The sequence below is a fragment of the Streptosporangium sp. OZ121 genome (assembly GCF_051918885.1).
Lineage (GTDB): Bacteria > Actinomycetota > Actinomycetes > Streptosporangiales > Streptosporangiaceae > Streptosporangium.
In genome coordinates, this window is sequence record NZ_JBPXMC010000008.1 from 114,602 (window position 1) to 228,362 (window position 113,761).

Here is a 113,761-nt window from a genome sequence, read left to right on the forward strand (position 1 = left end):
TCACGTTCAGCCGGTAGCCCAGGTTGTCGTCCGGCTCGTTGCGCTGGTCGGTGTTGTCCGAGTAGCGGGTCGTCTTGGTGTCGTAGTGGCTGAAGTCGTTGAGCGCGCTGGTCAGCCCCGCCTCCGGCGGCTGCTTGCCGGCCCGGAACAGGGTGTCGATGATGTTCTTGGCCGAGTCGGAGACCACCGGGACCTTGACGGGCTCCAACCGGCCGTCGCGGAGCAGATAGACCGTCACCCACGTGGGGCTGTAGCTGATCACCGGCGGGTGGCCGTAGTCCTGGACGTCGGTCGGGGAGATGCCGCAGCCGCAGAGCACCAGGGCGGCGGCGAGCAGGCAGGCGAACCACCTCGCGCCGGTGGGCCGTCTCGTACCGGGGACGGCCGGGCGGGCGGGCCTTCTCCTGCCGGGGGCGGCCGGGCCGGTGGACTCGCTCATGCCCGGGCCGTACGGGCGGGTGGGCCGTCTCATGCCGGGGGGAGCCAGACAGTGAAGAGGGTGCCCGGCCGCTGCGCGCGGACCGAGATCGTGCCCCCGTGCAGCTGGGCGTTGGCCCGCGCGATGGACAGGCCGAGCCCGCTGCCGTCACCCCGGGCGCCGGCCTTGTAGAAACGGTTGAACACGAAGGGCAGGTCCTTCGCGGGGATGCCCTTGCCGTGGTCGCGCACCTTCACCTCCAGGCCGTTCGGGGTGCTGCGGGCGGTCACCATCACCGGGAGCTCACCGTGGCGCAGGGCGTTGCCCACCAGGTTGGCCACGATGACGTCGAAGCGCCTGGGGTCGACGGAGAAGGTCAGTCCCTCGGGGACGTTCACCCGTACCCGGTCCGACCAGCCGCGCGTCTCCAGGCAGTCGCAGACCACGTCGACGATGTTCACGGTGTCCATGTTCAGCGTGGCCGTCCCCGAGTCGAACCGGCTCGCCTCGATGAGCTGCTCGATCAGGGTGCGCAGCCGCGCGATCTCGCGCAGCACCAGCCGCACGGCCGCCGCGGGCTCGGGCGGCAGCCGGTCGGCCTCCTCGGAGAGCATGTCGGTCACCGCGGTCATCGCGGTCAGCGGGGTCCTGAGCTCGTGGGAGACGTCGGCGACGAAGCGGCGGGACATCGCCTCCAGCGCGCGCAGCTCGGTGACGCTCCGCTCCAGGGCGGCGGCGGTGTCGTTGAACGTGGCGGTGAGCTCGGCGAGCTCGTCCTGGCCGTGTACGGGCAGGCGGGTGTCGAGGTGGCCGGCGCCGAGCGCGCGGGCCGCCGAGCCGAGCCGCCTGACCGGCAGCAGGAGCTGGCGGGCCGACACCAGTCCCAGGGACAGCGCGATGATCAGCATGGCGACGCCGGCGACGGCGAGCGGCTGCCGCAGGCCGTTCAGGAGCCGCTCCTCCTCGATCAGGGGGGCGAACACGAAGACGGTCATGCCGGTGGGCTGGGCGGTGTGTATGGGCTCGATCCGCCAGACGGGGGTGCCGATGAGCAGCCACATGTCGCCGCCGATGGTCATGCGCTTGGCGACCATCCGCTGGGTGGCCCTGGCGGCGAGGTCGGCGGGGACGTCCTTGGGGCCGAAGTCGCCGTCGGGGTAGGGGTAGTTCTCGTAGCGGACCACCACCCTGCCGCCCTGGGGGCGCAGGCTCTTCTGCAGCGCGCTGATCTCCTCGTCGGTCGGCGGGCTGTCTCCCGGCCAGAGCGCGCCGACGGGCAGCCTGCTGCCCTCCAGGATGTCGCGGACCTCCTTCACCGCCACGTGCTCGGCCCGCCTGATCATGCTGTTCTTGACGAACTCGTAGCCGATTCCCGCGACGACCGCGGAGGCGGTGACGGCGATCAGGGTGAAGGTGATCACCAGGCGCCCGCGCAGGCCGGTGTACATCCGCCGCGCCGAGGGAGGGAACGTCCGCTTCGAGGGAGGGAACGTCCGCTTCGAGGGGGGGAACGTCCGCTTCACGGCGGGCTGAACCGGTAGCCGAATCCCCGTACCGTGTGGATGAACTCGGGCTCGGCGGGAACCGCCTCGATCTTGGCGCGGACCCGCTGGACGCAGGCGTCGACCAGCCGGGAGTCGGCGACGTGGGTGTGGTCCCAGACGGCCCGCAGCAGATACCTGCGGTTGAGCACCTGACCGGGGTGGCGGACGAGTTCGAGCAGCAGGCGCAGTTCCGTGGGGGTGAGGTGGACCTCGCGGCCCCCCAGCGCCACCTTGAGCGCGCCCCGGTCGATGACCAGGTCGCCGAAGGTGATGCGGTCGGAGGCGACCGACTCCATCCGGCGCAGGACGGCGCGGATGCGGGCGTCCAGCACCCGGGGTTCGACCGGCTTGACCACGTAGTCGTCGGCCCCCGCCTCCAGTCCCACGACCACGTCGAGGTCGTCGCCCCTGGCGGTGAGGAGGATCACCGGCAGCTGGTCGAGCCTGCGGATGCGGCGGCACACCTCGACGCCGTCGATGCCGGGCAGCATGACGTCCAGGATGGCGATCTCGGGGCGACGGGTCCTGATGTGCTCAAGGGCCTCCTCACCGCTGGCGTACGCGGTGACGGAATGGCCCTGCCGGGTGAGCGCGAGCTCCAGCCCGGTACGGACCGAGGGGTCGTCTTCGACGAGGAGGATGCCTGCCACCGGGTAATCATTCTCCCAAGGCTCGGATGGATCTGCCGGGTCACAAAACCCAGACATAAGGCAAACAGTACCTGAACGTGGTGGTCAGACCACGATTCGGGCAATTCACTGATCGTCAAAGGGGGTCAAGGGGCCCCGTACGGCAAAATGTGAGCAAAATCACTCCCAAGCTTTCCTTGCCGGGAAAGGGCTCGTGGCCTGGTGGTTAGGACGTGAGAAACCCCGGCGAACCTGGCCGGACGCCGACCGACGCCGACCAACTCCGCCGTTCCGGTTGCGGACCACCCCCCTCCCCACGGCAAGCTCATAGGTCGTGAGTCCAGGATCACAGCAACTGAAGGAGCGCTCGGCGCCCCGCCCCCGCCGCGCGAACCGCAGGGCGGCCAAGGGGAAGGGCCTCGACGGTCCCAGTTCGAAGCGCGGTATGACCTCCAAGCGCGTGCTGATCCTGGGCGCCGCGCTCGTGGTCCTGGTGGGTGGAGGCGCCTTCACCGCCTACACCGCCGTACAGAACGCCTCGGCGCCGCCGACGAAGCCGCTCAGCCTGGACGAGATGGCGCAGATGCTCGGCTCCGACCCGTTCGGCTCCGACCTGGAGTCCGACATGCTGAAGGCCCAGGCCGCCCAGGCGCTCAAGGCCGACAAGATCGCCGCCGAGCGCGAGAACCGCAAGGCCCTCAACCAGGTCAAGATCGTTGACGAGGCTCCGGGCGGCGGCGGGTTCAACCCGCAGCAGCTCCCCCCCGGCACCTCCAACCCGACCGGCAACAGGGCGCTGGGCAAGCAGATGCTGGAGGCCAGGGGCTGGGCCGGCGAGTGGGGCTGCCTGGAGAAGCTCTGGATGAAGGAGAGCGGCTGGAACGAGCGCGCCATGAACACCTCCAGTGGCGCCTACGGCATCCCGCAGTCCCTCCCCGGCCACAAGATGGCCAGCGCCGGAAGCGACTGGCAGACCAACGCGGCCACCCAGATCGAGTGGGGGCTCAGCTACATCAAGGGCCGCTACGGCTCGCCCTGCGGCGCGTGGGCCCATTCCCAGGCCAAAGGCTGGTACTGAGAGACCAGGAGTCGGCAAGTCTGACCCTCTCCCGGCGCCGCGCGCCGCACCCTTGGCCGCATGGACGTGAAGGTCAGCGTGGTGGTGCCGGTGCACAACCCCGGTGATGGCGCCGACGCCTGTATCCGGTCGGTGCTGGAGCAGTCGATGGCCTCCGGGAACTACGAGGTCATCTTCGCCGACGACGGCTCCGACGACGGGGCCCGGCAGCGCCTCGACACCCTGGCGGCGGCGCGGTCGAACGTCAGGGTGCTCCACCTCGAGCGGACCGGCTCGCCGATGCGCGGCCGCAACGTCGCCCTCATGGTCGCCAGGGGCGAGTACGTCTACATGCTGAACCAGACCGACCGCCTGGAGCGGGACGCTCTGGAGCGCATGTACTCGCGCGCCGTGGAGACCGGGGCCGACATCCTCCTCGGGCGGCTGATCAGCGACGAGAGGCCGCCCTCCACGGTCTTCGACACCGACCGCGAGAACGCCGACATCGTCGGGGACCGGCTGCTCACGCTGCTCACCCCGCACAAGCTCTTCCGCAGGGCCTTCCTCGACGCCGAGGCGCTGAACTTCTCCGACCCCGGCGGGTGCCTGGCCGAGCAGGCCTTCGCGCTCCGCGCCTACCTGCGGGCCAGGAGAGTCGTCGTCATGGCCGGCCAGGTCTGCTGCCACGTCACCGAGCGGCCCGACCCGCCGGAAGACCCCTACGTCTGGGCCGCGGAGCTGCGCGAGCTGCTCGACATCATCGACGACGAGGTGCCCGAGGGACGCCGGCGCGACCGGATGTACGCCCAGTGGTTCCGCACCGCGGTGCTGCGACGGCTCGGCGGGGGCAGGTTCGTCACCTCCTCCACGGGCCGGGCGGCCACCTTCACCACCCTGCGCGAGCTGGTCGTCCAGCGCTTCCCCCCGCGCCTCGACCTCCTGCTGCCCGTCCCGTTGCGGGCCCGCGCCGCGCTGCTCCGCGCGGGCAGGCTCGACCAGCTCGTCGTCCTGGCCGGGGCCATGCGCGGCGTCCGCCTCCAGGCCGACCTCGACGCCCTCACCTGGGACGACGGCGCGCTCGCCCTGGGGCTCACCGTGGAGATCATGCAGGCCGACGGCACCCCGATGCGCTTCGTCCCGTACGGGGACGACGGCCTGCTCTGGCAGCCCCCTGTCCCCCTCGACGGGCTCCGCCTGCCGCCCGAGATGGCCGACGTCAGCCAGGCCGCCGCCAGGGCGCGGTTCGAGGTCTACATCAGGCACGAGGACACCGGGGTCGTCCACTTCCTGCCCTCGGAGTGCTCGATGATCCGCAGCCGTCACCGCAACGGGGTCAGGCTCCAGGTCACCGGCGAGGCCCGGCTGGACGTCGACTCGGCGGCCATGGGCGGCCCGCTGCCCCCGGGGCTCTGGGAGATGCACGTGCGCATGTACGGAGGGGCGCAGCAGGCGCGCACCCGGGTGACCGGGTCGCCGCTGAACTGCACCGGGATGGTCGCCGACTGCTCCAGGCGGCTGATCGTCCCCTGGTGGTCCGACCGGGGGGAGCTGGGGATCTGCGTGGAGCCGCGCTCGTTCCCCGAGTCGATCGTCCTCGTCTCCCCGGGCACGACGGTCATCAGGCAGCGCAAGCACGTCTTCGTCGTCGTACCCGTGCCGTACGTGCCGCCGAGCGGGGGGCCGCCCGCGGAGCTGGTGTTCCGCCAGACCGCGGGCAGGGAACGCGAGGTCACCGCCCCCGCGCTGGTCGAGCCCGGCGTCCCCGGGGAACTGGCAGGGAGGCTGATCGCCAAGATCCCGACCCGGCTGGCGTACCGGGAGGGGTTTCTCGCGCCGGGCGTCTGGGCGCCGTTCCTGCGGGTGGACGGCAAGGAGACCGGGCTCCGCTTCAAGGTGGAGATGAACCGCGGCGGCCGGGTGGAGATCCACAGGTCCGCCGCCGCCAGGCTCTCCGAGCCCTGGTACCCGCTGCTGAAGCGGGTCGCGCTGCGGATACCGCTGGTCAGGAACGCGGTCCGGGTGACCAGGACCGTCCAGCGGCGCTACATGCTCAACTGACAGTCGCCCGGCGCCGCACAGCCCGTCGGGGGCGGTGTGGCGCCGGGCGGCGGCGTGTCATACGGGTGGCGTGTCACACGGGTGGTGTGGCGCCGTGCGGTGGTGTCACGCGCTCAGGCGGCACTCGTTGGGCAGGTCGCCGGTCGAGGGCCTCGGCAGGGTCGCGCTCGGCGGCGGGCTCTGCCTGCGCTCCACCCAGTCCTCCAGGGTCTCGAACGCGCTGCGGAAGCACGGCAGCAGCGGGCGGAGCCTGTCGGGGTAGGAGGCGTAGAGGCTGTCCACGTGAGTGCCGTCGGTGATCCGGTAGTAGCGGAACGGCCGGTGCTCGCCGACCATGTCCGCGTAGACGTCGCCGGAGCGGGAGATCGGCAGCAGCGTGTCCAGCGTGCCGTGGATCGTGATCAGCGGCTTGCCGATCCGGCCGGTGAGCCCGATCTTCCTCACCGCCGCGTACGGCTTGCGCGCGTCGTAGTCGTAGTCGGCGTCGCAGGCCGGGGTGCCCGAGGCGCAGAAGGGGGTGCCGGCATCGGTGTCGCCGTCGAAGGAGGGGTCGAGCTCCTCGCGGTAGACGCGCTGGGTCAGGTCCCAGTAGTACTGGTGGTGGAAGGGCCACAGGAACTCCGAGCCGCGGGCGAAACCCGCGTCGTACATCGCCTGGGTGTCGCCCGCCGGGTAGGCCCGCAGCGCCGGGGGCAGATAGTTGAGCAGGTTGTCGCCCTTGACCCGCCAGAGCGTGCCCTCCCAGTCGATCCCGCCGTCGTACAGCCAGGCCCGGTTCTCCAGCTGCCAGCGGACCAGGTATCCGCCGTTGGAGATGCCCGCGGCGTAGGTCCGCTGGGGAAGCCTGCCGTAGCGCTGAGCGACGACGGCCTTGGCCGCGATCGCGACCTGCGTGACCCGGTCGTTCCACTCGGCGATCGCGTCACCGGGCTTGCGGCCGTCCTTGTAGAAGGTGGCGCCGACGTTGCCCTTGTCCGTCACCGCGTAGGCGTAGCCCTTGGCCAGCGCCCAGTCGGAGACGGTGAAGTCGTTGGCGTACTGCTCCCGGTTGCCCGGGGTGCCGGTGACCACCAGCCCGCCGTTCCAGTTGTCGGGCAGCCGCAGCACGAACTGCGAGTCGTGGTTCCAGCCGTGCGTCGTGTTGGAGGTCGAGGTGTCGGGGAAGTAGCCGTCGACCTGGATGCCGGGCACTCCCTTGGGGTTGACCGCCCCCGCGGGGTGCAGGCCCGCCCAGTCGGCCGGGTCGGTGTGCCCGGAGACGGTCGTGCCGGCCGTCGTGAGGTCGTCCAGGCAGGCCTTCACCTGGTGCTCGGCACCCGGCACCGCCACCCGGTCCAGCCGGGCGCAGTGCGCCGGTGAGATCCCCGCGCTCGCCGCCGGCGCCCCGGCCAGGGCCACCAGGGCGGCGAGCCCGGCGGCGGCGAATCCCGCTGTCGTCCTGACACCGCGACGCGAAGCGTCGCCATTGATGCCATTGATGCTGCGCATTGGTCAGCTCCGCTTCAGGTGGTCGGAGAGGGCGGCGCGGAACTCGGCGGGCCGCTCGATGTGCGGGCTGTGGCCGCAGTCCAGGACGATCTCGGTGTACGGGCCGTACCGCTCCAGGACGGCTCGGGTCTGGGTGACCATCGGCTGCGCGGGGGTGCCCGGCGAGCCGGGGACGGCCCCCAGGGCGCCCAGGTGGGCCAGGTCGAACAGCGAGGTGTCGGAGACGATCACGTCGGCCTCGCCCCTGATCCACAGGATCGGCGGCTTCGGGTCGATCGTGTGCAGGTCGTCGATCCGGAAGTGCGTCGGGGCGAACGAGTTGAGCACGCCCCGCGTACCGGGACGGACTCCCGGCCACTCCTCCGACGCCGCCGCGTCACCCGGGTAGTGGTCCTCGCCGACCCTCGTGGACAGCATCGACGCGACCAGGGCGTCCTCGTCCTCGATCACCGTGCCGGGCTTCACGTACGTGGTCCGCATCACGTTCCTCGGCGAGACCGGGGAGCCGTCCGAGGTGTCCCCTTCCGCGAGCAGCTTCACGAAGTCGGGGTTGGCCGCCCCCGCCCCGCCGCCCGTGCCGTCGGGGTGGTTCAGCACGCCGTCGGCACCGTGCGTGCCGCCGAAGCCGTACGGGGAGATCGGGTTGACCAGGGTCACGCTTCGCACGGCGGACGGACGGTCGCGCAGCGCCTGCAGCACGACCCCGCCGCCCATGCTCCAGCCGACCAGGTGCACGCCGTCCAGCCCGAGGGCGTCGAGGAGGGCGAGCACGTCGTCGGAGTAGTCCCGCAGGCCGCGGGTCGCGTCGACCGGGGCGGGCTCGGTGTCGCCGAAGCCCCGCAGGTCCACGGCGAGCGGCCGGTGGCCCGCCTCCGCGAGGGCGAGCATCGTGCCCCGCCAGAAGGCGGCGCTCGACACGTTCCCGTGCACGAACAGCACGGTCTCGCCGCTTTCCACAGTGTTTTCGGCGTTCCCGGCGTTCCCGGCGTTCCCGGCGTTCCGGTCGTTCCCGGCGACCGACAGGACGTTCTGGGTGATCCGGCCGGTGGGCACCGGCCGGTTCTCGATGCGCATCAGATGTCTCTCCGTACCGGTCAGCGAGTGGTCTTGGCCTCGTCGCGGGTGCCGATGGTGACGAGGTCGCGGCCACGGGTCTCACGCGAGACGTACACGGTGATCAGGGTGAGCACGGCGGCCCCGGCCACGTACAGCATGATGGGGAGCGACGACTTGTAGGCGTCCAGCAGGGCGACCGCGATCAGCGGGGCGAGGGCGCCCGCGACGATCGAGGCGAGCTGCGAGCCGATCGAGACGCCCGAGTAGCGCATCCTCGTGGCGAACAGCTCGGAGAAGAACGCGGCCTGCGGGCCGTACATCGCGCCGTGCAGGATCAGCCCGACGGTCACCGCCAGAGTGACGGCGGCGAAGTTCTTCGTGTCGATCAGCGGGAAGAACGCGAAGGACCACAGCCCCACCCCGGCGGCGCCGAGCAGGTAGACGGGCCGGCGGCCCAGCCTGTCGGACAGCGCCCCCCACATCGGGATCGAGACGAAGTGGATGGCCGACCCGATCAGCACCGCGTTGAGCACGACCGGCTTCGCCAGCCCCGCCTGCGCCGTCGCGTAGACCAGCACGAACGCGGTGATCACGTAGTAGGAGACGTTCTCCGCGAAGCGGGCGCCGATCGCGATGAGGACGTCGCGCCAGTGGTGCCTGAAGACCTCCACGATCGGCAGGGACGGCGCGGGCTCGGCGTTGGCGACCGCCTGCTGGAAGACCGGCGACTCGCTGATGGAGAGCCGGATCCACATGCCGACCAGCACCAGCACGCCGGAGAGCAGGAATGGGATCCGCCAGCCCCAGCTCACGAACGCCTCGTCCGTCTGGACCGCGGCCAGCACCGCCAGCACGGCGGTGGCCAGCAGGTTGCCGCCGGGGGCGCCCGCCTGCGGCCAGGAGGCCCAGAAGCCGCGGCGCGCGGCGTCGCCGTGCTCGGAGACGATCAGCACCGCGCCGCCCCACTCGCCGCCGAGGGCGAAGCCCTGGACGAGCCGGAGCAGGGTCAGCAGCAGCGGCGCCGCCATGCCGATCGCCGCGTGGGTCGGCAGGCAGCCGATCAGGAAGGTCGCCCCGCCCATCAGCAGCAGGCTGACCACCAGCAGCTTCTTGCGGCCGAGCCGGTCGCCGAAGTGCCCGAAGACCAGCGCGCCCAGCGGGCGGGCCACGAAGCCCACCGCGTAGGTCAGGAACGCCAGCAGGGTGCCCGTCAGCGGCTCCGACTGGGGGAAGAACAGCTGCGGGAAGACCAGCGCGGCGGCGGAGCCGTACAGGAAGAAGTCATACCACTCGATCGTGGTGCCGACGAGGCTGGCACCCACGATCTTTCCGATGGGGGTACGGGTTTTCTCTGCCATCTCACTCACCAAGGGGAATCGCTGTTGGGGGGGATTCCGGCTACCGTACGTAGTGACCGGCGTCACTCCTATGGGTACGACCGCCATAGCCGACGGGCGCCCTATGTGGATGTGTGAGACCGCCCCGCCGCGAGGCCCGCCGGCGGCCGGATCAGCCGCTGAGCCGGTGCAGGCGCAGGGCGAGCTGGATCTCCAGGGCCCGCTCGGGGGCCTGCCAGTCGTCGCCGAGCAGCTGGCCGATCCGGTCCAGACGCTGGGTGACCGTGTTGACGTGGATGTGCAGGGTCTCGCTCGTCCGCGACAGCGAGCCGCCCGTGCCGAAGTACGCGGTGAGCGTCTGGATCAGCGCGGTGCCCCTGCGGGCGTCGTAGTCGATCACCGGGCCGAGCGCCGAGGCGAGGAACGCCCCGATGTCGCGCCCCTCGCCGACCAGTAGCCCGACGAAGCCCAGCTCCCTGGCGCCGGCGCCCTCCCCGGCCCTGCCCAGGGCCACCAGGGCGTCGGCGCAGCGCTGCGCCTCCCGGTGCGCGGCGGCCACCTCCGCGGTGCCGCGTACGGGCCCTCCGGCGCCCGCCGTGGCCGGGTGGCCGAGCGAGGCGCTCAGCTCGGCCGCCACCCGCTTGGCCAGGGGCCCCGGCCGGTCCCCGGGAAGCAGCAGGACCACCTCGTCGCCGCGCTGCGCCGCGAGGCCGTGGTGCAACGTCGCCTGGGAGGACGCCCAGAACGCGGCCCGCTCCCGCCCGCCGCCGTGGCGGACCACGACCACCACGTGGTCGTGGTCCAGGTTCACCCCCACCCGCCGGGCGCGGTCGGCCAGGCCGTCGAGGGCGGGCCGCGAGATCAGGTCGTCGAGCAGCTCACCCCTGACCCGGCCCTCCGCCTCGGCCACCGTACGCCTGAACAAAAGCAGCAACGCGGTCACCAGCGCGGCCCGCTCCAGGATGCGCTGGTCGGCGTCCGACACCTGGCCGCCGTTGCGCAGCACCAGCGTGCACAGCGGCTCCGCGCCCACGTCCACCGACGCGACCAGCAGGTCTCCCTGCCGCACGGTGCGCCCCAGCGCCCTCGACGACCGCGCGGCGTCCGCGATCACGTCGGCGGCCTTCCGCGTCCCTCGCCTGGCGGTCGGCTTCGAGCCCGGTCTCCGGCCCGTCCCCGAGTTCGTCCCCGATCCCGTTCCTGAGCCCGTTCCCGAGCTCGTCTCCGGGCCGGACGCCGGGTGGTCGAACGCCGCCTCGCCCAGCGCGCCCTCCTCCAGCACGCCCGCGTCCCCGGCGATCGGGTGCCCGGCGTCGTCGAGCACCGTCAGCGAGCCGCCGAGCACCTCCGTCACCACCGCCGCCACGTCCTCGACCCCGCCGCCGCGCAGCACCAGGCCGGTCATCCGGTCGTGCGCGAGCGCGGCGCGCTCCACGGCCTGGCTGTGCGCGTTCACCTGCCGGTTGGCCTCGCTGAGCTCCTCCAGCGCGTTCCTGGTCTCCTGCAGCAGCCGGGCGTTGTCGATCGCCACCGCCGCGTGCGCGGCCAGCGAGCCCAGCAGCACGACCTCGTCCTGGGTGAAGGGGCGCACGCTCCGGTTGGCCGCGAACAGCACCCCGATCACCCGCGCGCCCAGCTTGAGCGGTACGCCGAGGATGGCGACCAGCCCCTCTTCGAGCACCGCGTCGTCGATGTCGGTCTTGTGCCGGAAGCGCTCGTCGGCGAAGTAGTCGGCGGTCGAGTACGGGGTGGCGGTCTGGGCCACCAGCCCGCCGAGCCCCGCGCCCATGGCCAGCCGCAGCGCCCGGAACTTCGCCGACACCGAGCCGTCGGTCACCCGCATCCAGGTGTCGCCCCGCTCCGGGTCGTGCAGGGTCATGTAGGCGGCGTCGGTGCCGAGCAGCTGCCTGGCCCGGTGCACGATGGCCTCCAGGACGGCGTCCAGATCCCGCAGCCCGGCCAGGTCGCCCGCCGTGTCGAACAGCGCCGACAGCTCCGCCTCCCGCTTCGCCCTGCGCCGCAGCAGCGCCCGCACCTTCAGCGCGGCGAGCTTGGCCTCCTCCAGCTCCGCCAGCGCCTCCGCGCCGGCCCCGCCGGTCCTCGCCGAGAGAACGGGTCCCTCGAACTCGACCGCCGAAGCCTCCCTGGCCAGCAGTTCGAGAAAGACCCGTGCGCTCATACCGACCATTCTCCGATGCTCGCGACGCCGCTCAGGTCCGGCTCCTTCCCCCGTCGGCTCGATCTCCGGCGCCGGTCCCGCGGGTTCACCGGGCTCAGCGGGCGGTCCAGCCGCCGTCTATGGGGAGGGAGGTGCCGGTCATGAAGGAGCCGTGCGGGCCGCAGAGGTAGGCGACGAGCTCGGCGACCTCCTCCGGTTCGATCAGCCGCTTGACGGCGGCGGGGGCGAGCATGATCTGCTCGACCACCTCGTCCCTGCCGATGCCGTGGGTGCCGGCCTGGGCGCCGATCTGGTTCTCCACCAGGGGCGTGCGGACGTAGGCGGGGCTCACGCAGTTGGAGGTGACGCCGTGGGGGGCGCCCTCCAGGGCGATCGTCTTGGACAGCCCTTCGAGGGCGTGCTTGGCGGTGACGTACGCCGACTTGTAGGGCGAGGCGCGGAGCCCGTGGACCGAGGAGATGTTGACGATCCGGCCCCAGCCGCGCTCGTACATGCCCGGCAGGACCTCCCTGACCAGCAGGAAGGGTGCCTCGACCATCACTTTGAGGATCTTGGAGAACACCTCCGGGGGGAACTCCTCGATCGGGGCGACGTGCTGGAACCCGGCGTTGTTCACCACGATGTCCGTGCCGGGCGGGATCGCCCGGACGAAGTCCGGTTCCGACAGGTCCGCGACGACGGGTGTTCCCGAGATCTCCGCGGCGACCTTCGCCGCCGCCTCGGCGTCGATGTCGACCGCCAGCACGTGCGCGCCGGCCGCGGCCAGCCGGTGCGCGCAGGCGCGCCCGATCCCGCTGCCCGCCCCGGTCACCACGGCTTGCCGACCCGCTAGGTCAATCATGCTGCCGAATCTAGGCAATGACCCGAATCCCGGCCCATGTCGCCCACCCCCACACTCCACCGTACGTTTATGTGGCGGGTATCCGTCCCGCCACGGCTTCATCCTGCGGCGTGCCTCCGGGGGCCGCGTCGGTGGAAGGTGGGAAGCGGGTCAATGTCCCGGAAGCCATCGGGTAAAAAGCGACCGTCTCGCGTGCTTTTTCCAGTACGTGAGGTTGGTGCGGGTGGTCAACGTGACCGGGTGTTCCGGGCCCAATACCCGTTCGATCACCGGTACCAGCACCGCGAACTGGTCTCTGGCGTCGACCGCGTTCCCTGTCTCCCCCGTCAAGTCGGCGAGGTGGATACGGACGATCAGCGTGATCGGGTGTTCTGGGCCCAGTGTCCGTTCGATCATCGGTACCAGCACCGCCAGCTGATCCATCCCGCCGGCCGCGTCATCCGTCTCGCTCATCCACACAGCGAGCCAGGCGCGGGCCTTCAACGTGTCCGGGTGTTCTGGGCCCAGTACCCGCTTGAGCAGCGGTACCAGCATCGTGAACTGGTAGCGGGCCCCGGCCGCGTCTCCCGTCTCTCCCGTACAGATGGCGAGATCATTGCGAATGCGCAGCGTGAAGGGGTGTTCGGGGCCCAGTATCCGTTCGGCCAGGGGTATCAGAGGCGTGAGGTGGTCCCGGGCGCCGGCCGCGTCTCCCGTCTCTCCTGTCCAGCGGGCGAGACCCATCTGGATGCCCAACGTCATGGGGCTTTCCGGGCCCAGGGCATCCTTGGCCGCCGCTGCCAGCAGTGTGAACCGGTCCCGGGCGCCGAGCGCGTCTCCCGTCTCTCCTGTCCAGCGGGCGAGACCCATCTGGATGCCCAACGTGTACGGGTGTCCGGAGCCCAGCACTTGTTCGATCAGCGGTGCCAGTGTCGCGCACCTGTCTCGGGCACCGGACGCGTCCCCTGCCTCCCCCGTCCACCGGGCGAGACTCGTCTGGATGCTCAACGTGGTGAGGTGTTCGGGACCCAGCGCCCGTTCGGCCAGCGGTGCCAGAACGGTGAATCGCTCCCAGGCGCCGGCCGCGTCTCCCGCCTCTCCCATCCAGGAGGCGAGGTTGGCGCGGGCGTCGAGTGCGGTGAGGTGTTCGGGGCCCAGTATCCGTTCGGTCAGCGGTACCAGCACGATGAACAGGTCACGGGCCTCGATCACGTCCCCCATCTCCCCGATCAATGAGGCGAGATTGACGCGAGCAGTCAACGTGTCCGGGTGTTCGGGGCCCAGGGTGTCGTGCATGACGGCGTGGCGCCGGTGTTGCAGGGGGTGGGCGGTGCGGTGGGCACCGGTGGCGTGTAGGTAATCGATGACGGAGCCCATGGCGGGGGACTCGGGTGCCAGGACGGCGAGGGCGTGGGCCAGCAGCCGGGCGTAGGTGGGCCAGGAGGAGGGATGCTCGGGTTCCGGGGGCAGCGCGGCCCGCAGCAGGGTGGCCGCGAGGGCCCTGTCGGCGGCGTGTTCGTCCTCGGTCAGCTCGTCCACGACGGCGGCCTGGACCTGAGGTTGCACGTTCACCCCCAGACCGTCCGGAGACAGGTCGGCCACGCCGTAGGAGAACAACACCTCCAGCGCGCCGGTGAGGGCGGCCTCCCCGGCGCCCTCCAGTCCGTTCAGCACCGTGCGCGGCAGGTCTGCGGGTGCGTAGCAGGCCAGCACCCGCAGCACGCGGATCGCCAGAGGATCGGTGTGCTCGATCCGCGCGCGCGTCAGCGCCCACGCGCGGGCCACCGCCCGATCGGCGTCGGAGCGCCGGCGCGATCCGGGGTCCGGGGCGTCCTCGGGGACGGTACGCAGCAGGCGCAGGTAGCGGGGCAGGTCCACCCCGGGCGTGTGGGCGATGTAGGCACCGGCCTGCCGGAGCGCCGGGTGCGACCATTCCAGTTCCGCGGCCAGTTCCGTGGCCTGGGCGCGGTCGGCGCCGGTCGCGGTGCCGATCGTGGTCAGCAGCAGCTTCACGGCGTCCGCGGGGGGCAAAGAAGTCAGCACCCCCCAACCTTGTCGCCAAAGGGTGATATCGCACCACGATGTCGCAAATCCGTTATCTCGCCCGCTCAGACCCCAGAGCGTCCTTGAGCCGCAGGTGCCGACAGAGCATGGCTTCCCTGCGCGGATCCGTACCCGTCGCGACGGGGGTCGCGCGGCTCTCAGATGGTGACCGGGTACATGAGCGTGAGCTCGTCGCCGGGGAGGCCGCGGATGCCCCAGTTGACCTTGGGAGACTCCATGATCACGATTTCCAGGTCCTCGGCGGGGAGGTCGAGCGCCTCCCCGGCCCTGGTGAACAGGGTGCGGATCAGCGAGCGCTTGGCCTCGTCCGACCGGCCGCTGAAACAGGCGATCTCCACGATGAGGTACCGCTCGCTCCGCTGCGGGCAGATCATGTCCTCGGCGTCCAGCAGCAGGAACCGGTGGAACCGCTTGTCCTCGGGGAGTTGCCAGACGTCCACCAGGCAGCCGTGGACGGTGTCGGAGATCTCCCGGCGTCGGTCGGCCCACACGTCCCTGCGGCCGTAGAACTTGATCTGGGTCATGTCCCGAGTCTCCCAGGCAACCGATCTACGGTGCCGGCCGGGGCGCCGGTCCACGACCGGCCGCCGGGACCGCCGGTCCACGGCGTCGGCCAGGTCACCGGTCCGCGACGGGCGAGGGCGCGGTCTACGAGGGCGGCCGGGTCATGGAGAGCACGTCGAGCAGCTCGTCGAGCCGTTCCTCGGTGAGGGTGCCGTTGGAGACGTGTCCGCGCTCGATGACGACCTCGCGGATGGTCTTGCGCTCCGCCAGGGCCTGCTTCGCTATCTTCGCCGCCTCCTCGTACCCGACGTACGGGTTGAGCGGGGTGACGATCGACGGCGACGACTCCGCGTACTCGCGCATGCGGTCGACGTTGGCGGTGATGCCGTGCACGCACCGGTCGGCCAGCAGGCGGGAGGCGTTGGCGAGCAGCCGTACGGACTCCAGGACGTTGCGCGCGATGACCGGGAGCATCACGTTGAGCTCGAACGTGCCCGAGGCGCCGGAGAAGGCGATGGCCGCGTCGTTCCCGATGACCTGGGCGGCGACCATGGTCACCGCCTCGGGGACGACCGGGTTGACCTTGCCCGGCATGATCGAGGAACCGGGTTGCAGGTCGGGCAGGTTGATCTCGCCGAGTCCCGCGCGGGGGCCGGACCCCATCCAGCGCAGATCGTTGGCGATCTTGTTGAGTGAGATCGCGACCGTGCGGAGCTGGCCGGAGAGCTCGACGACGGCGTCCCGGGCACCCTGGGCCTCGAAGTGGTCGGGAGCCTCGGAGAACGGCAGTCCGGTGGCCTCGCGCAGCCTCTCGATGACCTTGGCCGCGAAGCCGGGAGGGGTGTTGACGCCGGTGCCGACCGCCGTGCCGCCCAGGGGCAGCTGGGTGAGGCGCGGGAGCGCGCCCCGCACCCGCGCGATGGCGTTCTCGATCTGCGTGGCGTACCCGCCGAACTCCTGTCCCAGCGTGACCGGGGTGGCGTCCATCAGGTGCGTGCGGCCGGCCTTGACCACGCCGTCGAACTCCAGCGACTTGTCCCGCAGCGCGGTGGCCAGGTGCCGCAGCGAGGGGATCAGGTGGTACGAGACCTCGGTCGTGGCGGCGACGTGGATGGACGTGGGGAACACGTCGTTGGACGACTGCGAGGCGTTCACGTGGTCGTTGGGGTGGACGGGACGGCCGAGCCGCTCCTCGGCGAGGGTGGCGATCACCTCGTTGGCGTTCATGTTGGAGGAGGTGCCGGAGCCGGTCTGGAAGACGTCGACGGGGAACTCGCCGTCCCACTCGTTCTCCGCGACGTCGGTGGCGGCCTCGGCGATCGCCTGAGCCAGTTCCTTGTCGAGCACCCCCAGCTCCGCGTTGACCTCGGCGGCGAGTGCCTTGATCAGGCCGAGCGCCGCGATGTGCGGGACCTCCAGCCCGCGCCCGGAGACGGGGAAGTTCTCCACCGCCCGCTGGGTCTGCGCCCGCCACTTCGCACCCGCGGGAACCCGTACCTCACCCATCGAGTCATGCTCGATCCGATACTCGCTCATGAACCCAGTCTGCGTCCTGGAGGGGGAATCAAACCGGGTGGGGAGGGGGTGGGTACGGGGTTCTCCTCGCGGGCCGTGCTCGTCACGGTGCTCGGAAGTGCTCGTGACGGTGCTCAGAAGAAGGCGGCCACCGTCAGGATCATGATCACCACGAGGGCGATCGCCGCCACGCCCATGAGGACGAGGACGCCGATCCGGGTCTTCTGCGACGGCGGCTTCCTCGGCCCGGGGCGGCCGGGGTCGGGCCGGGCGTTCTGGTTCGCGATCGCGAACAGGTCGGTGCCCAGGCCAGGGGAGCGGTAGGCGCCGTCGGACGCCTCGGGGCCCGGCGGACGCCAGGGCTGCGCGGACCCCGGTCCACCCTGGTCGGGCGGGCCGCCGGCGCCGGGCGGCCGGTTGCCGGGGAAGAGCCTCAGCGGCGGAGGGGGCGCTTCGGAGTCAGGGGACCCCGGGCGTCCCTCGCCGGAGGCCGCGACCTCCGGATCGACCGGGGGGAAGCCGTGCGGCGGGGTGGCGGAGAGATCGGGCCTGCCGCTCACCGGGAACCCGTGGGGCGGGGTGGCCGCGGACTCGCTTCCCGGTCCTCCGAAGGCCGCCGTTTCCTCGGCCGGCTCGTCGAAGGCACCCGGCCCGAACGCCCCGGGCCTCCCGAAGGCGCCACCGGGGGTCGCGGGTCCTCGCGCGACGGGGGTGCCGAGACCGGCGGGACCCTTTCGTCCCGCGACCGGCCTGCCCGGCTCCGCGAGCGGCGGCCGGTCCGGGTAGGGCGAGGTCGTCGGACGGCCGGAGGCCGATGCCGGGGAGGCGGTGGGTCCGGAGGGTTCGGTGGGCGCCGTCCCGCCGGGGATGCGCAGGCCGTCCTTGGGGCGGATGACCACCATGGTGCGGTCGGCGTCGAAACCGCCGGCGCCGTCCTCGGGGGCGTCGGGGCCATCCGGCTCCTGCCCGGCGTCTGCGGTGTCTTCTGCGTCTCCTGCGTCTCCGATGTGGCCGGTGTCCTCCACGAGGGGGGTCTCGGAGGCCGGGGGAGACGGTGCGAAGGCGGGGGCGGAAGGGGCCGCGGCGGGCGCCGGGGGCGGGGGGATGGACTCCGCGAGGTGCGAGGGGGTGTCGGCCACCGCCCGGAGCAGCGCGCCCGCCTGGGCGGCCGTCAGCCGCGCCGTGTGGTCCTTCTCCAGCAGCTGTTCGAGCACCGGGCGCAGCGGTCCCGCCTGGGTCGGCGGGTCGACCTGCTCGCTCATCAGCGCGGCCAGGGTCTCCGCCACCGAGGACCGCTCGTAGGCCGGGCGGCCCTCGACCGCGAAGTACAGCGTGGCGCCGAGGGACCACAGGTCCGACTCGGGCCCTGTGTGCTCGCCGCGTGCCCGCTCGGGCGCGGTGTATCCGGGGGAGCCGATCACCATGCCGGTCTTGGTGAGGCTCGTGTCGCCCTCCGCCTTGGCGATGCCGAAGTCGGTGAGGACCACCCGGCCGCTCTCGGTGATCAGCACGTTGCCGGGCTTCACGTCGCGGTGCAGGACCCCCTGGGCATGGGCCGCGCGGAGCGCCCCCAGCAGGTCGGCCCCGATCTCGGCGACGAGGCGGGGTGGGAGGGGACCTTCCTCCTCGATCACCTGCTCCAGGGAACGCGCCTGCACGAGCTCCATGATGATCCAGGGGCTGCCGTCCTCGACGATGGCGTCGTGGACGGTGGCCACCGAGGGGTGGCTGATGCGGGCGGCCGTACGACCCTCGCGGATCATCCGTTCCCGAAGTTCGGTGCGCTGCGCCTCGCTGAGGCCGGGCTCCTGGCGGATCTCCTTGATGGCGACCTCACGGCCGAGGGAACGGTCGTGGGCTTTCCAAACGGTGCCCATCGTGCCCCGGCCGAGCGGCGCGATCAGCTCGTAACGGTCCGCGAGCACACGCGTCTGCTGTTCCGGCATGAGAAGAAGATAGCCATTCCACCTTGAGAAGCGCTTTACCCGCGCTTACGGAGTTCCCTCGGCCAGAGAAGACGCGGGAGGACCAACCTTATGAAGGGTGTCATAAAACGGACAATTGGGCGATAGGTTGGCGAAATCTCCGTCGGCTTCCGGTGGACGCCCTCGCCGGGACGCCGGTGCGCGCGAAGCTGGGGCGTCGGCCCCGACGCGGGCCCCGACGGCGGCGGGGGCGATCCGGGCGAGGAGGGCCGCGGTGCCGGGGGCGGCGCGGAGCCGACCCGGTGCAGCCCGCGATGCTGCGAGCGGCGGCTGAACGGCGGAGCCGACGCCCCGTCGGACCCGCCCGCGGACGGCCTGCCGTCGGGCCGCCCGGGGGGCCTGGGGAAGGACTCCTCGGCCATCCCGCCGGCCGCCACCCTGGCGAGCATCATCGAGGCCCGTCCAGCCTCGAGCCGGGAGTTCGGGTCGATCGTGAGGAGGCCGCGCAGCACCGGCGTGAGCGGTCCGGCCCGCTCCATGGGGATCGGCTCGCCACTGGTCAGCGCGGCGAGCGCGGCCGCCGCCGTACGGCGCCCGTGCAGACCCCTGCCCTCGACGGCGGTGTAGAGGGTCGCGCCGAGCGACCACAGGTCGCCGGACGGGCTGGCCTTGGCCCCCAGCACGCGCTCGGGGGCGATGTATCCGGCGGAACCCAGCACGATGCCCGCCTGGGTGATCGACACGTCGCCTTCGAGCGCGGCCAGGCCGAAGTCGGTGAGCACGGCCCGGTCGTCGGTCACCAGGACGTTGCTCGGCTTCACGTCGCGGTGGAGGATCCCCTTGGCGTGCACGGCGCGCAACGCCCCCAGGACCTGCCGGCCGATCTCGGCCACCTGGCGCGGCGGCAGCGGCCCGTGGTCCTGGAGGAGCTGCTCCAGCGATCGGGCGCGGAGCAGCTCCATCACGATCCAGGGGCGCTCGTCCTCGGTGACGACGTCGAAGACGGTGATGACGGAGGGGTGGGCGACCATCGCGGTCGCGCGCCCCTCGCGCTCGGTCCTGGCGCACAGCTCGGCACGCAGCTCCTCGTCGAGGACCAGGGGGAGGCGGACCTCCTTGACGGCCACCTCTCGGTTGAGCAACTCGTCGTGTGCTCGCCAGACGGTGCCCATGCCACCGCGCCCCACCGGTTCTGACAGCCGGTAGCGCGCTGCGAGAAGGTATCCGGGCGGCGCACGCATGTGGTGCAGCTTACCGATTTGCGTAATGCGACCAGTAGAGACCGGGCCGAATCTTCTTGCCAACTTGGGTCAGATTTTCGCGCTCGTGACTGTTGAGAAACTTTGCGTGACATCTGCGCAGTCGACCGGAGTCCATAACTTCTCCCCGTAATCGAGCCGTATGTTGCGGTACTGGAGGTAAAAGGGGCCGTTCGGCCCACGTGGATCCCCTGCAGGGAGCACCGGCAGGGCCGCGAAGCAGACGAAGCAGACGAAGCAGACCTCGCGCACACCGCCGCACGGCGCTCCGACGTCGAGCTCGTCGGCCTCGGGCGCCTGTACGGCGGATCCTGACGGGGCGCCGCCCCGCCGGGGGAGACGGTCAGCGGCGGCCGATGGTCAGGACGGGGCCGGTGGAGTCGGTGAAGAAGTCCTCGCCCTTGTCGTCCACGACGATGAAGGCGGGGAAGTCCTCGACCTCGATCTTCCAGACGGCCTCCATGCCCAGCTCGGGGTACTCCAGGACCTCCACCTTCTTGATGCAGTCCTGGGCGAGGCGGGCGGCGGGGCCGCCGATGGAGCCGAGGTAGAAGCCGCCGTGGGTCCGGCACGCGTCGGTGACCTGCTTGGAGCGGTTGCCCTTGGCGAGCATGACCTTGGAGCCTCCGGCCGCCTGGAAGCGTTCGACGTAGGAGTCCATCCGCCCGGCGGTGGTGGGACCGAAGGAGCCCGAGGCGTAGCCCTCGGGGGTCTTGGCGGGCCCGGCGTAGTAGACCGCGTGGTTCTTGAGGTACTCCGGCATCTCGCCGCCCGCGTCCAGCAGCTCGCCGATCTTGGCGTGCGCGATGTCGCGGGCGACCACCAGCGGCCCGGTCAGCGACAGGCGGGTCTTGACCGGGTATCGGGTCAGCTCGGCGAGGATCTCCGGCATCGGGCGGTTGAGGTCGATCTTGACGACGTCGTCCGAGAGGTGGTCGTCCGTGGTCTCCGGCAGGAACCTCGCCGGGTCGGTCTCCAGCTGCTCCAGGAAGACCCCCTCGGGGGTGATCTTCGCCAGGGCCTGGCGGTCGGCGCTGCAGGAGACCGCGATGGCGACGGGGCAGGAGGCGCCGTGGCGGGGGAGGCGGATGACGCGGACGTCGTGGCAGAAGTACTTGCCGCCGAACTGCGCGCCGATGCCGAGCTTCTGGGTGAGCTCGAAGACCTTGGCCTCCAGTTCGGTGTCGCGGAAGCCGTGGCCCGAGGGGGAGCCCTCGGTGGGGATGGAGTCCAGGTAGCGGGCGCTGGCGTACTTGGCGGTCTTCAGGGCGAACTCGGCGGACGTGCCGCCGACGACGATCGCCAGGTGGTACGGCGGGCAGGCGGCGGTCCCGAGGGAGCGGATCTTCTCCTCCAGGAACTGGAGCATCCGCTTCTCGTTGAGCACCGCCTTCGTCTCCTGGTACAGGAACGACTTGTTGGCGCTGCCGCCGCCCTTGGCCATGAACAGCAGCTTGTACTCGTCGGGGTGGCCGCCCGGGTCCTCGGCGTAGAGCTCGATCTGCGCGGGGAGGTTGGAGCCGGTGTTCTTCTCCTCCCACATGGTGAGGGGGGCCATCTGGGAGTAGCGCAGGTTGAGCCGGGTGTAGGCGTCGTAGACCCCGCGGGAGATGTGCTCGGCGTCGGCGCCGTCGGTGAGCACGTGGCGGCCGCGCTTGCCCATCACGATCGCGGTGCCGGTGTCCTGGCACATCGGGAGCACGCCGCCCGCCGAGATCGACGCGTTCTTCAGCAGGTCGAGGGCGACGAAGCGGTCGTTCCCGCTCGACTCGGGGTCCTCGATGATCTTGCGGAGCTGGGCGAGGTGGGACGACCGCAGGTAGTGGGAGATGTCGTGGACGGCGTTCTCGGTGAGGAGCCGCAGCGCCTCGGGCTCGACCTCCAGGAACCTGCGGCCCGCGGCCTCGACGACCCGTACCCCCTCGGCGGTGATCAGACGGTACTCCGTCTCGTCCGGTCCCATGGGAAGCAGGTCGGTGTAGTCGAACTCGGGCATCGTCGTCGATCCTCCGTGCGGGCGCTGTTTTCCCTAGAGGGTACGGCCTCGCCTTCACGCTCCGTCCTCGTGGTCGGTGCGGCGACCTCCCTCCCCCGAGCCGCGCGCAACCGGATGGACATATGACACTAAATCGGCATATTTGGGGCAAGCATTAGTAGGTTATGCGTCTTTTGTGGATATATGTCCGAATGTACGGGGAAAGGGGAAGGGAGCCGGGCCGAGCGTCCGGCGGAAGCTGGGAGACAGCATGAATATCGGAAACACCGTCCTGGCCGGAAACATCATCCTGCTGGCAATCGTGGCCGTCTTCGTGGTGGCCGGTCTCGGCGTGTCACTGATAGCCATCACGCTGACGAGCATCAAGGAATCCAACGGCCGTACCCCCCAGTGGCCGGTGAGCTGGCCGGAGCCCCCGATGACCCTCTCCCGGCAGCGGCTGAAGGTCGCCTCCGGGCGGGCGAGCCTGCCCTCGCAGCAGGTGACCCTGTCCCTGCGGCGGGCCGGCGAGCCCGCACGGCGGATCAGCCTGCCCCAGCGGGTCGAGATCCCCCGGCAGCGGCCCGCTCCGCCTCAGCCGGTCGACGTACCCCCGCAGCGGGTGAGCCCGCTGAGCTGAGGCCGATGACGATGCCGGTGACCACGAGCGCGGCGCCGAGCAGGTCGGGCACCGACGGGGCGCCCAGGCCGAGAACGGCGCCGGTGACGATGGCACCGACCGGGATCAGCCCGGCGAACAGCCCCGCCCTTCCCGGGCCGAGCCGGGGCAGGGCGTCGTACCAGAGGAAGAACGCCACGGTCGTCACGATCAGCGCCTGATAGGCCAGGCCCGCTGCCTCGGAGACCGTCGGCACGCGGAACATCGCGGTGCCGTCCGCGAGCAGACCGGCGACCACCAGCATCGGCACGGCCAGCGTCACCGAGTACGCGGAGACGCGCACCGCGCCCAGCTTCGGCAGCAGCGGGATGGCCAGCATGGAGAAGCAGAGCTCGCAGCCCAGCGCGGCCAGTGACCAGAGCAGCCCGGCCAGGTCGCCGCTGCCCAGCCCGGCGGCCACCGTCGCCCCGGCGGCGACCAGCGCCGCCGCGCCGAGCAGCCGGGGCGAGGGGCGCCCGCCGAGCAGGGCCAGCGCCAGCGGCACGGTGCCGAGGACGGTCCCGACCAGGGCCGGGCCGCCGTGCCGGGTGGCCTCGACCACGCACACGTTGAAGATCACCAGTCCCGTCAGGGAGAGCGTCGCCAGCAGTGCCGTCTCGCGGGCCGTGAGCCGTACGAACCGCAGCCCCGCGACCCGGGCGACGGTGATCAGGGCCGCGGCCGCGAGCAGGTGGCGCAGAGCCTGGCCGCCGTAGACCGGGTAGGCCCCGACCACCCCGGCGACCCCCGCCAGGGTGCCCACCAGGAACATCGCCGTCGCGGCCTGGACCGGGCCGCGCGACTCCCGCAAGGTGGTGGGGCGGGCGGTGCTGACATCCACGTTCATGTGCGGAATGCTAGGAAGCCAATGGCACCCCTGTCGGGTCCAATGTGGCAGCGAAACAGAGGACCAATTGGCCGATCTGCACCTCGTCGTCGACCGGGCGGCGGGCGGCGTCGCCGCCCAGATCGCCCGCGAGCTGCGCGAGGCGGTACGCCGCGGGCGGCTGGCCGCGGGGGTCAGGCTGCCCGCCAGCCGCGAGCTGGCCAGGGACCTCGGCCTCTCCCGAGGTGTGGTGGTCGAGGCGTACGAGCAGCTCGTCGCCGAGGGGTTCCTGATCTCCCGGATCGGGGCGGGAACCGTCGTGGCCCCCGCCGCGGGCCGTACCGCCGCCCTCCCCGTCCCTCCCGCCGGTCCCGACGGCCCTTCCCCGACGCCGGAGGGCCCGCCGCGCGCCGGGTCCCGGACCGCGGAGGCCCGCGGCGCGCGAAGGGAGCGCGAGCCGTACCACGGGCGCCGCTCCACCGCGCCCGACCTGGGGGCGTTCCCCAGGGAGCGATGGCTGGCCTCGATGCGCAGGACGCTCGCCGCGCTGCCCGCCGAGGCCCTGGACTACGGCGATCCCGGCGGCGTCCCCGCGCTGCGCGAGGAACTGGCCGCCTATCTCAGGAGGGTCAGGGCGGCCGATGTGAGCCCGGACAACCTGGTGATCGTGGGCGGGGTGGCCCAGGGGATCAGCCTCACGATCCAGGCGCTCGCGGGGAGGCTTCCCCGGGGCCGGTCGCCCCACGATCTCGGCTGGTTCGTCCGGCGGGCCTCGCGTCCGGCGCCGCCCCCCGGCCGGATCCGGCTGGCGGTCGAGGACCCGGCCGGGGGACGCCAGCTCCCGCTGCTGCACGCCGCGGGCGCGGACCTGGTCGCCGTCCCGGTGGACGGGGAGGGCCTCGACGTCGAGGCCCTGGCCGCGACCGGGGCGCGCGCGGTGCTGCTCACCCCCGCGCACCAGTACCCGACGGGCGTCGTGCTCTCGCCCCGCCGCCGCGCCGAGCTGATCGAGTGGGCCGCCGCGACAGGAGCGGCGATCCTGGAGGACGACTACGACGCGGAGTTCCGCTTCGACCGCGACCCGGTGGGCTGCCTGCAGGGCCTCGCCGCCGACCGGGTGATCCTCATCGGGAGCGTCAGCAAGTCCCTGGCCCCCGGGCTCCGCCTGGGCTGGGTGGCCGCGCCGCCCGGGATCGCCGAGTCGCTGCGGCTGGCCCGCGGCGAGCTGGACCTGGGCTCGCCCGTCCTGGAGCAGTACGTCCTGGCCGACTTCGTCACGACCGGCGGCTACGACCGGCACCTGAGAAGGATGCGCCGGGAGTACCGCGCCCGCCGCGACGCCTTCGCGCTGGCGCTCGGCGAGCACCTTCCCGAGATCACCGTGCGGGGCGTCTCCGCCGGGCTCCACCTGCTCGCCGAGCTGCCGTACGGCTGGGACGAGGCGGCGGTGGCGGAGACGGCCCAGGACTGCGGGCTCGCGGTCGAGCCGGTGGGCCCGATGCGGCACGCCCCGGGCCCGCCCGCGCTGGTGATGGGCTTCGCCCGCCTGCCCGCCCGCCGCGCCGACGCGACGATCCGCGCCCTCGCGGACGCCCTGCGCCGTCGCCCCGCCCCATGAGCAGGTCTCCCACCTGCGGATACGTCCGCTCCGGAGCTTCCGGTGCGGCTCGATGGATCGTCTGTATGTCCTGACAAATTCTTGACGGCTTCTGGCTCGTCGCTTAGAACTGGAGATCGACCGCTTTCTTCTTCGGAGGCACGATGCGTGTTGGACTACTGGGACTCGGCAGGATCGGGGTGTTCCACGCCGCGACCCTGGCGGCGCATCCCGGGGTCGACGAGCTGGTGGTGAGCGACGCGGACGGCGGGCGGGCGGCGGAGGTGGCCGCCAGGCTGGGAGCCCGGGTGGGGGACGCGTTCGACAGCGACGCGGTGGTGATCGCCACTCCCACGGTGACCCACGCCGAGCTGCTGATGCGCGCCTGCGCCAAGGGGGTTCCTGCGTTCTGCGAGAAACCGGTGGCGCCCGGCGTACGGGACACCCTCCGCGTGCTCGACGCGGCCAGGCGGAGCGGCACGGTCGTGCACATCGGCTTCCAGCGGCGCTTCGACGCCGGATACGCCGCGGCGAGGAGGGCACTGGCCGGCGGCGAGCTGGGCACGCTGTACCGGGTGCACATGGTGAGCGCCGACCCCCACCCACCCGACCCCGGATACATCCCGATGTCCGGTGGCATCTACCGCGACTGCCACATCCACGACTTCGACATCCTGCGCTGGGTCACCGGCAGGGAGGCCGACACCGTCTACGCGACCGGCGCCAACCGGGGCGAGGCGTTCTTCGCCGAGGCGGGCGACGTCGACAACAGCGCCGCGCTGCTCACCATGGACGACGGCACGCTCGTCACCCTTCAGGGGTCGCGGTACAACGGCGCCGGGTACGACGTGCGGATGGAGCTGGCGGGCACCCTGCGGACCTGGGCGGTCGGCCTCGACCCGCGCGTGCCGCTGACCAGCTCCGAGGGCCTGCAGCCGCCGGGCGAGCCCTGGCCCGACTTCGCGGCCAGGTTCGAGCACGCCTACATCGCCGAGCTCGACGCGTTTCTCGGCGCGGCGCGGGGGGAGACGGAGAGTCCCTGCACTGTCGAGGACGCCCTCGCGGCGCTCTACCTCGCCGAGGCCGCGGAGCTGTCCCGGCGCGAGGGTCGTCCGGTGCGCGTCACGGAGGTGATCGTGTGAGAAGAGGCGACCCGGTGAGAGAGACCGGCTCCGCCGACGGAGGCGGTCCGGTGCGAACGGCCGGCGCGCCCATTTCCTGGGGGGTCTGCGAGGTCCCCGGCTGGGGGCGGCAGCTGGATCGTTCCCAGGTGCTCGCCGAGATGAGGGAGCTGGGCCTGACGGCCACCGAGCTCGGCCCCGAGGGGTTCCTGCCGCCCTCGCCGACGCGCTGCCGCTCCCTTCTCTCGGAGTACGGGCTGCGGGCGGTGGGCGGGTTCGTGCCCGTCGTCCTGCACGAGGCCGACCACGACCCGCTCCCGGTCGTCCGGGCCGCGATGCGCGCCTTCATGGACGGCGAGGTGGACGTGGTCGTGCTGGCCGCCTCCACCGGCGGTGAGAGCTACGACGCCAGGCCGGAGCTGGACGCGGCCGCCTGGAAGACCCTCATGGGCAACCTGCGCCGGATCCTCAAGAACGCCAAGGAGTTCGGCAGGACCGTCACCCTGCACCCGCACATCGGGACCGTGGTGGAGAACCGGGAGGAGGTCCAGCGGGTGCTCGACGACAGCGCGATGCCGCTCTGCCTCGACACCGGCCACCTCCTCGCGGGCGGCACCGACCCCGCGGAACTGGTCTCCCAAGCCGCGGGGCGGATCGCGCACGTCCACCTCAAGGACGTGGACGCCGCCGTGGCCGGGCGGGTCAGGGCGGGCGAGCTGACCTACACCCGGGCGGTGAAGGACGGCCTCTACCGCCCGCTGGGCCGGGGTGACGTGGACCTCCCCGCCATCGTCGGCGGTCTGACCGGGGCAGGGTACGACGGCTGGTACGTCCTGGAGCAGGACGTCGTGCTGGGCCCCGCCGACGGCGACCCCGGCGGCCCCGACGCTCCCCGGGGTTCCGGCGACCCCAAGGAGAACGTCCGCGAGAGCCTGGCGTACCTGAGGAAGCTCACCGGCGACGAGACCGGGCCGTCCAGGAGTGGCGGGACCGGGAACGGCGGGCCGGGGAGCGGCGGGACCGGGAGCGGCGAGCCGCCCGGCGAGGGACGCGCATGATCGAGGTTCTGGCCATGGGACGGGCCGGAGTCGACATCTACCCGCTGCAGGTGGGGGTGTCGCTGCGCGAGGTCGAGACCTTCGGCAAGTATCTGGGCGGCAGCCCCACCAACGTGGCCGTGGCCGCCGCCCGGCTGGGCCGCTCCAGCGCGGTGATCACCAGGACCGGGGACGACCCGTTCGGGCTCTTCGTGCACGACGCGCTGCGCGAGTACGGGGTCGACGACGGCTTCGTCACCCCGGTCGCGCACCTGCCCACCCCGGTGACGTTCTGCGAGATCCGGCCGCCGGACGACTTCCCTCTTTACTTCTACCGCTTCCCCAAGGCCCCGGACCTGGAGATCTTCCCCGAGGAGCTGGACCTGGAGGCCGTCGCGGGAGCCCGGCTGTTCTGGGCGACCGTCACCGGGCTGTCCCAGGAGCCCTCCAGGAGCGCGCACCTCGCGGCCTGGCGGGCCAGGGGACGCGTGCCGCACACCGTGCTGGACCTCGACTACCGCCCGATGTTCTGGTCCGGCGCGGAGGAGGCCCGCGAGCAGGTGCGCGAGGCCCTGCGCCACGTCACGGTGGCGGTGGGGAACCAGGACGAGGCCGAGGTGGCGACCGGCACCCGCGAGCCGCACGAGGCCGCCGAGGCGCTGCTGGCGGCGGGCGTCGAGCTCGCGATCGTGAAGCGGGGGGCGGGCGGGGTGCTCGGCATGACCGCGGGCGAGACGGTGGAGGTGCCGCCGGTACCGGTGGAGGTGGTCAACGGCCTCGGCGCGGGAGACGCCTTCGGCGGCGCCCTCTGCCACGGCCTCCTCGAACGCTGGCCCCTGGAGACCACGCTGCGGTTCGCCAACGCGGCCGGGTCCATCGTCGCGGGACGGCTGGCCTGCGCCCCGGCCATGCCACGGATCGACGAGGTGATGGACGTGCTCGGCGCGAGCGGTGACGGCCGGACAGGGCGGGGAGGCACATGAACGAGCGAGAGCACCGGACGCTCCTCGACACGCGGGCGCGGTTTCCCGGGCGGATCGCCGAGGCGGCGGCGGCGCGGCGGCGCGGGAGACCGCTGGAGGAGCGCGACCGGCTCCTGATCATCGCCGCGGACCACACCGCCAGGGGCGTCGTCGGCGTCGGCAGCCGTCCCGGGGCGATGGAGAGCCGCGTCGAGCTGCTGGAACGCCTGTGTGTGGCGCTGTCCAGGCCCGGCGTGGACGGCGTGCTCGGCACCCCCGACATCGTCGAGGACCTTCTGCTGCTCGGCGCGCTGGAGGGCAAGGTCGTGATCGGGTCGATGAACCGGGGCGGCCTGCACGGGTCGGCCTTCGAGTTCGACGACCGCTTCACCGCCTACGACACCTCCTCGATCGTCAGGACGCGCCTGGACGGCGGCAAGATGCTCTGCAGGATCGGCATGGACGACCCCGCCACCGCCCGCACCCTGGAATCGTGCGGCCGGGCCGTCACCGAGCTGGCCTCGCACGACCTGGTCGCGATGGTCGAGCCGTTCTGGTCCCGGCGGGCGGGGGGCGCGGTCACCCACGACCTGTCGCCCGAGGGGGTCATCCGGTCCATGCACGTCGCCCAGGGGCTCGGCGCGACCTCCGCGCGCACCTGGCTGAAGATCCCGGTCGTGGACGGCATGGAACGGGTGATGCGGGCCACCACGCTGCCGACGCTGCTCCTGGGGGGCGACCCGGGCGGCGCGCCGGAGCTCACCTACGCGGCCTGGCGCGAGGCTCTGCGACTTCCGGGCGTGCGGGGTCTGGTGGTGGGCCGCGCGTTGCTGTATCCCTCCGATGACGACGTGGCCGCGGCCGTCGACACCGCCGCGGCGATGCTGGAGGTGACATGAACGGGAGACCGGGCCGCAACCGCGACGGCGAGGGCGCGCGCAGGAGACCGGATCGGAACCGCGACGGCGAGGAGCGGCCATGACCTTCGTTCCCGCGGGAAGCACCGCGCGGGCGCCGTGGGCACTGTCGATCACCCCGGAGGCGGCCGGGTGGACGTACGCGGGGCTCCGCGTGCTCTGCCTGTCCGGCGAGGGCGTGGAGTTCGACACCGGTGACGAGGAGATGCTGATCCTGCCGCTGTCGGGCACGTGCGTGGTCGAGTGCGACGGGGAGCGGCTCACACTGGACGGCAGGACCTCGGTCTTCCACGCGGTCACCGACTTCGCGTACCTGCCCGTCGGCGCGACCGCGCGGATCACCGGCGAGGGCCGCTTCGCCCTCCCCGCCGCCCGCGCGACCAGGCGTTTCCCCGTACGGTACGGCCCCGCGCGGGCGGTCCCCGTCGAGGTGCGCGGGACGGGGCCGGCCAGCCGCCAGGTCAACAACTTCTGCGCCCCCGACGCCTTCGACTGCGACAGACTCGTCGCGGTGGAGGTGCTGACCCCCGGCGGAAACTGGTCGTCGTACCCGCCGCACAAGCACGACACGGCCTCTGAGCACGAGGCCGTGCTCGAGGAGATCTACTACTTCGAGGGCGGCCCCGGCTACCAGCGGGTGTACGGCACCCACGACACCCTCGCCGAGGTGGCCGCCGGAGACGTGGTGCTCGTCCCCAGCGGCTACCACGGCCCGTCGATGGCGGCCCCCGGCTACGACCTCTACTACCTGAACGTGCTGGCCGGGCCCGCGCCCGAGCGGTCGATGGCCTTCTGCGACGACCCCCGGCACGCCTGGATCCGCTCCTCGTGGGCACAGCAGCCGATCGACCCGAGGCTTCCGATGACAAAGGCCCTGTAGGACCTTGTGAGGGATTGCGATGAGACTCACCGTGGCACAGGCGCTCCTGCGGTTCCTCGCGAACCAGTGGTCGGAGCGCGACGGAGTGGAACACCGGCTGGTGGCCGGATGCCTGGGCATCTTCGGCCACGGCAACGTCGCCGGGATCGGGCAGGCCCTGGCCGAGCGGGGGGCCGGCACGGACGGCGACCTCCCGTACTACCTGGCGCGCAACGAGCAGGCCATGGTGCACACCGCCGTCGGCTACGCGCGGGCCCGCAACCGGCTGTCCGCCTTCGCCTGCACCTCCTCGATCGGCCCCGGCGCCACCAACATGGTCACCGGGGCGGCGCTGGCCACGATCAACCGGATCCCGGTGCTGCTGCTGCCCGGCGACGTCTTCGCCACCCGCGCCGCCGACCCGGTCCTGCAGCAGCTGGAGGACCCCCGCTTCCCCGACGTGACCGTCAACGACGCGCTGCGCCCCGTCTCCCGGTTCTTCGACAGGATCAACCGGCCCGAGCAGCTCCTCGCGGCCCTTCCGGCCGCGATGCGGGTGCTGGCCGACCCGGCAGAGACGGGCGCGGTCACCCTGGCGCTGCCGCAGGACGTGCAGGCGGAGGCGTACGACTGGCCCGAGGAGCTGTTCGCCCGCCGGGTGTGGCACGTGGCGCGGCCCGTCCCCGAGCCCGCCGCGCTGGCGCGGGCGGCCGAGCTGGTCAGGCGGTCGCGGCGGCCGTTGATCGTGGCGGGGGGCGGGGTGGTCTACAGCGAGGCGTGGGAGACGCTGGCCGCGTTCGCCGCCGACCACGGCGTCCCGGTGGGGGAGACCCAGGCGGGCAAGGGAACGCTGCCCTACGACCACCCCTGCGCGGTCGGCGCGATCGGGCACTCCGGCACCGCCGCCGCCAACGACCTGGCCCGCGACGCCGACCTGGTCATCGGGGTCGGCACCCGATACACCGACTTCACCACCGCCTCCCGCACCCTGTTCGGCGAGGCCGCGTTCCTCAACGTCAACGTCGCGGCCTTCGACGCCGCCAAGCACTCCGGCGAGATGCTCGTCGCCGACGCCCGCGAGGCACTGCGCGCCCTGGACCTCGGCGACTGGAGCGCCGACCTCGGCTGGACCGCCAGGGCGACGCGCCTGACCCACGAGTGGCAGGAGCAGGTCTCCCTGCTGACGACCGGGGACGCGCTGACCCAGCCGGTGGTGCTCGGCATGGTCAACGAGGTGGCCCGGCCCTCGGACGTGGTGGTCAACGCGGCCGGATCGATGCCCGGTGACCTGCACAAGCTGTGGCGGGCGAGCGACCCGAAGTCCTACCACGTCGAGTACGGCTACTCCTGCATGGGCTACGAGATCGCCGGAGGGCTCGGGGTGAAGCTGGCGGTGCCCGAGCGCGAGGTGTTCGTGCTGGTCGGCGACGGGTCCTACCTGATGATGGCCCAGGAGATCGCCACCGCCGTGCAGGAGGGCGTCAAGCTCGTCGTGGTGCTGGTCGACAACCGGGGCTTCGCCTCCATCGGCGGGCTGTCGGAGGCGGTCGGCGCGGGGCGCCTGGGCACCGCCTACCGGATGCGCGGGGCCGGGGGCGCGCTGGACGGGGCCCTCCTCCCGGTCGACCTGGCCGCCAACGCGGCCAGCCTGGGCGCCGACGTGATCCGCGCCGACGGCCCCGAGTCCCTGCGGGTGGCCCTCACCAAGGCGAGGGAGGCCGTCGGCACCACCGTCGTGTACGTCGAGACGGTGCCGGGCCCCGGTCCCCAGACGACGGCCTGGTGGGACGTCCCGGTGGCGGAGGTGTCGGGGCTGCCGGAGGCGCGGCGGGCCCGCGCCGCCTACGAGCAGGCCAAACGGGACCAGCGCACCTACCTGTGAGGTCCTTTTTGGGCTACGGCCGTGCGGCGGGTTCCGGGTCGGGCCGGAAGCCCCTGGCGAGGAACACGATCAGGGCCACCAGGACGGCGGCGGGCACGAAGGCCACCCGGATGCTCACCGTGTCGTTGAGCGTCCCGACCACGGCGGCACCGACGAGGAAGCCGACGTAGTTGAACATGTTGACCCGCGCGATCGCGGTCTCCGCCCCGGCACCCAGCCGGCCCGCCGCCGAGAACGACAGCGGGGCGATGACGGACAGGCCGACGCCGATCAGGCCGAACGACACGACGGCCACCGCGACGCCGGGCGCCACGACGACCCCCAGCGTGCCCACGGCCGCGATCACCGCGCCCACCCGGACCACCGGCGCCGGGCCGTACCTGCGGACGGCGAGATCGCCGGGGACCCGGGCCAGGAGCATGGTCGCCTGGTAGACGAAGTAGGCGAACGGCACCAGCCAGCCGCTCGCCGCCAGGGCCTTCTCCATGTAGACGGTGCTGTAGTTGGAGACCGCCGCGTCACCGACGTACAGGAACGCCATCGCCAGGCAGAGCGGGATGATCGGCCGCCACGGCACCCGGGCCGCCACGTGCGCGGCCCGCTCGGTGGACCCCTCCTCCTCCCGCCCGTAGAGGCGGGGAAGCATGGTCACCGAGATCACCGCGCCGATCAGCACCGGGACGGAGAAGGACCAGCGCAGTTCCACGCCGAGCTCGCTGAAGGCGGAGTTGAACCCGGCCCCCAGCATCGAGCCGACGCTCCACACGGCGTGGAAGCCGGTCAGCACGCTCACGCCGTACCGGCGCTCGACCGCGACCGCCTGCATGTTCATCGCCGCGTCCACCGCGCCGAGGAACAGGCCGAACACGGCGCTGAGCGCGTACAGGCCGACGAGCTGGTCGTTCCAGCCCGACAGGATCACCGCGGTGCAGACGCCGACCTGGGAGATCCGCAGGACCGGGGCGCTGCCGTACCGGTTCGCCAGGGGGCCCGCGACCGCGCTGCCGACCCCGGCGATCACCGGCACGAGCAGCAGGACCAGGGTGAGGTCGCCGTCGCTGAGCCCGAACTTGTGCTGGAGGTCGATCACATGGGTGAGCAGTGTGGCGAGGCAGAGGCCCTGGACGAAGAAGGCCGCCCAGGTCGCCACGCGCGCCTGCCGGTCACGTGGGGTCGGCATGACGACCTCCGGGGAACATGAGGGGGATTCAAGTTCACGTCAGGGTATGGGCGGGCCATCCGAGGGTCAATGGCCGGTCACCTGCCGGTTTCACCGGCCATTGACCGGCAGGCGACCGGCAGGCGACCGGCAGGCGACCGGCACTGCCGAGGCCGGGGAAACCGGACGGGGCGCTCGAAGCCTCAGGGGCCGGAGTTCGCCGCGTCCGGGATCGGGGCGACCGGAAATCCCGCCGGCGTGGCCCGGAGGTTGGGGCTCGCGGCGCCGCGGGCCCCAACCTTCTGGCCATGCCGGAGATCTCACGTCCCTGCCGGAGCCCCGGCAGGGATTATGGTCGAAGGGTGGAGAGTCCCCGTCCCCCCGCCGTCCGCCGTTACGCCCCCGAGCCACGTCCCGCCGATCTGAGGGCCGGAGACACCGACCGCGAGAGGGTGGCCGCCGTGCTGGGCGACGCGCTCGCCGACGGGCGCCTCGACCACGAGGAGCACGGCGAGCGCACCGAGGCCCTCTACCGGGTCCGCACGCTGGGAGAGCTCTCCGCGCTCACCGCCGACCTGCTGCCGCCCGAGGAGCAGCCGCTGCGCACCGACGTCCGCCCGGTGACGGCGTTCTTCGGCTCCGAGGAACGCTCGGGCCGCTGGGTCGTGCCGACCCGGTTCACGGCCACCGCGATCTGCGCCAACGTCAAGCTCGACCTGCGTGACGCGCTGCTCCAGTCCAGCCACGTGACCCTGCACGTCACCGTGATGGGCGGCACCCTGACCCTGATCGTCCCCGAGGGGGTGCGGATCGAGATGCCCGCCTCGGCGTTCATGGGCGGGAAGAAGAACCAGGTCCCGGCCTCGCCCGATGGGCCGGTCATCGAGATCACCGGCGTCGTCACGCTCGGGAGCATCGTGGCCAAGTCTCCCAAGCGTCCTCGCCGCTCCTGGTTCCGCCGCTGACGCCGCTTTCCGGGCGTCACCGCTCTCCGGGGTCGAGGGCCCTTCGCCGCCGACCGCCGACCGCCGGTGTCCCGTTCCCGGCCCCGTCGCCGTTCCCTGGCGTCGCCGCTCCCCGGGCGGGGGCTCTCCGCCGAGAGCCCCCGCCCGGGGAGCGTTTCACCGGGGCCGCTCCCGGCTCCGGTGCCGTCGCTCAGCTGGCGCTGTCGAAGTTGATCGCGCTGTAGGCCCGCAGCTTCCAGAGCTGGTGCTCGCTCTCGATCTTCCGTATCGTCCCGGAACGGCCGCGCATGACCAGGGAGTTGGTGATGGCCCTCCCCGCGCGGTAGCGGACGCCCTGCATCAGCTCGCCGTCGGTGATCCCGGTGGCCGCGAAGAACACGTCGTCGGACCTGACCAGGTCGTCGGTGCTCAGCGTGGCGTCGAGGTCGAGGCCCGCGTCCAGCGCCCGGCGGCGCTCGGCGTCGTCCTGCGGCCAGAGCTTGCCCTGGATGACGCCGCCCAGGCACTTGAGCGCGCAGGCGGCGATGATGCCCTCCGGGGTGCCGCCGATGCCGAGCATCAGGTCGACGCCCGTGCCCACCCGGGCCGCCATGATCGCACCGGCCACGTCACCGTCGGTGATGAGCCTGATCCGGGCGCCGGTCTCCCGGATCTCACGGATGATCTTTTCGTGGCGGGGCCGGTCGAGGACGACCACGGTCACGTCCGAGGGCTCGCCGCCCTTGGCGCGGGCCACCGCGGCGATGTTGTCGGCCACCGGGGCGTTGATGTCGACCGACGAGGCGGCCTCGGGGCCGGTGACCAGCTTGTCCATGTAGAAGACGGCCGACGGGTCGTACATCGAGCCGCGCTCGCTGACCGCGATCACCGAGATGCCGTTGGGCATGCCGAGCGCGGTGAGCCGGGTGCCGTCGATCGGGTCCACGGCCACGTCGCACGCCGGGCCGCTGCCGTCGCCCACGTGCTCGCCGTTGTAGAGCATCGGCGCGTTGTCCTTCTCACCTTCGCCGATCACCACCACGCCGCTCATGGACACCGTGTTGATCAGCTGGCGCATGGCGTTCACCGCGGCGCCGTCGGCGCCGTTCTTGTCACCCCGCCCGACCCAGCGGGCACCGGCCATCGCGGCCGCCTCCGTGACCCGGACCAGTTCCAGAGCGAGGTTGCGATCGGGTGCGTGTTCTCCCGTGGCGAGGGCGTCGGGAACGGACGTCTCATCGGACATGGTGGGAAACCCCTCTCGTGGTCAATGCAACGATCGTAGTTGGCACCCCTCTGACCGGTCGGCGGAGGATAATGTGCCCACCATGAGCAGCGACACGGAACGACTGGTGAAAGGCGTGGGTGCGCGGACCTCCGAGCGGGGTGCCGCCACGCGCGTCGCGCTCCTGTCCGCCGCGAGGGAGATCTTCGTCACGAGCGGTTTCGCCGAGACCGGGGTCACCGACGTGGTCGCCCGCGCGGGAGCGAGTGTCGGAAGTCTTTACCACCACTTCTCCGGAAAGGCCGACCTCTACCTCACCCTCTTCGAGGAGTTCCAGACCCGTCAGACCCAGCGGACCAAGCAGGCGGTCCAGGACTCCAGGGCCGACGGTGAGAGCGACCCGATGCGGCTGTTCATCGCCGGGGCCCGCGCCTACCTGGAGGGCTGCCTGACCGAGCGGGAGATCTCCGCGCTGTTCCTGCGCGGGGACGGGCCGCCGGGGTTCGAGCTGATCATGCGCGACCGGCTCAGGCAGTGGGCCAAGCGCAACGCGGCCCTGTTCGAGGGCGACGAGGGAGCGCTGGTCGTGGTCCTCACCGGCGCGCTCGCCGCCGCGGTCTCCGAGGTCGCCCTGTCCGACGACGAGGACGCCTCCCGGGCCCTGGCCGAGGACGTGCTGACCATCATCGCCCAGATCCGCCGCCCCTGAGGCCGGACCGCCCTCCCGAACGGATAGTGTCGACAGTCGTGCGAAAGTTCACTCAGGGCTTCTACGGCTACGTGTTCGCGATGGCGGTCTGTCTGGGCGCCGTCGGCCTGTTCCTGCTGGTCACGCCGCAGAGCAGAACCGAGCACATCCCCAGGGTCGACTACTCGATCGCCCTGGCCGACCTGCGACGCACGGCGCCCTTCCAGGTGTGGGCACCCGAGCCCGTCGCCGCCGGATGGGTCCCGAACAGCTCCAGGAACACGAACGTCAACGGCGTCACGACCTGGAGGCTCGGCTTCGCCACCGCCAAGCGCTTCCACGCGATGCTCGCCCAGAGCAACGAGAAGCCCGCTGCCGGGTTCGCCAACCGCCTCTCCAACACCTCCACGGTCACCGGCACCGTCCAGATCAACGGCGTGACCTGGGAGCAGCGCCTCCGCGAGGACAAGAACCAGCGTTCCCTCGTCCGGTTCCTGCCGGACGTCACGATCGTCGTCACCGGCACCGCCCCGTGGGACGAGCTGTCCGCCCTGGCCGGCTCCCTCGAGCAGCAGCCGAAGGTCACTTCCTGAGGTCCGCCCACCCGGAAGGCCTCTGAGGCGCGGGAGCGCTCGGACCGGGCCGCTCAGAAGGCTCAGAAGGCTAAAAGGCTCAGAAGGGGGCGTCTCCGGCGGAGTCGGGCTGCCGCCGCTGCGCCATGGCCGCCGCGAGCTTCACCCTGGCACCCTGGAGCCACTCCTCGCAGACCGCGGCCAGCCTCTCGCCGCGCTCCCAGAGCTCGATCGACTGTTCCAGGGTGAGCCCGCCCGCCTCAAGGCTGCGGACCACCTCGGTCAGCTCCTCGCGCGCCTGCTCGTACGACGGTGTCTTCTCATCGGCCACGCACCCCACCTTAGGTCGTGTCCCGGGGATCTTCAGCCCGTGACGTCCACCCGGCGTGGTCCCGGCGCGGCCGCACCGGTGAGATCCGCCCGGCGGCGCCTCGCCGTACCGCCCGGCCCCGCCAGGGGTGATCCACCGCCGCCTCCCCGGTCGCTCCACCGTGGCGTACGGCTGGGAGGATGCTCGGATGAACGTTCGCGACGCGACCCCGGAGGACATCCCCGAGCTGGTGCGTCTCCGTGAGGTCCTGGCCGACCGGATGGCCCAGGACGGCACCTACCCGATCGACGAGGAGTGGCAGGGGGCCTACGCGGAGAGCCTCGAGGAGCGGCTGGGCAGTTCCGACACGGCCGTCTACGTGGTGGACGCCCCCCAAGGACTGGCGGCCTGCGGGGTCGGCCTCATCTTCCAGCGCTTTCCCGGCCCCTCCCTCCCCGACGGCCGCTACGGCTACGTCCAGGGCATGGCCACCGACCCCCGGCACCGGCGCCGGGGCCACGGCCGGGCGATCATCGGAGCCCTCCTGGAGTGGTACCGCGACAGCGGGGTCCGCAGGGTCGACCTGCACGCGACCTCCGACGCCGAGCCCCTCTACCGGCAGTTCGGCTTCGTCGACGACGGCTACCCCTCGCTCACGTGGCGGTCTCACTCCTGACCGTCACCCGGTCGTCGGGGAAGCGCACCGTCAGCTCGTCACCGGGGGAGACCTCGCTCGCGAGGCGCACGACGTCGCCCGAGGGGCGCTGCACGATCGCGTAGCCGCGCTCCAGCGTGGCGGCGGGGGACAGCGAGACCAGACGGGCGCGCAGGTGCTCCAGCGAGTCCTGGGCGCGGTCCAGGGAGGCGGTGAGGGAGCGTCTCGCCCGGTCCCTGAGCTGCTCGGCCTGCTCGGCCCTGCGCTCGACCTCGCGCACCGGGTCGGCGAGAGAGGGCCGGGAGCGGGCCGCCGCCAGCCAGGCCGTCTCGCGGTCGAGCCAGCCGCCCGCCACCCTGCGGCCCCGGTCGCGGAGCTGGCGGATCAGCGTCATCTGCTCGCCGACGTCCGGCACGACCTTCTTCGCCGCGTCCGTCGGCGTGGACGCGCGCACGTCGGCGACGAGGTCGAGCAGCGGATTGTCCTGCTCGTGGCCGATCGCGCTGACCACGGGCGTGCGGCACGCCGCGACCGCCCGGACGAGGGCCTCGTCCGAGAAGGGCAGCAGGTCCTCCATCGACCCCCCGCCCCGCGCGACCACGATGACGTCGACCTCGCCGTCCGCGTCGAACTTGCGCAGCGCCTCGGTGACCTCGCCGACCGCGTACGGCCCCTGCACGGCCACCGGCTCGACCTTGAACCGCACGGCGGGCCAGCGGCGCCGCGAGTTCTCCAGCACGTCGCGCTCGGCGGCCGAGTCACGACCGCAGATCAGCCCGACCGTGCCCGGCAGGAACGGCAGCCGCCGCTTCCTGTCGACGCCGAAGAGCCCCTCGGACGCGAGCAGCTGGCGCAGCCGCTCCAGCCGCGCCAGCAGCTCGCCGACCCCGACCGGCCGCAGCTCCAGCGCGGTGAACGCGAAGGAACCCTTGTTGACCCAGAAGTCGGGCTTCAGGTGGGCCACGATCCTCGCGCCGTCCACCGGCCGGGGGAGGGTCGCCTCGTACACGCCACGCGGACAGGTGACCCGGGCCGACACGTTGGCCACCGGGTCGCGCAACGTCAGGAACACCGTGCCGCCGCGGGCGGTCAGCTCGGTGATCTGTCCCTCGACCCAGACGGTGCCGAGCTTGCCGATCCAGCCGCCGACCATCTGCAACACCGTGCGAACCGGGAGGGGCTGCTCAGGGGTGGTCTTCGAGCTCATGGCCGGGAGCCTACGCGCCGGGCGTGACTATTCCGCGGTCTCCAGCTTGGCCAGGCGGTTCTCGTACATCCGCACGACGGCCTCGCGGTTGGTGGTGGCCCGCTCGTAGGTGATCAGTTCCAGGATCTGCCCGGCCGTCCTGCCGCGCATCCGCGCCCGCAGGGACGCGACCGTCAGCTCCGCGTAACCGGGCAGCGGCTCGGCGGGCGTGCCGGTCGTCGCCGTGGAGGAACCGGTCGCCTCGGCCGCCTCGGGAGCCGCGGCCCTGGTCTCCGCCACCTCGACCACCGCGGCGTCCGCGGTCTCGGGCTTCGCGGTCTCGACCCTCGTCACCTCGACCTTCACCGCCGAGGGGGTCTCGAGCACGGCCTCCGCGGGGGCGTTCGACGTGCTGCTCTCCGCGGCGCTCGTCAGGGCGCCGCTCTCCGCGCTCTCGGTGGTGTTCTCGGCCACGGTCTCCGCGGGGGCGGCCTTGGTGGTCTTGCGGGTCCTGGTCGCCCTGGCCTTCGGAGCGGTCTGGGCGGCCTCGGGCGCGGTGGCCTCGGACTGCGCGGCCTTGGACTTCCCGGCCTTCGAACCCGCGGGCTTGGAACTCGCGGCCTTGGAGTCCGCGGTCTCGGGCGCGGCGGCCTCGCCGGCCGGAGCCTTGGCCTTGGCCCGGGTGGCCCTGGGCTTCCTGGCGGGGGTCTCGGCGACCGCGCTCACCTCGGCGGCCTGGGGCTCCGCGGCCTCGGGCTTCGCGACGGGAGCCTTGGCCCGGGTGGCCCTGGGCTTCCTGGCGGGAGCCTCGACCTCGGGGGCGGGTGCCTCGGCGGCGGTGGTCTCCGTGGTCTCCGCGGCCTTCGCGGCCTTCGCGGCGGTGCTCTCGGTGACCTCGAGCTCGGCGGGCTCGGCGGGCTCGGCGGGCTCGGTGGGCTCGGTGGGCTCGGTGGGCTCGGTGGGCTCGGTGGCCGGGGCCTCCGTGGTCTTCGCCTCCGGGGCGGCGGGGGCCTGCACGGGCTTCGGCTCCGCGGCGGCGGGGGCGTCCGCGACGGTCTCGGCGGGCTTCGCCGTGGCGGTCTCGGCCTCCGGAGCGGCGGGTGCCTCGGCGGTTCCGGCGGTGGCCGGGGCGTCGACGGCCTCGGCCCTGGCCTCGGGAGCCTTGACCTCGGGAGCGGAGGGCGTCGCGGTGTCGGGCTTGGTGGGGCTGAAGATGACCGGGTCGGGAGTGGTCCTGGTCCCGTTGCTCTCGGCGGCGGGCCTGCCCGCGGCCTTCTCCGGGCGCGGCGCGAAGATGACGGGCTCGCGGCGGGTGGGCTCCCCCGCCTGGTCCGCGGCCTTCTCGCCGGTCTTCGCGGGACCGTCGCCGGCCGTACCGAAGGGCTCGCCGGTCTCGCCCTGGCCGGAGGTGCCCTTGAACCTGTTCCGGACGCGGTCGCCGAGGAGCAGGGCCTGGCCGACCCCGCTCAGCGCGCTCTGCAACATGTGCAGCGGCAGGTCTTTTGCCTTTTGTGTGACATTGCGGATCATGTCGGGGACTGACATATCGTCTCCCTGGGAGGTCTGTATCGAGAAGGCTAGTGTGGCAAGACTTGTGCCGCATGAACCTGTGGGACGTATGGGCTGTCTCGCGGGCGTGTCCACGTAGCATAAGAGCATGACTTCAGACACCCCCGCGACCCGACGCGTACTAGTGGCGAAGCCCCGTGGTTACTGCGCGGGGGTTGATCGTGCGGTGCAGGCCGTGGAGAAGGCGCTGGAGCAGTACGGCGCCCCGATCTACGTTCGTAAGCAGATCGTCCACAACACCCACGTGGTCAAGACGCTGGAGCAGCGCGGGGCGATCTTCGTCGAGGAGACCGAGGAGGTGCCCGAGGGCGCCATCGTCGTCTTCTCCGCTCACGGGGTCTCCCCGGCCGTCCACCAGGAGGCCGCCCTGCGCAGCCTCAAGACGATCGACGCCACCTGCCCCCTGGTGACCAAGGTGCACAACGAGGCCAAGCGCTTCGCCTCCCAGGACTACGACATCCTCCTCATCGGCCACGAGGGCCACGAGGAGGTCGAGGGCACCGCGGGCGAGGCGCCCGACCACGTCCAGCTCGTCGACGGCCTGCACTCGGTCGACACCGTGCGGGTCAAGGATCCCGAGCGGCTGGTCTGGCTGTCACAGACCACGCTGTCGGTGGACGAGACGACCGAGACGGTCTCCCGGCTCAAGGAGCGCTTCCCCAACCTGATCGACCCCCCGAGCGACGACATCTGCTACGCCACCCAGAACCGCCAGGTCGCGGTCAAGGAGATCGCCGCCCAGGCCCAGCTGGTCATCGTCGTCGGCTCGGAGAACTCCTCCAACTCCAAGCGGCTGGTCGAGGTCGCCCTCGACCACGGGGCCGACGCCTCCTACCTGGTCGACGACGCCTCGCTCATCGACGACGCCTGGCTCGACGGCGTCACCACGGTCGGCGTGACGAGTGGCGCCTCGGTGCCCGAGGAGCTCGTCGCCGAGGTCCTGGCCCGCCTGGCGCGGAACGGTTTCGCGGACGTCGAAGAGGTCGAGTCCGTCCACGAGAGCGTGCGCTTCGCGCTCCCTCACGAACTGCGCAAGGACCTGCGCGCCACGGTCTGATCACGCTGATCACGGGTCCGGATCACACGGCTCCGGATCAGGCGCCCACCTCGGGAGACCCCGTCACCCGAGGGCCCCTCAGGCGAGGCCTCGCTCACGGGCGAGGCCTCCGTCCGGCCGCTACTGACCCTCGCGCGGGGTGCCGTACACCTTGGGCTCGAAGTATCCCTCGGGCTCGGGGGCGAAGGCGGTGCCGCCGCCGTCGCCGCCGCTCCTCGGGCGGGGGACCGAGGCCTTGGTCGCCTTGAGCTCCTCGCGCAGCTCGCGGACGCAGCGGGTCAGGCCGCGGCGCCAGGCGATGACCAGCACCAGGAACGAGCCGCCGAACAGCCAGGGGGCTCCCTGCGACAGCGCCGTGTACATGCCCAGGCCGAAGGCCTGGACGGGGGTGGGCGCGAACAGGGAGCGGACCGCCTCGATGAACGCGGTGGTCACGAAGAAGACCAGGGGCGGGGACACCACCAGCGACAGCAGGTCCCGGCGGTTCACGAGCGACGCGGCGGCCACGCAACCGGCCACGAACGCCGCCCCGGTCAGCGCCGCCACCCCCAGCAGCGCCTGCAGCAGGCTGCCCACCAGCGTGGACGCCAGTACGAAGGCCAGCGCGCCCCGGACGGTCAGCCGGATGCCCGCGGCCCGGTCAAGCTCACTCATGCGATCACCCCGCCGGCCGGCTGCACGCCGCCTCGCTCGTCCACCACTCGCCCCCTTGACCCTGCCCGGCCCTCGCGGACCTCCGCGTCGTCGACCCCGATGTCTCCAGTGTCCGGCCGCCGGAGCCGTCAGGGAACAGTTTCTAGGGCAGGTCGTTGGCCAACCTACCGTTCAGGCGGGATACGAGAGGTGAGCTTGGCTCCTCTTGCGCGAGCAGTTCCGGCGAGGTCAGGGCACGCGGCAGGTCCTCGACCGCCTGCGGCGTGTCCAGGTCGGTCTCGACCAGCCCCAGGTCGTTCAGCTTGCGGGCGCTCACCAGCACCCGGGTCTCCAGCGAGCCGACCGTCCTGTTGTACGACTCCACGGCCCGGCTCAGCGAGCGGCCCAGGGCGTCGACGTTGCGTCCCATGCTGCTCAGCCGCTCGTACAGCTCCTTGCCGACCTCGAAGATCGCCCGCGCGTTCTCGCCGAGCGCGGCCTGTTGCCAGGCGTACTGCGCGGTGCGGAGCATGGTGATCAGCGTGGTGGGCGTGGCGATGTGGACCCGGCGCCGCATGGCGTACTCCAGCAGGGCGGGGTCGCGTTCCAGGGCCGGGGCGAGGAACGCCTCGCCGGGGATGAACAGCACCATGAACTCCGGCGCCGGGCTGAACGCCTGCCAGTAGGGCTTCGAGGCGAGCCGGTCGACGTGGTCGCGCACGTGCCGGGCGTGGGCGTCGAGCCGGGCCGACCGGTGGTCGGGATCGGCCGACTCGGCGGCCTCCAGATAGGCGGACAGCGAGACCTTGGAGTCGACCACGATGTTCTTGCCGCCGGCCAGCCTCACGATCATGTCGGGCCGCAGGACACCGTCCGGCGTGGTGACGCTCACCTGCTCGTCGAAGTCGCAGAACCGCTGCATCCCGGCGATCTCGGCGACCCTGCGGAGCTGGAGCTCCCCCCACCTGCCCCGCGCCTCGGGCCGCTGCAGGGCCCGTACCAGAGAGCTCGTCTGGGCGCGGAGCTGCTCGTTGCTCTCGCGGACGACGTCGATGTGCTTGGCCAGCTCGGCGTGGGCGGCCCGCTGGCCTGTCTGGGTGTCGCGCAGCTGCGTCTCGACGCGGGCCAGAGTGTCCTTCAGCGGCTCGATCAGGTGCTCGACGGCCTGCTTGCGCTGCTCCAGCTCACCGGCCGCCTCGGCCCGGTTGGCGGCCAGCCTCGTCTCCGCCAGTTCCAGGAACCGCAGGTTGTTGACGTCGAGCGCCCGGCTCGACAGGGCCTGGAACCGTTCGGAGAGCTGCCCCTCGATGTAGGCGACCTTCTCTTCGGCGATCTTCGCGCGGGCCTCGGCGTCGGCCAGGCGCGCCGTGACGTCCGCGGCTCCCGAGGAGGCGCGCGCCCGGCCCAGCAGGAACCCGATCGCGAGTCCCGCGGCGAGGCCCACCGCGAGCTGGAAGGAGAGCGCCATGACATCCACCCCGGCATGATTCCAGGCCCGGCCACTCCTGGCGCGCCGACACGCTCCCGAAGCCGGTCCGCTCCCGAAGCCGGTCCGCTCCCGAAGCCGGTCCGCTCCCGGACCGGAACCGGCTCCGTCCGTGCCCGTGACTCTGACCTGTGACCCGTCCGTGGCGGGTAGCAGTGGGTCATTCCGCGTAAACTCGGCTCACGTGAGCCTGAGCATCGGCATCGTCGGATTGCCCAACGTCGGCAAGTCAACGCTTTTCAACGCGCTGACGAAGACCGCCAACGCCCTGGCGGCGAACTATCCGTTCGCCACCATCGAGCCCAACGTGGGCATCGTCGGCGTTCCCGACCCGCGTCTTGAGAAGCTGGCCGAGATCTTCGGATCCGCCAAGATCCTGCCGGCGAAGGTCGAGTTCGTCGACATCGCGGGTCTGGTCCGCGGCGCCTCCGAGGGACAGGGGCGAGGTAACCAGTTCCTCGCCAACATCCGTGACACCGACGCGATCTGCCAGGTCATCCGGGTCTTCAACGACCCCGACGTGACCCACGTGGACGGCGGCGTCGCCCCCGGTCGCGACATCGAGACGATCAACACCGAGCTGATCCTCGCCGACCTGCAGACGCTGGAGAAGGCGATTCCGCGCCTGCAGAAGGAGTCCAGGACCAACAAGGACCGCAAGGCCGCGCTCGACGCGGCTGAGGCGGCGTTCAAGCTCCTCGACGGCGGCACCACCCTGTACGCCGGGGCCAAGGGCGCGGGCATCGACTCGAAGGACCTGCGCGAGCTGCACCTGCTGACGGCCAAGCCGTTCCTGTACGTCTTCAACCTCGACGCCGACGAGCTGGTGGACGAGAAGCTCCGGGCCCAGCTGTCGGCGCTCGTCGCACCGGCCGAGGCCGTCTTCCTCGACGCGAAGATCGAGTCCGAGCTCGTCGAGCTCGACGAGGCCGAGGCTCTGGAACTCCTGCAGTCCGTCGGCCAGGAGGAGTCGGGGCTGACCCAGCTGGCCAGGGTGGGCTTCGAGACCCTGGGGCTGCAGACCTACCTGACCGCCGGCCCCAAGGAGACCAGGGCCTGGACGATCCGCAAGGGCGCCACCGCCCCCGAGGCGGCCGGGGTCATCCACACCGACTTCCAGCGCGGCTTCATCAAGGCCGAGATCGTCTCCTTCGACGAGCTCGTGGAGGCAGGATCCATCGCCTCCGCCCGCCAGGCGGGCAAGGCCCGCATCGAGGGCAAGGACTACGTCATGCGCGACGGCGACGTGGTGGAGTTCCGCTTCAACGTCTGACCGCCCGCGTGTCACGAAGGAGGTCCCGGCCCGCCGGCGGGGCGGCCGGGCGTTCCTTCCCGTGGCGATGACAGATCCGGACGCCTGTCCACCCCATCAGAGGATCCATCCCTGGCCGGGCGTGCTGAGTCACGTTATTTGGGGGTTGTGACCCTGGGTGACGTATTTAGTGTTAAATGCGCAGGTCGCGACAGTCCGGGAACCGTCCAGTTAGCAATGGGTGGCGTTTGAGTAATCAGCCCATGCGCTGGCCAGGGGTAATGCGCTTTTCGCGGGTCATCGGCGACATCGGCGGCCTCGTCGGCGTTCCAGACCCGGTTTGCTCAGTCATCGCGATGCCTGCAGCATAGGCGTGGCTTTCCTGGAAGAATCGGCTGGGCGGCTAGAGTAAGTGCGTCACCATGGCCAAATGGGATCGGCGGCGATACGACCCCGCACCGGCCGAGGATTGACGCGAGCGGAGGCGTGATGGCTCGAAGGTCGACGGTCCAGCGTGATCCTCGGATCGCTGGCGACCCCGAGCTGTCGGCATACCCGGACTTTCCCGACGATTCCGATCTCGATCGCGCTCCGGCGCGCGGGCGGGGCGCGTCGCGCGGACGCTGGTCCGGCGGAGGCGGTCGCTGGCTGGTGTGGACCGGCCGTGCCGTGCTCTGGGCGCTGATCATCGTCATCGTGGTGAACGGGGTCCGCGCGCCCTTCGAGCGCTTCACCCAGCAGAACGCCCCCTCCGGCGCGGTGTCCGTGCCGGACGGCGGATTCCCCACGGCCCAGGCGTCCGCCTTCGCGGCCCAGTTCGCCGAGGTCTACCTGAACTTCGACGGGGCCCGCCTCTCGGAGAGGGAGTCGAGACTCGCCCCCTACCTGCCCGAGGGCGCCGAGGCGCAGTTCGGCTGGGACGGTTTCGGCAGGATGAGCGCTGGAGCGGTGCAACCGTACGGGATCGAGGTCGTCGACGCCGACAACGCCGTCGTGACCGTCGCCTACCAGTCGGATGACCGCCGCCAGCTCCTGTCGGTGCCCGTTTACCACGACCGGGCCGCGAAGAGGTTCGTCGTCGCCGGGCGTCCGGGCATCCTGCCCGCGCCGAGGGTGGCCGACCTGCCGCCCAAGGCCGCGCCCGAGCGCGACCGGGCCGCGGAGCAGGAACTGCGCACCACGCTGGAGGACTTCTTCAGGGCGTACGCGGGTGACACCACCGCGCTGCAGCAGTACGCCGACGCCGGGGTCACCCTGCAGGGGTTCGGCGGCGCGTTCACCTTCCAGCAGCTCAAGGACTTCATGGTGCCCCTCGCGGGGGGAACCACCCGCAAGGTGACCGCGACGGTCCTGTGGGGTGTCCCGTCGAAGGCGGAGCCGTCCGCCGAGCCGGAACCCGCCGACCCCGGCCAAACAGGAGGCAAGCTGGAACAGTCCTACTTGCTCACCATGGTCAAGCAAGGCGACAAATGGTTCGTCAAGGACATCCGCGGCGCATACCGATCCGTGGCGGGGTAACGCATGATCGAATGGTGCCGGTCCACGGTGAGCAGACCCCCCCTGATCGATGAGCCGCCGGTCCGGGTCCCCGCGCTTACGCGCCGCGGGCCCGTCGCCGCCCGGCGGGCACGATCGTGAGTACGGAGGACAAGAAGTGATTCTCAAGACCATGCTGCTGAGCGCGATAGAGCTCGCTCAGCCCACAGCTCCTCCGGCGGGCGTCAACACCGAGGGCCTCGCTGACTTCCTCCGCAGCTTCTTCGCCCCGCTCTTCCTGGTCATCGTCTCGGTGGTGGCCCTCTTCTTCCTCTTCACCCGTGAGATCACCAGGTTCGTCCAGTTCATCATCCTGGCGATCGCCATCGGAGTGATCTTCTACGTGCCGAACATCATCGAGGTGACTGCCAAGGCGATCGCGGGCGCACTGGGCATCTCGGGGGGTTGAGACCGGGTTCGAACGGTCAAACAAGGAGAGGCGGAGAGGAGGATCACGTGGATCTGCCCACGTACACCAATATCTGGAGGATCGAGAAGCGGCTCTACAAGCTGTACGACCTACGGCTGCCGATGCCGCTCCCGATCGTCTGGATCGGTGGGTTCGTGGGAGTGCTGGCCCCGTGGTCGCTGCTTCTCTACCTGCTCGGCCTGCCCTTCGCCGCCCCCTGGCACGTGCTCTACCTGGTGCCGCCCGGTGTCGTCACCTGGCTCTCCACCCGGCCGGTGATCGAGAGCAAGAGACTCACCGAGCTGCTCCAGTCGCAGGCCCGCTACGTGGGGGAGCCGCGCACCTGGTGCCGGATGGCCCCTCTCTCCGAGCCCGCCGAGGTCACGCTGACCGGCCGGATCTGGCGGGCCGCGCCGCAGCACGCGGCCGTACGGGTGAAGGCGTCGCGCAAGGCCAGGCACGCCCACTCCAAGCGCGCCGCCGCCCGCTCGCGCGAGGTGCGTCCCGCCGTGGCCGCCGCCGCGGCGGCCGCCGCCACCGCTCCGGTGGCCCGCGAGCGCGTCGCCTGGGCCGAGGTCCACGCCCCCCGCCAGGGCACCGCCCCGGCTCTCGGCCGGCCCTCGGCCGTCGAGGCGCCTCGGGCCGTCGAGACTCCCTGGGCCGTTGAGACGCCCCCGGTCGCCGTCCCCGCCGTTCTCCCGACGCCTTCCGCGCCTTCCGCGCCGCGCGCGCCCCTGCCCGTCGTGTCGTCCCTCTCGGTGCCGGTCGCGACCCCGACCTCCGATCCCGCCGAGCCGGGGACCGCCTCCGAGGTTCCCGCCTCCGAAGCCTTCAAGGACTCCGGGGCCTCCGAGACCGCCGCGTCCGGCTCCGGGGCCGCCGCGTCCACCGAGGACGCCGGGTCCGTGTCCGGTACGCCGGTCGCGGGCTCGGTCTCGCGGCCGTCCGCCGACCGCTTCACCGGACGGTCCGGGGGGCGGGCGGACCGTGTTCCGGCGGCCGGATCCGCCGAGGGGCAGGTGAGCGATTCGAGGGCCGAGGCCGCGGCGGCGTCCGGCGCGACCGCGGCTCCGGCCGCTCCCATCGGCACCGAGGCGCTGCGGCGCCTGCGCAAGCTCGCGGCCTCCGCCGAGGCCCAGCGCGCCGCCACCGCCCCGATCGCGCCTCCCGCGTCGACCCCGCCGGTCGCGCCTCCCGCCGTGTCCGCAGCGTCCGCAGCGTCCGCAGCGTCCGCAGCGTCCTCCGAGACCGTCGCCCCCACCCCGAAGCCCTCGGCCCGGCAGCGGCCGGAGGCCCCGGCCGTGCCGCCGCCCTCGGTTCCCGAGCCGCCTCGGGTGCAGGCGCCCGCCCCGGCCCGTGCGGTGCCCGCCGAGCGGCCGGCCGTCGTGCCCGACCCCGCCCAGAAGCCCTCCGCCCCGGCCGTTCCGTCCTTCGTGCCGAGGTTCGTCGGACCGGCGCCGATCGGGCACCGCGCCGCGGAGGCGGCCGGGCTCCCGCAGGACAGGCAGGACAGGCAGGACGAGGAGAGCGCGCGGCGCCAGCACCGCAAGGGGCAGCCCGCGCCGATCGGGCGGCCGGCCGGCACGTCGCAGGCGTGGCCGCCGGAGAGGAACGCGGGCGCGCAGGGAGGGCCCGGTGCCCCCGCGGGTACCGGCGTCCAGGGAAGCGGCATGTCGATCCGCGCGGTCCCGTCGGGATCGGCCACGGCGGATCCGGTCACCCCCGCGGTGCCGGTGACCGGTTCCCCGCGCGGCGAGGCCGAGACCAGGGTCCGCCGGGTGGAGTCGGTGGTCGGCCGGGACTCCTCGGGCGGCTGGCGGCGGCTCGCCCAGGTGGTGATCGGACCCGGCGGCGGTGGCCGTACGGACGGCTCGGAGATCGACGAGGCGCGGGCCAGGGCGGTGTTCAGCGGCAGCCGCCGGGTGGTGGTCCTGGGATGCACCGGCGGTGCCGGGCAGACCACGACCGCGCTCATGCTCGGCCACACCCTCGCCCGTTACCGGGAGGACCGGATCCTCGCGGTCGACGCCAGCACCGGCTCCCACGCCCTGTCCGGCAGGATCCAGGGAGAGTCGCCCGAGACCCTGAGCTCCCTGCTCTCCGGGCTCGACAACGTCCAGGGATACCTCGGCATGCGCGCCTACACCAGCCGCTGCGCCTCGGGGCTGGAGGTCCTCGCCGGAGACAGCGACGCCGGCGCCGAGCAGCGCCTGTCGGACCGAACGCTCTTCTCCGACCGGCGGCTCGGCCAGGCGATGGACATGCTCGACCGGCACTACAAGACGATCGTCGTGGACCCGGCGGCGGCCCTGGCCGCGCGGGTCCTCCCCTACGCCGATCAGCTCGTCCTCGTCGTCCCGGCCAGCGAGGACGGGCCGGACGCGGTGGCCATGACCTACGAGTGGCTCGACGGGCACGGCTGCGCCGACCTGCGCCACCGGGCGGTCATGGTCGTCAACGGGGTGAGCCGCCGCAGCATGGCCGACGTGGAGCAGGCGGAGGCGGTCGCGCGGGGCAGGTGCCGGGCGATCGTCCGGGTTCCCTGGGAGGACGCGCTGGCCCCCGGCAGGGCCGATCGGGTGGAACCGTCCCACCTGAGGGCACCGGGCCGCCGGGCGTACCTCGCCCTGGCCGGTGTCGTCGTGGCGGGCTTCGGAACGGTTCAGGCGGGTCGACCCAGCGAGGAGGAACTAGCCCAGTGATCCCCCGGGCGCGAGGAGATGTGGTGAACGGGCGAGACGAGGTGCAGGTGGTGAGCGGGCAGGCCGGCGTCCGGGTGAGCGGGTCGGACCGGGCGCGGGTGAACGGGCCGTACGAGGTTCGTACGGCCGGACCGGAGCAGACCGGTACGGGCCGCTTCGGCCGGGCTCGTCAGGGCGGGCCGGGTGAGGCGCGGGCGAGCGGGTGCGACGGGATCCGGGCCGGCGAGGGGTCCGGAGGCCGCGGAGGACACGGACGCCGCGGAGGCCGCGGAGGCGGGGCCGCGCGAGCGGTGGGGGAGGGGCTGTGAGCCGCGCCTCCCGGACGCGCAGCCGCCTGGCCGTCCGATACTTCGACGATCGGATCCTGCTGACCGACTCGTCGGTCTGGGCCTACTTCAGGCTTCCCACCGTGAGCTACGAGTTCATCACCCCCGAGGAGCGGGAGGCGCTGGCCACCAACATCACGATCGCGCTGGCCGCCATCCGCATGCCCGACGCCGAGGTCCACCTGCGCGTGGCGCACCGCACCTACCCCGCCGCCGAGTGGGCGATGGCGCTGAACGCCACCTCCGACGAGGGGCCGGGCTGGCGCGACTACCTGGAGGACATGTACCGCCACGTCTGGGCCAAGGACTTCTGGACCAAGGAGGTCTACCTCGGCGTGCGGCTCGGCACGCGCGGGCGGCAGCTGGGCACCGGGGTCCTCTCGCAGCTCTTCGGCTTCTACCAGCGCAGCGAGAAGGCCCTGGGCATCGAGGACGACCACGTCCCCAAGGCCGAGATCGCCAAATGGTCCGAGCAGGCGGAGCGGCTGGGCAGGGCGCTGTCCGCCAGCGCGCTGTACGCCAGGCACGCCACCTCCGTCGAGCTCGCCTGGCTCTTCCAGCACGCCACGACCGGGTCCCTCGGCGACCCTCCGGCCTCGGCGAGCCCCAAGCGCCGGTGGGGGCAGGGGGAGATCGAGTCCCTCGTCGAGGGGCAGATCCACAACGGCAGGGCACTGCTGCGCATCGAGCAGCCGCAGGGCGACTCCTACGTGGCGCACATGTCCTTCGCCCGCTTCCCCGACCTCATGCCCTTCCCCGACGGCGAGCCGTGGATGCACTTCGCCGACCAGCTGCCCTTCCCCGTGGAGATCAGTTCGAGGATGCGGCTGATCCCGCCGGTCAAGGCGAGCAAGGACGTGGCGCGCAAGCTCGCCCACGCCCGCGACATGGACATCCACATCCGCGAGGCGGGCGCGGAGGCGCCGCTGGCCCTGGCCGAGCAGATCGACGCGGCCCGGATGCTGGAGCACGGCATCACCAAGGAGCGCCTGCCGTTCGTGTACGGCTGGCACCGCCTGATCGTGTCGGCCCCGACCGAGGAGATCTGCGTGCAGCGGGTCGAGGCGGTCGTGGAGCACTACCGCGACATGGGCATCGACATCGTCAACTCCACCGGCGACCAGTTCTCGCTGTTCTGCGAGACGCTGCCGGGAGAGCGGGTCCGGGTCAACGCCTACGCGCAGCGGCAGCCGCTGCGCACCATCGCGGGCGGCATGGCCACCGCCACCGTCGACCTGGGCGACCGGGTCGACGAGAGCGCCTCGGGCTGGATGGGCCCATACGTCGGGGAGACCCTGGGCCGGGCCCGCAGCATCGTGCACTTCGACCCGCTGGTGGCGGCGACGCGCAACCGGCCGACGGCCATCGCCATCACCGGCGAGCCCGGCGGCGGCAAGACCACGCTGGCGCTGCTGATGATCTACCAGATGGCGTTGCGCGGGGTGACGGTCGCGGTCATCGACCCCAAGGGCGACGCCGACTCGCTGGTGCAACTGCTGAAGAAGCGGGGCAGGAAGGCGCGGATCATCCCCCTGGGCTCGGCGGCTCCCGGCCTGCTGGACCCGTTCTCGTTCGGCGACGACCTGGCGGCCAAGAAGACGATGGCCACCGAGACCCTGCGTCTGCTGCTGCCCCGCATGTCGGAGGAACGCGAGTCGGCGATGATCCAGGCGGTCGCCGCGGTGTCCAACGCCGAGGACCCGTCGCTGGGCAAGGTCGTCGACTTCCTGGAGCGGACCGAGGACGCCGCCTCCAAGAACCTGGGCGCGGTGCTCCGCTCCATGTCGGACATGCATCTGGCCAGGCTCTGCTTCGACCCCTCGGGCGGCGACCAGATCGACACCGAGGGCTGGACCACGGTCTTCACCCTGGGCGGCCTGACGCTGCCCGACGCCTCCACCGGTCGCGACGACTACTCGTACGAGCAGAGGCTGTCGGTGGCGCTGCTCTACCTCGTCGCGCAGTTCGCGCGGGGTCTGATGAACGGCCTGGACCGGCGGACGCCCAAGGCGATCTTCCTGGACGAGGCGTGGGCGATCACCTCCACCCCCGAGGGCGCCAAGCTGGTGCCCGAGGTCAGCCGGATGGGCCGCTCCCGCAACACGGCGCTGGTCCTGGTCTCGCAGAACGCCGGAGACCTGCTGAGCGAGCAGGTGACGAACTGCCTGTCGTCGGTCTTCGCGTTCCGCTCCACGGAACGGGTCGAGGTGGAGCACGTGATGGCGCTGCTCGGGGTCGAGCCGTCGGAGGAGCACAAGGCGGTGCTGCGCTCGCTCGGTAACGGCGAATGCGTCTTCCGGGATCTGGACGGTCGCGCGGGCCGTATCGGGGTGGACCTGATCTCGGATGAGCTGCTGCGCTGGCTGGACACGAATCCGACCCACGACAAACCCGACGAGAAAGTGCATGATCTTCCTGGGGGCGACAGAGTCGGTAGGCCGGGGGCTGCGGCGCTGGAGGTGCGGTCATGAAAGGCTCCCGCAAGGGGCTTGAGGGCTCTCGTGAGAGACGGTCCCTCAAGGGGCCGAAAGGGCTTGGCGTGCACGGCGGGCTTCGTGGGCCTCGCGAGGCGACGGGCTCCCGCGAGAGGGGTTCCCGCAGGGGACGGCTGGGCAGGCGGATCGCCATCGGGCTGGTGGCGCTGGCCGCCTTCCTCGCGCTGCCGCTGGTGTTCCCCGCCGACACGTCCACGGCCGTCGCCGCGGCTCCCTGCGACATGTCTCCCGACCTGTCCCCGGACATGGTCGCCGGAGGCGTCGACGGCCTGATCCAGCCGCCGCTCCCCGACGCCGCCCAGCCGGGAGCCCAGCCGGGCGCCCCGGCGGCACAGGCCCCGGCGGTGCAGGGCAACTACGCGACGTACGGCATGAGCGGCCAGTTCTGGCACACCCACCTGCTCGGCTGCGACGACATCGCGGCGGTGATGGGCAACGCGATGGCCAACACGGTCTTCCTGTGGGCCAAGGCGCTGGACCGGCTGACCATCACGACCTACCAGGCGGCGGCCACCGAGGGCCCGCTGGAGTCGATCAAGAACGTCGTCGACGACATGGTGGTCCGCCTGGCCGACGCCATGTACTGGCCGTACCTGCGGCCGCTGGTGATCCTCGGCGCCATCTGGCTGGCCTGGTACGGGCTGATCCGCAAGCGCGCCACCACCACCGCCGAGGGCGTCATCTGGATGGTCCTCGCGGTCACCGTGGCGGTCTGGTTCTTCAGCCGCCCCGGCGATCTCACGGGGCTGGGCAAGGTCGTCACCGACAAGACCGGCGAGGTGGTCAACTCCGCCTTCTCCGGGCTCCCCGGCGCGGGCGGGACCTCCTGCCTGCCGGCCAAGGGCGACACCAACCCGCAGGTCAAGAGCGGAGGGTACGGCCAGAGCGGCGTGCCCGGCGTCGAGCAGAACTCCGACGCGCTCTGGTCCACCCTGGTCTGCAAGCCGTGGCTGATGGGCCAGTTCGGCACGGCCGACGCCGACGCGCCCATCATCAAGGTGTTCGGCGCGAAACTGCTGGAGATCCAGACGATCGACGCGGCCGAGATGAAGGCCGAGCAGATACCGGAGGCGAACTCCCACCAGGCACGATATGAGACCGAGGTCGCCGACAAGCTGCAGAACACGCCGGTCTTCCCCCTTTTCCAGGGCAAGGACTGGACGAGCCGCCTGGGAGTCGCGATCGGCGCCCTCATGGCCGCGGTGGTCGCGGGACTGCTGATCTTCCTGGTGGCGGTCTCGCTGCTGGTCCTCAAGGTCGGCTTCCTGCTGCTGCTGATCCTCGCGCCGGTCTTCCTGCTGATCGGCGTCCATCCGGGATCCGGGCGGATCATCGCCATGCGCTGGGTGGAGATGCTGATAGGCACCCTGCTCAGACAGGCCGTGCTCGCCCTGGTCCTCGGCGTGCTCGTGTACGGCTACGCCCTGATCATCTCCACGGCGATGCCGTGGGGCATGCAGGTCATGTTCATGGCGATCCTGACGATCGCGGTGTTCTTCTACCGGCGGCCGTTCCAGCACCTGTTCTCGTCCATGGACGGGCACACGCTCACCACCCGGATGCTCGGCGACGCGGCGACCGCGCCGACCCTGCAGCGGGCCGCGTCCGTGCTGCCGCCGGTCGCGGCGGCCAGGGCGGGCCGGTGGGGCATGCGCAAGGCCGAGCCGATGCTGCAGGCGGCCGCGATGGCCGGCGGAGCCTCCGTCGGCGCGGCGGCGGCCGCCTCGGTCGCCCAGGGCAGGGTCCGCGGCGAGGACGGCGGTGCCACGCCGGCCACACCGTCGGGCACCCGGGTCCCGGCGGGCGCGCAACCGGCTCCGCTCGACACCGACTCCCAGGCGGCCGGGCGGCGCAGGGGCACCGGCAGGCCGGTCACCGCGGCCCGCCCCGGCGCGGCGCCGCCGCTCAACCTCTCCGGAGCCGGTACGGGAGGCGGCGCGCCCCCCACCAGGTCCGGAGGCTCCTCCGGGCGCGGGTCGGGCGGCTCGGCCGGCTCGGGCGGGTCGAGCGGCTGGTTCGGCGGCCGTTCCGGCGGCTGGGCCCCGCAGGGAGGCTCGGGCGGCCGGTCCTCCTCGGGCGGCGGGTCCTCCTCGGCGGGCAGGTCGTCCGGTGCGCCGGCGGTCAGGCCCTCGGCGCCCTCGGCGGGCAGGTCCTCGGGTTCCTCCGGTTCCTCGGGGGGCGGTCGCTCGGGCACGAGCATCTTCGGCGGCGGCTCCTCCCGGGGCTCCTCGGGTTCCGGCTCCTCGCGGGGCGGCTCCGGCTCGGGATCGCGTAACGGCGGCGGGTCCTCGCGTGGCTCCTCGGGTTCAGGCGGTTCCGGCGGGAGCATCTTCGGCGGGGGTGGCTCCTCGCGGAGCTCGGGTGGTTCGCGGAACCGGGACTCCGGAGGCAGGTCATCCGAGGCGCCGCCGCTCTGGATCACCAGGCGGGCGGAGCGCGGTGGGGAGGCCGGTGAGCCGCCGCCGTTCTGGCTGCGCCCGTCCAACCGCGGCAAGGACTGACAATGATCGAGGGAGGCAGCCGGCGGGGAGCCGTCTTCGCGGTGCTGGTCGTGATACTCGCCGCCGTCGGCGTCTACCTGACCATGTGGTCGGACACCGGAGGGGGCCCTGAGGACCGGGCGGAGCCGGCGGGGGTAACCCGTACCGTGGCGGCGGGGCAGGAGCCGGCCGCGGAGCCGGCGCGCCCGGCGGCGACGGCCAGCAACGCGCCCTTCGACGTCTACTCCTACCTGCCGATGACCAAGCAGGAGCTGGCAGCGGCCGCCGACTACGCGCAGCGGTTCACCGCCGAGTACGGCACCTTCAGCTACGACGAGGATCCGGCGGTCTACGGCGACCGTCTCAAGGGATACGTCACGGCGGAGTTCTCGGGGGCGCTGCTGCGGACCGTCACCTCGCCGGGCACCGTCGAGGCGAACAAGGCCGACGAGGTCGTCTCCGTCGGGACGGCGCGCGTGAAGGGGATCCGGCAGATCGACAGCGCCTCGGTGGTCTTCGTGGTCGTCGGCACCCAGAACGTCACGGCCAGGAGCGGGGTGAACGAGAGGACCGCGGAGTACGCCGTCACGCTCATCCAGGTCGGCGCGGAATGGCGGGTCCACGATCTCCAGCCCGCCGACTCCGGCCAGGAGGGGGACGACCAGCCCTTCGAGACCGGCGCGACCGGATGACCGGCGGGATCGCGTACCGGCGCGGCGGGACGGGCGGCGGGGCCGCGTACCGGCGTGACGGGGTCGCGCACGGCTGCGCCGGGTCGGGCGGCGGGGCCGCGTACGGGCGAGAGCGGATGCGCGGCGGGACGGGCGGGGCCGCGTACGGGCGAGAGCGGATGCGCGGCGGGACGGGCGGCGAGGTCGCATGAGGGACGGCAAACACCTCCGGCTCGCGCTGATCCTCGGAGTCGCCGGGCTCTGCCTGATCACGCTGATCATGGCGCCGATGATGATGATCAGCAGTTTCCCGTCCTTCCCGTCCGTCACCGGGGAGACACGGCCCGACTGCGGGGAGGACGCGCGGGCGGCGGAGGACCTGTCGGAGACCGCGACGTCCGACATCCCCGAGGAGTATCTGAAGCTGTACCGCGAGCACGGCCGGAAGATCGGCGTGCAGTGGAACGTGCTCGCCGGGGTGGGCAAGCGCGAGACCAACCACGGCCGCTCCACGCTCCCCGGCGTGCGGAGCGGCACCAACTACGCGGGCGCCGCCGGGCCGATGCAGTTTCTCATCAGCACGTGGGGCGGCAAGGCCAAGATCAAGATCCCGTCCACGTTCAACGGCTACGCCTCCGACGGCGACGGAGACGGCTGGGCCGACGTGTACAACCCGGCGGACGCCATCCTAGGCGCGGCGAAGATGCTGAAGCGGAACGGCGCGCCGGAGGACGTGCGGCGTTCGCTGTTCGTCTACAACCGTGCCTGGTGGTACGTCGACCAGGTCATGGAGATCGCCGGGAAGTACGCCAAGGACGGCGAGGTCACGACCCCGCCCGAGGCGGACGAGAGCTGCGACGAGCCCATGCTGGAGGCGGCGCCGACGAGCACGGTGGCCGCGATCCTCGAGTACGCGCTGGCCCAACGCGGCAAGCCCTACATCTGGGGCGGCACGGGCCCGGCCGGCTACGACTGCTCGGGGATCATCTACATGGCCTACCGGAGCGTCGGCCTGACCATCCCGCGCACCACGTTCGGCCAGTGGCCGTTCGGCATAGAGATTCCCGAGGGGGAGGAGCAGGCGGGGGACCTCGTCTTCTTCAACTCCGGGCCAGGAACCGGCCCAGACCGTCCCGGGCACGTGGGAATGGTGGTCTCTCCGGGCAAGATGGTCGAGGCGAGATGCCGGTTGTGCGGGCCGATCAAGGTCACCACCTACCGGGAGCGCACCGGGATCGTGGGATTCACCCGGCCGTTGCAACATCCTCAGATCCTCGCGCAGATCAAGGCGCGGGAGCAGGGCTGACAGAATCGGGAGCCATGGAAAAGGTCGTTGTGGGCGCAGCCATCGTCGACGGTGACGGAAAACTGCTCGCCGCCCAGCGTGCCGACCCTCCCGAGCTGGCCGGAGGGTGGGAGCTTCCCGGGGGGAAGGTAGATCCCGGCGAGGACGAGCACACGGCGCTGGTCAGGGAGTGCCAGGAGGAGCTCGGCGTGCTGATCGAGGTGGGCGAGCGCGTCGGCGGCGACTGGGCGCTCGCCGGCGGCTACGTCCTGCGGGTCTGGCTCGCGGTGGTCGCCGAGGGCAAGCCCGAGGCGAGGGAGCACCTGGATCTGCGCTGGCTGGGCGCGGACGAGCTTTACGAGGTGGCGTGGCTCCCCGCGGACCTTCCAATCGTCCGGGCGGTACAAGGTCGTCTCAACGATGGGCAAGGTCGGTTCAATAAGGATTGATCGACTCCGCAACGTGACATAACTGCTACTGGACGTGGCGATGTCGCGTGTCCGTACCCGGGGAACGGAGATATGCGGTGACCGTATGGTGGCGTGGTGCTGGGTTAGTGTCCGCTGTTGGAGCGGGGGTGCTCATCCTCGGATCCACGGGGGTGTACGCCGTCCGGATGGACGAGCCGGCCGCGCCGCCCCTCGACCTGGCCGCCGTCGCCGACACCGGTACGTGGGCGCCGGGAAGCCGCGCCGATCAGGCGATCCGCTTCCGCATCCGCCTGCAGGGACCGGGCTCAGACGCGCGGCTGGCGGTCCTGACGACCCCCGCCGAGACGCTCGCGGGCATCGAGTGTCCTGAGGAGACCAGGTCCTCGGCACCCGTACCCAAGGGGGCGGGGGTGTGCGTGATCGGCGCCCTGCCCGCCCGGGGCGGCTCCGTCGACGTGCTGCTCGCCGTGCCGCGGCGCCCGCAGGACGTCACGGTGACCGCCCTGGCCCGGATGAGCGGGCCCGACGGCGAGCCGGTGACGCAGCAGGCCCAGAGCACGATCAAGAGCTCGGACGCGGCGATGCGGCCGGGCGGGGGTGCCGTCGCGTGGCCGGAGACGCTGGAACACGCCCGCGCCGCGAGGGAGGACAGGTCCGCGGGCGCCCGCGGTGTCGGGGCGCCAGGTGCCGCCAGCATGGTCCTCAAGGTTCGCCGGACGGCCGGGGAGGTCGAGGGTGCTCCCCTGTCCGCACCGGACACCCCGCAGGCCGCAGAGGCCGCAGAGGCACTGAGGGCCGAGCGGCGCACGTCGGCGTTCCTGCTCGATCTTCTCGGAAAGTCGTTCGTCGCCCCGGCCGCGGGGCCGGGCGCGGCGGGTACGGGGGCGAACGGCACCGCCGCGCTTCCCGGCCCGGCGGCTTCCGCGCTTCCCGCCGGGCCGGGAGCGTCGCCGAGGGCCGGCGCGCCGCTGAGTCCGCGGGCGGGTGCGCTTCCCGGGGGCGCGGGAGCGACGGGAGGCCCGGCGGCCTCCGACGAGACGGGGGTCACCGCGCCGGGCGGGCGGCAGGAGGCCGGATCCCCCGCGGCCGCTCCGGTGGCTCCCGCCCCGGTCCGGGTCCCGGGGGCGGGCACCGCTCCCGGACGTCCCGCGGGTCCGGTCACCCCGGGTCTTCCGCCGGAGGGAACGCCGGAGGGAACACGGCTTCCGGACGGCACCGCGGTCCCGGGCGTCACGCCCGAGGCCGGTACCGGCGTGCCCGGTCAGGGACAGGCCGCCGTACCGCCGGAGGGAGTGCCCGCCCCCACGCTTCAGGGACAGAACGGCAGGCACCACTCGGCCGTGGGCTCCCAGACGGGTCGCAAGGCGGCCGGGCGGAAGGCGCGCGCGCAACGGCACGCGGCCGGCCGGTCCGGTGCGCGTGGGCAGGGAGCGGGCCGGTCGGCCCTCCGGCACGCGGGTCCAGGCCGGCCGGGAATCGGCCAGCCGGGAATCGGCCTGCCGATGACCGGCCTGCCCGGGGGACCGCAGATGGGGCCGGGCCTCCAGGCGCTCGGCCCCGTCCCCCCGGGGGGCGGGCAGAAGATCGCCGGCCGTCCCGGAGCGCGCCGGCCGGTGGTCGGGCCGATGGTCCCCGGCTATCCGGGGGTCGGCGGGCAGCCCGCGATGCCGGGACAGGGCATGGGGCAGCCGATGATGCCGGGCTATCCGGGGATCGGGCAGCCGGGTACGGGACAGCCCGGCGTGCCGCCGCGGGGGGCGGGCGGGCCGATGGGCGGGCCGATGGGTGGGCCTCTGCCTCCCGGCCACCCCGGAGCGGGTCAGCAGCCGGGCGGGCCGCAGATGCCGGGCGCACAGCAGATGCCGGGCGCGCAGCCGGGCGGGGCGGGAGCGCCGGGGCCCATGATGCCGCCGGTCTCGATGGGAATGGCGGGGGCGGGCCAGATGCCCGGTCTCGTGAACGGCCTCCAGCTGCCGCAGGCGGGTCCCTTCCCCGCCGCGCAGGTGCCCCTTTCGCAGGACCCGCGCCCGCAGGGCGCGCCCCTCCCACAGGACGTCGACGGTCCGAGCGGCCAGGTCCAGCCGGTCGCCGAGTCAAGCCCGCTGCTGACAGGGGTTCGGGGTCTCCCGGCGGTGGGAGCGGCGGTGGGAGCGCTGCTCGGTCTCCTGTGGCTGCAGAGAAGGATCCAGCGCCGCCGCCGGTCGCGACACGTTTTGTAAAACGTGGTTTGCTGTTACTTTTGCCCAACTAGTATTTACTTTGACGTGTTCATGGTTGATTTCGCGGAGGGCACCGGTGACGCGAGCACGGCGCAGGGCAGCTGTCTCCGCCGTTGTGATGTCCGTGGGACTCAGCGGCGCCGTCCTGCTCGCCCTGGCGCCGCTCACCGGATCCTCCGCGGCCGGCGCGACCGTCAGGGTGATGGGTGTCACCCCGTCGCAGGTCGAGGGCTGTGACGTGGATCCGGCCGGGCCCTGCGAGGAGCCCACGCCGATCGTCACCGTCACGGTCACCGAGGACCCCCAGGGCGGCGGCTCCGAGGAGACCGCGGTGCCGCAGAAGACCGTGACCACCACGATCACCGTCCCGGCGTCGCCGAAGCCTCCCAAGCCTCCCAAGACGTCCTCGGCCCCGCCTCCGCCCCCGCAGGAGACGGGGGTCGTGCAGCCGCCGCCGGACCAGAACACCGTCCCTCCGGTGACCCCGCCCGCCGAGACCCCTCCGCCGGAGAACAACGACCCCCAGTTCCCGCCGACCAGCCCCGAGCCGAACCAGCTTCCCGCCGCCACGCCCACGCCGTCGGACACCGCGGCGCTCGACGAGAGTGCCTCCGGCACCTCCGTGTACGAGATCCGCAACGCGGGTTCCGAGTTCGACGGAGCCACGCTGAGCCGCCAGCTCGGCATCCCGGCGCTGATCCTGGTGCTGCTGGTGCTGTTCGCCGTCCTGATCTTCGAGGGCAGGCTGCGCCGCCTGGCGCACGCCGCGGCCATCCGCCGGGTCGGTCCGCGCGGGATGGGCCGCGACCCGATGGAGCCGATGGCCTACCCCGGCGGTCCCGGCTACGGTCCCGGCCCCTACCAGGGCGGTACGGCCTACGCGCCGATCATCAGCTTCGTGCCCATGCAGATGTACGCCCCGGTCTACCCGGAGGGCTACACCCCCGAGCGGTACCCCCACGGGTACGACCAGACGACGGCGTACCTGCCCGCACCCGGCTACGAGCAGCAGCCGGCCGCCGGCCACGGTGACCCGCACGACCCGCACGCCCCGTACGACCCGCAGACCGGCCACGTGCAGCCGGGGCGGCCCGGACAGGCGCCCTACGGCCCGACGGCCCAGGACGGCTCACCGGCCGCCTTCCCGAGCACCTCGCGGTTCGACTCCGGCGAGGGGCACCTCCCGCAGGGGGCGCCGGAGTTCCCCGGGGCGCCGTTCCCGCAGGAGCCCGCCCGGGGCGATCTGGGAGCCGACGGTCCGCGAGACGACCTCCGGCCGTTCGGCTCCGGTCCCGTTCCCGCTCCCCAGGACGCCTCCGTTCAGGGTCCCTCGGCGGATCGGCCCCTGCCCGGCGGTCCCCAGGACGGCTTCGCGCCGTCCGGACAGGAAGCGCGGAGCGAGGCGGGGGGTCCCGCTGGGGAGACGGCCAGGCCCTTCGGGCCCGAGCCGCAGGGCGGTCCCGCCCAGGGCCCCGGTGAGAAGGGTTCCGGCGACCGGCTTCCCGCCGAGCCGACCCCGACGGCGGTCTATCCGCTCCCCGGCCAGGACACCGGCAAGAAGAAGCGCGGCCTCTTCCGCCGTTCCACCTGACCCCGAACGGGCCACCTGACCCCGAACGGGCCACCTGACCCCGAACGGGCCACCTGACCCCGAACGGGCCCGAACGACCGCGAACGATCCTGACCGTCCGGGAGCGATCCCCGCGACTCGGTCGCGGACGGAGCGGGAAGCAGCGGGCTCAGCGGCGCGGCCGGGTTGAAGAGGAACGACGTCGCACCCGAGAAGAGCGGCGGCCCGTGCCGACGAGGTCAGGCGGAAGCGGACACAGCGGCTGTGGCATGACCGACGACGGCGGCACGAGAGAACGGTGACCGGCGGGAACGGCGGCGCGAGGAAACGGCGGTGCGGGAACCGGTGGGAACGGCGCGAGGAAACAACGGGGTGACACGAAGGCGCCGCCCCCGGGAGAGTCCGGAGACGGCGCCTTCGTGAGCGGCGAGGAGGGTCAGGTCTTCGAGCCGGAACGCTTGAAGATCTTGTTGCCCAGCCAGACCAGCGGGTCGTACTTGCGGTCGACGACGCGCTCCTTCATGGGGATCAGCGCGTTGTCAGTGATCTTGATGTGCTCGGGGCAGACCTCGGTGCAGCACTTGGTGATGTTGCAGTAGCCGAGACCGTGCTCCTCCTGGGCGGAGTCCTTGCGGTCGGCCACGTCGTACGGGTGCATGTCCAGCTCGGCGATCCGCATCAGGAAGCGCGGACCGGCGAAGTTGGTCTTGTTCTCCTCGTGGTCACGGATGACGTGACAGACGTTGTTGCACATGAAGCACTCGATGCACTTGCGGAACTCCTGGGACCGCTCGACGTCGATCTGCTGCATGCGGAACTCGCCCGGCTTCACGTCGGCCGGAGGGGTGAAGGACGGGATCTCCCTGGCCTTCTGGTAGTTGAACGACACGTCCGTGACCAGGTCCTTGATCACCGGGAACGTCCGCATGGGCGTCACGGTGATCGTCTCCTCCTCGGTGAAGGTGGACATCCGGGTCATGCACCCGAGCTTCGGCTTGCCGTTGATCTCCATCGAGCACGAGCCGCACTTGCCGGCCTTGCAGTTCCAGCGGACGGCCAGGTCGGGGGCCTGGGTGGCCTGGAGCCTGTGGATGATGTCGAGGACGACCTCGCCCTCGTTCACCTCGACCGTGAAGTCCTCGAGCTTGCCCTCGCCGCCCTCGCCCCGCCACACGCGGAACTTCGCCTTGTAACTCATGGTTACTCCTTGGCCAGCGCGTCAAAGGCGGCCAGCTCTTCCTCGGTGATGTACTTCTTCAGCTCGTCGCGGTCGAAGAGCTTGATGAGGTCGTCCCGCATCGGCGGCTGGACCTGCTCCTGCACCGTGACGCCGGAGCCGTCCGGGGTGAGACCGCAGCGCAGGATCTTGGTCCGCCACTCGGACGACATGCCGGGGAAGTCGTCGCGCGTGTGACCGCCGCGGCTCTCCTGGCGCAGCAGCGCCGCCTTCGCCACGCACTCCGAGACCAGGAGCATGTTGCGCAGGTCGAGGGCGAGGTGCCAGCCCGGGTTGTAGATGCGGCTGCCGGCCGCGCCGACGCCCTGGGCCCGCTCCTTGAGCTTCTCCACCGCCTCCAGCGCCTCGGAGACCTCCTCTGCCTTGCGGATGATGCCGACCAGCTCGTTCATCGTCCGCTGCAGCTCGTGGTGGACCTCGTAGGGGTTCTCGCCCGCGCGCTCCAACGGGGCCAGCGCCTCCGCGCTCGCCTCGGCCACGGCCTCCTCGGAGATCTTCGGCCGGGCCGCCAGGCCGTCCACGTACGAGGCCGCTCCCGCGCCCGCGCGGCGGCCGAACACCAGCAGGTCGGACAGCGAGTTGCCGCCCAGCCGGTTGGAGCCGTGCATGCCGCCGGAGACCTCACCGGCGGCGAACAGGCCGGGCACGTCCGCCGCGCCGGTGTCGGCGTCGACCTCGACGCCGCCCATGATGTAGTGGCAGGTCGGGCCGACCTGCATGGCCTCCTTGGTGATGTCGACGTCGGCCAGCTCCTTGAACTGGTGGTGCATCGACGGCAGCCGCTTGATGATCTCCGCGGCCGGGAGGCGGGTGGAGACGTCCAGGTAGACGCCGCCCTGGGGTGATCCGCGGCCGGCCTTCACCTCGGAGTTGATGGCCCGCGCGACCTCGTCGCGGGGGAGCAGCTCCGGAGGGCGGCGGTTGTTGGCCTGGTCGGTGTACCAGCGGTCGCCCTCCTCCTCGCTGGTGGCGTACTTGTCCTTGAACACCTCGGGGATGTAGTCGAACATGAAGCGCTTGCCCTCGGAGTTCCTCAGCACCCCGCCGTCGCCGCGGACGGACTCGGTGACGAGGATGCCCCGCACCGAGGGCGGCCAGACCATGCCGGTGGGATGGAACTGGATGAACTCCATGTTGATCAGCTTCGCGCCGGCCAGCAGGGCCAGCGCGTGGCCGTCGCCGGTGTACTCCCACGAGTTGGACGTGACCACGTACGACTTGCCGATGCCACCGGTGGCCAGCACGATCGCGGGGGCGTCGAACAGGATGAGCTTGCCGTTCTCCCGCCAGTAGCCGAAGGCCCCGGAGATCGCGCCGCTCCCGCCGGGCCCCGTCTCCTTGAGCAGGCGGGTCACCGTGCACTCCTGGAAGACCTTGATGTACGCCTCGGCGTCGCCGTGGAGCCTCTCGTCCTCCTGCTGGAGCGCGACCACCCGCTGCTGCAGGGTGCGGATCAGCTCCAGGCCCGTGCGGTCGCCGACGTGGGCCAGCCGCGGGTACTCGTGCCCGCCGAAGTTGCGCTGGCTGATCTTGCCGTCCTTGGTGCGGTCGAACAGCGCGCCCCAGGCCTCCAGCTCCCAGACCCGGTCGGGAGCCTCCTTGGCGTGCAGCTCGGCCATCCTCCAGTTGTTGAGGAACTTGCCGCCGCGCATGGTGTCACGGAAGTGCACCATCCAGTTGTCGTCGCTGTTGACGTTGCCCATGGCGGCGGCCGCGCCGCCCTCGGCCATGACCGTGTGCGCCTTGCCGAACAGCGACTTGCAGACGATCGCCGTCCGCTTGCCCTGCTGGCGGGCCTCGATGGCCGCCCGCAGACCCGCACCGCCGGCGCCGATGACGACGACGTCGTATTCGTGACGCTCGATTTCCACAGGAGATCCTTATGCGAACGAGAAGGCGATGATGCCCTTGGCGACCAGGCGCACGTACAGGTCGGCGCCCATGACGGAGAACATGGAGATCAGCGCGAGCTGCGAGTGCCTGGCGTTGAGCTTGGAGACGAAGCCCCAGGCCCGGTAGCGGATCGGGTGCTTGGAGAAGTGGTTCAGGCGCCCGGCCGTGATGTGCCGGCAGGAGTGGCACGACAGCGTGTACAGGTTGATCAGGACCGCGTTGGCGATCAGGATCCAGGTGCCCAGGCCGGCCGGCTTCTCGATCAGCGCCTTCACCGCGTCGTACGCGAGGACGAGGCCGATGAGGATCGCCGCGTAGAAGAAGTAGCGGTGGATGTTCTGCAGGATCAGCGGGAACCGCGACTCGCCGGAGTACTTCGTGTGCGGCTCGTTCACCCCGCAGGCCGGGGGCGAGAGCCAGAACCCCCGGTAGTAGGCCTTGCGGTAGTAGTAGCAGGTGAAGCGGAACCCCGCGGGAAGGCCGAGGATCAGCAGGCCGGGAGGCAGGGTGTACCAGTCGCCGAAGGGGGCGAGGCCGAACAGTCGCGCGTCCGGCGGACAGCTCGTCGCCAGACAGGGCGACGCGAACGGCGCGTGGTACGGCGATACGAAGTAGTTTGTATCAAAGATCGCCCATGTGGCGTAGACGAGGAATGCCGTGAAAATGATGAAAGTGACCAGCGGATAGCGCCACCACTGGTCGGTCCGCAGGGTGCGCTCCTTGATCTGCGCACGTTGCCTTCTGGCCGGGCTCTCGGCCGTTGTCTGGGTCATCGAGACCTCTCCACCTCCCGCGGACCCCGCTCGCCCAGGGGTCCGGGTTGTTTCAGTTGTGCCGCGCGTCCGGGCCATCGTCGCGCCGGCTCACACGTGCGCGCGCATGTTGGTGGGGGATACGTTACGACGACGTCCAGGGGTTGTGTGTAAGGGGTCTCTCACAATTTCACTGACTCGGTGTGATTCCTGTCACGTTCGCGTGGCAGGAGTCCCTCGCCTGCGACGTCTCACGAGGTGGACGATCACAGGGAGGTCTCGGGGGGCCGTGGGGACGGATGCGGCGGGTGGGCAACCCCTGTTTTTCCGCCCCCGCGGGCCGTCAGTAGTGCTGGCTGGAGTTGGGCAGCTTGACGACGGTCACGAAGAAGTCGTCGATCCGCCGGACCACGCTGATGAACTGGTCGAAGTCGACCGGCTTGGAGACGTAGGCGTTGGCGTGCAGGTTGTAGCTGCGCAGGATGTCCTCCTCGGACTCCGACGTGGTCAGCACGACCACCGGGATCCCGCGGAGCTTCTCGTCGGCCTTGATGTCCTGGAGCACCTCCCGGCCGTCCTTGCGGGGCAGGTTGAGGTCGAGCAGGATCAGGTCGGGCCGGGGCGCGTCGGCGTAGTCGCCCTCCTTGCGCAGGAAGGCCATGGCCTGCTCGCCGTCGTTGACCACGTGCAGCTTGTTGCGGACCTTGTTGAGCTCGAAGGCCTCCCGCGTCAGCAGGACGTCGCCCGGGTCGTCCTCGACCAGGAGTACGTCGATCCAGCGCAGGTCATTCATCGGTGTCTCCTGTGGGAAGGGTCCAGCGGAAGGTCGTGCCCGGCGTGGCGGTTTTCCCGACGTTCTCGCTGTTCTCGGTCTTTTCGGCGATTGAGGTGTTCTCGACGTTCTCGGTGTTCCCGGTGTTCCCGGCGCTTTCGGCGTTCTCGCCGCCTCCGGCGCCTTCGGTGTCCACCCAGATGCGGCCACCGTGGTACTCGACGATCTTCTTGCAGAGCGCCAGCCCGATGCCCGTGCCCGCGTACACGTCCCGGCCGTGCAGGCGCTGGAAGATGAGGAAGATGCGGTCAGTGTATTTACTGTCGATACCGATGCCGTTGTCGGTGCAGGAGAACTCCCACATGTCCCCGTCGCGCCGCACCCCGATGTGGATCACCGGCGGTTCCTGCGAGTGGAACTTGATCGCGTTGCCGATGAGGTTCTGGAAGAGCTGGGTCAGTTGCGCCCGGTTGCCGTACACCTCGGGCAGCTCGTCGTGGGTCACCGTCGCCCCGGCGTCCTCGATGGTGGCGCCGAGGTTGTTCAGCGCGGCCTTGAACGGCACGGTGGCGTCGATCCTGGTGCGCTCGCCGCCCAGCCTGCCGACCCGGGAGAAGTCGAGCAGGTCGTTGATCAGCATCTGCATGCGCTTGGCGCCGTCGACGGAGAAGGCGATGTACTGCTTGGCGCGCTCGTCGAGCTGGTCGCCGTAGCGCTGCTCGAGCATCTGGGTGAAACTGGCCACCTTGCGCAGCGGCTCCTGCAGGTCGTGGCTGGCCACGTAGGCGAACTGTTCGAGCTCGCCGTTAGAGCGCTTCAGCTCCGCCGCCTGGTCCTCCAGCTTGCGCCGCGTCTCCGAGGACCGGCGCCACTCGGCGAGGATGCGGCGGCGCATCGCGTCGACATGGCCCGACAGCTCGGACAGCTCGGCCGGGCGCTCCACCCTGAGCTTGTGGTCGAAATCGCCCTGGGCGACCGCGCGGACCTGCTGGTTCAGCTCGGCCAGCGGGCGGAGCACCGCGTACCGCACGATGAGCACCGCGGCGATCCCGGCCACGACCAGCGCCGAGGCCACCCCGATGAGCGCGACGTACAGGGCCCGCCAGCCGAGGTCGAACCGGACGACACCGGCTTCGTGCAGCCGGTTCAGGTGGCTCTGGAGCCCCGCGAGGGACTGGCGGACCTCGTTGAACCGGGTGGCGTTGATGGAGGCGTTCTGCCGGGCGGCGTTGGTCTTCAGGGTCGGCACGGCGGCGATGACAGCCTCCGCGTAGTCGCGCCGCCAGGCGTCTCCCGTGGCTCTCAGCTCGGCCACCTCGGCGGTGACCGCCTGCCGTTCCGGCATCCGGGGGAGCAGCGCGACGAGCGCGTCCAGCGAGGTCTTCTCCGCGGCGATCGCGTTCCGGTAGTCCCGCAGGGAGGTCTCCTCGTTGGTCCTGCCGTACGCCCGCACCGAGCTCTCCTGCGAGGTCATCGCGTTGGAGATCTCCAGAAGGCGCAGCGCCGCCGGGTCGACGACGTCGACCAGCGACTCCCTGGCCTCTCGCGTCTCCTCGATCGCCTTGATCGTGATGACGGCCGAGATCATGAAGACCAGCGCGATGCCCACCCCGGCGAGCGTGAACCAGCGTCCCACCGGAAGGTTCCCGAACCCCTTCGCGGGGGTGAGCGCGGGCAGGGGGCGAGGACTGAGGCCGTGATCCGGGCGCTCCGAACGGTCAGGACGGTCCGAACGGTCGGTCATCGTTTTCCGCTTCGAGAGATGAGCACGGTCGCCAGGTCGTCGCTGAGCGCGTCGCGGTTCAGCTCGATGACGCGTTCGATGAGCCGGTCGAGCTCGATCCCGCCCTGCTCCTGGACGAGCCTGAGCAGGCCCTCGGTGCCGAGCAGGTCGGGCCCGCCGCCCACGGTGGCCTCGATCAGGCCGTCGGTGTAGAGCAGCAGCGACCAGTCGTCGCCGAGCGGAACGTCGATCGCCGTCCACTGGACGTCCTGGAAGATTCCCAGCGGGGGCCCCGAGGGGGTGCCGGGCACCACGCCGATCACGCCGTCGCGGATCAGCAGCGGCGGCGGGTGGCCGACCACGTGCATCCGCGCCCGGTCGAGCGTGGAGTCGATCGTGGCGATGCACAGAGTGGTGAAGATCTCCGCGGACTTGCGCTCCAGGCGGAGCACCGACTCCAGGGTGCCGAGCAGCTCGTTGCCGGTGTGCCCGGCCAGGACCAGGGTCCGCCAGGCGATCCTGAGCGCGACACCCAGGGCGGCCTCGTCGGGGCCGTGCCCGCACACGTCGCCGACCACCACGTGGATGGCGCCGTCGGGGCTCTGCACGGTGTCCCAGAAGTCACCGGCCAGAAGGGCGCGCCTGCGCCCCGGCAGGTAGCGGGCCTGGTGGTCCAGGACCCCGGGGGCCAGCAGCGGGACCGGCAGGAGCCCGCGTTCGAGGCGGGAGTTCTCCTTGGTGAGCAGCTCGGCCTCGACCAGCCTGCGCTGGGCCAGGTCGGCGCGCTTGCGCTCTATCGAGTAGCGGATCGCCCGCGCCAGCAGGCGGGCCTCCACGTCCTGCTTGACCAGGAAGTCCTGGGCGCCGGCGGCGACGGCCTCCACGCCGACGTGGGTGTCGTTCAGGCCGGTCAGCACCAGCACGGCGGCGTGCGGAGCCATCGACAGCACCTGCTCCAGCGCCTCGAGGCCGGTCGCGTCGGGCAGGGAGAGGTCGACGAGCACGCACCGCACGTCCTCGGTGAGGCGCTCCCGGCTCTCGGCCATGCTGCGCACCCAAATGATCTTGGGTGGGTTGTCCGCCTCGCTGAGCAGCTCCTCCACGAGGAAGGCGTCGCCCGCGTCGTCCTCGATGAGGAGGAGTGTGAGCGTTTCATTGGCGGGGGCGGTCACTGACGCCTCTTCGTGAGATCGGGAGAACCTGTCGACGCTACGTAGAATAGTGTGACACCGGGACTTAGAGGGTGTTGATCAGTTCCTGTGATCCACGCGGCCGATATCGTGACCTGCCGCACGTCAGGAACGCGCCACAACGGCCGTCGAGCACCCGTCGAGCGCTCGCCCGGCCGCCGGGGCATCCATGGCCGCTGCCCGGCCGCACGGCCCGCAAACCCCCGCCGTCGCACGCGGCGGGCGCCCGCGCCGCGTGCCGCGGTGACGGTTTCCGGAGCGGATCCGCCGGACGGGGCGGGCTCTCGGTCACCGGTCCTCGGTGGTCAGCTCTTGACCGGTTCTCGGTGGTCAGCTCTCGGTGATCAGATCGAGTCCCTGGGGAAGGCTGCCGTCGCGGGCGGCCTCGGTGAGGAAGAGGAGCAGGGCCGAGCGGAAGGCCTGCGCGGCGCGGGTGGGCTCGACGTCCTTGCGGTGCGCGATGGCTATGGTGCGGCGCAGCCCGGGGGGTGCCAGCGGCGTCCCGGTCAGTCCCGGGCGGCCGTCCAGCACCATCGAGGGAACCAGTGCGATCCCCAGCCCGGCCTCCACGAAGCGCAGCACGGCGTCCATCTCGCCGCCCTCCACCGCGAACCTGGGCTCGAACCCGGCCTGCCTGCAGGCGCTGAGCGTCGCCTCCCGCAGGTCGTACCCGCGCCTGAACATCACCATCGGCCGCCGCCGCAACTCCTCGATGCGCACGTACGGCCGGCGGGGGTGATCGTCGGAGGGGGAGGCGACGACGAGGTTCTCCCGCAGGATCTCCTCGGTGACGAGGGCGGGGTCGTCGCTGTGCAGGGGCATGATGATCAGCGCCAGGTCGAGCTGGCCGCGGGCGAGGGTGCGGACCAGGTCGCGGGAGCCGCCCTCCTCCACGAACAGCTCGATGCCGGGGTAGGCGTGGTGGAACCTGGCCAGCGCGTCGGCGAGCAGCCCGGCGCAGAGCGAGGGGGTCGCGCCCAGCCGGACCCGTCCTCGGCGCAGTCCCGCGAGCTCGCCGACCTCGCTCCTGGCGGTCTCGGCGTCGGCCAGCATCCTGCGGGCCAGCGGCAGCAGCGCCTCACCCGCCGGGGTCAGCGTGACGTTCCCCCGGGCGCGGCTGAACAGCGGCGCGCCGAGCTCGGCCTCCAGGGCCTTGATCTGCTTGCTCAGCGAAGGCTGGGCGACGCGCATCCCCTCGGCGGCCTGGGTGAAGTGCCGGGCCTCGGCGACCGCCACGAAGTAGGCCAGTTGCTGGAGCTGCACGTTTCCCTAGCGTAGGGGCTCCTTCGCGTACGGCCCCCCGGTGTGCGCGTTGCCGGGGGGCGAGTCGCCGGGCGGGCGCAGTCCTGGGCGCCGAGGACCCGCCGGGGACCTCGAGCGCCTGGAATCCCGGACGCGGGACCCATAGCGCACGGGTCCTGCGGCCTCGGATCCGGGGCGGGCGGTGGCGTGCGAGACGATGTGAGGATTTGGCGGGGAAGTTGTGAGATTGCTCGCACCACCCCGGGGCCGCGGCCCCGGAAGCCGCAGGACGCAGAGTCAATAGCCGCAGGCTATGGAAACCACATCCATGATGACTTGGACGCCGGTAAACCCTCCTACCTAGCGTGACGAACGTGACTGCCACGATTGAGCGCGGATCCGCCACCGCGTCGGTGAAACCCACGGCGGACGCCCCAGCGAAGCCGGCGCCGCCCAGGCGGCGGGGCGGTTTCCTCCGCTCCTCCAACGGCAAGAAGGCCGTGATGGCCGTCACGGGCGCCTTGATGGTGCTCTTCCTTGTCGGCCACATGGTCGGAAACCTCAAGAGCTTCTTCGGCGCCGAGTCCTTCAACTCCTACGCGGCCTTCCTGCGGACCGTGGGCGAGCCGATCCTCCCGTACCGCACCCTGCTGACCCTCATCGAGGTCGGGCTGGTCGTCACGGTCGGGCTGCACATGTGGTCGGCGATCTCCCTGGCCCGGCGGGCGCGCAAGGCCCGCCCGGTCAGGTACGCGGCCAGGCGCAAGTCCCGGGCGAGCGGCTACGCGGTCCACACCATGCGCTACGGCGGCGTCGTCATCGTGCTGTTCGTGGTCTACCACCTGCTGGACCTGACGTTCGGCGCGGTCAACCCGGCGGGTGCCGGCTCCACCCCGTATGAGCGCCTCGTCGAGGGCTTCGCGCCGTCCCGCTGGTGGATCACCCTGTTCTACGTGCTCGCGGTCGTCATGGTCGGCCTGCACCTGCGCCACGGCCTGTGGAGCGCCTTCCAGACGCTCGGCCTGGCGGGCCGCCGCAGCTACCGCTCGCTGAAGGCCACCGCCACCGGCCTGTCGGCGCTGCTGGTCGTCGGCTTCCTCGCGGTCCCGGTCGCGGTCGTCATCGGAGTGATCAAGTGAGCGGGGCCCGGCGTGACGGGCACGACGGCGTACGAGGAGCGGATCTCCCGTACGGCGGACGAGAGGCGGACCTTCCGCATGGCGAGCGAGGAGCGGTGAGCGGGGCATGACCACGGGATACACAGAGGGTGCGCCGATCCGCGACACCAAGGCCCCCGACGGCCCGATCGAGGACCGCTGGGAGAAGCGCAAGTTCGGCGCCAAGCTGGTCAACCCGGCCAACAAGCGCAAGCTCAACGTCATCGTCGTGGGCACGGGGCTGGCGGGCGGCTCGGCCGCCGCGACCCTCGGCGAGCTGGGCTACAACGTCAAGTCCTTCTGCTACCAGGACACGCCCCGGCGCGCGCACTCCATCGCGGCCCAGGGCGGCATCAACGCGGCCAAGAACTACCGGGGCGACGGCGACTCGATCTACCGGCTGTTCTACGACACGGTCAAGGGCGGCGACTTCCGCGCCCGCGAGTCCAACGTCTACCGGCTCGCCCAGGTCAGCGTGAACATCATCGACCAGGCCGTGGCCCAGGGCGTGCCGTTCGCCCGCGAGTACGGCGGCCTGCTCGACACCCGCTCCTTCGGCGGCGCGCAGGTCTCCCGCACCTTCTACGCCAGGGGTCAGACGGGCCAGCAGCTGCTGCTCGGCGCCTACCAGGCGCTGGAGCGGCAGATCGCGGCCGGGACCGTCGAGATGCACACCCGTCACGAGATGCTCGACCTGATCGTCTCCGACGGCCGGGCGCGCGGCGTCATCGTCCGCGACATGGTCACCGGCGAGATCGAGCGGCACCTGGCCGACGCGGTCGTGCTGGCCAGCGGCGGGTACGGCAACGTGTTCTTCCTGTCGACCAACGCCAAGGGCTGCAACACCACGGCGATCTGGCGGGCGCACCGGCGCGGCGCGATGTTCGCCAACCCCTGTTACACCCAGATCCACCCGACCTGCATCCCGGTCAGCGGCGAGTACCAGTCGAAGCTGACCCTGATGTCGGAGTCGCTGCGCAACGACGGCCGCGTGTGGGTGCCGCTGGAGCGGGGCGACACCCGCCCGGCCTCGGAGATCCCCGAGGAGGAGCGCGACTACTACCTGGAGCGCATCTACCCGGCGTTCGGCAACCTGGTCCCGCGCGACATCGCCTCCCGCGCCGCCAAGAACGTCTGCGACGAGGGCCGCGGCGTCGGCCCCGGCGGGCTGGGCGTCTACCTCGACTTCGCCGACGCGATCCGCCGGCTGGGCCGCGACGCGGTGGAGAAGAAGTACGGCAACCTCTTCGAGATGTACGAGCGCATCACCGGCGAGGACCCCTACGCCCAGCCGATGCGCATCTACCCGGCCGTCCACTACACGATGGGTGGCCTGTGGGTGGACTACGACCTGCAGTCCACGATCCCGGGCCTGTTCGTGATCGGCGAGGCCAACTTCTCCGACCACGGCGCCAACCGCCTCGGCGCGTCCGCGCTGATGCAGGGCCTGGCCGACGGCTACTTCGTGCTGCCGACCACGATCGGCGACTACCTCGCGAACGGCCCGTACGGAGAGGTCGACGAGGAGGCCGTGGCCGAGGCCGAGGTCGCGGTGCGCGAGAAGATCGCCAGGCTGCTGTCGAACGACGGGGACCGCACCGCCGACTCCTACCACCGCGAGCTGGGCAAGATCATGTGGGACTACTGCGGCATGGAGCGCACCGAGGAGTCGCTGCGCAAGGCCCTGGAGCGGATCCCCGAGCTGCGCGAGGAGTTCTGGAGGAACGTGAAGGTCTCCGGCGAGGCCGGAGAGCTCAACCAGGCGCTGGAGCGGGCCGGGCGGGTGGCCGACTTCTTCGACCTGGCCGAGCTGATGTGCATCGACGCGCTGCACCGCACCGAGTCCTGCGGCGGCCACTTCCGCGCCGAGTCGCAGGACGCCGACGGCGAGGCCCTGCGCGACGACGAGCACTTCGCCTACGTCGCCGCCTGGGAGTACGGGGAGCAGGGCCCGATCCTGCACAAGGAAGATCTCGACTACGAGTACGTCAAGATGAGCCAGCGGAGCTACAAGTGAATCTCACTCTCAAGGTCTGGCGGCAGAGGGGCCCCGAGGACAAGGGCCGCATGGTCACCTACCGGGTCGAGGACGTGTCCCCGGACATGTCCTTCCTGGAGATGCTCGACGTCCTCAACGAGCGGCTCATCCTGGAGGGCGACGACCCGGTCGCCTTCGACCACGACTGCCGCGAGGGCATCTGCGGCATGTGCGGCATGGTCATCAACGGTGTCGCGCACGGCGAGCAGGTGGCCACCACCACCTGCCAGCTGCACATGCGGCACTTCGAGGACAACGCGGTCATCACCATCGAGCCGTGGCGCGCCGCGCCCTTCCCGGTGGTGAAGGACCTGGTGGTGGACCGCTCGGCGTTCGACCGCATCATCCAGGCGGGCGGCTTCGTCTCCGTCCCGGCGGGATCGGCCCCCGACGCGCACAGCGTCCCGGTGAAGAAGGCCGACGCCGACGCGGCGTTCGACGCGGCCACCTGCATCGGCTGCGGCGCCTGCGTCGCCGCCTGCCCGAACGGCTCGGCCTCCCTCTTCACCGCCGCCAAGATCACCCACCTGGGCCTGCTGCCGCAGGGCCAGCCCGAGCGCGACTCCCGCGCCAAGGCCATGGTCGAGCAGATGGACGCGGAGGGCTTCGGCGGCTGTACCAACACCGGCGAGTGCACGGCGGTCTGTCCCAAGGGCATCCCGCTGGACACCATCGCCCAGATGAACCGCGACTACCTGCGCGCCGCCAAGTAGGTTCCCCGGAGACGGGAGTCGCCCCTGTCGGGGGCGGCTCCCGTTTTCCCGTTCCGGATCGGGGTCGCCCCTGCCTGTCACCGGCACGAACCGATCGCAGAGGAGAGAACCCGCGATGAGTCCCGAACCGACGCCGCCCCAGGCGATCGCCGAGCACATGGCCGGGCGCATGGCCGAGCACATGGCCGGGCGCATGGTCGAGATCCCCGCCGGGAGGACCTTCCTGCGGGACGAGGGGACGAAGAGGATCTGGAAGGTCGAGATCGAGGCCTTCCGGCTGGCGCCGCATCCCGTGACCCGCGAGCTGTACCGCGCCGTCCTGGGCGAGGGGCCCGCGAGTCCCGCGAGTCCCGCGGGCCCTCGGACGCCGGTGACCGAGGTCTCCTGGATGGAGGCGGTCCGGTTCTGCAATCTCCTCTCCCGGACGGCGGGGCTCGACCCCTGTTACTCGACGGGCGAGGACCGCGACGGGCAGGACGTGGTCTGCGACTGGGGTGCCGACGGCTATCGCCTCCCCTCCGAGGCCGAGTGGGAGTACGCGTGCAGGGCCGGGACCTCCGGCGTCCGCTACGGGGAGCTGGACGACATCGCCTGGCACCGGGGGAACTCCGGCGGCGAGGTGCGCGACGTCGCGACCAGGGCGCCGAACGCGTGGGGCCTCCACGACATGATCGGTAACGTGTGGGAGTGGTGCTGGGACCTTTACGATCCCGAGGTCTACGGCCCGTACCGCGTGTTCCGCGGCGGAGGCGCGTACGACCTCCCCCGGGGATGCCGGGCGTCGTGCCGCCGCAAGAGCCACCCGACCTTCCGCGTCGACGACCTCGGGTTCCGGCTCGCCCGATCCCGCTGAGCGCTCAGCGGGACACGGAGAACGGCGCGCGGTGAGCGGGTACGCGCTCGCCCGTCGGCCGCGTACCCGGCCTCTCGGGTCAGTGCGGCTGGCCGAGCTCGGCGACGATCTCCTGTCGCAGGCTCGCGGCGTCGAGGCCCGCGTCGGCCAGCACCTTGCTGCCCAGACCCCGTCCCTCGCGCAGGATGCCCAGGAGGATGTGGCCGTCGCCGATGTAGTTGTGCTTGAGGCTGATGGCCTCGCGCAGGGACAGCTCCAGGGTCTTCTTCGCCCGGGGGCTGAAGGGGACGTGGAAGCCGCCGAACACGCGGCCCCGCCGCTCAGTGTCGGGCCTGCGGTCCAGGGCGCCCGGCCCGAAGGCCGCCTCCACCTTCTCCCTGATGGCCGACAGGTCGATGCCGATCGACTCCAGCGCCTCGGCGTCGAGCGCGTCGCCCGGCTTCTGCGGGGTGAGGCGGACGACCGACCGGTAGGCGCCGTCGTGGTCGAGGCCGTGACGGCCCAGCACCCGCGCGGAGAGACTTTCCGGCTGGCCGAGCAGGCCGAGCAGGAGGTGCTCGGTGCCGATGACGTCGTGCCGCAGCCTGCGGGCGTTCTCCTGCGCGAGGGTCACCGCCTGGCGGGCCTCGCGGTGGAACCGTTCGAACATCGCTATCTCTCCCGTCTCAGCAAACCTCGGCCACCCGCGTACTTCTTGTGCACCGCCTGCCGGGTCACTTCCAGGCAGTGCGCGATCTCCTGCCAGGACCAGCCCTGGTCCCGTGCGTTCTCCACCTGGAGGGCCTCCAGCCGGTCGACCAGCGTCCGCAGTGCCCGCACGGCCCGCAGGCCCACGGCCGGATCGCGGCTACCGGCGTCGGATGCCAGTTGCGCCGTATCACTCATGTCGTCAATCTAAGTTGACATGAGCCATTTGTCAACTCTGATTGACGGCGACACGCCCGAGGGGCCGAAAATGATTTGCCTGGTCAGGGCGGAGTTTGTGACCCTTGCAGAGCCATGCGCTCCTTACCCGCCGCCGATCCCGGCGTTCCCGATGCCCGCAGCCCGGTCAGATACCTGCGGTGGGTGATCCGCATGCAGGGGGGCCCGATGGCCCTCGGCATCGTCTACGCCATCCTGTGGTGGCTCGCGATGGCGCTCGTGCCGTACGCGATGGGCAAGGGGATCGACGCCATCACGGCCAGGGACGTGTCGTCCCTGACCACCTGGGGCGGGGTGGTGCTCGCCCTGGGGATCGCGCAGGCCGTCACGGGCGTCCTGCGCCACCGGATGGCCGTCTACAACTGGCTGGCCGCCGCCTACCGGACCGTCCAGGTCACCGCGAGGCAGTCGACCCGGCTGGGCGCGACCCTGCCCAAGCGCATGTCCACCGGCGAGGTGGTCAGCGTCGGCAACTCCGACATCGCCCACATCGGCAACGCGGTCGACATCATGCTCCGGGGCAGCGGCGCGATCGTCGCCATCGCCGTCGTGACCGTCATCCTGATGAGCAGCTCGCCGCCGCTGGGCCTGACGGTCCTGGTGGGCCTGCCCCTCATGGCGGTCGCCGTCGCCCCCCTGCTCAGGCCGCTGCACCGCCGCCAGAACGCCCACCGCGACCTGCAGGGCGACCTGTCCACCCGCGCCGCCGACATCGTCACCGGCCTGCGGGTGCTGCGCGGCATCGGCGGCGAGCGGGTCTTCGCCGACCGTTACGGCGCCGAGTCCCAGCGGGTGCGTCACGCGGGCGTGCGGGTGGCCGCCGTCGAGTCCCTGCTGGAGGGCGCGCAGGTCCTGCTGCCGGGGCTGCTGGTCACCGGCGTGACCTGGCTCGGCGCGACCTTCGCGATGCGCGGCGAGATCAGCGCCGGTCAGCTCGTCGCCTTCTACGGCTACGCCGCCTTCCTGATCGCCCCCGTGCGCACCCTCACCGAGGCCGCCGACAAGCTGACCAAGGGGCACGTCGCCGCCCGCAGGGTGGTGCGCATCCTCGCGCTGCGGCCCGAGGTGGAGGGTGGCACCGGACGCTCCGAGGGCGGCCTGCTGCGCGACGTGGCCTCCGGGGTGGCCGTGCGCCCCGGCGTGCTCACCGCCGTCGCGGCGGCCGTTCCCGAGGAGGCGGCGACCATCGCCGACCGGCTCGGCCGCTACAGCGAGGGCGACGTCGACTTCGGCGACGTGGCGCTGGAGACCCTGCCGATCTCCGAGGTGCGCCGCCGCGTCCTCGTCGCCGACAACGACGCCAAGCTGTTCGCCGGGGTGCTCAGGGAGGAGCTCGACGTCACCGGCCGGGCCACGGCCGAGGAGCTCGGCCATGCGCTGCGGGCCGCGTGCGCCGAGGACATCGTCGAGGCGCTGCCCGGCGGTCTCGACGGGCGCGTCGCCGAGGCGGGCCGGGAGTTCTCCGGCGGCCAGCAGCAGCGGCTCCGGCTCGCCAGGGCGCTCACCCTCGACCCGGAGGTGCTCATCCTCATCGAGCCCACCAGCGCGGTCGACGCCCACAGCGAGGCGCGCATCGCCGACCGGCTGGCCAAGGCCCGCGCCGGCAAGACCACGCTGGTCTGCACGACCAGCCCGCTGGTGCTCGACCGCACCGACCACGTCATCTACGTCGAGGGAGGCGTCGTGCGCGCCGAGGGCACGCACCGGGAGCTGCTCGCCGCCCACCCGGGTTACACCGCCGTCGTCACCAGGGGGGAGACGTCATGAGCAGGCAGATCCTGCCCGTCGCCGACCAGGCGCAGGTCCGGGCGTACGCCCGCAGGCTCACCCTGAAGTACCCCCGCGACCTGACCGTGGCGCTGCTCCTGCACGCCCTGGCCGCCGTCGCGGGCCTGGCGGTGCCGTGGCTGCTCGGCGGTCTCGTCCAGGGCGTCCACGACGGCTCCGGGATCGACGTCACCCAGGTGGCGCTGGCCATCGGCGGCTTCGTGGTCGCCCAGGCGGTGCTGGTCAGGTTCGCCGTCTACGCCTCCTCCAGGCTCGGCGAGAAGGTCCTCGCCGAACTGCGCGAGGAGTTCGTCGAGCGGGTGCTCGGCCTGCCGCTGTCCACGGTCGAGCGCGCCGGGTCGGGCGACCTGATCTCGCGGACCTCGCGTGACGTCGACTCGCTGTCGCGCACGGTGCGGCACGCCGTGCCCGAGACGCTGATCGCGCTGGTCACCTGCGTGATCACCGTCGGCGCGCTGGTGCTGGTCGGGCCGTTGCTCGCGCTGCCCTCGCTGCTGGCCGTCCCCATCCTGTGGATCTCCACCCGCTGGTATCTCAAGCGGGCCAGGGACGGCTACCTGCGCGAGAGCGCGGCGTACGCCGACATGACCGACGGCCTGGCCGAGACGGTCAACGGCGCTCGCGCGGTGGAGGCCCTGGGCCTGCAGAGGCGGCGCCACCAGCGCACCGACGCCGACATCGCCGAGTCGTGGGCGGCCGAGAGATACACGATGGGGCTGCGCACGGTCTGGTTCCCCTCGGTCGAGCTCGGCTACGTGATCCCGATCGTGGCGACGCTGGTCATCGGCGGCATCTTCTACATCCGGGGCTGGGTCTCGCTGGAGCAGGTCACCGCCGCCACGCTGTACGTCCAGCAGCTCATCGACCCGCTCGACCGGCTGCTCATGTGGATCGACGAGCTCCAGGTCGGCGGCGCCTCCATGGCCCGCCTGCTGGGCGTCGCCGAGGTGCCCGACGACCGCGAGGCCGGCTCCGCCGCCCCCGAGGGCAGCGAGCTGAACGCTGACGACGTCCGCTACGCCTACCGCGAGGGCCACGACGTGCTGCACGGCATCGACCTGACGGTCAGGCCCGGCGAGCGGCTCGCCATGGTCGGCCCGTCAGGGGCCGGCAAGTCCACGCTGGGACGCCTGCTCGCGGGCGTCCACGGCCCCCGCACCGGCGCGGTCACGGTCGGCGGCGTCCCGCTGGTCGAGCTGCCCCTGGACGACCTGCGCGGCCATGTCGCCCTGGTGACCCAGGAGCACCACGTCTTCCGGGGCACCGTACGCGACAACGTGCTCATCGCCCGGCCGGACGCCGACGACGCGCGGGTCCGCGAGGTGCTGGAGGCCGTCGACGCCTGGGAGTGGGTCGAGGCCCTGCCGGAAGGACTCGACACGGCCGTCGGCTCCGGCGGCGAGTCCGTCCCCGCCGCCCAGGCGCAGCAGCTGGCCCTGGCCCGGCTGGTCCTGGCCGACCCGCACACCCTCGTCCTCGACGAGGCCACCTCGCTGATCGACCCCCGCGCCGCCCGCCACCTGGAACGCTCGCTCGCCGCCGTCCTCGACGGCCGCACGGTCATCGCCATCGCCCACCGCCTCTACACGGCCCACGACGCCGACCGCGTCGCGGTGGTGGAGGACGGCCGCATCAGCGAGCTCGGCTCCCACGACGAGCTGGTCGCGGCGGGAGGCTCGTACGCGGCGCTGTGGAGCAGCTGGCACGGCACCTCCAGGTGAGAGCGGGTTTCTGTGGCTCTCACCTGGAGGTGCCGTGCCCGGTTCGTCGCGCCCGCTTCCCGGAAACCGGGTCAGGGGGCGGCGAGGATGGGGACCTTGCGCTGGATGAGGGCGGCGAGGGCGGCGTGGCCCTGCCGGTTGAGGTGCAGCACCGCGACGCCGCCCTCCTGGCCGGGGGCGAGGGCGTCGAATCCCCGGTAGAACGGGTCGGTCGACTCGCACAGCGAGTGCCCGGCGAACTCGGGGCGCAGGGTCGTCGAGTTCAGGTGCGGGCCGACGAACCGGATGTCGACCCCGCGTGCTCTGGCGGCCTGCGCGGTCCTGGACAGGGTCGCGTCCAGCGCGCCGGAGACCTTCGCCCCCGCCAGACGCTCCTCGGCGCTGAAGATGCCGGCGTCGCAGATCGGGTCGAGTGGTACGCCGGTGGCGTTCTGGCCACGGGTGACCGCCCTGCCGTACCCGGTCATGACGATCTGGGCGCGAGGGCTGCGACGCCTGATCTCGGTGAGGAGGCCGCTCAGGGACCGCTTCAGGGCGGGCATGCGGTCGAGGATCGCGGCGGTGGGCGCGCCCGTGCAGTCCGCCTGGACGCACACGTTGCCGTATCCGGCGAAGTCGACGTCGTTGCCGCCGATGTTCAGCGTCACCAGATCGGTGTTCCGGCGGAGCGCGTCGAGTTGCGGGGGTTCTCCCTTGAACGTCTGCCGCAGATCCTGGATGGCCGCGCCGCTGCACATGACGTTGGTGAATCTCACATTCGTGCCGCGCTGCCGGAGCTCCTCGACGAGGATCGCGGAGGAGGAGTTGCGGCTGCGGTAGCAGGTCCCCTCGGTGCCCGGCTCGTAGTCCCCGGCTCCCGTGCCGGATCCGTAGGAGTCGCCCAGCGCCACCACGTCGAAGGACGGTGTGACACCGGCCGTCGCCGCGGCGGCGGGAGCCGTCGTCCCGGCGGCCAGGACGAGGCCCGCGAGGCCTGCGGCGATTCTCGTGCGAGTGACCATCATCAGTGGTGCATCCTCCCGTGAAGACGACGAAGGCCACGGCGACAGGAACTACCCCACCCCCGTGGCGCCCCCCTGCGAAGCGTGCATTCGTGCCGATGCGTCCGTGGTCCGGAACCTGGTCTGGAGGACAAGGAATCCCGTCTGCTGTACGGACCACTCGCGACCGGTTTGGGCACTTATGTTAGGACCGTCGTGTTGACGAAATCTTGAAAGACGGCAGATCCGGTATAGCGGGCCGTCCGTAATGGCCGGGAGAGGCGTGCCTGGCACGGCCGAAGCGCTTCAGCCCGGGAAGCTACACTCTCGCCCCATGGGTATAGGCCGCATCCTCTTTCTCACCTTCGGCTCCATGGTGCTGTTCGTAGCCTTCTTGCTGGCCATGGACGAGGGGGATCCCATGAACATGCCACGGGCACAGGTCTTCGCGCTGGGGGGTGTCGCGTTGATGGTCGCCGGCGCCGCCTGCGGAGCCGCGGAGCGCCGGACCGCTCGCCTTCCGCAGCCTCCCCCGCAGCCCCCGGCTCCGCAGCACTACCCGCCGCAGGGGCACAACCCTCAGCAGGGTTACGCCCCGCAGGGCTACCTCGCCCCGCAGGGCCACAACCTCCAGCAGGGCTACGTCGCCCCGCAGGCGTACAACCCTCAGCAGGGCTACACGGTTCCGCTCCCTCCCGGCCAGAACCACTGAGGCCCTCGGTGAGGCTCAGACCAGAGCCTCACCGAGGAGGGCTCAGACCAGGGCCTTCTTCAGGAAGTCGACCTGGAGCAGCAGCAGGTTCTCCGCCACGGCCTCCTGCGGGGTCATGTGGGTGACCCCCGACAGCGGCAGCACGTTGTGCGGGCGGCCCGCGGCCAGCAGGGCCGAGGACAGGCGCAGGGTGTGCGCGGCGACCACGTTGTCGTCGGCCAGGCCGTGGATCAGCAGGAGGGGACGGTCCAGCTTCTCCGCGTCTGCGAACAGGGACGAGGAGTCGTAGTGGCCCTCGTCGGGGTGGCCGAGGTAGCGCTCGGTGTAGCAGGTGTCGTACAGGCGCCAGTCGGTCACCGGGGCCCCGGCGACGGCCGCGTGGAACACGTCGGGGCGGCGGAGCACGGCCAGGGCGGCCAGGTAGCCGCCGAACGACCAGCCCCTGATGCCGACCCGCGACAGGTCCAGGTCGTCGGGGAAGCGCGCGGCGGCGCCGTGCAGGGCGTCGATCTGGTCCTCCAGGACCGGGGTGGCCAGGTCGTGCAGGACGGCCCGCTCGAACTCGGGGCCGCGGCCCGGGGTGCCCCGGCCGTCGGCCACGACCACCGCGAAGCCCTGGTCGGCGAACCACTGGCTGGTCAGGTGTGCCCCGGCCGCGGCCAGCACGCGCTGGGCGTGCGGTCCGCCGTACGGGTCCATGAGGACCGGCAGCCTCGCCGAGCCGGGCACGTGCCCGGTGGGCAGGAGCACGGCGGTGGCCAGGTCGCGCTCGCCCGCCCTGATCAGGGAGACCCGCAGGTCCAGGTTGGGGCGCTCGGCGTGGGAGGTGATGTGGCCGCGGGGCGTGCCGTTGTGCAGGACGCGGGTGACCGAGCCCTCGCTGTCGAGGGTCTGGCCGGTGATCACGAGGGTGCCGCCCGCGGTGTGGCCGCTGTAGACGCCGCCCTCGGCCGGGCTGACAAGGGTGATCTGGCCCCTCCGGTAGGCCCAGACGGCGATCTCGGTGGGCTCCCCGCTCGCTCGGAAGAGCACGGTCTCGCCGTCGATGTCGAGGATCTCGCGGACCTGGAGGGTGGGCGGCGTGACGGGGGAGTCGCCGACGATGAGGCGGTGGCCGCCCTCCGACGTGGCGGCCCAGACGAGGCTGCCGTCGGACAGGTGGCCGGGGACGCCGGTGACGACGTCGACCCAGGCGGGGTCGGTGTCCTCGCGCACGACCGTGGAGGTGCCGGTGGCCGGGTCGACGTCGAGCAGCCGCGTGGTCCGCTGGTCGCGCGTCATGGTGACGATCGACAGGCCGTGGGCGTCCCAGGTGGCGTTGACCAGGTACTCGTCGTCGAAGGGCACGGCGATGCGGGCCCCGTCGAGGGTGAGGACGAAGAGCTCGACCCCGGCGTTGGGCGTGCCGGCGGCGGGGTAGCGCTGCTCGGTGGCGGGACGGGCCGGGTTGGCCGGGTCGGCGATGTGCCAGCGCTGCACCGGCGACTCGTCGGCCCGCTCGACCAGGATCGCGTCGCCGGACGGCGACCACCAGTAACCCCGCATGCGGTTCATCTCCTCGGCGGCGATGAACTCGGCCAGGCCGTACGTCACCTCCGGGGACTCGGGGCGGGCCAGCGCGTGGTCGACCTCGTCCTCCAGGTCCTGGATGTGGAACGCGCCGCCGGTCACGTAGCCGACGTGGACGCCGGTGGGGGACATCCGGGGATCGATCACCGGCCCGGAGGTCTTCAGCCGCCGCACATGCGCGGTCTTCAGGTCGACGACGTAGAGACCGCCTGAGAGCGCGAACGCCGCGACGGTCACCGCGGCGTCGGTGCTGTATCCGACGATGCCCCCGGCCTGTTCCCGGCTCCGCTCGCGGCGCGCCCGCTCCTCGGGCGGCAGGTCCTCCTCGTCGGCCGCCAGGGCGCGCGGATCGACGATCAGCCGTTCCGCGCCGCTGAGGACGTCGTACTCCCACAGGCAGGTCACCGGGTCGAAGCCGCTCCTGGTCCGGAGGAAGACGACGCGGTCACCGCCCGGGGCGATCGTGAAGCCGCGCGGCACTCCGAGGGTGAATCGACGGGTTCTGGCGTGCAGGCGAGGGAAGCTCTCACTCATACGAGCCATCTTGCCAGTTCCGCATCGAGTGTCTTGTTTCCGAGGCGCGGACGGACCGGGAATCCGGCGTTCCGCACGATGGGCGGCGTCGATACCCTCGGACGCATGACTGATCGGCGCCTGATGCTCGTGCACGCCCATCCGGACGACGAGACGATCGGCAGCGGAGCCACCATGGCCAGGTACGCCGCCGAGGGCGCGCGCGTCACGCTGGTGACCTGCACCCTGGGGGAGGAGGGGGAGGTGATCCCCCCGGAGCTCGCCCACCTGGCCGCCGATCGCGACGACACCCTGGGCGAGCATCGCGTCGGGGAACTCGCCGCGGCCTGCGCGGCGCTCGGCGTCACCGACCACCGGTTCCTGGGCGGTCCCGGCCGCTGGAGGGACTCCGGCATGATGGGCGTCGCCTCCAACCACAGGGCGAACGCCTTCTGGCGGGCCGACCTGGACGAGGCGGCGGGCGAGCTCGTGAGGATCATCCGCGAGGTGCGGCCCCAGGTGCTCGTCACCTACGACGAGAACGGTTTCTACGGTCACCCCGACCACATCCAGGCCCACCGCGTCGCCTGGCGGGCCGTCGAGCTGGCCGCCGACCCGGCGTTCGAACCGGTGTCCGGATCAGGGCCCGGAGCGGTCTCCGGATCGAAAGCCGGACCGGGATCCGGATCGGGGCCCGGACCGGGGGCCGGACCGGGGTCCGATGCGGGCTCAGGGGCGGGCGGGCCGTGGCGGGTCGCCAAGATCTACCACACCGCCATGCCCCGATCCGTGATGTACAGGACCGAGGAGGCGATGCGGGAGAGGGGTGCCCCCTTCCTCGCCGAGCCGGTCGACGACCTGCCGTTCGGCTGCGAGGACAAGGACGTCACCACCGAGATCGACGCCCGCGCCCACGTCGGCCGGAAGATCGACGCGATGCGGGCGCATGCCACCCAGATCAGCGTGAGCCCGCCCTGGTTCGCCCTGTCCAACAACGTCGGCCAGGAGGTGCTCGGGGTCGAGCACTTCATCCTCCGCTCCGGCGAGCCGGGGCCCGCCGGTCCCGGAGCGCCGGTCGAGGCGGGAGGGCTCGGCGAGCCGTACGACCGTGAGGACGACCTCTTCGCCGGGATCCACTAGCCTCGATGCTTGTGATGGAGCAGGTACCAGGTGTGCGCGAGCCCTCGGAGACGGTCGTCACCGTGGCGGCCAACGCCGTGCTCGTCATGCTCGGGCTCCTGGTGGGCGTCCTCGGCGGGTTCCAGCACTCCTGGTACGTCAGGCCCGTCCCGGTCTCCGCCATCGGCTGCCTCGCCCTGCTGTTCGCGGTGACCTACGGGGCGGGCCGGATGACGCACGGCAAGGCGGCACCCCTGTCGTTCACGGCGGGCTGGGCGCTGGTCACCGTGATCTGGATCTCCGCACGGCCGGAGGGGGACCTGGTCATCGCCAACGACCTGTCCGGCTACCTCTACCTCTACGGGGGCCTGGTGGCGGTCGTGACGGGGGTTCTGCTCTCGCCGTCGGCCGCCATGGCCGGGTCGTGGCTGCTCACCCCGCACGGGTACGGCTCCGGACCGCGATCCTCGCCCGTACCGCAGGCACCGCCGGGCCCGCAGGTACCGCCCGGCCCGCAGGCCCCGCCCGTACCGCCGGGCCCGACCGCTCCCTGACGGCCTCGTCACACGCGAGAAAAGCCGGGAAAGGCCAGAAAAGGCCAGAAAAGGCCAGGAAAAGCCGGGAAAAGCCACTGTCGCCGGTCGGCCGGATGGCGCACAATCCCGGTATGCGGCGGTTGCATCGGGTACGGCGGACGCTCAACTACGTCAACCTGTCCACCCCACTGGGGCTGCTCCTGGCACGCCTCGGCCGTGCCCGGGTGGCCGCCGGGCCCGACGGGCTGATCCTGGCGTACGGCTACCGCTTCCGGTTCCCGATCGCCTCGGCGTTCACCGTGGGCAACGTGGTGCTGACCAAGCACCCGGAGGGGTTCCTCACCGGTGCCCTGCTCAGGCACGAGGATCGGCACGCCTCCCAGTACATGTGCTGCGTGGGCCTGCCGATGCTCCCGCTCTATCTCGTCGCGGTGGCCGTCTCCATGATGATCTGCGGCAACCAGGCCTCATGGAACCTCTTCGAGCGGCTGGCGAACCTGGAGGACGGCAACTACACCCGCAGATCTCCCTGGTGGTTTCACACTAGACCCCCGCAAAAGGAATGAATCTCTCTGGGAGGGGATCTACAAGGGGTGAGCTGTTGATGACCGAAGGGGGCCGCCCATGTCACAGACATCCCACCCAGCAATCGCCTCCCACGTGCCCGCGGAACCCGAAGGCCTTCTCGAAGAGCCCCCGCGGCGTTCCGGGTGGTCGGCTCGCTTCACCACACGACCGGTACGCGCGCTCAGGCAGCTGGGCCGGACCGCCGGCCGGGCGGTCCGGGATCGGCCCGCCGGGCGGCGGGCCGCGGTGCCCGGGGCGGCACCCCGCCCTCCCGAACTCCCCGAGCGGTCCGCGCGGCCGGTGCCCTGCACGGGGTCCGCGCCTCCCGTGCGACCGGCGCCGCCGAGGCGGCCCGAGCCCCTGCCGCGGAGGTCGTGGCCGGGTGGTTTCAAGGACCGGCTGACCTCGCCGATCCCGACGTTCCAGGAACTGCTGGCGGTCGCCTGGCACGGCACGCTCCGGCCCGGCGTCGGGGACGAGGACCGCATCCCGGTCCACCGGGACGGGCTTCCCCTGGCGACGGGTACCGACGCGGTCGTCACCTGGGTGGGGCACGCGACGTACGTGGTGCAGATCGGCGGGCTGACCATCCTCACGGACCCGGTCTGGGCGAGGAAGATCGCCGGCATTCACCGGCCCCGGCTCACCCCGCCCGGGGTCGCGTGGGCTGACCTGCCCCGGATCGACGCCGTGGTGATCAGCCACAACCACTACGACCACCTGGACGCGCGGACCGTGCGGCGGCTGCCGCGCGCCACGCCCGTCCTCGTGCCGGCGGGGCTCAGGTCCTGGTTCACCCGGCGCGGGTTCCGAGACGTCACCGAGCTCGACTGGTGGGAGAGCACCTGGGTGGGCGGCGTCCGCTTCGACTTCGTCCCCGCCCACCACTGGAGCCGCCGGTCGGTGTGGGACACCTGCAAGTCCCTCTGGGGTGGCTGGGTGATCGCCTCCGACGACCAGACGATCTACTTCGCCGGGGACACCGGGTACGGCGAGCGCTTCGCCCAGATCGGGGCCCGCTATCCGGGAGGCATCGACCTGGCCCTGATGCCGGTGGGGGCCTTCGAGCCCCGCTGGTTCATGAAGGCCGCGCACGTCGATCCCGCGCAGGCCGTACGGGCCTGCCAGGACGTGGGGGCCCGCAGGATGGCGACCATGCACTGGGGCACGTTCGTGCTGTCCGGGGAGTCGCTTCTCGCGCCGGTGGAGGAGGCCAGGGAGGCCTGGGCGGAGGCCGGGCTGGACCGCGCCGACCTGTGGGACCTCGCCATCGGGGAGTCCCGCGTCCTGACGACCTGACGACCTGACGGCCTGACGGCCTGGCGATCCGGTGACCCGGTGACCCGGCGGTCTGATGACCTGACGTCCCGCGTCCTGACGTCCCGCGTCCTGACGGCGGGCGGCCCGAAGGGCGGGCCGCCGGGCCGCGGACGCGCTCGTCCCGCGGCCCGGAAGGGGCTCCGCGCCGTCAGGGGCTGAGCGTCAGGGTGTGGGTGGCGGCCTTCTCGACGGAGTCCCGGCGGGCGAGCATGGGAACGGTCTCGCCGTCCGCCCACAGCGGCGCCTGGTCCCAGTAGTTGTCGTGGAACGCGTGGCCGGAGGCGCCGGTCAGGTTGATCCACCGGGATTTGTCCAGGTCCGCCAGGTCCACCACCATCCGCATGGACGGCAGCCAGCTCACCGCGTAGCCGTCCCGCACGTCCCATCCGGCGGCGTTGACCGCGTCGTCGCTGCCGGACACCGGGAACGGGCCCCGGTTGAACAGCCACTCGATCGGGCCGATTCCCGAGGTGCCGAAGCTCTGGTGGACGAGCTCCAGGGAGTGCAGGTCGCCCCAGCGCCAGTTCTTGACGTCCGGGCCGAGCAGGTCGTTCAGCTCGTCGTAGGCCCTGGCCATCGCCCGCCGCAGCATGTCGTCGCGGGTCTCGGCGCCCGGGGTGGCCGTGTCGTTCCAGAACGCCTCGTCCGGTTTGTCGAGCATGACCCGGACGACCTCGAACCAGCGGTCGCCCCCCTGGGGCTGGGCACCCTCGGGAAGATCGTCGTTGAAGGTCTCGACGAGCAGGTGCCGCCAGACGGCGTTGAAGTACATGGCGGGCCCCGACTCCGCGCCCTGCGTGCGATCCCACTCGCGCAGCAGCTCGCGGGCGTCCTTGGCGGGCCCGGCCATCTCGACGTCCAGCAGCTTGGGCACCAGGAACCGGGCGAGGCCGTTGTCGCTGTCCTGCTGCAACTCGCTCATCGCGGCCACGTCCACCTTGCCGCCGTCCTTCACCGCCTCGCGGAGGCGGTGAAGGATGCGCTGGGAGCGGTATCCGTACGCCCAGTCCTTGGTGAGGGTGTACGGGTAGCGGGTGGGGTCGATGACCGCGTTGTTCGCGGTCACGATGTAGCCCTCCGGCGGGTTGTAGAGGCTGGGCAGCTCGTTGAAGGGGATCGTCGACTGCCAGGCGTACTCGCCGGTCCAGCCGGGCACCGGCCAGGTGCCGTCGCCGCGGCTCCGCACCGGGATCCGCCCGGGGGCCTGGTAGCCGATGTTGCCCGCGGTGTCGGCGTAGACCAGGTTCTGCGCGGGCACCTCGAACCTGCCGGCCGCGGCCCTGAACTGCTGCCAGTCCTGCGCGGTGTTCAGCGCGAAGATCGCGTCAGCGGTCCGGCCAGGCTCCAGGGCCGTCCATTTGAGCGCGACCGCGTCGGCCTGCTCCTTGAAGACCGCGTCCATGCCCGGGAGCGTGTTCCTCACGTTCTCCATGACGTCGGAGATGATCGGCCCGTGTATGGTGTCGCGCACCTTGAGCCGTACGTCGGCGCCGCCGGCCACCTTGATCGTCTCGGTCCTGGTGGTCAGCGGCTTCCACTCGCCCATGAACAGGTACGAGTCGTTCCTGACCCGTTCCAGGTAGAGGTCGGCGACGTCCGGGCCCAGGTTGGTGAAGCCCCAAGCGATCTTGTCGTTGCGGCCGATGACCACGCCCGGCACGCCGGAGAAGGTGAACCCGGTGACGTCGAACGGGCACTCGGCGCTCTTGACGCGGCAGTGCAGCCCGGCCTGGTACCAGACCGAGGGCATGCCCGGCCCCAGGTGGGGGTCGTTGGAGAGCAGCGGTTTGCCCGACGCGGTGTGCTTACCGCCGACCACCCACGAGTTGGAGCCGATGCCGTGGCCGCCCGCCGGGTCGCCCATCAGGCTCGGCACCGCGCGGATGGCCTCGGCCGCCCGGGTCAGCGCTCCCGTCGCCGGAGCCACCCCGGACTGCTCGGTGTCGACCTTCTTCGGCTCCTGGCCCTGGTCGAACCCGCGCTCGCCGACCGAGCCCCGGGTGACGATCGGCTGGTGGGTGCCGTACGGGTAATCGGGCCAGAGCTGTTCCACCCGGCCGCGCGGCAGCTTGCTCGCCGCGAGTGCCCGGCCGATCTCGTCGGCCATGTTGGAGCGCAGGTCCCAGGCCATCGCCTTGAGCCAGGCCAGCGAGTCGACCGGGGTCCACGGCTCGGGCCGGTAGTCCGGGCTGGTCGCCCGCAGCAGCACGTACTCCAGGCTCCTGTCGGCGAAGCCGTCGTTGCGCGCCATCCAGGCGTTCACCCCGCGGGCGTAGGCGTCCAGGTAGTGCCGGGTCTGCTCGCCGAGCAGCGGCAACTCCTTCTCGGCCACCTTCCGCCAGCCCATGGTCCGGATGACTTTGTCCTCGGTCAGCGTCGCCGAGCCGAACATCTCCGACAGCCGGCCGGCGGTCACGTGGCGGCGGAAGTCCATCTCGAAGAAGCGGTCCTGGGCGTGCACGTAGCCCTGGGCCAGGAACAGGTCGTCGGGGGAGTCAGCGTAGATGTGCGGGATACCCGTCTTATCGCGATATACGGTGACTTTCCCCTTCAAGCCTCTCACCTTGAGCTCGCCGTCGAGCTGCGGGAACGACGCCCGCACGCTCCACACGCCCGCTCCGGCGAGTAGCAGCCCGAGCACCAGAAACACGGTGAGCACCCGTGCCAGCCACGTGAGCGGGCGGGGCATCCAGGCGTACGGGCGAAACCTCACAAAAACCTCCTAGGCGACAAGCTCCCGCAAGTGTGGCACCACCCCCGTGGTGTCGGCGCAGCCGTAATTGTGAAGATGCACGCATGAGACTTTCCACGGCCGACCTGGTCGACGCCCACGGCTCGGCGGTCGCGAGCTGCCTGACCCAGTTCCGCTCCTACAGCCCGAGTCCCCGGTTCGCCGGGCCGATCGCGACCGTCCGCTGCCTGGAGGACAACGCCCTCGTCAAGCGGGTCCTGGCCACCCCGGGCGAGGGCCGAGTGCTGGTCGTGGACGGCGCGGGATCCCTGCGCACCGCCCTGATGGGCGACGTCATCGCCGCCTCCGCCGTCTCGCACGGCTGGTCCGGCGTCGTCGTCAACGGTGCCGTCCGTGACACGGCCGCCCTCGCCGGACTGGACCTGGGGGTCAAGGCAATCGGCTCGAACCCGGCCAAGAGTGCCAAGGAGGGCACCGGCGAGCTCGACGTGCCGGTCACCTTCGGCGAGGTCGTCTTCACCCCCGGCGCCTGGCTCTACAGCGACGAGGACGGCATCCTCGTCAGCCCCACCGAACTCTCCTGAGGGTCTTCCCGCGACCTTGGCGGGCCCCTCCCTGACCAGGGGCCCTTCCCCGGAACTCTCCCGGGGGTCTTCCCGCGACGCTGGCAGGCCCCTCCTGACCAGGGGCCTTCTGCTCATTCCCGGAAGAGCCTTCCGCGCCTTTGGCGGGCCGCTCCTACGAGGCCCGGTCCGACGGCCGGGCGCCGGCCGTCAGATCGGGCCGATTCCCCAGTGGTGCACGGCGCGGTCGCCGGGGGCCAGCCGGATGACGTCCTCTCCGGTGCGGAAGGCGTTCGGCGGGCAGGTCATCGGCTCCACCGCCAGCCCCTGGCGGCGGTGGCCCTCCGGCAGGGTGTCGCCGGTGTAGAGCTGGAGCCACTCGACGCCCTCGCCCGCCCACAGCTCGACCCCGGTCCCGTCCGGGCCGGCCAGCGTGACCCGCACCCGCCCGTCGGCGCCGCGCTCCAGATCGGTGAACGCCGTGTCGAGTTCCGTCCCGCCGATCGGGCGGGCGGTCCTGAAGTCGTACTCGGTGCCCTTGACGTCGTGGCGGCCGGTGGGGATCTTCCGGTCGTTCACCGCGATCCACTGGGCGGCGGGCAGCTCCAGGAGGGCGTCGTCGAGGGCGCAGAGGGTGCCGAGGGACAGGTAGGGGTGGGCTCCGAAGCCGTACGGCGCGTCGGTGGCGCCGACGTTCTCCGCGCCCACCTCGACCTCCAGGCCGTCGGCGCCCAGGGCGTACCGGATGGAGAGGTCGAGGACGTGCGGGTAGCCGAGCTGGGGGAACAGCCGCAGCCCCAGCCGGATCGAGGCGTCGTCGCGGGACAGGACCCGCCAGGGGAACGACCGGGAGAAGCCGTGGATCGCGTTGCCGGTCTTGGGCTCGCTCAGCGCGAGCTGCCGGTCCTCGCCGTCGAAGGTGTAGCGGCCGTCCTCGACCCTGTTCGGCCAGGGCAGCAGCGGCAGCCCCGCCCCGCCGAGCGGGGACTGGTCCTCGGGGAAGTCGACGACGAGCGGCCCGCCGTCGAGGGTGAGGCTTCTGAGGCCCGCCCCGAGCTCGGTGATGACGGCCTGGAAGCCGCCGGCCGCGATGGTGTGCTGGGCGCCGGTGGGCGCGATGTTTGTCACCCGGCAATTCAACACCTAACGCCCGTCGCTTCCCGTCCATACCGCCCCTGCCCGCCCTCGATCCCGCGCGTCACCCGCCCGCGCCGCGGGTCTTCCGGGCCTGGCACGTTCCCGCCGGCCCTACAGCACCGTCTCCAGGACCGTGGACTGCACGGCGAAGCCGTTGGTCCGGTAGAAGCGGACGGCCGCCTCGTTGCTCGCGTAGGCGGTCACCCCGGCGTACCTGGCGCCGTGGTGGCGGGCCCACTGCCTGAACTCCTCCACCAGCCTGGACCCGATCTTCCGGCCGCGGTAGGACGGCTCGACGTACATGCTTCCCAGCGTCGCCACGGTGACCGGCCGCATCGCGGTGGGCCCGGACAGGGTCCCGGTCAGGTGGCCGACGATCCGGCCGCCGTCCTCGGCGACCATCACCAGGCGGTCCGGATCGTCCAGCGCGTCCACGAAGCGGGCCCGCCCGTGCTCCTGGGGCCAGTTCACGTTCAGTGCGGGGTCACGGGTCCCGGCGTCCTCGGCGAACAGCGCGGAACTGCAGGCGACGATCCCGTCCACATCCGCGATCGTGCCGGGTCGTACGGCGACGACGATCTCACTCATGATCAGGACGCTATCGGTCGCGACCGACATTACGAGTGATCTGCTGCTTTCGTCCCTCCCGGCGGGGCGGACGTCAGGCCCAGGTCTGGCCCTCCGGGGTGTCGGTGACCTTCACGCCGAGGGCGGCCAGCTCGTCGCGGAGGCTGTCGGAGGCGGCCCAGTCCCTGGCGTCGCGGGCCCGCGCGCGCCGCTCCAGCAGCTCGGTGGCGCCCTCGGGCAGGCTTCTCGGCCTGACCGTCCTGCCGATGTCGAGGGAGAGGTCCAGGGCGAGGACCTGGTCGAGGTGCAGGAACGCCTCGAAGCGGGAACCGGGGGAGATCGAGTCGTCGCGCTCCAGCTCGCGCAGGAGCCGCAGCGCCAGCGGGGTGTCGAGGTCGTCGTCGAAGGCGGCCTCGACCCGGGAGACCCGGTCGGCGGGCATCGGGCCGCTCGGCGACTCCGACCACTCGGCCACCTGGCCGCGCCAGCGCCGCAGGGTCTTGTCGGCGGCCCGCAGGGTGTCCCAGGTGAGGTTCATCTGCTGGCGGTAGCGGTGCTCCAGCAGCGCCAGCCGCACGGCCAGCGGGTCGAGGCCCGCGTCCGCCACGTCCTTGAGCAGGACCACGTTGCCGGTGGACTTCGACATCTTGCGCCCGTCGAAGAGCAGGTGCTCGCCGTGCACCCAGTGGCGCACCACCTCGTGCCCGGCGGTGGCGTCGGACTGGGCGCGCTCGTCCTCGTGGTGCGGGAAGCGCAGGTCGATCCCGCCGGTGTGCAGGTCGATGCGCTCGCCGAGGAACCGCAGCGACATGGCCGAGCACTCGATGTGCCAGCCGGGGAAGCCGCGGCCCCACGGGGTCTCCCAGGTCAGTCCCTGGTCCGAGGGCTTCCACAGCGCCCAGTCGGCGTGGAACCGCTTGCGCGGGTCGACGGCCTCGATCCGGTGGCCCGGCCTCAGCCGGTCGAGCCGGTTGCCGGAGATCTCCCCGTACGTCGGGAAGGAGGCGGCGTCGAAGAAGACCGACCCGTCGGGCACCGCGTACGCGTGCCCCTTCTCGATCAGCTTGGCGATCATCTCGATCATCAGGTCGATCGTCTCGCTCGCCCGGGGCGAGTGCTCGGGCGGGCGGATGTTCAGCGCGGTCGTGTCCGCCACGAAGGCGTCCTCGTAGAACCGCGCGACCTCCAGGACGCTCCGCCCCTCGGCCCTGGCCTGGGCGAGCACCTTGTCCTCGCCCGAGGGGTCGATCGCGGTGTCGTCCACCAGGTGCCCGACGTCGGTGATGTTGCGGCAGGCCACCACCCGGACCCGCTGCCGCTCGCTGACCCGCCTGATCAGGTCCGACAGCAGGTAGGCCCGGAGGTTGCCCACGTGGGCCGACCGGTAGACGGTCGGGCCGCAGGTGTACATCCGCAGGGAGCGGGTCCCCTCGGGAACGATCCGCTCAACCCGGCGATTCCGCGTGTCATACAGGCTCAGCATGGGTCGAGCCTACGCAATCCTGTCCGGCCCCACCGCGTGGAAGCCCACCCGGGCCCGGTCGTGTCCGGGCCCGGGGCGCGACGCTCAGCCCTCGAGGAAGGCGAGGATCTCGCGGTCGCCCCGGTCGCGCAGGCGGGCGATCACCTCCTCGCGGGTGCAGCCCTCCGGCAGGCCGATGCGGGCGCCGATCAGGCGGATGCCCTCGGCCTCCGACGCCACCGGCGCCGTGTAGCCGATCAGGTGCAGCGCCCGGTTCAGCGCGGGCAGGGCCGGCGAGGCCGCGGGCAGGTAGCGGGTGAGCAGCTCGCCGCCGTCGGAGACCGTGAGGAAGACGTGGTCGCCCTCGGAGGCGTTGGCGGCGATCAGGACGGGGCGGATGGACCCCATGGTCGGCTGGTTGTGCCAGCTGATCACCACGTCCCCCGACGGGGTGGAGGCGGTCAGCTGGCCGCCGGGGGCCATGCCCAGGTGCGCGGCGAAGCCGGTCGGCAGCGGGGAACCCGAGCCGCGCAGGTGCTCGGCGTTGACGTCCACCCGGTGCCACCAGCGCCCGTCGCGGCTGCGGAAGCAGCGCCGGGTCTCCGAGACGTCCCGGCGCGGCTGGTAGTCGGCCTGCTCGGCCCCGGCCACCCTGATCCACCCGCGCTGCGTGCGCTCGAAGCCGGGCCCGCCCGCGTACGCGCGGACCGAGCTCTCGCTCACGTCGTAGCGCCCGGTGAGGTTGGTGACGATCGTGTTGACCGACGCCTCGCCGTTGGACCGCTCGATCTCCCTGACGATCATCTCCCGGATGCCCAGATACTGCTCGCCGCCCCAGCGCGACAGCCCGTACTTGTTCCGGTCGACCCGCAGGAAGCGGTCGTCGGCGGTGAGCTGGTTGCGGATGCCGACGAGGCTGTAGTCCTCGCCGATGCGTTCCTGGATCTCCTCTGGCGTCAGCGGGCCGCCCGCCACCGCCAGCACGGCCTCGGCCTTGTCGTTGACGCTGCGCGGCCACGGGACCACGTGGTTCTCCAGCACCCGCAGCTGGGGCACCGCGATGAGCCAGCGCTCGGCCACGTCCTCGCGGATGCCGAGCTGGCTGGCCATTGTCACGGCCTCGTCCAGCGGGCGCGGCCCGTCGGTGAACAGCTGCCGGGTCTTCTCCCTGAGCTCGTCCGCCCCCCCGGCGACCAGCCAGCCGTCCACCTGCTCGTAGCCGGTCAGCAGGGTCCGTACGAACCGCCAGGAGGGGATGCCCAGCGTGGCCAGCTCGGTGCGGTGCCACGGCACGGCGGCGGCCAGGTCGTCGGCGGGCACGGCGGAGCCCAGCCGGCCCCGCAGCCACGACACGTGGGCGATCAGCGGCGCCGCGTCGTCCTTGGCGAGCCAGGCCTCGACGTGGTCGCGCAGGTCGCGCTCGATCTGCCGGATGCGCTCCCTGGTGACCGAGAACCGCTGGGCGAGGTCGTCGAGCGTGGCCCGCTGGGAGGCGTACAGCCGGTCCCTGGCGATGGCCCGCTGCCGCTCGTCCAGCGTGGCGAAGACCTCGTCGATCAGCTCGGGCAGCGGCCGGTCGGGCCGGGAGGGGCGGATCCTGGCGACGCTCTCCTCGGTGACCGGTTCGAGCAGTCGCTCCAGCACCCCGGTGAACAGCTTGTGCACCACCTCGCGGCCGAGCCCTTCGGGCGTGCGGACGCTCGCGGCGGGGTCGGCGAACCTGAGCAGGGGCAGAACGTCACCGAGCATCAGGTGACCCCAGCACGCCAGGGCGAGGTCGGTCAGGCGACCGGCGACCTCGGACGTCCCGATGGTCGAGCAGGCGGTGTCGAGCGGAAGCGCCTGCCACCACGCCTCGGGGAGGCGGGGGTCGGCCGCGATCGGCGCTACCTGGCCGGGAGAGGTCCAGCGCAAGGGTGGCGCGATGTCGCTCAGGCTGAGGTTCATTGAGGTCCAACCGGCAAAGGGGAATATATCCGCAGTTCAGACTATGTGGTCAGGTAGGAAGGAAGGGACTGGCCCGTCCGTAATGAGAAACGTAGAGGAGTTCCCTCGCCCGGGTGCAGGCCACGTAGAGCAGGCCGCGTTCCCGCTGGAGATCATGTGCTCTGGCGGCGGGATCCTCGCCGACCGGGGTCAGGGAGTCGGGGTCGGGCACGATCCCGTCGGCCACGCCGATCACCGCGACCCGCCGGAACTCCAGCCCCTTCATGGCGTGCAGTGTCGTCACCCGTACCCCCAGATCACGCAGAGCGGCCCGTGCGTCACGCACGAGGCCGGCGGTCCTGGCGGCCACCGCTATCTCCTCGGGCGTCACACCCTCATTCACCCACTGTCCCACCTGTGCCACCAGACCCGTCAGCTCATCCTGCGGTGAATCGTAGGCGCGGACCATCGGCCGGAGCCCGTGCCGGGTGCCCCTGAAGCCGTAAAGCTCCTGCACACCCTTGACGAGCCCGTCGGCGGGACCGCCCCCGCGCAGCCGGACCCCCCAGGACAGGATCTCCCGGGGAAGCCGGTACGACACCCGCAGGCGCTGCTGGATCGCGTCGATCCCGACGGCGCCGAGCGTCACCCGCGTGTCGAAGATGCGCTGGTGCGGGTCGCCCACGATGAACATGTCGTCGCGGGCGTGCGGCACCGCCGCCCGCAACAGCCGCCACTGCGCCGGGTGCAGGTCCTGCGCCTCGTCCACCACGATGTGCCGGTACGGCTCCCGCGCCGGCTCCGTCTCCTCCAGCAGGTCCCCGGTCGTCTGGCCGAGCAGCGTCGACGCCTCGGAGGCCAGCTGCAGCAGGGTCCGCTTGCCGCGCTCGCGCAGCTGCCCGGTGACGTGCTCGATGGCCTTCCACACCGAGGTGCGCTCCCCGGCCGCCAGCTCGACGCTGCGGCCCGGGCGGGGGGCGTCCAGGTACTCGTCCAGGGTCCGCAGGTTCTGCGCCAGGACGACCTGCTCCCACTCGCGCAGCAGGAACGCCGGGCTGTGACCGGTCTCGGTCTCCTCCCAGAGCGCGGTCAGCTCGGCGGCGCCGACCAGGGCGGGCGGGCGGCCCTCGGCCTCGGCGACGATGCGGTGGGCCAGCCGGTCCACGTTGCCGACCTCGATCCGCTTGCGGATCACCTCGTCCTCGATCAGCTGGTCGAGCCTGGCCGCGAGCTCGGCGCTCAGCCCCTGGGAGAAGGTGACGAGCAGGATCTGCCCGCTCGCGCGCCCGGCCAGGTAGGCCGCCCTGTGCAGGGCGACGAGCGTCTTGCCGGTGCCCGCGCCGCCGGTGACCAGCGTCGGCTGCTGGTAGGACTCCCAGTACGCCAGCCGGTGCTGCGGCGGGTGCAGGAACACGCACCAGCCCGGCGCGTCGAGCACGCGGTTCAGCTCGCGCGGGTCGTCGGTGAAGACGGCGCGGTCCGGGCTGCGCAGGAGCGCGGCACCGAAGTCCTCGGGATTGATCGGCTCGGGGTCCGCGGCGACGGCGCGGCAGTTCTCCAGCTCCCGCCAGGCCCCGGCCATCGACTCGCCCCTGGCGAGCGCCGCCAGCGGCTCGTACTGCGTCGGGGGCAGCAGCGGTTCGAGAGCCTCCAGGGTGAGCTGGTCGGTGATCTGCCTGACCAGCGGCAGGAACCGGCCGTCGACCCCCAGCTCGGCCAGGTCGCTGTCGCAGAAGTCGGAGAACAGCCGCGTCGCGGACGCCTCGGCCGCCCTGCGCACCGCGGGCCGCACCCGGTCCAGCGCCTCGGCGTCCCACATCTCGACCACGCCCAGCGCCGTGTTGACGCCGAACCGGTAGCGCTGCGCGTACGCCCACGCCTCCGCGTCCGGCAGCACGGTCAGCAGCCAGTAGACGTCCCGCTGCTTGACCACGACGCCCCGGTGCCGGTCGGCCAGCCTCAGGGTCGCCACCCGGGGGTCCCTCGCCCCCCTGACCCGCTCGGGGTGCGGAGCGCCCGCCACGTTCTGCAGGAACCTGCGCGCCGAGACCACGACGTCCCGGCGCACCGGCTGGGCCAGGGCGCCGAGTTCGACGGGGAAGTCCGGGGAGATGGCGAGGCGGGGCATGGGTCAGGCCAACAGCGACAGGAGATCGCGGTCCCCGCGTTCTCGCAGCCGGGTGAGGAGTTCCGGGGTGGCCACGGGTCCCGTCATGCCGACCCGGGTGGCGATCACCCGCCCGGCCTGCTCGGGGGTGCCGCCCGTCGCGGTGTAGCCGACGAGCCGCAGTGCCCGCGCCGTCGCCTCCACCTCCTCGCCCGCGGCCGGCAGGTGCCTGGCCCGCAGCACGCCCTCGTCCGACAGGGTGAGGAACAGGTGGCTGCCCTCCTTGGCGCCCACGTCCTCCAGGAGCGTCATGAGCGACTCCAGCACGGGCCTGTCCTGCCAGCTGAGGACCAGCTCCCCGACCGCGCTGCTGACCGTACGGCCGTCACCTGGCGACATCCCGAGGTAGGCGGCGAACCCGCTGGGCAGCGGGCACTCGGCGCCCCCGAGGTGTTCCGGGGTGACGTCGATCCTCAGCCACCAGCGGCCGTCCGGCTGCCGGAAGCAGCGCCTGGTCAGCGAGACGTCCTTCAGCGGGCGGAACGGCGCCTTCCTCGGCTCCTGCCCGGAGCTCCCGCCGTTCGCCCCGCCGATCCCGCCGGCCCCGCCGCTCAGGTCGCCGGGCTTCTCCGCGGTCAGGGCCGGGGCGCCGTTCGAGCGCTGGGGAGGCCGTTCGCCCGCGCCGAGGATCCGGAGCTGCGGGACGTTCTCCAGCCACTCCTTGGACACCTCGGGGTGGATGCCCAGCGAGGAGACCATGTCGAGGGCCTTGTTGATGGTGAGCGGCGGCTTGGCGCCGCTGATCATGTCGCGGGTGCGGTGGCGCAGCTCGGTGATGTCGCCCTCCACCAGCCACTCGTCGACCAGGTGGTAGCCGGGGAGGGTGGCCAGCACGAACTGCCAGGCCGGTACGTCGAGGGAGTGCAGCTCCTGGGCGTGCCAGGGGACCGCGTTGATCAGCCGCTCCCTGGGCGCGGCCTTGCCGAGGATCCCCTTCACCTCCTCCAGGTGCTCCCGGTACGGGGCGGCCTCTTCGGAGGCGGTCCACTCGTCGAGCTCCCGGCGCAGGTCGGCCTCGATGTCGCCGATGACCTCCGGGGGCACCGCGAAGAGCTTGGCCAGCGCCTCCACGGTCGCCGGGGCGTCGCTGAACAGCCTGTTCTGCGCCACCGCCCAGCGCTTGTCCTCCACGTTGGCGAAGACGCCGTCCACCAGCGCGTGCAGGCTCTTCGGCGCCGGCCGCACCGGCGGGCGCGCGGCTCCGTCGTCCTGGTGGTCCTCCGCGTCCTCGTGGTCCTCGGCGTGCCCGTGGTCCTCGTGACTCTCCGCGACCGGTTCGGGGACGTCCTCCACCTCGGGAACGTCCTTCACCTCGGGGGTGTCCTCCGCCTCGGGGGCGCCGGCGGGCACGGGGTCGCCCGCCCGGTCGTCCTCGCGGCCGTCCCCGGATTCGGCCGCGGGCCCGGCGACGGGCTCGGCCTCGGAGACGGCCTCCGCCTCCGCGGGCCCGGTCCCGGCGACGGCTCCCGCTCCGGCGGGCCCTGCCGCGGAGACGGCCTCCGTCTCCGCGGGTCCGGCCTCTGCGGCGAACCCGGCCTCTGCGGCCCTCACGTCCTCGGGGGCGGGCGCGAACCGCTCTTCCCCCTCGGAGGTGCTCGACGGCCGGTTCCTCCTCGCCGAGGCGGGCTGGAAGAGCGACCCGGGGGCCTCCCGGGGGCCGGCGTCCGGATCCGCCGTGCGACGGGCCTCGGGCACCGGCAGGGCGTCGCGCTCCCGGGGGGGCTTGCGCTTCGGCAGGGCCACGGGCTCGGCGAGGGCCTCCGGCTCCGGCGCGTTCCCGGAGTGGGCCGCGACGGGCGGAGCGTCCTGCTCCGGGAGATCCTCGGCGGCGGGCTCGCTCGCGGCGGATCGGTTTCCGGCGGGCTCGCTCGCGGCGGGCGCGGGGGAGGCCACCGGCTCGGGGGAGACCACCGGCTCGGGGGAGGACTCGGAGGTCTCACGCGGGGAGACGGGCGTCCGGGCGGCTCCGGCGGTGGGCGTCGCCGGGACCGGGACCGCGTGTGCGGGGGCCGCCAGGCGCGTGAAGACCGCCGTGAAGAGGGCGTGCAGCAGCGGGACCGGCTGGATGAACGGCTGGTCGCGCAGGTCGTGGCCGGTCAGCGCGAGAAGGCCCGGCCAGGACCCGGCCCGGTCGAGGGCGATGGCCGTGCAGGGCTCGTCCGCGTCGTCCGGGTCCAGGACGTGCAGGGCGGGGAGCACGTCACCCACGGCGGCGGCCGGCCAGTGGTTCAGGGCGACCGAGGCGAGGATGTCGGCCAGCCTCTCCGGGCCCAGTACGGCGAGCACGCGGGCCATCGGCAGGCTCCGCCACCAAGCGTCCGGTAGGTCGGGCTGTTCGCGCAGAAGTGGGATCGTGGCCGCGTCGCTCCAGCGCAGCGGCGGCACGAGGTCACTCAGACAGAAGTTCATCCGTTCCCTTCACCAGCCCCTCAAGCCGCCCGAGTCACTCCATGTGGCCGGGGAACGAGACTCATGGAACAGACCATAGTCTGGCAAATCGCCGCGGCACATTGGGTCGGTTCAGCGGCGTACGGCCGCAAACCTCAGTCGCACGTAGTCGGCCATCCAACCGCTCTCCCGCCGGAGGGCGGGGGCCGCCAGCTCGTTCACCCGGCGGAGCAGCGGGTCGATCATCTCCGCGGGCACCTCCTTGAGCAGCGAACCCGCGAACATGCGGACCCAGTCGGCCGCCCCGCCGGGGCACTCGTCGAGCGGGGTCGGCCGGTCGAAGTATTCCAGCAGGCGGACGGTGAAGCCGCCCTTCTCCAGCCGCGTGGCGTACTCGGCGGGGGTGGGGAAGTACCACGGCAGGTCGGGCTCGCGCAGCCCGTACTCCCGCCAGGCGGTGGACAGCGCCGCCGTCAGCGCGGCGCAGTTGCCCGCGCCGCCCATCTCGGCCACGAACCGCCCGCCCGGGGTGAGGGCCTCGCGGACACTGGTGATCACCGCGTCCGGCTCCCGGCCCATCCAGTGCAGGGCGGCGTTGGAGAAGACCGCGTCGTACGGCTGGGCCACCGTGAAGTCGCGGCCGTCGCCGACGATGAAGTCCAGCCCCGGATACTGGGCCAGGGCCTTCTCGATCATCGCCTGCGAGCCGTCGATCCCCAGGACGCGGGCGCCCCGGGAGGTGATCTCGGCCGTCAGCATCCCGGTGCCGCAGCCGAGATCCACGATGCGCTCCCCCGGTTGCGGGTCGAGAAGCTCGACCAGGGGGGCGCCGTGCGCTGAAACGTACCCAAAGCTGCTGTCATAGGCGCGAGCGCTCCACCTCATCGAGCTCGGGGTGTCGTATCGCAAGACGATCAGCTCACATTCTGAGACGCGAGGCCTCTGTCGGCCTCTCCAGACACTTTAGAGCCTCTGGGAAGTCACGACATATCAGTCTCGGCAGCCTCAGGTTCATCTCACCTTCTTGACCCATTCGCGCTGAAGGTAGGCCCTGGCCCTGTCGATCTCCGGGATGGAGAGGATCACGGGCTTCGCGCTGGTCGCGGGCAGTTTCGCGGCCAGCTCGCGGTCAAGGGTGCCGCGCATCTGCAGGGCCTCCATCCTGGCCGGGCGGGCATAGCCCTTCAGGAACAGGTTCTGACCCTTGTCGGAGAACAGGAACTCCTGCCAGAGCCGGGCCGCGGCCGGGTGCGGGGCCTGCTTGTTGATGGCCTGGACGTAGTACGAGCCGAGCACGGCGTCACCGGGAATCGCGACCTTCCACGCCTTGTCGACGGCGGCCCGCTCGGCGTTGTGGTAGTCCCAGTCGACGAGCACCGAGGCCGCCTTGGGCGTGGCCGCGAGATTGCCCTCGCCCTTGAGGCGGTGGAAGAACTCCACACCCCGCTCGGCCCTCGCCTCGCCGCCCCGCAGGGAGACTGCCATCACCCCGTTGAAGGCCGCGGACACCTCCCGGGGGTCGCCGGGAAGCGCGACTCTGTGTCCCGGTTTGAGCAGGTCGGAGAAGGACGCGGGGGCCGCCACCTTATTCGGGTCGTAGCCGATGGACATGTAGCCGCCGTACCCGGCGTACCAGAGGCCCCTGTGGTCCTTCAGCCGGTCGGGGATGTCCTGCCAGCCCTGGACCCTGTACGGGGCGAAGAGGGCGGACTTGGCCGCGGCGACGTCCATGCTCAGGTCGAACACGTCCGGCTTGAGCGTGGCCGCGGCCGCGATCTCCCTCGCGCTGCTGGCGTCGGGCTCCAGCTGGTTGACCTTGATCCCGTACTCCTCGGAGAAGGTGTCGATGATCTCGCCGTAGTTCACCCAGTCGCGCGGCAGCGCGATCACCGTGAGAGCCCCCTCCTTCCTGGCCGCCTCGACGAGGCGCTCCATTGTCGAGAAGCCCTCCTTCAGGGAGGCGGCCTGCGTGTTGAGGGGCGGGAATTGGACGTTCTGAGGAGCCGGGGCGCCACATCCGGCGATCGTGGCCGTGAGGATCACGGCGGCTGCGGCGCTGGTACGTACGGTCACGAACGGAATACTCTCCGCTGTCATTCGTCTGGTCGAGCAGGCGCGGCCCTTATTGGCGAACGGCTTACACGTGTCTTGGCGAGCGGCTTACCCGGCGGGGTCCGGCCGTCGTCCGCACGCGCCGCGCGGGGACTCCGCCGGTGCCCGAGAGCCGGTGCCCGAAAGTCGGTGCCCGGGTCGGGTGCCCGAGAGCCGGTGCCCGAGGTCGGCCGGGTGGGCGGCCCCGGTCACACGCGCGGGCGAGGGGACTCCGGGCCGGTCACGCGCGCGGGTGCGGGGTTCGCGGGGATTCCGGGACGACCTTCGCCGCGGCGAGCGTCTCCTCGTCGATTTCCACCAGGACGCCGTTTCGCCTGCGCACGCCGAGCACGCCGTCGCGCCAGAACTCCAGCTCACCCACCGCGTCGCGGAACCCTTCAGGAACCCGTCTCCGAGTGGTGACTCTTTTGCCCACGTCGGAAGGGGTTATGGTGATGTTCAGGCGAGCGCTGAAACCAAGGGCCATCGGCTTTTGCCCCCTCCCGTTTCAGACACATGGCAGGCACGGCAATACTAGGGCGTAGCAACTCGCGGTCGAAGTCGTGCCTAGGTGCGTAAAGAAGAAGGAGCCCGAGGTGACCTACGTCATCGCGCAGCCTTGCGTGGACGTCCTGGACAAGGCGTGCATCGAGGAGTGCCCCGTCGATTGCATCTACGAGGGTGAGCGGATGCTCTACATCCACCCCGACGAATGCGTTGACTGCGGCGCGTGCGAACCCGTCTGTCCGGTGGAGGCCATCTTCTACGAGGACGACCTGCCCGAGCAGTGGAAGGACTTCTACAAGGCGAACGTGGACTTCTTCGAGGACCTGGGGTCGCCCGGCGGCGCCTCCAAGGTCGGCAAGATCGAGAAGGACCACCCGGTCGTCGCGGCCCTGCCCCCGCAGGCCGAGAGCCACTAGGAGCGGGTGCCGGAGGGAGGCGGCCATGACGGCCGCCCTCCTCCGGTCCCGTCTCAGGCAGACCCGCCCCAGCGAAGGACGACGGCTGATCACCATGAACGCCATTCCCGACCCGTCAGAGGCCACGAGCGTCCCGGCGAGGTTCCGATGAACGGTCTGCCGGACTTCCCGTGGGACCGGCTCACGCCGCTGAAGGAGCTCGCGGCGTCGCACCCCGACGGGATCGTCGACCTGTCGGTGGGCACTCCCGTCGATCCGGTGCCCGCCGTCGTGCGGCAGGCCCTCGCGGACGCCTCGGACAGTCCCGGATACCCGCTGACGTACGGCACCGAGCGGCTTCGCTCGGCCGCCGCCGGATGGCTGCGACGCAGGCACGGCGTGATCCTCGACCAGGCGAACGTGCTGCCGCTGATCGGTTCCAAGGAGTTCGTGGCCTGGCTGCCGACGCTGCTCGGCGTCGGTCCGGGGCAGCGGGTGGTCCTCCCCGAGCTGGCCTACCCCACCTACGACGTGGGGGCGCGCCTCGCGGGCGCCGAGCCGTACGCCACCGACGGGCTGCTCACGCTCGGGCCCGAGCGGGTGCCGCTGGTCTGGGTGAACTCCCCGTCCAACCCGACCGGCAGGGTCCTGCCCGCCGAGCACCTGCGCAAGGTCGTCTCGTGGGCGCGCGAGCACGGCGCGGTCGTGGCCTCCGACGAGTGCTACATCGAGCTGGGCTGGGAGGAGCGGCCGGTCTCGATCCTGCACCCGGACGTCTGCGGCGGCTCGCACGAGGGGCTGCTCGCGGTGCACTCGCTGTCCAAGCGCTCCAACCTGGCCGGTTACCGGGCCGGGTTCGTCGCGGGCGACCCCGCGCTGATCAAGCGGCTGCTGGAGATACGCAAACACGCGGGCATGATCATGCCCGCGCCGGTCCAGGCGGCGATGGCCGTGGCGCTGGACGACGACGAGCACGCCGAGGAGCAGCGGGCCCGGTACGCCGCCCGCCGCGCGGCGCTGCGTCCCGCCCTGGAGGCGGCCGGTTGGAAGATCGAGCACTCCACCGCGGGCCTGTACCTGTGGGCCTCCAACGGGGCGGGCTGCTGGGACCAGGTCCGCGCGCTGGCCGGCAGGGGAATCCTCGTCGCGCCCGGCGACTTCTACGGCACCGCGGGCGACCGGCACATCAGGATCGCCGTGACGGCCGGTGACGAACGCATCAGTGCGGCGGTGCGCCGCCTCCAGTAGGATCGCGCGGCATGACCACCGAGGTCGCCGTGATACTCGGATTGAGTGTGGCCACGCTCGTCCTGCTGCTCGGCGCGTTCTTCGCGACGACGCGCCAGGACAGGAAGGCCGGCGATTCCGAGCGTTCCGGCGAGACCCCCCTCCTCTCGGCTGAGGCCGCGCAGCCGCAGGCCCAGCCGTCCATGGGCCGTGTCGGCATCGACTACCCCGACCCCCGCACGATCAAGGTCGGTGACACGATCGACTGTCAGGGGGTGCGCAGCCGCGTCCTCGGCGCCCTGTACCTGTCATGGCAGGGCAGCCAGTGGACCGAGTACCTCCTCGACGACGGCACCCGGCGCTACCAGTGGCTGTCGATCCAGATGCGCGAAGGCCTGGGCGGCGAACCGCCGCACCTGGAGGTGCTGCTGTGGACGCCGGTGCCCACCGAGGGCATGATCCCCGCCAAGGCCACGCTGAGTGTCGAGGGGGTCGACTTCTTCCCCGTCGACCGGGGCACCGCGGCCTTCCGCGGGGAGGGCGTCACCTCGATGCCCGAGCGGGGTCTGCTCGACTTCGCCGACTACCGGGCCGCCGACGGCCGCCTGCTCAGCTTCGAACGCCTCCAGGGCAAGCGCTGGAGCTCCTCCCACGCCCAGCCCCTCGCCCCCGGCACGATCAGGATCGAGAAGAAGCAGGGCGGCGGCTAGGAGAGCTGGACCTTTCTGGCGGAGGACCCCGGCTCGGCCTTCCAGCCGTCGTGGCCCTTCGACGAGACCCACGACTGGCCGTCGTAGCGGATCCTGGACAGCCCGAACGTCTTGGCGTGCGCGATCGACCAGGCGGCCACCAGCCAGCCGCGCCTGCGCGAGGGGGCCTCGAAGGCGTCCCCCGGTCCCAGGGCCCTGGCGAGCCCGCGCTCGGCCCCCCGCTCGTCGGGGAGAGGGGTCTTGCCCGCCGGGGCGGGGAACCAGCAGTGCACGGCCTTGGGCACGCGCCCGGTGAACCCCGCGGCGAGGATCTTCCCGTCGTCCTCGTGCTGGGCGTACGCCGACCCGTCGGCCGAGCGCTGCACCTCCTGGGCAGCCTCGTGGAGCGGCATCCTCCGGTAGCCCTTCACCTTCACCAGCGCGGCGAAGAACTTCCCCGAGGCGTAGACGGGGTCGACGAGCTGCTCGGGCCTGCCCCAGCCCTGGGAGGGGCGCTGCTGGAACACGCCGACCGAGTCGCGGTCGCCGCCCGTCAGGTTCTCCAGCTTGGACTCCTGCATGGCGGTGGCGTAGGCGATCACCACGGCCCGCTCGGGCAGTTTCCTGCGGGCCGCCACGGCCGCGATGACCGCCGCCACCTTGGCCTGTTCGAGATCCAGCTCCAGCGAGCCCTCCGGTGTCGTGATCTTGCATCCCTCGCCGAGGTCGACGAGCGGTGTCACCCGCCTGAGCAAGGTGAAGAGACCCACGGTGATGGCCACCGCGAGCACGGTCACGATCACGATGATCGCGATGACCCCTTTTGAGAAGCGCCGTCGCACGGTCAAGAACCTACAGGCCCCCAGCGATTGCGCGGTCTGGTAGAACCCCGCGAACATAGGCTCCGGGCCATGACCCAGAGCGATGTCAGCCCGTTGCCCGCGGCCGTCGACGAGCTGTGGTGGCGCAGGGCCGAGCTGAGCCCCGCCGACGCCGAGGCCCGTGCCGTCGTGGTGGGCGCGGTGGACATGCTCGACAGCGGCAAGGCCAGGGTGGCCGAGGTCTCCCGCACCGGCGAGGTGGTCGTGGACGAGCGCGCCCGGCGGGCCGTCATGCTCGCGTTCCGGGTGCTCGGCATGGTCAGGTCCCAGGTGGGCGACTTCCACCACCACGACCGCGTCCCGCTGAAGACCTCCGTCGAGGGGGTGCGCGTCGTGCCGGGGGCGATCGCCCGCTGGGGCTCCTACCTGGCGCCGGGCGTCGTGCTGATGCCCTCGTTCGTCGACATCGGTGCCCACGTGGACGAGGGCAGCACGGTCGGCACGTGGGTCTCGATCGGCGCGGGCGCCCAGATCGGCAGGAACGTCCGCCTGTCCAGGGGAGCCGGCGTCGGTGAGACCGGTGGCCAGGACGGCGCGGAGGACCCCCGCGCCACCGGGGAGCCGTCGGGGACGGTGCCCGTGGTCGTCGAGGACGGCGCGCTGATCGGCGGCGGGGCTGTGATCGTCGACGGGGCCCGCGTGGGCCGGGGCGCCGTGGTCGGCGCCGGGACGGTCCTGTCGGGCTCGACCCCGGTCGTCGACGTGCGGACGGGTGAGGAACTGGGCCGCGGGCGCGTCCCCGACTGGTGCGTGGCGACCGGAGGTACCCGGTGGCGCGAGTTTCCCGGCGGCGGCTTCGGCCTGCGCTGCGTCCTGGTGCTCGAACGCCTGGAGGAGGGCCACCGGCCCGGCAGGGCCGAACTCGACCGCCTCCTGCACGGGTGACCGCCTCCCGCGCGAGCGGGGCCGGGGCGGGCCGGATCCCGCCGGGGTGCGGCGGGTCCCCGTTTCCCGCTCCCCGTTTCCCGCGGAGCCGGACTCGGCCGGATCCCGTACGAGTACTAGGGTCGCGGGCATGAGTACGCGTCTGGACCTCACACAGGATGTCGGGGAGCTCACCGCCGGGATCGTGGACGTCGAGTCGGTCAGCGGCGGCGAGAAGGCCCTGGCCGACGCCGTGGAGGAGGCGCTGCGGCCGCTCCGGCACCTGACCGTCGAGCGCGACGGGGAGTCGATCGTGGCCCGCACCCACCTGGGCCGCGGCGAGCGGGTGGTGATCGCCGGACACCTCGACACCGTCCCCGTCGTCGGCAACCTGCCCAGCCGGGTCGAGGGCGACCGGTTGTACGGCTGCGGCACCTCGGACATGAAGGCCGGCGTCGCGGTCGCCCTGAAACTGGCGGCAGGTCTTCCCGAGCCCAGCAGGGACGTGACCTACGTCTTCTACGACTGCGAGGAGATCGAGGCCGAGCGCAACGGTCTGCTCCGGCTCAGCCGCAGGCACCCGGACTGGCTCGCGGGTGACTTCGCCGTGCTCATGGAGCCCACCGACGGCGTGATCGAGGGCGGTTGCCAGGGCACGCTCAGGGCCCAGATCGTCACCCGGGGCAAGCGGTCGCACAGCGCCAGGTCCTGGCTCGGGGTCAACGCCATCCACGCGGCCCAGCCGGTGCTCGCGATCCTGAACGCCTACGAGGCCAGGCTTCCCGTCGTGGACGGGCTGGAGTACCACGAGGGCCTGAACGCGGTGGGCATCGGCGGCGGCGTCGCGGGCAACGTGATCCCCGACGAGTGCGTGGTGACCGTGAACTACCGCTTCGCCCCCGACCTGTCGCTGGACGAGGCGCGCGCCCACGTGAGCGAGGTGTTCGAGGGGTACGAGGTCCGCTTCACCGACGCCGCCGCCGGGGCGCGGCCCGGCCTGACCCATCCGGTGGCGGCGGCCTTCGTCGAGGCCGTCGGCGGCACGCCGCGCGCCAAGCTCGGCTGGACCGACGTCTCGCTCTTCTCCGGCCTGGGCGTGCCCGCGGTCAACTACGGTCCCGGAGATCCGAATCTGGCGCACCAGAAGGACGAGTTCGTCTCGTTGAGGAAGATCGCCGACTGCGAGCGCGGAATGCTCGGCTGGCTGTCCTGAGAGAGGCCGGGGCCCTCGGGGCCGGTGCGCCGTTCGCGAGATCTTCGGTGTGCGGCACCCGGGAGGGGCCGGTACAAATGAAAGTGGCTTTCCTCGCCGGCCATTTGGCGGGGAAAGCCACTTTCAGTCCCGAGCAGCACCCTCGTGCAGTTAGACGCACCCTGTTCAAAGTCCGGTTCCATGTTTTCATGGAGATTTTTCAAGATTTTTCTGGGACGGCGCTACGGTGACCCGCATGAAGAAAACACGTCCGGAACGTCGTCAGGGAGCCGCGGTGGTTCGCGGCGATCTCGTCTCCGACTCCACCCACGACCAGCGACTCCTCGATCGGAGGGGGCCGGCCGACTGGCTGCACATGGATCCGTGGCGGGTGCTGCGCATCCAGGCCGAGTTCGTCGAGGGTTTCGGCCAGCTCGCCGAACTGCCCCAGGCGGTGACCGTCTTCGGGTCCGCGCGAACCCCCGTGGACAGCCCCGAGTACGAGATGGGCATCCAGCTGGGCCGCAAGCTGTCCGAGGCGGGCTACGCCGTGATCACCGGTGGCGGCCCCGGCTGCATGGAGGCCGCCAACAAGGGGGCCGTGGAGGCGGAAGGCGTCTCGGTGGGCCTGGGCATCGAGCTGCCCTTCGAGCAGAGCATGAACGAGTACGTCGACCTCGGCATCGAGTTCCGCTACTTCTTCGTCCGCAAGACCATGTTCGTGAAGTACTCCTGCGGATTCGTCACGCTGCCCGGCGGTTTCGGCACCATGGACGAGCTTTTCGAGGCGCTCACTTTGGTCCAGACCCAGAAGGTCACCTCCTTCCCCGTGGTGCTCATGGGAACGGAGTTCTGGGGCGGCCTGCTCGACTGGATCAAGAACACCCTCATGGGGTCGGGAAAGATCTCTCCGGCGGACGTGGATCTCATTCACGTCACCGACGACGTGGACGAGGCGGTCCGGATCATCGTCGAGGCCGACAACAACAGGGGCGGGCGACTGGAGGAGGAGCGGAAGGCGGCCATGACCACGGTCGGCGACGCCGAATAAGGTCGGCACGTGTTCATTTGTGTATTCCTCGCATCGAGTCAGAAGATCGACAAGAAGTATCTGGAACTGGCGGAGCAGGTCGGCTCCGAGCTCGCGAACCGGGGGCACGCCCTGGTGAGCGGCGGGGCCAAGGTCTCCTGCATGGGAGCCGTGGCCCGCGCGGCCCGCGCGGGTGGCGCCCGCACCATCGGGGTGATCCCCCAGTCGCTGGTGGACATCGAGATCGCGGACGAGGAGTCCGACGAGCTGGTGGTCACCACCGACATGCGCGAGCGCAAGGGGGTGATGGACGCCCGCTCCGACGCCTTCCTGGTGCTGCCCGGGGGCATCGGGACGTTGGAGGAGCTGTTCGAGATCTGGACGTCCCGCACGCTCGGCCTGCACGACAAGCCGCTGGTGCTCCTCGACCCCTGGGGGATCTACGCGCCGCTGCGGGAGCTGGTCGAGGGCATGGACGAGGCGGGCTTCACCCGCCCGAACGTCTTCGACGCCATCTCCTGGACCACCACGGTCGACGAGGCGTTCCGGCTGCTGGAGAAGTCGACCAGGCACCTGGAGCCGAGCCCGGAGGAGCTAGGCGAGGCCACGGCGGGTTAGCGCGGGCGGACGCCGCCCGGCGAGGGAGTCGGTCATCTCGACCGCGAGCCGCACCTGCTCGACGCGCTCCGTACGGAAGACCCGGGCGCCGGCCCAGGCGCAGATCGAGGCCGCGGTGAGTTCCGCGGCCTCGGCGTCCCGCTCTCTCGCGACGGTGGCTCCGGCGTCCCCGCTGTCGCCGCTGTTCTCGGCGTTCTCGGCGGACGGGGCGGGTTCGGCGGCGGCCAGCCGGGCGGGGGTGACGACCACGGTGTGCCCGGCACGGACGAGCTCCCCGACCTCCCCGATCGAACGGGCCTCGACCCAGCCGGGTTCATCCCGATCACCGGGTCCGAGCACGACGAACGTCATGATCCGATCCTAGGCCAGCGGAGATGTGGCACGATTCGTATGTGCTGGTCGTATTAGCCTTCGCTGCCGTAGCCGTCATCGCCGGTGTCACGGTGGTCGCCATGGGCCGGGGAGGCGAGCTGAGCGAGTTCGCCCCCGACGTGCCCCCGCTGAACCTGCCCCAGGCGGGTCAGCTCGGCGCGGTCGACTTCATGGCCCTCCAGCTCCCGGTGAGCCTCGTCGGATACAACACGCAGAGCGTGGACGAAACCCTGAACCGGGTCGCCGGGGCCCTGAGCGAGCGTGACACCAGGATCGCCGTGCTGGAGCAGCGGGTCTCGGAACTGCTCGCCGGCAGGCTCCAGGCCCGCCACGAGCTCAACCCCGGCTCCCCGCCCCCTCAGCGCGGGCTCGAGGCGCCGTACGAGCTTCCCGCCAGGGACGGCTTCGGGGCGGCCGAGGAGCTGTCCAACGGGTCGCCGGCCGAGCGCGAGCCCAGGGGGTCCGGTGAGCCCTCCGGGCCGGAGAAGGCTTCCAAGGACCCTGAGGCCGCCGGGGCCGCCGGGGCGGCCGAGGGCGGCACGTCGTCCGGTGTGTCGCGGTTCGCCAGGCCCTCCGAGCCGGACGAACCGTCCGAGCCGGAGAAGCTTCCCGAGGCTCCCGAGACCGCTGAGACCCCTGAGACCGCCGGGACGGCCGAGGCCGCCGGGCCGTCCGGCAGGTCGCGGTTCGCCAGGCCGGCCGAACCGTCCGAGACGTCCTCGGCGCCGGATTCGTCGTCCTCGCCGTCCTCTTCCGGGACTTCGGATTCCGGGACTTCGGACTCGAAGGAGTCGTCTCCCGGTGCCGTCGGCCTTCGTACGGGGGAGCGGCAGGAGACGGGGGACCCGCGGTGACGGAGACCTCGCGGGCCGCGGGCCACGTCGAGGCCGTGGAGCCCGTGGAGCCCGTGGAGCTCGTGCGCTGTGGCTGGGCGACCTCCGCCCCCGACTACGTCGCCTACCACGACGAGGAGTGGGGCCGTCCGGTCACCGGCGACGACCGGGTTTTCGAACGGATCGCGCTGGAGTCGTTCCAGTCCGGCCTGTCGTGGATCACCATCCTGCGCAAGCGGGAGAACTTCCGCAGGGCCTTCGAGGGGTTCTCCATCCCGGCCGTGGCCGGATTCGGCGACGAGGACGTCGCCCGCCTGCTCGGCGACGCGGGCATCGTCAGGAACCGGGCCAAGATCGAGGCGACGATCGCCAACGCGCGGGCCGCGCTCGGCGGCGGCCTGTCCGACCTCGTCTGGAAGCACGCGGACCCCGGCGCGCCCGTCCCGAAGACCCTGGCGGACGTGCCCGCCCAGACCGCCGGTTCCAAGGCTCTGGCCAAGGACCTCAAGGCGCGCGGCTTCCGTTTCGTCGGCCCGACCACCGCCTACGCGCTGATGCAGGCCATCGGCCTGGTCAACGATCACCTGGCCGACTGCTGGACACGCCGGGCCTGACGCCCCCGCGGCCGGGAGCGGCCACCGGAAGCCGCCGACGGCCCTCGAACCCGCCGGTTCCAGAAGTCCGCGCCCCCGGAGCCGGCGCCCTTCGCGGTCCGAGGCCCCGGGGTCGGCACTCCTCGCGGTCCGCGCCCCGGAGCCGGGGCCCTTCACGGTCCGCGGCGTCGGCGTCCCTCGGCGTCAGAGGCCTCGGAGGTCAGTGCCCCTCGAAGACGGGGCGCTCCTTGGCGAGGAAGGCGCGGGTCGCGTTCAGGTGGTCGCCGGTCCCGGCACAGGCGTCCTGGAGGTCGGCCTCCAGCTCCAGGGCCTCGGCCAGGGAGCTGGTCGCGGCGAACCGCAGGGCGCGTTTGGTCGCCGCGTAGGCGCTCGTGGGGCCCTGCGCCAGCCGTACGGCCAGGGCGCGGGCCGCGGTGTCCAGCTCGCCGGCCGGGACGACCCGCGAGACGACCCCGAGTTCGAGCGCGCGGTCCGCGCCGAAGGGCTCGCCGAGCAGCAGGAGTTCGGCCGCGCGCGCCGGGCCGACCAGGCGCTGGAGGGTCCAGGAGGCGCCCGAGTCGGGGGCCAGGCCGATCCCCGAGAAGGCCGTCGCGAATCTGGCCCTCTCCGAGGCGATCCGCAGGTCGCACGCGAAGGCCAGCGAGGCGCCCGCGCCCGCGGCGACGCCGTTCACCGCGGCGACGACCGGCTTGTCCATCTCGGTGATCGTCCGGACGATCGGGTTGTAGTGCGTGCGTACGGTCCCGTCCAGCCCCCGGCCCGCCTCCAGGTTCGCGGCGTGTTCCGTCAGGTCCTGGCCGGCGCAGAACGCCCGTCCCGACCCGGTCAGCACCACCGCCCGTACCGAGGACGCCCGCGCCGCCGAGGTCAGCGCCTCCAGCAGGGCGGTCTTCGCCCGGACCGTCAGCGCGTTCATCGCCTCCGGCCGGTTGAGGACGATGGTGGCGACGGCGTCGCCGACGGAGTAGAGAACGTCGTTCAACGGATGCTCCTTCCTGACGGTCCCGGCCTCGCCCGGGGCTACGCCTCACCGAGGTGGCGGTCGACGAAGGCGGCGGCGGCCGGGAGCAGCCGCCCGGCCTCGTGCTCGAAGTAGATCCTGGCCTTCTCCCCGGGCCAGCCCCGGGGCAGGAGCTCGGCGGGAAGCCCGGGGTCGCGGAACAGGAAGTTGCGCCACCCGTGCAGCAGCCTGCTCCGGGTGGCGAACACCTGGTCGTCGCCCGCGTCGCCGGGCAGCCGGCCGACCAGGTCCATCGCCTGGGCCGTCCACTCCTCGTAGGCGGCCCCGATGCCGTCCAGGTCCCAGGTCCTGGCGACCAGCGCCGCGGGGTCACCGTCGAGCACCGCGTCGAACCGGTCCACGGACAGGTCCTCGCCCTCGAGGATCGAGTCCAGTTCGGGGGAGGGCCGCGGCCCGATCCAGGTCGTCTCCGACATCGGCGCGTACCCGATGAAGGCCAGATCCGAGCGCAGGCGCTCCCGCCTGGACCGCTCGCGCACGGGTTCCACCACGAGGATGTGCCACCGGCCGTTCCACGTGATCGTTCCGACTCGGTAAATTCTCAGCGCGGCCTCGTCGAGGCGGTGCACGCACTTGGGGGTGACCTCGTAACCGGGGCCCCCGGGCAACCGGGCGGGCGCGAGCCAGCCCTGCCGCACCATCCGTGAGACGGCGGTGCGCACGGCGGGAGCCGCGATGTCCAGCGGGGCGAGCAGCCGGACGAGGGCGGCCACGGACGCGCGACCGCCTCGGGACCTGAGGTGGTCCCCGTACAGATCGAAGAGAGCGGCGCGGGCGTTCACGAGGACAAGTTTGGTCGTCCGAGGGGCCCCGGACAACGGTCTTGATCGCCGGATGAGCCGACGCTGAGACTGATCGTTCCCATTCTCCGTGCGGAGGCGGGATAATAGGACATCACAGAAGACGTGAATGCGTCGGCCACCCTCGGGTCAGTCGGAGATCCGGAGCCCGAAGCAGGAAGGGATACACGCATGGCGGCTATGAAGCCGAGGACCGGTGATGGTCCGCTGGAGGTCGTCAAGGAAGGCAGGGGGATCGTCATGCGGGTTCCTCTGGAGGGTGGCGGCCGCCTTGTCGTCGAGCTTTCGGCGGACGAAGCCGGTGCCCTCGCTGAGGAACTGAAGAAAATAGTCGGTTGATCCCGATCTAAGACAGAAGTGGTGGAGCCGGGCCCTATTTGAGCTTGCTCGGGGAGCATGACACCTGCGATGGCCCGCGCGACCGACGACGAACACGGCCCTGGCCGCCGGACCGCCTCACGGCGGCTCGCGCCAGGGCCGCGGTGTTCTCCCCGGCGTTCTCCACCACGCCGGGCCTGATGACTGGAGTTACCCCTATGCCCATCTCCCCCCATCTGCTCCTGCCTCGCGTTCCCTACGCGCAGGGGCTCTCCGCCGCGCCCCCCGCGGGCGCGGAGCCCGCCACCGGGGAGGACGCCGGGACCGTACTATCCGGGCTCCCCGGTGACGCCGAGCTGCTGGCCGTCCCCTTCGCCGAGGACCTCGCGCCCGAGATCGAGCTGCCGGTGCCCGCGGCGGCACTGCTCGCCCACCACAAGGCCAAGGGCGAGGCGGGTGAGATCGTCGAGGTTCCCGTCGCGAACGGCGACGCCGTCGGCCGGGTGCTCCTCTACGGGGTCGGCGACGGCTCGGCGACCGCCCTGCGCAGGGCGGGCGCGGCGGTGGCGCGGCGCGGCAAGGGCAGGGACGCCATCAGGATCGTGCTCCCGAGCGGGCCGGTGGCCGCGTTCGTGGAGGGCGCGCTGCTGGCCACGTACACCTTCAGGGTCGGCGAGGCGAAGTCCGCCCCGGTGACGCTCGAGTTCGTCGGCGAGGGGGTCGAGGCGGAGGTCGCCGAGGCCGAGGTGATCGCCGGGGCCGTGGCGCTCGCCAGGGACCTGGCCAACACCCCCTCCTCGGTGAAGTCCCCCGCCTGGCTCGCCGAGCGCGCCGCCGAGCAGGGCGTCGCGGTGCGGGTGTGGGACGAGCGGGAGCTGCGCTCCGGCGGGTTCGGCGGCATCCTCGCCGTCGGGCAGGGGTCGGTGAACCCGCCCCGGCTGATCCAGCTCTCCTACGAGCCCGAGGACGCGACCGGCCACGTGGTCCTGGTCGGCAAGGGCATCACGTACGACACCGGCGGCATCTCGCTCAAGCCGACGAGCAACATGGTGTTCATGAAGACCGACATGGCCGGCGGGGCCGTCGTCATCGCGGTCCTGGGCGCGCTGGCCGCGCTCGGCGTGCGGGTGCGGGTCACCGGCCTCGTCGCCGCCGCGGAGAACGCCTTCTCCGGCACGGCCCAGCGCCCCTCCGACGTGATCACGCAGTACGGCGGCCGGACCGTGGAGGTGCTCAACACCGACGCCGAGGGGCGTCTGGTCCTGGCCGACGCGCTGGCCTACGCCGACGCGGAGCTGGACCCGGACGTCATGGTCGACATCGCCACGCTGACCGGGGCGATCGGCATCGCCCTGGGCAAGGACCTCGGCGCGGTCTTCGCCTCCGACGACGAGCTGGCCGGCGCGCTGGCCGAGGCGGGGCAGAGCAGCGGGGAGCGGCTCTGGCGGATGCCCCTGATCGAGGACTACGTTCCCGCGCTCGACTCGTCCGTGGCCGACATGACCAACATCGAGGCGGGCTCGACCTACGGCGCCGGCTCC

At 71.9% G+C, this 113,761-nt stretch carries 97 protein-coding genes and 1 pseudogene (2 of these 98 cut by a window edge); 51 read left to right on the forward strand and 47 right to left on the reverse strand.

Features of this window, described 5'->3' with window-relative positions; genetic code table 11:
* The 3 genes from ACTOQ1_RS17370 to ACTOQ1_RS17380 form a co-directional block, all read right to left on the reverse strand.
* Window positions 1–439: the 5' portion of a hypothetical protein gene (locus tag ACTOQ1_RS17370; RefSeq protein ID WP_440068300.1), read on the reverse strand. Its footprint begins 194 nt before the window's first position; only the first 439 of its 633 coding nucleotides appear in the window; the start codon lies at window positions 437–439; its stop codon lies beyond the left edge, outside the window.
* Window positions 440–468: 29 nt separating this feature from the next.
* A complete protein-coding gene (locus ACTOQ1_RS17375) occupies window positions 469–1,866 on the reverse strand; it encodes an ATP-binding protein (RefSeq protein WP_440068302.1) in 1,398 nt (465 codons plus the stop codon).
* A 71-nt stretch (window positions 1,867–1,937) separates the two neighbouring features.
* Window positions 1,938–2,612: a response regulator transcription factor gene (locus ACTOQ1_RS17380; RefSeq protein WP_350971867.1), complete on the reverse strand. Its 675-nt coding sequence runs from the start codon at window positions 2,610–2,612 to the stop codon at window positions 1,938–1,940.
* 424 nt (window positions 2,613–3,036) lie between these two features.
* Here ACTOQ1_RS17380 and ACTOQ1_RS17385 point away from each other — a divergent pair, with 424 nt between their 5' ends.
* Complete coding sequence (locus tag ACTOQ1_RS17385; RefSeq protein ID WP_440068304.1) at window positions 3,037–3,669, forward strand: lytic transglycosylase domain-containing protein; 633 nt, start codon at window positions 3,037–3,039, stop codon at window positions 3,667–3,669.
* 60 nt (window positions 3,670–3,729) lie between these two features.
* Window positions 3,730–5,706 (forward strand): glycosyltransferase family 2 protein, encoded by a 1,977-nt coding sequence (locus ACTOQ1_RS17390; RefSeq protein ID WP_440068306.1) that lies wholly within the window; start codon window positions 3,730–3,732, stop codon window positions 5,704–5,706.
* A 105-nt stretch (window positions 5,707–5,811) separates the two neighbouring features.
* Here ACTOQ1_RS17390 and ACTOQ1_RS17395 read toward each other — a convergent pair whose 3' ends face one another.
* The 11 genes from ACTOQ1_RS17395 to ACTOQ1_RS17445 all read right to left on the reverse strand — a co-directional run bounded on the left by ACTOQ1_RS17395 (window position 5,812) and on the right by ACTOQ1_RS17445 (window position 21,849).
* Window positions 5,812–7,194, reverse strand: coding sequence for a tannase/feruloyl esterase family alpha/beta hydrolase (locus ACTOQ1_RS17395; protein ID WP_440068307.1), 1,383 nt, complete (start codon window positions 7,192–7,194; stop codon window positions 5,812–5,814).
* Between the two features lie 3 nt (window positions 7,195–7,197).
* Window positions 7,198–8,268: an alpha/beta fold hydrolase gene (locus ACTOQ1_RS17400; RefSeq protein ID WP_440068309.1), complete on the reverse strand. Its 1,071-nt coding sequence runs from the start codon at window positions 8,266–8,268 to the stop codon at window positions 7,198–7,200.
* A 20-nt stretch (window positions 8,269–8,288) separates the two neighbouring features.
* On the reverse strand, window positions 8,289–9,608 hold the full coding sequence (locus tag ACTOQ1_RS17405; RefSeq protein WP_440068311.1) for an MFS transporter: 1,320 nt from the start codon (window positions 9,606–9,608) through the stop codon (window positions 8,289–8,291).
* A 151-nt stretch (window positions 9,609–9,759) separates the two neighbouring features.
* Entirely contained in the window at window positions 9,760–11,766 is a 2,007-nt protein-coding gene (locus ACTOQ1_RS17410; protein WP_440068313.1) for a helix-turn-helix domain-containing protein, read from the reverse strand.
* A 94-nt stretch (window positions 11,767–11,860) separates the two neighbouring features.
* Window positions 11,861–12,607, reverse strand: a complete 747-nt coding sequence (locus tag ACTOQ1_RS17415) for a 3-hydroxybutyrate dehydrogenase (RefSeq protein WP_440068315.1) — start codon at window positions 12,605–12,607, stop codon at window positions 11,861–11,863.
* 150 nt (window positions 12,608–12,757) lie between these two features.
* Window positions 12,758–14,629 (reverse strand): tetratricopeptide repeat protein, encoded by a 1,872-nt coding sequence (locus tag ACTOQ1_RS17420; protein ID WP_440068316.1) that lies wholly within the window; start codon window positions 14,627–14,629, stop codon window positions 12,758–12,760.
* A 158-nt stretch (window positions 14,630–14,787) separates the two neighbouring features.
* Entirely contained in the window at window positions 14,788–15,174 is a 387-nt protein-coding gene (locus tag ACTOQ1_RS17425; RefSeq protein WP_440068317.1) for a tautomerase family protein, read from the reverse strand.
* Window positions 15,175–15,298: 124 nt separating this feature from the next.
* Window positions 15,299–16,690, reverse strand: a complete 1,392-nt coding sequence (locus ACTOQ1_RS17430; RefSeq protein WP_440068318.1) for a class II fumarate hydratase — start codon at window positions 16,688–16,690, stop codon at window positions 15,299–15,301.
* 113 nt (window positions 16,691–16,803) lie between these two features.
* On the reverse strand, window positions 16,804–18,615 hold the full coding sequence (locus tag ACTOQ1_RS17435) for a protein kinase domain-containing protein (RefSeq protein ID WP_440068319.1): 1,812 nt from the start codon (window positions 18,613–18,615) through the stop codon (window positions 16,804–16,806).
* Between the two features lie 35 nt (window positions 18,616–18,650).
* A complete protein-coding gene (locus tag ACTOQ1_RS17440; RefSeq protein WP_440068321.1) occupies window positions 18,651–19,835 on the reverse strand; it encodes a serine/threonine-protein kinase in 1,185 nt (394 codons plus the stop codon).
* 361 nt (window positions 19,836–20,196) lie between these two features.
* Window positions 20,197–21,849, reverse strand: a complete 1,653-nt coding sequence (locus ACTOQ1_RS17445) for a fumarate hydratase (protein WP_440068323.1) — start codon at window positions 21,847–21,849, stop codon at window positions 20,197–20,199.
* Between the two features lie 250 nt (window positions 21,850–22,099).
* Here ACTOQ1_RS17445 and ACTOQ1_RS17450 point away from each other — a divergent pair, with 250 nt between their 5' ends.
* Entirely contained in the window at window positions 22,100–22,468 is a 369-nt protein-coding gene (locus tag ACTOQ1_RS17450) for a hypothetical protein (RefSeq protein WP_440068325.1), read from the forward strand.
* Here the strand turns inward: ACTOQ1_RS17450 and ACTOQ1_RS17455 are convergent.
* Entirely contained in the window at window positions 22,374–23,333 is a 960-nt protein-coding gene (locus ACTOQ1_RS17455; protein WP_440068326.1) for a DMT family transporter, read from the reverse strand. The two genes, ACTOQ1_RS17450 and ACTOQ1_RS17455, sit on opposite strands and share 95 nt — an antisense overlap.
* A 67-nt stretch (window positions 23,334–23,400) precedes the next feature.
* Here ACTOQ1_RS17455 and pdxR point away from each other — a divergent pair, with 67 nt between their 5' ends.
* The 7 genes from pdxR to iolD all read left to right on the forward strand — a co-directional run bounded on the left by pdxR (window position 23,401) and on the right by iolD (window position 31,687).
* The gene (gene pdxR / locus ACTOQ1_RS17460) at window positions 23,401–24,930 is read left to right on the forward strand and encodes a MocR-like pyridoxine biosynthesis transcription factor PdxR (RefSeq protein ID WP_440068327.1); all 1,530 of its coding nucleotides are present in this window, start codon (window positions 23,401–23,403) and stop codon (window positions 24,928–24,930) included.
* A 143-nt stretch (window positions 24,931–25,073) separates the two neighbouring features.
* Window positions 25,074–26,051, forward strand: a complete 978-nt coding sequence (locus ACTOQ1_RS17465; RefSeq protein WP_440068329.1) for a Gfo/Idh/MocA family protein — start codon at window positions 25,074–25,076, stop codon at window positions 26,049–26,051.
* A 50-nt stretch (window positions 26,052–26,101) separates the two neighbouring features.
* Entirely contained in the window at window positions 26,102–27,088 is a 987-nt protein-coding gene (locus ACTOQ1_RS17470) for a TIM barrel protein (RefSeq protein ID WP_440068330.1), read from the forward strand.
* A complete protein-coding gene (gene iolC / locus ACTOQ1_RS17475) occupies window positions 27,085–28,050 on the forward strand; it encodes a 5-dehydro-2-deoxygluconokinase (RefSeq protein ID WP_440068332.1) in 966 nt (321 codons plus the stop codon). Before ACTOQ1_RS17470 ends, iolC begins: the two co-directional genes overlap by 4 nt.
* Window positions 28,047–28,928 carry a Cgl0159 family (beta/alpha)8-fold protein gene (locus tag ACTOQ1_RS17480; protein WP_440068334.1) on the forward strand — a complete coding sequence of 294 codons (882 nt, stop codon included), beginning with the start codon at window positions 28,047–28,049 and terminating at the stop codon, window positions 28,926–28,928. Before iolC ends, ACTOQ1_RS17480 begins: the two co-directional genes overlap by 4 nt.
* A gap of 79 nt (window positions 28,929–29,007) precedes the next feature.
* Window positions 29,008–29,826, forward strand: a complete 819-nt coding sequence (gene iolB / locus ACTOQ1_RS17485) for a 5-deoxy-glucuronate isomerase (protein ID WP_440068336.1) — start codon at window positions 29,008–29,010, stop codon at window positions 29,824–29,826.
* A gap of 19 nt (window positions 29,827–29,845) precedes the next feature.
* Window positions 29,846–31,687 carry a 3D-(3,5/4)-trihydroxycyclohexane-1,2-dione acylhydrolase (decyclizing) gene (gene iolD, locus ACTOQ1_RS17490; RefSeq protein ID WP_440068338.1) on the forward strand — a complete coding sequence of 614 codons (1,842 nt, stop codon included), beginning with the start codon at window positions 29,846–29,848 and terminating at the stop codon, window positions 31,685–31,687.
* 13 nt (window positions 31,688–31,700) lie between these two features.
* On the opposite strand, the gene ACTOQ1_RS17495 is transcribed toward iolD, so the two are convergent.
* Entirely contained in the window at window positions 31,701–32,867 is a 1,167-nt protein-coding gene (locus tag ACTOQ1_RS17495; protein WP_440068340.1) for an MFS transporter, read from the reverse strand.
* A gap of 341 nt (window positions 32,868–33,208) precedes the next feature.
* Between ACTOQ1_RS17495 and ACTOQ1_RS17500 the strand changes: the two genes are divergently transcribed.
* Window positions 33,209–33,811 carry a DUF1707 SHOCT-like domain-containing protein gene (locus tag ACTOQ1_RS17500; RefSeq protein WP_440068342.1) on the forward strand — a complete coding sequence of 201 codons (603 nt, stop codon included), beginning with the start codon at window positions 33,209–33,211 and terminating at the stop codon, window positions 33,809–33,811.
* Window positions 33,812–34,001: 190 nt separating this feature from the next.
* Here ACTOQ1_RS17500 and glpX read toward each other — a convergent pair whose 3' ends face one another.
* On the reverse strand, window positions 34,002–35,036 hold the full coding sequence (gene glpX, locus ACTOQ1_RS17505) for a class II fructose-bisphosphatase (protein ID WP_440068344.1): 1,035 nt from the start codon (window positions 35,034–35,036) through the stop codon (window positions 34,002–34,004).
* Window positions 35,037–35,118: 82 nt separating this feature from the next.
* Here glpX and ACTOQ1_RS17510 point away from each other — a divergent pair, with 82 nt between their 5' ends.
* Both ACTOQ1_RS17510 and ACTOQ1_RS17515 read left to right on the forward strand, forming a co-directional pair.
* Window positions 35,119–35,724 carry a TetR/AcrR family transcriptional regulator gene (locus tag ACTOQ1_RS17510; protein ID WP_440068346.1) on the forward strand — a complete coding sequence of 202 codons (606 nt, stop codon included), beginning with the start codon at window positions 35,119–35,121 and terminating at the stop codon, window positions 35,722–35,724.
* 38 nt (window positions 35,725–35,762) lie between these two features.
* A complete protein-coding gene (locus tag ACTOQ1_RS17515; RefSeq protein WP_440068348.1) occupies window positions 35,763–36,296 on the forward strand; it encodes a DUF4245 domain-containing protein in 534 nt (177 codons plus the stop codon).
* Between the two features lie 79 nt (window positions 36,297–36,375).
* Here the strand turns inward: ACTOQ1_RS17515 and ACTOQ1_RS17520 are convergent, their stop codons facing one another.
* Window positions 36,376–36,606 (reverse strand): exodeoxyribonuclease VII small subunit, encoded by a 231-nt coding sequence (locus tag ACTOQ1_RS17520; RefSeq protein WP_440068350.1) that lies wholly within the window; start codon window positions 36,604–36,606, stop codon window positions 36,376–36,378.
* A 187-nt stretch (window positions 36,607–36,793) separates the two neighbouring features.
* Here ACTOQ1_RS17520 and ACTOQ1_RS17525 point away from each other — a divergent pair, with 187 nt between their 5' ends.
* Entirely contained in the window at window positions 36,794–37,261 is a 468-nt protein-coding gene (locus ACTOQ1_RS17525; RefSeq protein ID WP_440068351.1) for a GNAT family N-acetyltransferase, read from the forward strand.
* On the opposite strand, the gene xseA is transcribed toward ACTOQ1_RS17525, so the two are convergent.
* The gene (gene xseA / locus ACTOQ1_RS17530; protein WP_440068353.1) at window positions 37,239–38,447 is read right to left on the reverse strand and encodes an exodeoxyribonuclease VII large subunit; all 1,209 of its coding nucleotides are present in this window, start codon (window positions 38,445–38,447) and stop codon (window positions 37,239–37,241) included. The genes ACTOQ1_RS17525 and xseA overlap by 23 nt on opposite strands.
* A gap of 27 nt (window positions 38,448–38,474) precedes the next feature.
* Window positions 38,475–39,971, reverse strand: coding sequence for a hypothetical protein (locus ACTOQ1_RS17535; protein WP_440068355.1), 1,497 nt, complete (start codon window positions 39,969–39,971; stop codon window positions 38,475–38,477).
* A 112-nt stretch (window positions 39,972–40,083) separates the two neighbouring features.
* On the opposite strand from ACTOQ1_RS17535, the gene ACTOQ1_RS17540 reads away from it, so the two are divergent.
* On the forward strand, window positions 40,084–41,052 hold the full coding sequence (locus ACTOQ1_RS17540; protein ID WP_440068357.1) for a 4-hydroxy-3-methylbut-2-enyl diphosphate reductase: 969 nt from the start codon (window positions 40,084–40,086) through the stop codon (window positions 41,050–41,052).
* A gap of 120 nt (window positions 41,053–41,172) precedes the next feature.
* Here ACTOQ1_RS17540 and ACTOQ1_RS17545 read toward each other — a convergent pair whose 3' ends face one another.
* The gene (locus ACTOQ1_RS17545) at window positions 41,173–41,706 is read right to left on the reverse strand and encodes a DUF6542 domain-containing protein (RefSeq protein ID WP_440068359.1); all 534 of its coding nucleotides are present in this window, start codon (window positions 41,704–41,706) and stop codon (window positions 41,173–41,175) included.
* Between the two features lie 142 nt (window positions 41,707–41,848).
* The gene (rmuC, locus tag ACTOQ1_RS17550; RefSeq protein ID WP_440068596.1) at window positions 41,849–43,153 is read right to left on the reverse strand and encodes a DNA recombination protein RmuC; all 1,305 of its coding nucleotides are present in this window, start codon (window positions 43,151–43,153) and stop codon (window positions 41,849–41,851) included.
* Window positions 43,154–43,355: 202 nt separating this feature from the next.
* On the opposite strand from rmuC, the gene ychF reads away from it, so the two are divergent.
* The 13 genes from ychF to ACTOQ1_RS17615 all read left to right on the forward strand — a co-directional run bounded on the left by ychF (window position 43,356) and on the right by ACTOQ1_RS17615 (window position 60,568).
* Window positions 43,356–44,444 carry a redox-regulated ATPase YchF gene (gene ychF / locus ACTOQ1_RS17555; protein ID WP_440068361.1) on the forward strand — a complete coding sequence of 363 codons (1,089 nt, stop codon included), beginning with the start codon at window positions 43,356–43,358 and terminating at the stop codon, window positions 44,442–44,444.
* Window positions 44,445–44,912: 468 nt separating this feature from the next.
* Window positions 44,913–45,941, forward strand: a complete 1,029-nt coding sequence (locus tag ACTOQ1_RS17560; RefSeq protein WP_440068363.1) for a conjugal transfer protein — start codon at window positions 44,913–44,915, stop codon at window positions 45,939–45,941.
* 151 nt (window positions 45,942–46,092) lie between these two features.
* Window positions 46,093–46,368: a hypothetical protein gene (locus ACTOQ1_RS17565; RefSeq protein WP_329093688.1), complete on the forward strand. Its 276-nt coding sequence runs from the start codon at window positions 46,093–46,095 to the stop codon at window positions 46,366–46,368.
* A gap of 47 nt (window positions 46,369–46,415) precedes the next feature.
* Window positions 46,416–49,070, forward strand: coding sequence for a TcpE family conjugal transfer membrane protein (locus ACTOQ1_RS17570; protein WP_440068365.1), 2,655 nt, complete (start codon window positions 46,416–46,418; stop codon window positions 49,068–49,070).
* A gap of 23 nt (window positions 49,071–49,093) precedes the next feature.
* Entirely contained in the window at window positions 49,094–49,378 is a 285-nt protein-coding gene (locus ACTOQ1_RS17575; RefSeq protein WP_440068367.1) for a hypothetical protein, read from the forward strand.
* On the forward strand, window positions 49,375–51,867 hold the full coding sequence (locus tag ACTOQ1_RS17580; RefSeq protein ID WP_440068369.1) for an ATP-binding protein: 2,493 nt from the start codon (window positions 49,375–49,377) through the stop codon (window positions 51,865–51,867). The genes ACTOQ1_RS17575 and ACTOQ1_RS17580 overlap by 4 nt, the downstream gene beginning before the upstream one ends.
* 68 nt (window positions 51,868–51,935) lie before the next feature.
* Complete coding sequence (locus tag ACTOQ1_RS17585) at window positions 51,936–54,392, forward strand: type IV secretion system protein (protein ID WP_440068371.1); 2,457 nt, start codon at window positions 51,936–51,938, stop codon at window positions 54,390–54,392.
* A 2-nt stretch (window positions 54,393–54,394) separates the two neighbouring features.
* Window positions 54,395–55,063, forward strand: coding sequence for a hypothetical protein (locus ACTOQ1_RS17590; protein WP_440068373.1), 669 nt, complete (start codon window positions 54,395–54,397; stop codon window positions 55,061–55,063).
* Window positions 55,060–55,254: a hypothetical protein gene (locus ACTOQ1_RS17595; protein WP_440068374.1), complete on the forward strand. Its 195-nt coding sequence runs from the start codon at window positions 55,060–55,062 to the stop codon at window positions 55,252–55,254. Before ACTOQ1_RS17590 ends, ACTOQ1_RS17595 begins: the two co-directional genes overlap by 4 nt.
* The gene (locus tag ACTOQ1_RS17600) at window positions 55,251–56,348 is read left to right on the forward strand and encodes a C40 family peptidase (RefSeq protein ID WP_440068376.1); all 1,098 of its coding nucleotides are present in this window, start codon (window positions 55,251–55,253) and stop codon (window positions 56,346–56,348) included. The genes ACTOQ1_RS17595 and ACTOQ1_RS17600 overlap by 4 nt, the downstream gene beginning before the upstream one ends.
* A gap of 14 nt (window positions 56,349–56,362) precedes the next feature.
* On the forward strand, window positions 56,363–56,776 hold the full coding sequence (locus tag ACTOQ1_RS17605; protein ID WP_440068378.1) for a (deoxy)nucleoside triphosphate pyrophosphohydrolase: 414 nt from the start codon (window positions 56,363–56,365) through the stop codon (window positions 56,774–56,776).
* 128 nt (window positions 56,777–56,904) lie between these two features.
* Window positions 56,905–58,977, forward strand: a complete 2,073-nt coding sequence (locus tag ACTOQ1_RS17610) for a hypothetical protein (protein ID WP_440068380.1) — start codon at window positions 56,905–56,907, stop codon at window positions 58,975–58,977.
* Window positions 58,978–59,095: 118 nt separating this feature from the next.
* Window positions 59,096–60,568 (forward strand): hypothetical protein, encoded by a 1,473-nt coding sequence (locus ACTOQ1_RS17615; RefSeq protein WP_440068382.1) that lies wholly within the window; start codon window positions 59,096–59,098, stop codon window positions 60,566–60,568.
* Window positions 60,569–60,983: 415 nt separating this feature from the next.
* On the opposite strand, the gene ACTOQ1_RS17620 is transcribed toward ACTOQ1_RS17615, so the two are convergent.
* From ACTOQ1_RS17620 to ACTOQ1_RS17650, 7 genes are all read right to left on the reverse strand, one after another.
* Entirely contained in the window at window positions 60,984–61,745 is a 762-nt protein-coding gene (locus ACTOQ1_RS17620; RefSeq protein WP_440068383.1) for a succinate dehydrogenase/fumarate reductase iron-sulfur subunit, read from the reverse strand.
* 2 nt (window positions 61,746–61,747) lie between these two features.
* Window positions 61,748–63,655: a fumarate reductase/succinate dehydrogenase flavoprotein subunit gene (locus tag ACTOQ1_RS17625; RefSeq protein ID WP_440068385.1), complete on the reverse strand. Its 1,908-nt coding sequence runs from the start codon at window positions 63,653–63,655 to the stop codon at window positions 61,748–61,750.
* 9 nt (window positions 63,656–63,664) lie between these two features.
* Window positions 63,665–64,450 (reverse strand): hypothetical protein, encoded by a 786-nt coding sequence (locus ACTOQ1_RS17630; RefSeq protein ID WP_440068387.1) that lies wholly within the window; start codon window positions 64,448–64,450, stop codon window positions 63,665–63,667.
* A 322-nt stretch (window positions 64,451–64,772) separates the two neighbouring features.
* Window positions 64,773–65,222, reverse strand: coding sequence for a response regulator (locus ACTOQ1_RS17635; protein ID WP_362685208.1), 450 nt, complete (start codon window positions 65,220–65,222; stop codon window positions 64,773–64,775).
* Window positions 65,215–66,837, reverse strand: a complete 1,623-nt coding sequence (locus tag ACTOQ1_RS17640; protein ID WP_440068389.1) for a sensor histidine kinase — start codon at window positions 66,835–66,837, stop codon at window positions 65,215–65,217. The genes ACTOQ1_RS17635 and ACTOQ1_RS17640 overlap by 8 nt, the downstream gene beginning before the upstream one ends.
* A gap of 104 nt (window positions 66,838–66,941) precedes the next feature.
* Window positions 66,942–68,096, reverse strand: coding sequence for a PP2C family protein-serine/threonine phosphatase (locus tag ACTOQ1_RS17645; protein ID WP_440068391.1), 1,155 nt, complete (start codon window positions 68,094–68,096; stop codon window positions 66,942–66,944).
* Window positions 68,097–68,444: 348 nt separating this feature from the next.
* Window positions 68,445–69,377 (reverse strand): LysR family transcriptional regulator, encoded by a 933-nt coding sequence (locus ACTOQ1_RS17650; protein WP_440068392.1) that lies wholly within the window; start codon window positions 69,375–69,377, stop codon window positions 68,445–68,447.
* 353 nt (window positions 69,378–69,730) lie between these two features.
* Here ACTOQ1_RS17650 and ACTOQ1_RS17655 point away from each other — a divergent pair, with 353 nt between their 5' ends.
* The 4 genes from ACTOQ1_RS17655 to ACTOQ1_RS17670 all read left to right on the forward strand — a co-directional run bounded on the left by ACTOQ1_RS17655 (window position 69,731) and on the right by ACTOQ1_RS17670 (window position 74,117).
* A complete protein-coding gene (locus ACTOQ1_RS17655; protein WP_440068394.1) occupies window positions 69,731–70,495 on the forward strand; it encodes a succinate dehydrogenase cytochrome b subunit in 765 nt (254 codons plus the stop codon).
* Between the two features lie 106 nt (window positions 70,496–70,601).
* Window positions 70,602–72,530, forward strand: a complete 1,929-nt coding sequence (locus ACTOQ1_RS17660) for a fumarate reductase/succinate dehydrogenase flavoprotein subunit (RefSeq protein ID WP_440068396.1) — start codon at window positions 70,602–70,604, stop codon at window positions 72,528–72,530.
* Window positions 72,527–73,264 (forward strand): succinate dehydrogenase/fumarate reductase iron-sulfur subunit, encoded by a 738-nt coding sequence (locus ACTOQ1_RS17665; protein WP_440068398.1) that lies wholly within the window; start codon window positions 72,527–72,529, stop codon window positions 73,262–73,264. Before ACTOQ1_RS17660 ends, ACTOQ1_RS17665 begins: the two co-directional genes overlap by 4 nt.
* 193 nt (window positions 73,265–73,457) lie before the next feature.
* Window positions 73,458–74,117, forward strand: a complete 660-nt coding sequence (locus ACTOQ1_RS17670; RefSeq protein WP_440068598.1) for a formylglycine-generating enzyme family protein — start codon at window positions 73,458–73,460, stop codon at window positions 74,115–74,117.
* A 79-nt stretch (window positions 74,118–74,196) separates the two neighbouring features.
* On the opposite strand, the gene ACTOQ1_RS17675 is transcribed toward ACTOQ1_RS17670, so the two are convergent.
* Both ACTOQ1_RS17675 and ACTOQ1_RS17680 read right to left on the reverse strand, forming a co-directional pair.
* Complete coding sequence (locus tag ACTOQ1_RS17675) at window positions 74,197–74,766, reverse strand: Clp protease N-terminal domain-containing protein (protein ID WP_440068400.1); 570 nt, start codon at window positions 74,764–74,766, stop codon at window positions 74,197–74,199.
* Between the two features lie 2 nt (window positions 74,767–74,768).
* A complete protein-coding gene (locus tag ACTOQ1_RS17680; RefSeq protein WP_362685234.1) occupies window positions 74,769–75,002 on the reverse strand; it encodes an RNA polymerase subunit sigma-70 in 234 nt (77 codons plus the stop codon).
* A 114-nt stretch (window positions 75,003–75,116) separates the two neighbouring features.
* Here ACTOQ1_RS17680 and ACTOQ1_RS17685 point away from each other — a divergent pair, with 114 nt between their 5' ends.
* Both ACTOQ1_RS17685 and ACTOQ1_RS17690 read left to right on the forward strand, forming a co-directional pair.
* Window positions 75,117–76,808 (forward strand): ABC transporter ATP-binding protein, encoded by a 1,692-nt coding sequence (locus ACTOQ1_RS17685; protein ID WP_440068403.1) that lies wholly within the window; start codon window positions 75,117–75,119, stop codon window positions 76,806–76,808.
* Window positions 76,805–78,550: an ABC transporter ATP-binding protein gene (locus tag ACTOQ1_RS17690; RefSeq protein WP_440068405.1), complete on the forward strand. Its 1,746-nt coding sequence runs from the start codon at window positions 76,805–76,807 to the stop codon at window positions 78,548–78,550. Before ACTOQ1_RS17685 ends, ACTOQ1_RS17690 begins: the two co-directional genes overlap by 4 nt.
* A 71-nt stretch (window positions 78,551–78,621) precedes the next feature.
* On the opposite strand, the gene ACTOQ1_RS17695 is transcribed toward ACTOQ1_RS17690, so the two are convergent.
* Window positions 78,622–79,554, reverse strand: a complete 933-nt coding sequence (locus tag ACTOQ1_RS17695) for an SGNH/GDSL hydrolase family protein (RefSeq protein ID WP_440068407.1) — start codon at window positions 79,552–79,554, stop codon at window positions 78,622–78,624.
* A gap of 349 nt (window positions 79,555–79,903) precedes the next feature.
* Here ACTOQ1_RS17695 and ACTOQ1_RS17700 point away from each other — a divergent pair, with 349 nt between their 5' ends.
* Window positions 79,904–80,242 carry a hypothetical protein gene (locus ACTOQ1_RS17700; protein ID WP_440068409.1) on the forward strand — a complete coding sequence of 113 codons (339 nt, stop codon included), beginning with the start codon at window positions 79,904–79,906 and terminating at the stop codon, window positions 80,240–80,242.
* Between the two features lie 42 nt (window positions 80,243–80,284).
* Here the strand turns inward: ACTOQ1_RS17700 and ACTOQ1_RS17705 are convergent, their stop codons facing one another.
* The gene (locus tag ACTOQ1_RS17705) at window positions 80,285–82,345 is read right to left on the reverse strand and encodes a prolyl oligopeptidase family serine peptidase (RefSeq protein WP_440068411.1); all 2,061 of its coding nucleotides are present in this window, start codon (window positions 82,343–82,345) and stop codon (window positions 80,285–80,287) included.
* A gap of 105 nt (window positions 82,346–82,450) precedes the next feature.
* Here ACTOQ1_RS17705 and mshB point away from each other — a divergent pair.
* The 4 genes and pseudogenes from mshB to ACTOQ1_RS17725 form a co-directional block, all read left to right on the forward strand.
* Window positions 82,451–82,948: pseudogene (gene mshB, locus ACTOQ1_RS17710) on the forward strand (N-acetyl-1-D-myo-inositol-2-amino-2-deoxy-alpha-D-glucopyranoside deacetylase); the annotation flags it as partial.
* 521 nt (window positions 82,949–83,469) lie between these two features.
* Window positions 83,470–83,997 (forward strand): DUF6113 family protein, encoded by a 528-nt coding sequence (locus tag ACTOQ1_RS17715; protein ID WP_440068413.1) that lies wholly within the window; start codon window positions 83,470–83,472, stop codon window positions 83,995–83,997.
* A 113-nt stretch (window positions 83,998–84,110) separates the two neighbouring features.
* Window positions 84,111–84,545, forward strand: a complete 435-nt coding sequence (locus tag ACTOQ1_RS17720; RefSeq protein ID WP_440068415.1) for a hypothetical protein — start codon at window positions 84,111–84,113, stop codon at window positions 84,543–84,545.
* A 328-nt stretch (window positions 84,546–84,873) separates the two neighbouring features.
* Window positions 84,874–85,845 carry an MBL fold metallo-hydrolase gene (locus ACTOQ1_RS17725; protein ID WP_440068416.1) on the forward strand — a complete coding sequence of 324 codons (972 nt, stop codon included), beginning with the start codon at window positions 84,874–84,876 and terminating at the stop codon, window positions 85,843–85,845.
* 169 nt (window positions 85,846–86,014) lie between these two features.
* On the opposite strand, the gene ACTOQ1_RS17730 is transcribed toward ACTOQ1_RS17725, so the two are convergent.
* Window positions 86,015–88,555: a penicillin acylase family protein gene (locus tag ACTOQ1_RS17730; RefSeq protein ID WP_440068600.1), complete on the reverse strand. Its 2,541-nt coding sequence runs from the start codon at window positions 88,553–88,555 to the stop codon at window positions 86,015–86,017.
* Window positions 88,556–88,662: 107 nt separating this feature from the next.
* On the opposite strand from ACTOQ1_RS17730, the gene rraA reads away from it, so the two are divergent.
* Entirely contained in the window at window positions 88,663–89,142 is a 480-nt protein-coding gene (gene rraA / locus ACTOQ1_RS17735; protein ID WP_440068418.1) for a ribonuclease E activity regulator RraA, read from the forward strand.
* Window positions 89,143–89,331: 189 nt separating this feature from the next.
* On the opposite strand, the gene ACTOQ1_RS17740 is transcribed toward rraA, so the two are convergent.
* The 9 genes from ACTOQ1_RS17740 to ACTOQ1_RS17780 form a co-directional block, all read right to left on the reverse strand.
* Window positions 89,332–90,249: an aldose 1-epimerase family protein gene (locus ACTOQ1_RS17740; RefSeq protein WP_440068420.1), complete on the reverse strand. Its 918-nt coding sequence runs from the start codon at window positions 90,247–90,249 to the stop codon at window positions 89,332–89,334.
* A 120-nt stretch (window positions 90,250–90,369) separates the two neighbouring features.
* A complete protein-coding gene (locus ACTOQ1_RS17745; protein ID WP_440068422.1) occupies window positions 90,370–90,846 on the reverse strand; it encodes an N-acetyltransferase family protein in 477 nt (158 codons plus the stop codon).
* A 73-nt stretch (window positions 90,847–90,919) separates the two neighbouring features.
* Window positions 90,920–92,308 (reverse strand): cysteine--tRNA ligase, encoded by a 1,389-nt coding sequence (cysS, locus tag ACTOQ1_RS17750; protein ID WP_440068424.1) that lies wholly within the window; start codon window positions 92,306–92,308, stop codon window positions 90,920–90,922.
* Window positions 92,309–92,392: 84 nt separating this feature from the next.
* Window positions 92,393–94,234 (reverse strand): sigma factor-like helix-turn-helix DNA-binding protein, encoded by a 1,842-nt coding sequence (locus ACTOQ1_RS17755; RefSeq protein ID WP_440068426.1) that lies wholly within the window; start codon window positions 94,232–94,234, stop codon window positions 92,393–92,395.
* Window positions 94,235–94,283: 49 nt separating this feature from the next.
* Window positions 94,284–96,341: a UvrD-helicase domain-containing protein gene (locus ACTOQ1_RS17760; RefSeq protein ID WP_440068428.1), complete on the reverse strand. Its 2,058-nt coding sequence runs from the start codon at window positions 96,339–96,341 to the stop codon at window positions 94,284–94,286.
* A gap of 3 nt (window positions 96,342–96,344) precedes the next feature.
* Window positions 96,345–98,789, reverse strand: coding sequence for a hypothetical protein (locus tag ACTOQ1_RS17765; protein ID WP_440068429.1), 2,445 nt, complete (start codon window positions 98,787–98,789; stop codon window positions 96,345–96,347).
* Window positions 98,790–98,900: 111 nt separating this feature from the next.
* Entirely contained in the window at window positions 98,901–99,653 is a 753-nt protein-coding gene (locus tag ACTOQ1_RS17770) for a class I SAM-dependent methyltransferase (protein ID WP_440068431.1), read from the reverse strand.
* Window positions 99,654–99,779: 126 nt separating this feature from the next.
* Window positions 99,780–100,841, reverse strand: coding sequence for an ABC transporter substrate-binding protein (locus ACTOQ1_RS17775; RefSeq protein WP_440068433.1), 1,062 nt, complete (start codon window positions 100,839–100,841; stop codon window positions 99,780–99,782).
* 259 nt (window positions 100,842–101,100) lie between these two features.
* Entirely contained in the window at window positions 101,101–101,346 is a 246-nt protein-coding gene (locus ACTOQ1_RS17780; protein WP_440068434.1) for a putative acetyltransferase, read from the reverse strand.
* A gap of 109 nt (window positions 101,347–101,455) precedes the next feature.
* Here ACTOQ1_RS17780 and fdxA point away from each other — a divergent pair, with 109 nt between their 5' ends.
* The 3 genes from fdxA to ACTOQ1_RS17795 all read left to right on the forward strand — a co-directional run bounded on the left by fdxA (window position 101,456) and on the right by ACTOQ1_RS17795 (window position 103,698).
* Window positions 101,456–101,782: a ferredoxin gene (gene fdxA, locus ACTOQ1_RS17785; protein WP_344902423.1), complete on the forward strand. Its 327-nt coding sequence runs from the start codon at window positions 101,456–101,458 to the stop codon at window positions 101,780–101,782.
* Window positions 101,783–101,929: 147 nt separating this feature from the next.
* Window positions 101,930–103,009 carry a succinyldiaminopimelate transaminase gene (gene dapC / locus ACTOQ1_RS17790; RefSeq protein ID WP_440068436.1) on the forward strand — a complete coding sequence of 360 codons (1,080 nt, stop codon included), beginning with the start codon at window positions 101,930–101,932 and terminating at the stop codon, window positions 103,007–103,009.
* 11 nt (window positions 103,010–103,020) lie between these two features.
* Complete coding sequence (locus ACTOQ1_RS17795; RefSeq protein WP_440068437.1) at window positions 103,021–103,698, forward strand: DUF4178 domain-containing protein; 678 nt, start codon at window positions 103,021–103,023, stop codon at window positions 103,696–103,698.
* Here ACTOQ1_RS17795 and ACTOQ1_RS17800 read toward each other — a convergent pair.
* The gene (locus ACTOQ1_RS17800) at window positions 103,695–104,519 is read right to left on the reverse strand and encodes a hypothetical protein (RefSeq protein WP_440068438.1); all 825 of its coding nucleotides are present in this window, start codon (window positions 104,517–104,519) and stop codon (window positions 103,695–103,697) included. The genes ACTOQ1_RS17795 and ACTOQ1_RS17800 overlap by 4 nt on opposite strands.
* Window positions 104,520–104,588: 69 nt before the next feature.
* On the opposite strand from ACTOQ1_RS17800, the gene ACTOQ1_RS17805 reads away from it, so the two are divergent.
* The 4 genes from ACTOQ1_RS17805 to ACTOQ1_RS17820 all read left to right on the forward strand — a co-directional run bounded on the left by ACTOQ1_RS17805 (window position 104,589) and on the right by ACTOQ1_RS17820 (window position 108,262).
* Complete coding sequence (locus ACTOQ1_RS17805; protein WP_440068440.1) at window positions 104,589–105,443, forward strand: 2,3,4,5-tetrahydropyridine-2,6-dicarboxylate N-succinyltransferase; 855 nt, start codon at window positions 104,589–104,591, stop codon at window positions 105,441–105,443.
* A 130-nt stretch (window positions 105,444–105,573) separates the two neighbouring features.
* Window positions 105,574–106,635, forward strand: a complete 1,062-nt coding sequence (dapE, locus tag ACTOQ1_RS17810; RefSeq protein WP_440068442.1) for a succinyl-diaminopimelate desuccinylase — start codon at window positions 105,574–105,576, stop codon at window positions 106,633–106,635.
* Window positions 106,636–106,870: 235 nt separating this feature from the next.
* Complete coding sequence (locus tag ACTOQ1_RS17815; RefSeq protein ID WP_440068444.1) at window positions 106,871–107,665, forward strand: TIGR00730 family Rossman fold protein; 795 nt, start codon at window positions 106,871–106,873, stop codon at window positions 107,663–107,665.
* Window positions 107,666–107,674: 9 nt separating this feature from the next.
* Window positions 107,675–108,262 (forward strand): TIGR00730 family Rossman fold protein, encoded by a 588-nt coding sequence (locus tag ACTOQ1_RS17820; protein WP_440068446.1) that lies wholly within the window; start codon window positions 107,675–107,677, stop codon window positions 108,260–108,262.
* Here the strand turns inward: ACTOQ1_RS17820 and ACTOQ1_RS17825 are convergent.
* Complete coding sequence (locus tag ACTOQ1_RS17825; protein ID WP_440068448.1) at window positions 108,239–108,613, reverse strand: hypothetical protein; 375 nt, start codon at window positions 108,611–108,613, stop codon at window positions 108,239–108,241. The two genes, ACTOQ1_RS17820 and ACTOQ1_RS17825, sit on opposite strands and share 24 nt — an antisense overlap.
* A gap of 41 nt (window positions 108,614–108,654) precedes the next feature.
* Between ACTOQ1_RS17825 and ACTOQ1_RS17830 the strand changes: the two genes are divergently transcribed.
* Window positions 108,655–109,488, forward strand: a complete 834-nt coding sequence (locus ACTOQ1_RS17830; RefSeq protein ID WP_440068450.1) for a hypothetical protein — start codon at window positions 108,655–108,657, stop codon at window positions 109,486–109,488.
* Between the two features lie 35 nt (window positions 109,489–109,523).
* Entirely contained in the window at window positions 109,524–110,081 is a 558-nt protein-coding gene (locus ACTOQ1_RS17835; RefSeq protein WP_440068601.1) for a DNA-3-methyladenine glycosylase I, read from the forward strand.
* A gap of 199 nt (window positions 110,082–110,280) precedes the next feature.
* Here ACTOQ1_RS17835 and ACTOQ1_RS17840 read toward each other — a convergent pair whose 3' ends face one another.
* Together ACTOQ1_RS17840 and ACTOQ1_RS17845 are read right to left on the reverse strand one after the other, a co-directional pair.
* Window positions 110,281–111,063 carry an enoyl-CoA hydratase-related protein gene (locus ACTOQ1_RS17840; RefSeq protein ID WP_440068451.1) on the reverse strand — a complete coding sequence of 261 codons (783 nt, stop codon included), beginning with the start codon at window positions 111,061–111,063 and terminating at the stop codon, window positions 110,281–110,283.
* A gap of 38 nt (window positions 111,064–111,101) precedes the next feature.
* Window positions 111,102–111,884 carry a PaaX family transcriptional regulator gene (locus ACTOQ1_RS17845; RefSeq protein ID WP_440068452.1) on the reverse strand — a complete coding sequence of 261 codons (783 nt, stop codon included), beginning with the start codon at window positions 111,882–111,884 and terminating at the stop codon, window positions 111,102–111,104.
* Between the two features lie 189 nt (window positions 111,885–112,073).
* Here ACTOQ1_RS17845 and ACTOQ1_RS17850 point away from each other — a divergent pair, with 189 nt between their 5' ends.
* Together ACTOQ1_RS17850 and ACTOQ1_RS17855 are read left to right on the forward strand one after the other, a co-directional pair.
* A complete protein-coding gene (locus tag ACTOQ1_RS17850) occupies window positions 112,074–112,241 on the forward strand; it encodes a DUF3117 domain-containing protein (protein WP_440068454.1) in 168 nt (55 codons plus the stop codon).
* Between the two features lie 197 nt (window positions 112,242–112,438).
* Window positions 112,439–113,761 carry the 5' portion of a leucyl aminopeptidase gene (locus ACTOQ1_RS17855; protein WP_440068456.1) on the forward strand. It continues 171 nt past the right edge of the window, so 1,323 of the gene's 1,494 nt are visible here — the first part of the coding sequence; the start codon lies at window positions 112,439–112,441; its stop codon lies beyond the right edge, outside the window.

Bases quoted from the DNA above. Each gene is read 5' to 3' on its own strand.
- ACTOQ1_RS17375 (WP_440068302.1), bottom strand. From the start codon at position 1,866: ATGTACACCGGCCTGCGCGGGCGCCTGGTGATCACCTTCACCCTGATC.
- ACTOQ1_RS17385 (WP_440068304.1), top strand. From the start codon at position 3,037: ATGACCTCCAAGCGCGTGCTGATCCTGGGCGCCGCGCTCGTGGTCCTG.
- ACTOQ1_RS17390 (WP_440068306.1), top strand. From the start codon at position 3,730: ATGGACGTGAAGGTCAGCGTGGTGGTGCCGGTGCACAACCCCGGTGAT.
- ACTOQ1_RS17395 (WP_440068307.1), bottom strand. From the start codon at position 7,194: ATGCGCAGCATCAATGGCATCAATGGCGACGCTTCGCGTCGCGGTGTC.
- ACTOQ1_RS17400 (WP_440068309.1), bottom strand. From the start codon at position 8,268: ATGCGCATCGAGAACCGGCCGGTGCCCACCGGCCGGATCACCCAGAAC.
- ACTOQ1_RS17405 (WP_440068311.1), bottom strand. From the start codon at position 9,608: ATGGCAGAGAAAACCCGTACCCCCATCGGAAAGATCGTGGGTGCCAGC.
- ACTOQ1_RS17410 (WP_440068313.1), bottom strand. From the start codon at position 11,766: ATGAGCGCACGGGTCTTTCTCGAACTGCTGGCCAGGGAGGCTTCGGCG.
- ACTOQ1_RS17415 (WP_440068315.1), bottom strand. From the start codon at position 12,607: ATGATTGACCTAGCGGGTCGGCAAGCCGTGGTGACCGGGGCGGGCAGC.
- ACTOQ1_RS17425 (WP_440068317.1), bottom strand. From the start codon at position 15,174: ATGACCCAGATCAAGTTCTACGGCCGCAGGGACGTGTGGGCCGACCGA.
- ACTOQ1_RS17430 (WP_440068318.1), bottom strand. From the start codon at position 16,690: ATGAGCGAGTATCGGATCGAGCATGACTCGATGGGTGAGGTACGGGTT.
- ACTOQ1_RS17435 (WP_440068319.1), bottom strand. From the start codon at position 18,615: ATGCCGGAACAGCAGACGCGTGTGCTCGCGGACCGTTACGAGCTGATC.
- ACTOQ1_RS17440 (WP_440068321.1), bottom strand. From the start codon at position 19,835: ATGCGTGCGCCGCCCGGATACCTTCTCGCAGCGCGCTACCGGCTGTCA.
- ACTOQ1_RS17445 (WP_440068323.1), bottom strand. From the start codon at position 21,849: ATGCCCGAGTTCGACTACACCGACCTGCTTCCCATGGGACCGGACGAG.
- ACTOQ1_RS17450 (WP_440068325.1), top strand. From the start codon at position 22,100: ATGAATATCGGAAACACCGTCCTGGCCGGAAACATCATCCTGCTGGCA.
- ACTOQ1_RS17455 (WP_440068326.1), bottom strand. From the start codon at position 23,333: ATGAACGTGGATGTCAGCACCGCCCGCCCCACCACCTTGCGGGAGTCG.
- ACTOQ1_RS17465 (WP_440068329.1), top strand. From the start codon at position 25,074: ATGCGTGTTGGACTACTGGGACTCGGCAGGATCGGGGTGTTCCACGCC.
- iolC (WP_440068332.1), top strand. From the start codon at position 27,085: ATGATCGAGGTTCTGGCCATGGGACGGGCCGGAGTCGACATCTACCCG.
- ACTOQ1_RS17480 (WP_440068334.1), top strand. From the start codon at position 28,047: ATGAACGAGCGAGAGCACCGGACGCTCCTCGACACGCGGGCGCGGTTT.
- iolB (WP_440068336.1), top strand. From the start codon at position 29,008: ATGACCTTCGTTCCCGCGGGAAGCACCGCGCGGGCGCCGTGGGCACTG.
- iolD (WP_440068338.1), top strand. From the start codon at position 29,846: ATGAGACTCACCGTGGCACAGGCGCTCCTGCGGTTCCTCGCGAACCAG.
- ACTOQ1_RS17495 (WP_440068340.1), bottom strand. From the start codon at position 32,867: ATGCCGACCCCACGTGACCGGCAGGCGCGCGTGGCGACCTGGGCGGCC.
- glpX (WP_440068344.1), bottom strand. From the start codon at position 35,036: ATGTCCGATGAGACGTCCGTTCCCGACGCCCTCGCCACGGGAGAACAC.
- ACTOQ1_RS17510 (WP_440068346.1), top strand. From the start codon at position 35,119: ATGAGCAGCGACACGGAACGACTGGTGAAAGGCGTGGGTGCGCGGACC.
- ACTOQ1_RS17525 (WP_440068351.1), top strand. From the start codon at position 36,794: ATGAACGTTCGCGACGCGACCCCGGAGGACATCCCCGAGCTGGTGCGT.
- xseA (WP_440068353.1), bottom strand. From the start codon at position 38,447: ATGAGCTCGAAGACCACCCCTGAGCAGCCCCTCCCGGTTCGCACGGTG.
- ACTOQ1_RS17535 (WP_440068355.1), bottom strand. From the start codon at position 39,971: ATGTCAGTCCCCGACATGATCCGCAATGTCACACAAAAGGCAAAAGAC.
- ACTOQ1_RS17540 (WP_440068357.1), top strand. From the start codon at position 40,084: ATGACTTCAGACACCCCCGCGACCCGACGCGTACTAGTGGCGAAGCCC.
- ACTOQ1_RS17545 (WP_440068359.1), bottom strand. From the start codon at position 41,706: ATGAGTGAGCTTGACCGGGCCGCGGGCATCCGGCTGACCGTCCGGGGC.
- rmuC (WP_440068596.1), bottom strand. From the start codon at position 43,153: ATGGCGCTCTCCTTCCAGCTCGCGGTGGGCCTCGCCGCGGGACTCGCG.
- ACTOQ1_RS17560 (WP_440068363.1), top strand. From the start codon at position 44,913: ATGGCTCGAAGGTCGACGGTCCAGCGTGATCCTCGGATCGCTGGCGAC.
- ACTOQ1_RS17565 (WP_329093688.1), top strand. From the start codon at position 46,093: ATGCTGCTGAGCGCGATAGAGCTCGCTCAGCCCACAGCTCCTCCGGCG.
- ACTOQ1_RS17590 (WP_440068373.1), top strand. From the start codon at position 54,395: ATGATCGAGGGAGGCAGCCGGCGGGGAGCCGTCTTCGCGGTGCTGGTC.
- ACTOQ1_RS17595 (WP_440068374.1), top strand. From the start codon at position 55,060: ATGACCGGCGGGATCGCGTACCGGCGCGGCGGGACGGGCGGCGGGGCC.
- ACTOQ1_RS17600 (WP_440068376.1), top strand. From the start codon at position 55,251: ATGAGGGACGGCAAACACCTCCGGCTCGCGCTGATCCTCGGAGTCGCC.
- ACTOQ1_RS17605 (WP_440068378.1), top strand. From the start codon at position 56,363: ATGGAAAAGGTCGTTGTGGGCGCAGCCATCGTCGACGGTGACGGAAAA.
- ACTOQ1_RS17615 (WP_440068382.1), top strand. From the start codon at position 59,096: ATGTCCGTGGGACTCAGCGGCGCCGTCCTGCTCGCCCTGGCGCCGCTC.
- ACTOQ1_RS17620 (WP_440068383.1), bottom strand. From the start codon at position 61,745: ATGAGTTACAAGGCGAAGTTCCGCGTGTGGCGGGGCGAGGGCGGCGAG.
- ACTOQ1_RS17630 (WP_440068387.1), bottom strand. From the start codon at position 64,450: ATGACCCAGACAACGGCCGAGAGCCCGGCCAGAAGGCAACGTGCGCAG.
- ACTOQ1_RS17635 (WP_362685208.1), bottom strand. From the start codon at position 65,222: ATGAATGACCTGCGCTGGATCGACGTACTCCTGGTCGAGGACGACCCG.
- ACTOQ1_RS17660 (WP_440068396.1), top strand. From the start codon at position 70,602: ATGACCACGGGATACACAGAGGGTGCGCCGATCCGCGACACCAAGGCC.
- ACTOQ1_RS17670 (WP_440068598.1), top strand. From the start codon at position 73,458: ATGGTCGAGATCCCCGCCGGGAGGACCTTCCTGCGGGACGAGGGGACG.
- ACTOQ1_RS17675 (WP_440068400.1), bottom strand. From the start codon at position 74,766: ATGTTCGAACGGTTCCACCGCGAGGCCCGCCAGGCGGTGACCCTCGCG.
- ACTOQ1_RS17680 (WP_362685234.1), bottom strand. From the start codon at position 75,002: ATGAGTGATACGGCGCAACTGGCATCCGACGCCGGTAGCCGCGATCCG.
- ACTOQ1_RS17685 (WP_440068403.1), top strand. From the start codon at position 75,117: ATGCGCTCCTTACCCGCCGCCGATCCCGGCGTTCCCGATGCCCGCAGC.
- ACTOQ1_RS17690 (WP_440068405.1), top strand. From the start codon at position 76,805: ATGAGCAGGCAGATCCTGCCCGTCGCCGACCAGGCGCAGGTCCGGGCG.
- ACTOQ1_RS17695 (WP_440068407.1), bottom strand. From the start codon at position 79,554: ATGATGGTCACTCGCACGAGAATCGCCGCAGGCCTCGCGGGCCTCGTC.
- ACTOQ1_RS17700 (WP_440068409.1), top strand. From the start codon at position 79,904: ATGGTGCTGTTCGTAGCCTTCTTGCTGGCCATGGACGAGGGGGATCCC.
- ACTOQ1_RS17705 (WP_440068411.1), bottom strand. From the start codon at position 82,345: ATGAGTGAGAGCTTCCCTCGCCTGCACGCCAGAACCCGTCGATTCACC.
- ACTOQ1_RS17715 (WP_440068413.1), top strand. From the start codon at position 83,470: ATGCTTGTGATGGAGCAGGTACCAGGTGTGCGCGAGCCCTCGGAGACG.
- ACTOQ1_RS17720 (WP_440068415.1), top strand. From the start codon at position 84,111: ATGCGGCGGTTGCATCGGGTACGGCGGACGCTCAACTACGTCAACCTG.
- ACTOQ1_RS17730 (WP_440068600.1), bottom strand. From the start codon at position 88,555: ATGCCCCGCCCGCTCACGTGGCTGGCACGGGTGCTCACCGTGTTTCTG.
- rraA (WP_440068418.1), top strand. From the start codon at position 88,663: ATGAGACTTTCCACGGCCGACCTGGTCGACGCCCACGGCTCGGCGGTC.
- ACTOQ1_RS17745 (WP_440068422.1), bottom strand. From the start codon at position 90,846: ATGAGTGAGATCGTCGTCGCCGTACGACCCGGCACGATCGCGGATGTG.
- cysS (WP_440068424.1), bottom strand. From the start codon at position 92,308: ATGCTGAGCCTGTATGACACGCGGAATCGCCGGGTTGAGCGGATCGTT.
- ACTOQ1_RS17755 (WP_440068426.1), bottom strand. From the start codon at position 94,234: ATGAACCTCAGCCTGAGCGACATCGCGCCACCCTTGCGCTGGACCTCT.
- ACTOQ1_RS17760 (WP_440068428.1), bottom strand. From the start codon at position 96,341: ATGCCCCGCCTCGCCATCTCCCCGGACTTCCCCGTCGAACTCGGCGCC.
- ACTOQ1_RS17765 (WP_440068429.1), bottom strand. From the start codon at position 98,789: ATGAACTTCTGTCTGAGTGACCTCGTGCCGCCGCTGCGCTGGAGCGAC.
- ACTOQ1_RS17770 (WP_440068431.1), bottom strand. From the start codon at position 99,653: ATGAGGTGGAGCGCTCGCGCCTATGACAGCAGCTTTGGGTACGTTTCA.
- ACTOQ1_RS17780 (WP_440068434.1), bottom strand. From the start codon at position 101,346: ATGGCCCTTGGTTTCAGCGCTCGCCTGAACATCACCATAACCCCTTCC.
- dapC (WP_440068436.1), top strand. From the start codon at position 101,930: ATGAACGGTCTGCCGGACTTCCCGTGGGACCGGCTCACGCCGCTGAAG.
- ACTOQ1_RS17795 (WP_440068437.1), top strand. From the start codon at position 103,021: ATGACCACCGAGGTCGCCGTGATACTCGGATTGAGTGTGGCCACGCTC.
- ACTOQ1_RS17805 (WP_440068440.1), top strand. From the start codon at position 104,589: ATGACCCAGAGCGATGTCAGCCCGTTGCCCGCGGCCGTCGACGAGCTG.
- dapE (WP_440068442.1), top strand. From the start codon at position 105,574: ATGAGTACGCGTCTGGACCTCACACAGGATGTCGGGGAGCTCACCGCC.
- ACTOQ1_RS17815 (WP_440068444.1), top strand. From the start codon at position 106,871: ATGAAGAAAACACGTCCGGAACGTCGTCAGGGAGCCGCGGTGGTTCGC.
- ACTOQ1_RS17825 (WP_440068448.1), bottom strand. From the start codon at position 108,613: ATGACGTTCGTCGTGCTCGGACCCGGTGATCGGGATGAACCCGGCTGG.
- ACTOQ1_RS17850 (WP_440068454.1), top strand. From the start codon at position 112,074: ATGGCGGCTATGAAGCCGAGGACCGGTGATGGTCCGCTGGAGGTCGTC.